The organism is Virgibacillus siamensis, from assembly GCF_900162695.1.
GTDB classification, from domain to species: domain Bacteria; phylum Bacillota; class Bacilli; order Bacillales; family Amphibacillaceae; genus Lentibacillus; species Lentibacillus siamensis_A.
On sequence record NZ_FUIH01000007.1, the window covers coordinates 2,992,703 to 3,108,045 of the forward strand.

Annotated in this window: 111 protein-coding genes and 1 riboswitch (2 of these 112 running past the window's edge); of the genes, 39 read left to right on the plus strand and 72 right to left on the minus strand. The window is 42.5% G+C overall.

Going from position 1 to position 115,343, the window contains the following annotated elements:
* On the minus strand, positions 1-45 hold the beginning of the coding sequence (locus B1K71_RS18160) for a DinB family protein (RefSeq protein WP_077329486.1). 450 nt of this gene lie to the left of the window's left edge; the window shows 45 of its 495 coding nt (coding positions 1-45); the start codon lies at positions 43-45; the stop codon falls past the left edge of the window.
* 381 nt (positions 46-426) lie between these two features.
* On the opposite strand from B1K71_RS18160, the gene B1K71_RS18165 reads away from it, so the two are divergent.
* Positions 427-864 carry a GNAT family N-acetyltransferase gene (locus tag B1K71_RS18165; RefSeq protein WP_077329488.1) on the plus strand — a complete coding sequence of 146 codons (438 nt, stop codon included), beginning with the start codon at positions 427-429 and terminating at the stop codon, positions 862-864.
* 132 nt (positions 865-996) lie between these two features.
* Positions 997-2,145 (plus strand): N-acetylmuramoyl-L-alanine amidase, encoded by a 1,149-nt coding sequence (locus tag B1K71_RS18170; RefSeq protein ID WP_077329489.1) that lies wholly within the window; start codon positions 997-999, stop codon positions 2,143-2,145.
* A 41-nt stretch (positions 2,146-2,186) separates the two neighbouring features.
* Here B1K71_RS18170 and B1K71_RS18175 read toward each other — a convergent pair whose 3' ends face one another.
* Entirely contained in the window at positions 2,187-2,666 is a 480-nt protein-coding gene (locus tag B1K71_RS18175) for a GNAT family N-acetyltransferase (RefSeq protein WP_077329491.1), read from the minus strand.
* The gene (locus B1K71_RS18180) at positions 2,663-3,703 is read right to left on the minus strand and encodes a MerR family transcriptional regulator (protein ID WP_077329493.1); all 1,041 of its coding nucleotides are present in this window, start codon (positions 3,701-3,703) and stop codon (positions 2,663-2,665) included. Before B1K71_RS18180 ends, B1K71_RS18175 begins: the two co-directional genes overlap by 4 nt.
* A gap of 186 nt (positions 3,704-3,889) precedes the next feature.
* On the opposite strand from B1K71_RS18180, the gene B1K71_RS18185 reads away from it, so the two are divergent.
* The gene (locus tag B1K71_RS18185) at positions 3,890-5,146 is read left to right on the plus strand and encodes a hypothetical protein (RefSeq protein ID WP_077329495.1); all 1,257 of its coding nucleotides are present in this window, start codon (positions 3,890-3,892) and stop codon (positions 5,144-5,146) included.
* Positions 5,147-5,396: 250 nt separating this feature from the next.
* Here B1K71_RS18185 and B1K71_RS18190 read toward each other — a convergent pair whose 3' ends face one another.
* The 3 genes from B1K71_RS18190 to B1K71_RS18200 are packed head-to-tail and all read right to left on the minus strand — an operon-like array spanning position 5,397 to position 8,990.
* Positions 5,397-6,440, minus strand: coding sequence for a ribonucleotide-diphosphate reductase subunit beta (locus B1K71_RS18190; protein WP_077329497.1), 1,044 nt, complete (start codon positions 6,438-6,440; stop codon positions 5,397-5,399).
* Entirely contained in the window at positions 6,421-6,855 is a 435-nt protein-coding gene (locus tag B1K71_RS18195) for a flavodoxin (protein WP_077329499.1), read from the minus strand. The genes B1K71_RS18190 and B1K71_RS18195 overlap by 20 nt, the downstream gene beginning before the upstream one ends.
* The gene (locus tag B1K71_RS18200; protein ID WP_428848875.1) at positions 6,852-8,990 is read right to left on the minus strand and encodes a ribonucleoside-diphosphate reductase subunit alpha; all 2,139 of its coding nucleotides are present in this window, start codon (positions 8,988-8,990) and stop codon (positions 6,852-6,854) included. The genes B1K71_RS18195 and B1K71_RS18200 overlap by 4 nt, the downstream gene beginning before the upstream one ends.
* A gap of 173 nt (positions 8,991-9,163) precedes the next feature.
* Positions 9,164-9,356: riboswitch (cobalamin riboswitch) on the minus strand.
* A gap of 175 nt (positions 9,357-9,531) precedes the next feature.
* Between B1K71_RS18200 and B1K71_RS18205 the strand changes: the two genes are divergently transcribed.
* Positions 9,532-9,711: a hypothetical protein gene (locus tag B1K71_RS18205; protein WP_077329502.1), complete on the plus strand. Its 180-nt coding sequence runs from the start codon at positions 9,532-9,534 to the stop codon at positions 9,709-9,711.
* A gap of 29 nt (positions 9,712-9,740) precedes the next feature.
* Here the strand turns inward: B1K71_RS18205 and B1K71_RS18210 are convergent, their stop codons facing one another.
* Positions 9,741-10,277 carry a GbsR/MarR family transcriptional regulator gene (locus tag B1K71_RS18210; protein ID WP_077329504.1) on the minus strand — a complete coding sequence of 179 codons (537 nt, stop codon included), beginning with the start codon at positions 10,275-10,277 and terminating at the stop codon, positions 9,741-9,743.
* 255 nt (positions 10,278-10,532) lie between these two features.
* Between B1K71_RS18210 and B1K71_RS18215 the strand changes: the two genes are divergently transcribed.
* Entirely contained in the window at positions 10,533-12,176 is a 1,644-nt protein-coding gene (locus B1K71_RS18215) for a BCCT family transporter (RefSeq protein ID WP_077329506.1), read from the plus strand.
* Between the two features lie 38 nt (positions 12,177-12,214).
* Here the strand turns inward: B1K71_RS18215 and B1K71_RS18220 are convergent, their stop codons facing one another.
* The 3 genes from B1K71_RS18220 to B1K71_RS18230 are packed head-to-tail and all read right to left on the minus strand — an operon-like array spanning position 12,215 to position 15,554.
* On the minus strand, positions 12,215-13,408 hold the full coding sequence (locus B1K71_RS18220) for a DUF4129 domain-containing protein (protein WP_077329508.1): 1,194 nt from the start codon (positions 13,406-13,408) through the stop codon (positions 12,215-12,217).
* A complete protein-coding gene (locus B1K71_RS18225) occupies positions 13,405-14,613 on the minus strand; it encodes a DUF58 domain-containing protein (RefSeq protein WP_077329509.1) in 1,209 nt (402 codons plus the stop codon). The genes B1K71_RS18220 and B1K71_RS18225 overlap by 4 nt, the downstream gene beginning before the upstream one ends.
* On the minus strand, positions 14,610-15,554 hold the full coding sequence (locus B1K71_RS18230) for an AAA family ATPase (protein WP_175631965.1): 945 nt from the start codon (positions 15,552-15,554) through the stop codon (positions 14,610-14,612). The genes B1K71_RS18225 and B1K71_RS18230 overlap by 4 nt, the downstream gene beginning before the upstream one ends.
* Positions 15,555-15,717: 163 nt before the next feature.
* Here B1K71_RS18230 and B1K71_RS18235 point away from each other — a divergent pair, with 163 nt between their 5' ends.
* On the plus strand, positions 15,718-17,130 hold the full coding sequence (locus tag B1K71_RS18235; RefSeq protein WP_077329511.1) for a Na+/H+ antiporter NhaC family protein: 1,413 nt from the start codon (positions 15,718-15,720) through the stop codon (positions 17,128-17,130).
* Positions 17,131-17,343: 213 nt separating this feature from the next.
* On the opposite strand, the gene B1K71_RS18240 is transcribed toward B1K71_RS18235, so the two are convergent.
* The 3 genes from B1K71_RS18240 to rlmN all read right to left on the minus strand — a co-directional run bounded on the left by B1K71_RS18240 (position 17,344) and on the right by rlmN (position 20,840).
* Positions 17,344-17,880, minus strand: a complete 537-nt coding sequence (locus B1K71_RS18240; RefSeq protein WP_077329513.1) for a hypothetical protein — start codon at positions 17,878-17,880, stop codon at positions 17,344-17,346.
* A gap of 9 nt (positions 17,881-17,889) precedes the next feature.
* Entirely contained in the window at positions 17,890-19,068 is a 1,179-nt protein-coding gene (locus B1K71_RS18245) for a ParM/StbA family protein (RefSeq protein WP_077329514.1), read from the minus strand.
* Between the two features lie 704 nt (positions 19,069-19,772).
* Positions 19,773-20,840: a 23S rRNA (adenine(2503)-C(2))-methyltransferase RlmN gene (gene rlmN / locus B1K71_RS18250; protein ID WP_077329516.1), complete on the minus strand. Its 1,068-nt coding sequence runs from the start codon at positions 20,838-20,840 to the stop codon at positions 19,773-19,775.
* A 204-nt stretch (positions 20,841-21,044) separates the two neighbouring features.
* Here rlmN and B1K71_RS18255 point away from each other — a divergent pair, with 204 nt between their 5' ends.
* Entirely contained in the window at positions 21,045-22,040 is a 996-nt protein-coding gene (locus B1K71_RS18255; protein WP_077329518.1) for an LLM class flavin-dependent oxidoreductase, read from the plus strand.
* Positions 22,041-22,174: 134 nt separating this feature from the next.
* Here the strand turns inward: B1K71_RS18255 and B1K71_RS18260 are convergent, their stop codons facing one another.
* Positions 22,175-23,077, minus strand: a complete 903-nt coding sequence (locus tag B1K71_RS18260) for a pseudouridine-5'-phosphate glycosidase (RefSeq protein WP_077329520.1) — start codon at positions 23,075-23,077, stop codon at positions 22,175-22,177.
* The gene (locus B1K71_RS18265) at positions 23,074-24,159 is read right to left on the minus strand and encodes a PfkB family carbohydrate kinase (RefSeq protein ID WP_077329521.1); all 1,086 of its coding nucleotides are present in this window, start codon (positions 24,157-24,159) and stop codon (positions 23,074-23,076) included. The genes B1K71_RS18260 and B1K71_RS18265 overlap by 4 nt, the downstream gene beginning before the upstream one ends.
* Positions 24,160-24,298: 139 nt before the next feature.
* Between B1K71_RS18265 and B1K71_RS18270 the strand changes: the two genes are divergently transcribed.
* Positions 24,299-24,760: a DinB family protein gene (locus tag B1K71_RS18270; RefSeq protein WP_342742150.1), complete on the plus strand. Its 462-nt coding sequence runs from the start codon at positions 24,299-24,301 to the stop codon at positions 24,758-24,760.
* Positions 24,761-24,848: 88 nt separating this feature from the next.
* Here the strand turns inward: B1K71_RS18270 and B1K71_RS18275 are convergent, their stop codons facing one another.
* Both B1K71_RS18275 and B1K71_RS18280 read right to left on the minus strand, forming a co-directional pair.
* Positions 24,849-26,357 (minus strand): acetyl-CoA hydrolase/transferase family protein, encoded by a 1,509-nt coding sequence (locus B1K71_RS18275; protein WP_077329522.1) that lies wholly within the window; start codon positions 26,355-26,357, stop codon positions 24,849-24,851.
* Between the two features lie 131 nt (positions 26,358-26,488).
* Positions 26,489-27,133, minus strand: a complete 645-nt coding sequence (locus B1K71_RS18280; protein WP_077329524.1) for a LytTR family DNA-binding domain-containing protein — start codon at positions 27,131-27,133, stop codon at positions 26,489-26,491.
* Between the two features lie 152 nt (positions 27,134-27,285).
* On the opposite strand from B1K71_RS18280, the gene B1K71_RS18285 reads away from it, so the two are divergent.
* Positions 27,286-28,347 carry an NAD(P)/FAD-dependent oxidoreductase gene (locus B1K71_RS18285; RefSeq protein ID WP_077329526.1) on the plus strand — a complete coding sequence of 354 codons (1,062 nt, stop codon included), beginning with the start codon at positions 27,286-27,288 and terminating at the stop codon, positions 28,345-28,347.
* 195 nt (positions 28,348-28,542) lie between these two features.
* On the opposite strand, the gene B1K71_RS18290 is transcribed toward B1K71_RS18285, so the two are convergent.
* Together B1K71_RS18290 and B1K71_RS18295 are read right to left on the minus strand one after the other, a co-directional pair.
* On the minus strand, positions 28,543-28,830 hold the full coding sequence (locus tag B1K71_RS18290) for a TIGR04104 family putative zinc finger protein (RefSeq protein ID WP_077329528.1): 288 nt from the start codon (positions 28,828-28,830) through the stop codon (positions 28,543-28,545).
* Between the two features lie 39 nt (positions 28,831-28,869).
* Positions 28,870-29,556, minus strand: a complete 687-nt coding sequence (locus tag B1K71_RS18295) for a GOLPH3/VPS74 family protein (RefSeq protein ID WP_077329529.1) — start codon at positions 29,554-29,556, stop codon at positions 28,870-28,872.
* Positions 29,557-29,694: 138 nt separating this feature from the next.
* Here B1K71_RS18295 and B1K71_RS18300 point away from each other — a divergent pair, with 138 nt between their 5' ends.
* Complete coding sequence (locus B1K71_RS18300) at positions 29,695-29,871, plus strand: YjzC family protein (protein WP_077329531.1); 177 nt, start codon at positions 29,695-29,697, stop codon at positions 29,869-29,871.
* A 9-nt stretch (positions 29,872-29,880) separates the two neighbouring features.
* On the opposite strand, the gene B1K71_RS18305 is transcribed toward B1K71_RS18300, so the two are convergent.
* From B1K71_RS18305 to B1K71_RS18340, 8 genes are all read right to left on the minus strand, one after another.
* A complete protein-coding gene (locus tag B1K71_RS18305) occupies positions 29,881-30,735 on the minus strand; it encodes a DUF2785 domain-containing protein (protein WP_077329533.1) in 855 nt (284 codons plus the stop codon).
* Complete coding sequence (locus B1K71_RS18310) at positions 30,732-31,607, minus strand: alpha/beta hydrolase (protein WP_077329535.1); 876 nt, start codon at positions 31,605-31,607, stop codon at positions 30,732-30,734. The genes B1K71_RS18305 and B1K71_RS18310 overlap by 4 nt, the downstream gene beginning before the upstream one ends.
* A 180-nt stretch (positions 31,608-31,787) precedes the next feature.
* Positions 31,788-31,952 (minus strand): aspartyl-phosphate phosphatase Spo0E family protein, encoded by a 165-nt coding sequence (locus B1K71_RS20205; protein WP_245799347.1) that lies wholly within the window; start codon positions 31,950-31,952, stop codon positions 31,788-31,790.
* A 259-nt stretch (positions 31,953-32,211) separates the two neighbouring features.
* Entirely contained in the window at positions 32,212-32,778 is a 567-nt protein-coding gene (locus B1K71_RS18320; RefSeq protein WP_077329536.1) for a biotin transporter BioY, read from the minus strand.
* A gap of 174 nt (positions 32,779-32,952) precedes the next feature.
* The gene (locus tag B1K71_RS18325; protein ID WP_077329537.1) at positions 32,953-33,435 is read right to left on the minus strand and encodes a PaaI family thioesterase; all 483 of its coding nucleotides are present in this window, start codon (positions 33,433-33,435) and stop codon (positions 32,953-32,955) included.
* Between the two features lie 102 nt (positions 33,436-33,537).
* Positions 33,538-34,092 (minus strand): DJ-1/PfpI family protein, encoded by a 555-nt coding sequence (locus tag B1K71_RS18330; protein WP_077329539.1) that lies wholly within the window; start codon positions 34,090-34,092, stop codon positions 33,538-33,540.
* A 174-nt stretch (positions 34,093-34,266) separates the two neighbouring features.
* Positions 34,267-34,716 carry a protease complex subunit PrcB family protein gene (locus B1K71_RS18335; protein WP_077329541.1) on the minus strand — a complete coding sequence of 150 codons (450 nt, stop codon included), beginning with the start codon at positions 34,714-34,716 and terminating at the stop codon, positions 34,267-34,269.
* Between the two features lie 68 nt (positions 34,717-34,784).
* Complete coding sequence (locus B1K71_RS18340; protein WP_139343359.1) at positions 34,785-35,915, minus strand: MFS transporter; 1,131 nt, start codon at positions 35,913-35,915, stop codon at positions 34,785-34,787.
* Positions 35,916-36,098: 183 nt separating this feature from the next.
* Between B1K71_RS18340 and B1K71_RS18345 the strand changes: the two genes are divergently transcribed.
* The gene (locus tag B1K71_RS18345) at positions 36,099-37,685 is read left to right on the plus strand and encodes a catalase (RefSeq protein ID WP_077329545.1); all 1,587 of its coding nucleotides are present in this window, start codon (positions 36,099-36,101) and stop codon (positions 37,683-37,685) included.
* A 55-nt stretch (positions 37,686-37,740) separates the two neighbouring features.
* On the opposite strand, the gene coaW is transcribed toward B1K71_RS18345, so the two are convergent.
* Positions 37,741-38,559, minus strand: a complete 819-nt coding sequence (coaW, locus tag B1K71_RS18350) for a type II pantothenate kinase (protein ID WP_077329547.1) — start codon at positions 38,557-38,559, stop codon at positions 37,741-37,743.
* Positions 38,560-38,703: 144 nt separating this feature from the next.
* Here coaW and B1K71_RS20045 point away from each other — a divergent pair, with 144 nt between their 5' ends.
* Positions 38,704-38,862 (plus strand): hypothetical protein, encoded by a 159-nt coding sequence (locus tag B1K71_RS20045; RefSeq protein ID WP_175631966.1) that lies wholly within the window; start codon positions 38,704-38,706, stop codon positions 38,860-38,862.
* On the opposite strand, the gene B1K71_RS18355 is transcribed toward B1K71_RS20045, so the two are convergent.
* Together B1K71_RS18355 and B1K71_RS18360 are read right to left on the minus strand one after the other, a co-directional pair.
* Positions 38,852-39,466 (minus strand): PH domain-containing protein, encoded by a 615-nt coding sequence (locus B1K71_RS18355; protein ID WP_077329549.1) that lies wholly within the window; start codon positions 39,464-39,466, stop codon positions 38,852-38,854. The two genes, B1K71_RS20045 and B1K71_RS18355, sit on opposite strands and share 11 nt — an antisense overlap.
* Before the next feature lie 97 nt (positions 39,467-39,563).
* Positions 39,564-40,118 (minus strand): O-acetyl-ADP-ribose deacetylase, encoded by a 555-nt coding sequence (locus tag B1K71_RS18360; protein ID WP_077329550.1) that lies wholly within the window; start codon positions 40,116-40,118, stop codon positions 39,564-39,566.
* Positions 40,119-40,390: 272 nt separating this feature from the next.
* On the opposite strand from B1K71_RS18360, the gene B1K71_RS18365 reads away from it, so the two are divergent.
* Positions 40,391-42,559 carry an FUSC family protein gene (locus B1K71_RS18365; RefSeq protein WP_175631967.1) on the plus strand — a complete coding sequence of 723 codons (2,169 nt, stop codon included), beginning with the start codon at positions 40,391-40,393 and terminating at the stop codon, positions 42,557-42,559.
* A gap of 11 nt (positions 42,560-42,570) precedes the next feature.
* Here B1K71_RS18365 and B1K71_RS18370 read toward each other — a convergent pair whose 3' ends face one another.
* The 10 genes from B1K71_RS18370 to B1K71_RS18415 form a co-directional block, all read right to left on the minus strand.
* Positions 42,571-42,906 (minus strand): hypothetical protein, encoded by a 336-nt coding sequence (locus B1K71_RS18370; protein WP_077329552.1) that lies wholly within the window; start codon positions 42,904-42,906, stop codon positions 42,571-42,573.
* 91 nt (positions 42,907-42,997) lie between these two features.
* On the minus strand, positions 42,998-43,555 hold the full coding sequence (locus B1K71_RS18375) for an AAA family ATPase (protein WP_077329554.1): 558 nt from the start codon (positions 43,553-43,555) through the stop codon (positions 42,998-43,000).
* An 18-nt stretch (positions 43,556-43,573) separates the two neighbouring features.
* On the minus strand, positions 43,574-44,359 hold the full coding sequence (locus tag B1K71_RS18380; protein WP_077329555.1) for an alpha/beta fold hydrolase: 786 nt from the start codon (positions 44,357-44,359) through the stop codon (positions 43,574-43,576).
* Between the two features lie 34 nt (positions 44,360-44,393).
* Positions 44,394-44,936 carry a class I SAM-dependent methyltransferase gene (locus B1K71_RS18385; protein ID WP_077329557.1) on the minus strand — a complete coding sequence of 181 codons (543 nt, stop codon included), beginning with the start codon at positions 44,934-44,936 and terminating at the stop codon, positions 44,394-44,396.
* 24 nt (positions 44,937-44,960) lie between these two features.
* Positions 44,961-45,914: an ABC transporter permease gene (locus B1K71_RS18390; RefSeq protein ID WP_077329559.1), complete on the minus strand. Its 954-nt coding sequence runs from the start codon at positions 45,912-45,914 to the stop codon at positions 44,961-44,963.
* Positions 45,911-46,831: an ABC transporter ATP-binding protein gene (locus B1K71_RS18395; protein ID WP_077329561.1), complete on the minus strand. Its 921-nt coding sequence runs from the start codon at positions 46,829-46,831 to the stop codon at positions 45,911-45,913. The genes B1K71_RS18390 and B1K71_RS18395 overlap by 4 nt, the downstream gene beginning before the upstream one ends.
* 19 nt (positions 46,832-46,850) lie before the next feature.
* Complete coding sequence (locus tag B1K71_RS18400) at positions 46,851-47,048, minus strand: helix-turn-helix transcriptional regulator (RefSeq protein ID WP_077329563.1); 198 nt, start codon at positions 47,046-47,048, stop codon at positions 46,851-46,853.
* Positions 47,035-47,574: a DUF6773 family protein gene (locus tag B1K71_RS18405; RefSeq protein ID WP_077329564.1), complete on the minus strand. Its 540-nt coding sequence runs from the start codon at positions 47,572-47,574 to the stop codon at positions 47,035-47,037. Before B1K71_RS18405 ends, B1K71_RS18400 begins: the two co-directional genes overlap by 14 nt.
* A 431-nt stretch (positions 47,575-48,005) precedes the next feature.
* Positions 48,006-49,175, minus strand: a complete 1,170-nt coding sequence (locus B1K71_RS18410) for an IS256 family transposase (RefSeq protein ID WP_077329566.1) — start codon at positions 49,173-49,175, stop codon at positions 48,006-48,008.
* 107 nt (positions 49,176-49,282) lie between these two features.
* The gene (locus B1K71_RS18415) at positions 49,283-50,242 is read right to left on the minus strand and encodes a nuclease-related domain-containing protein (RefSeq protein WP_077329568.1); all 960 of its coding nucleotides are present in this window, start codon (positions 50,240-50,242) and stop codon (positions 49,283-49,285) included.
* Between the two features lie 486 nt (positions 50,243-50,728).
* Here B1K71_RS18415 and B1K71_RS18420 point away from each other — a divergent pair, with 486 nt between their 5' ends.
* The 5 genes from B1K71_RS18420 to B1K71_RS18440 all read left to right on the plus strand — a co-directional run bounded on the left by B1K71_RS18420 (position 50,729) and on the right by B1K71_RS18440 (position 56,872).
* The gene (locus tag B1K71_RS18420) at positions 50,729-52,276 is read left to right on the plus strand and encodes a solute symporter family protein (RefSeq protein WP_077329569.1); all 1,548 of its coding nucleotides are present in this window, start codon (positions 50,729-50,731) and stop codon (positions 52,274-52,276) included.
* Complete coding sequence (locus B1K71_RS18425; RefSeq protein ID WP_077329571.1) at positions 52,273-54,033, plus strand: LytS/YhcK type 5TM receptor domain-containing protein; 1,761 nt, start codon at positions 52,273-52,275, stop codon at positions 54,031-54,033. Before B1K71_RS18420 ends, B1K71_RS18425 begins: the two co-directional genes overlap by 4 nt.
* Positions 54,030-54,788 carry a LytR/AlgR family response regulator transcription factor gene (locus tag B1K71_RS18430; RefSeq protein WP_342742153.1) on the plus strand — a complete coding sequence of 253 codons (759 nt, stop codon included), beginning with the start codon at positions 54,030-54,032 and terminating at the stop codon, positions 54,786-54,788. The genes B1K71_RS18425 and B1K71_RS18430 overlap by 4 nt, the downstream gene beginning before the upstream one ends.
* Before the next feature lie 198 nt (positions 54,789-54,986).
* The gene (locus B1K71_RS18435; protein ID WP_245799349.1) at positions 54,987-55,340 is read left to right on the plus strand and encodes a DUF485 domain-containing protein; all 354 of its coding nucleotides are present in this window, start codon (positions 54,987-54,989) and stop codon (positions 55,338-55,340) included.
* Entirely contained in the window at positions 55,337-56,872 is a 1,536-nt protein-coding gene (locus B1K71_RS18440) for a solute symporter family protein (RefSeq protein ID WP_077329575.1), read from the plus strand. The genes B1K71_RS18435 and B1K71_RS18440 overlap by 4 nt, the downstream gene beginning before the upstream one ends.
* 363 nt (positions 56,873-57,235) lie before the next feature.
* Here the strand turns inward: B1K71_RS18440 and B1K71_RS18450 are convergent, their stop codons facing one another.
* On the minus strand, positions 57,236-57,688 hold the full coding sequence (locus B1K71_RS18450) for a flavodoxin (protein WP_077329578.1): 453 nt from the start codon (positions 57,686-57,688) through the stop codon (positions 57,236-57,238).
* A gap of 227 nt (positions 57,689-57,915) precedes the next feature.
* Between B1K71_RS18450 and B1K71_RS18455 the strand changes: the two genes are divergently transcribed.
* Positions 57,916-59,388, plus strand: coding sequence for a glycine betaine uptake BCCT transporter (locus B1K71_RS18455; protein ID WP_077329580.1), 1,473 nt, complete (start codon positions 57,916-57,918; stop codon positions 59,386-59,388).
* A 135-nt stretch (positions 59,389-59,523) separates the two neighbouring features.
* Here the strand turns inward: B1K71_RS18455 and B1K71_RS18460 are convergent, their stop codons facing one another.
* The 7 genes from B1K71_RS18460 to B1K71_RS18485 form a co-directional block, all read right to left on the minus strand.
* The gene (locus B1K71_RS18460; protein ID WP_077329581.1) at positions 59,524-60,453 is read right to left on the minus strand and encodes a nucleoside hydrolase; all 930 of its coding nucleotides are present in this window, start codon (positions 60,451-60,453) and stop codon (positions 59,524-59,526) included.
* A gap of 24 nt (positions 60,454-60,477) precedes the next feature.
* A complete protein-coding gene (locus B1K71_RS18465) occupies positions 60,478-61,059 on the minus strand; it encodes a GNAT family N-acetyltransferase (protein ID WP_077329583.1) in 582 nt (193 codons plus the stop codon).
* Positions 61,060-61,121: 62 nt separating this feature from the next.
* Positions 61,122-61,259, minus strand: coding sequence for a hypothetical protein (locus tag B1K71_RS20050; RefSeq protein WP_175631968.1), 138 nt, complete (start codon positions 61,257-61,259; stop codon positions 61,122-61,124).
* A 58-nt stretch (positions 61,260-61,317) separates the two neighbouring features.
* Positions 61,318-61,917 carry a response regulator transcription factor gene (locus tag B1K71_RS18470; RefSeq protein ID WP_077329584.1) on the minus strand — a complete coding sequence of 200 codons (600 nt, stop codon included), beginning with the start codon at positions 61,915-61,917 and terminating at the stop codon, positions 61,318-61,320.
* The gene (locus B1K71_RS18475) at positions 61,914-63,050 is read right to left on the minus strand and encodes a sensor histidine kinase (RefSeq protein ID WP_077329586.1); all 1,137 of its coding nucleotides are present in this window, start codon (positions 63,048-63,050) and stop codon (positions 61,914-61,916) included. Before B1K71_RS18475 ends, B1K71_RS18470 begins: the two co-directional genes overlap by 4 nt.
* Positions 63,051-63,133: 83 nt before the next feature.
* The gene (locus tag B1K71_RS18480) at positions 63,134-64,186 is read right to left on the minus strand and encodes a fatty acid desaturase (protein WP_077329588.1); all 1,053 of its coding nucleotides are present in this window, start codon (positions 64,184-64,186) and stop codon (positions 63,134-63,136) included.
* A gap of 147 nt (positions 64,187-64,333) precedes the next feature.
* Entirely contained in the window at positions 64,334-65,989 is a 1,656-nt protein-coding gene (locus B1K71_RS18485) for an FAD-binding dehydrogenase (RefSeq protein ID WP_139343361.1), read from the minus strand.
* A gap of 250 nt (positions 65,990-66,239) precedes the next feature.
* Between B1K71_RS18485 and B1K71_RS18490 the strand changes: the two genes are divergently transcribed.
* Genes B1K71_RS18490 through B1K71_RS18500 form a run of 3 tightly spaced genes read left to right on the plus strand, consistent with a single transcriptional unit; the run spans position 66,240 to position 70,217 of the window.
* A complete protein-coding gene (locus B1K71_RS18490) occupies positions 66,240-68,630 on the plus strand; it encodes an immune inhibitor A domain-containing protein (protein ID WP_175631969.1) in 2,391 nt (796 codons plus the stop codon).
* 40 nt (positions 68,631-68,670) lie between these two features.
* Positions 68,671-68,961, plus strand: coding sequence for a hypothetical protein (locus B1K71_RS18495; RefSeq protein ID WP_077329592.1), 291 nt, complete (start codon positions 68,671-68,673; stop codon positions 68,959-68,961).
* A gap of 23 nt (positions 68,962-68,984) precedes the next feature.
* Positions 68,985-70,217 carry a dicarboxylate/amino acid:cation symporter gene (locus tag B1K71_RS18500; RefSeq protein ID WP_077329594.1) on the plus strand — a complete coding sequence of 411 codons (1,233 nt, stop codon included), beginning with the start codon at positions 68,985-68,987 and terminating at the stop codon, positions 70,215-70,217.
* Between the two features lie 53 nt (positions 70,218-70,270).
* Here the strand turns inward: B1K71_RS18500 and B1K71_RS18505 are convergent, their stop codons facing one another.
* On the minus strand, positions 70,271-71,029 hold the full coding sequence (locus B1K71_RS18505; protein ID WP_077329596.1) for a hypothetical protein: 759 nt from the start codon (positions 71,027-71,029) through the stop codon (positions 70,271-70,273).
* A gap of 110 nt (positions 71,030-71,139) precedes the next feature.
* On the minus strand, positions 71,140-72,549 hold the full coding sequence (locus B1K71_RS18510; RefSeq protein ID WP_077329598.1) for a SpoVR family protein: 1,410 nt from the start codon (positions 72,547-72,549) through the stop codon (positions 71,140-71,142).
* Positions 72,550-72,736: 187 nt separating this feature from the next.
* Between B1K71_RS18510 and B1K71_RS18515 the strand changes: the two genes are divergently transcribed.
* Complete coding sequence (locus tag B1K71_RS18515) at positions 72,737-73,087, plus strand: hypothetical protein (RefSeq protein WP_077329600.1); 351 nt, start codon at positions 72,737-72,739, stop codon at positions 73,085-73,087.
* A 15-nt stretch (positions 73,088-73,102) separates the two neighbouring features.
* Here B1K71_RS18515 and yhbH read toward each other — a convergent pair whose 3' ends face one another.
* The 6 genes from yhbH to cbpA all read right to left on the minus strand — a co-directional run bounded on the left by yhbH (position 73,103) and on the right by cbpA (position 79,934).
* Complete coding sequence (gene yhbH / locus B1K71_RS18520) at positions 73,103-74,275, minus strand: sporulation protein YhbH (RefSeq protein ID WP_077329602.1); 1,173 nt, start codon at positions 74,273-74,275, stop codon at positions 73,103-73,105.
* 198 nt (positions 74,276-74,473) lie between these two features.
* On the minus strand, positions 74,474-76,369 hold the full coding sequence (locus B1K71_RS18525) for a PrkA family serine protein kinase (RefSeq protein WP_077329604.1): 1,896 nt from the start codon (positions 76,367-76,369) through the stop codon (positions 74,474-74,476).
* Positions 76,370-76,528: 159 nt separating this feature from the next.
* Entirely contained in the window at positions 76,529-76,816 is a 288-nt protein-coding gene (locus B1K71_RS18530; RefSeq protein ID WP_077329606.1) for a hypothetical protein, read from the minus strand.
* A gap of 63 nt (positions 76,817-76,879) precedes the next feature.
* The gene (locus tag B1K71_RS18535) at positions 76,880-78,046 is read right to left on the minus strand and encodes a TraB/GumN family protein (protein WP_077329608.1); all 1,167 of its coding nucleotides are present in this window, start codon (positions 78,044-78,046) and stop codon (positions 76,880-76,882) included.
* A gap of 209 nt (positions 78,047-78,255) precedes the next feature.
* A complete protein-coding gene (locus B1K71_RS18540) occupies positions 78,256-78,846 on the minus strand; it encodes a YpjP family protein (RefSeq protein ID WP_077329610.1) in 591 nt (196 codons plus the stop codon).
* Between the two features lie 461 nt (positions 78,847-79,307).
* Complete coding sequence (gene cbpA / locus B1K71_RS18550) at positions 79,308-79,934, minus strand: cyclic di-AMP binding protein CbpA (protein WP_077329614.1); 627 nt, start codon at positions 79,932-79,934, stop codon at positions 79,308-79,310.
* Positions 79,935-80,106: 172 nt separating this feature from the next.
* Between cbpA and B1K71_RS18555 the strand changes: the two genes are divergently transcribed.
* Positions 80,107-80,325 carry a hypothetical protein gene (locus B1K71_RS18555; protein ID WP_077329616.1) on the plus strand — a complete coding sequence of 73 codons (219 nt, stop codon included), beginning with the start codon at positions 80,107-80,109 and terminating at the stop codon, positions 80,323-80,325.
* Between the two features lie 223 nt (positions 80,326-80,548).
* Positions 80,549-81,931 (plus strand): NADP-specific glutamate dehydrogenase, encoded by a 1,383-nt coding sequence (gene gdhA / locus B1K71_RS18560; protein ID WP_077329618.1) that lies wholly within the window; start codon positions 80,549-80,551, stop codon positions 81,929-81,931.
* 63 nt (positions 81,932-81,994) lie between these two features.
* Here gdhA and B1K71_RS18565 read toward each other — a convergent pair whose 3' ends face one another.
* Positions 81,995-82,465 carry a DinB family protein gene (locus B1K71_RS18565; RefSeq protein WP_077329620.1) on the minus strand — a complete coding sequence of 157 codons (471 nt, stop codon included), beginning with the start codon at positions 82,463-82,465 and terminating at the stop codon, positions 81,995-81,997.
* Positions 82,466-82,689: 224 nt separating this feature from the next.
* On the opposite strand from B1K71_RS18565, the gene B1K71_RS18570 reads away from it, so the two are divergent.
* A complete protein-coding gene (locus tag B1K71_RS18570; RefSeq protein WP_077329622.1) occupies positions 82,690-83,901 on the plus strand; it encodes a DUF346 domain-containing protein in 1,212 nt (403 codons plus the stop codon).
* A gap of 211 nt (positions 83,902-84,112) precedes the next feature.
* The gene (locus B1K71_RS18575) at positions 84,113-84,715 is read left to right on the plus strand and encodes an undecaprenyl-diphosphatase (protein WP_077329625.1); all 603 of its coding nucleotides are present in this window, start codon (positions 84,113-84,115) and stop codon (positions 84,713-84,715) included.
* A gap of 43 nt (positions 84,716-84,758) precedes the next feature.
* Here the strand turns inward: B1K71_RS18575 and B1K71_RS18580 are convergent, their stop codons facing one another.
* A complete protein-coding gene (locus tag B1K71_RS18580) occupies positions 84,759-85,373 on the minus strand; it encodes an NUDIX hydrolase (RefSeq protein ID WP_077329634.1) in 615 nt (204 codons plus the stop codon).
* A 149-nt stretch (positions 85,374-85,522) separates the two neighbouring features.
* Between B1K71_RS18580 and B1K71_RS18585 the strand changes: the two genes are divergently transcribed.
* The 7 genes from B1K71_RS18585 (at position 85,523) to B1K71_RS19710 (ending at position 92,602) form a co-directional block, all read left to right on the plus strand.
* Entirely contained in the window at positions 85,523-86,872 is a 1,350-nt protein-coding gene (locus B1K71_RS18585; protein WP_175631970.1) for an MFS transporter, read from the plus strand.
* 30 nt (positions 86,873-86,902) lie between these two features.
* Positions 86,903-87,688, plus strand: a complete 786-nt coding sequence (locus tag B1K71_RS18590) for a 3-hydroxybutyrate dehydrogenase (protein WP_077329638.1) — start codon at positions 86,903-86,905, stop codon at positions 87,686-87,688.
* Between the two features lie 112 nt (positions 87,689-87,800).
* The gene (locus B1K71_RS18595) at positions 87,801-88,493 is read left to right on the plus strand and encodes a response regulator transcription factor (protein WP_077329640.1); all 693 of its coding nucleotides are present in this window, start codon (positions 87,801-87,803) and stop codon (positions 88,491-88,493) included.
* On the plus strand, positions 88,490-89,494 hold the full coding sequence (locus B1K71_RS18600; protein ID WP_077329642.1) for a sensor histidine kinase: 1,005 nt from the start codon (positions 88,490-88,492) through the stop codon (positions 89,492-89,494). The genes B1K71_RS18595 and B1K71_RS18600 overlap by 4 nt, the downstream gene beginning before the upstream one ends.
* Before the next feature lie 101 nt (positions 89,495-89,595).
* Positions 89,596-90,357, plus strand: coding sequence for an ABC transporter ATP-binding protein (locus B1K71_RS18605; protein WP_077329644.1), 762 nt, complete (start codon positions 89,596-89,598; stop codon positions 90,355-90,357).
* Complete coding sequence (locus B1K71_RS18610) at positions 90,347-92,290, plus strand: FtsX-like permease family protein (RefSeq protein ID WP_077329646.1); 1,944 nt, start codon at positions 90,347-90,349, stop codon at positions 92,288-92,290. Before B1K71_RS18605 ends, B1K71_RS18610 begins: the two co-directional genes overlap by 11 nt.
* A gap of 36 nt (positions 92,291-92,326) precedes the next feature.
* Positions 92,327-92,602, plus strand: a complete 276-nt coding sequence (locus B1K71_RS19710) for a hypothetical protein (protein WP_139343362.1) — start codon at positions 92,327-92,329, stop codon at positions 92,600-92,602.
* 50 nt (positions 92,603-92,652) lie between these two features.
* Here the strand turns inward: B1K71_RS19710 and mqo are convergent, their stop codons facing one another.
* Positions 92,653-94,146: a malate dehydrogenase (quinone) gene (gene mqo / locus B1K71_RS18620; RefSeq protein WP_077329650.1), complete on the minus strand. Its 1,494-nt coding sequence runs from the start codon at positions 94,144-94,146 to the stop codon at positions 92,653-92,655.
* 265 nt (positions 94,147-94,411) lie between these two features.
* On the opposite strand from mqo, the gene B1K71_RS18625 reads away from it, so the two are divergent.
* Positions 94,412-95,296, plus strand: coding sequence for a fructose bisphosphate aldolase (locus tag B1K71_RS18625; RefSeq protein WP_077329652.1), 885 nt, complete (start codon positions 94,412-94,414; stop codon positions 95,294-95,296).
* Positions 95,297-95,607: 311 nt separating this feature from the next.
* Here the strand turns inward: B1K71_RS18625 and B1K71_RS18630 are convergent, their stop codons facing one another.
* The gene (locus B1K71_RS18630) at positions 95,608-96,795 is read right to left on the minus strand and encodes an aminotransferase-like domain-containing protein (RefSeq protein WP_175631971.1); all 1,188 of its coding nucleotides are present in this window, start codon (positions 96,793-96,795) and stop codon (positions 95,608-95,610) included.
* A 97-nt stretch (positions 96,796-96,892) separates the two neighbouring features.
* Entirely contained in the window at positions 96,893-98,278 is a 1,386-nt protein-coding gene (locus tag B1K71_RS18635) for a YjiH family protein (RefSeq protein ID WP_077329656.1), read from the minus strand.
* A 398-nt stretch (positions 98,279-98,676) separates the two neighbouring features.
* Here B1K71_RS18635 and B1K71_RS18640 point away from each other — a divergent pair, with 398 nt between their 5' ends.
* The 3 genes from B1K71_RS18640 (at position 98,677) to B1K71_RS18650 (ending at position 102,794) form a co-directional block, all read left to right on the plus strand.
* Positions 98,677-100,077, plus strand: a complete 1,401-nt coding sequence (locus B1K71_RS18640) for a purine-cytosine permease family protein (protein ID WP_077329658.1) — start codon at positions 98,677-98,679, stop codon at positions 100,075-100,077.
* 139 nt (positions 100,078-100,216) lie between these two features.
* Positions 100,217-101,419 (plus strand): spr1629 family repressor/antitoxin, encoded by a 1,203-nt coding sequence (locus B1K71_RS18645; RefSeq protein WP_077329660.1) that lies wholly within the window; start codon positions 100,217-100,219, stop codon positions 101,417-101,419.
* Between the two features lie 160 nt (positions 101,420-101,579).
* The gene (locus B1K71_RS18650; RefSeq protein WP_175631972.1) at positions 101,580-102,794 is read left to right on the plus strand and encodes a Rho termination factor N-terminal domain-containing protein; all 1,215 of its coding nucleotides are present in this window, start codon (positions 101,580-101,582) and stop codon (positions 102,792-102,794) included.
* A 46-nt stretch (positions 102,795-102,840) separates the two neighbouring features.
* Here B1K71_RS18650 and B1K71_RS18655 read toward each other — a convergent pair whose 3' ends face one another.
* The 7 genes from B1K71_RS18655 to B1K71_RS18685 all read right to left on the minus strand — a co-directional run bounded on the left by B1K71_RS18655 (position 102,841) and on the right by B1K71_RS18685 (position 109,670).
* Positions 102,841-103,836: a virulence RhuM family protein gene (locus B1K71_RS18655; protein ID WP_077329664.1), complete on the minus strand. Its 996-nt coding sequence runs from the start codon at positions 103,834-103,836 to the stop codon at positions 102,841-102,843.
* Between the two features lie 175 nt (positions 103,837-104,011).
* Complete coding sequence (locus B1K71_RS18660) at positions 104,012-105,442, minus strand: MDR family MFS transporter (RefSeq protein ID WP_077330382.1); 1,431 nt, start codon at positions 105,440-105,442, stop codon at positions 104,012-104,014.
* Between the two features lie 45 nt (positions 105,443-105,487).
* Entirely contained in the window at positions 105,488-106,381 is an 894-nt protein-coding gene (locus tag B1K71_RS18665) for a TetR/AcrR family transcriptional regulator (protein WP_077329666.1), read from the minus strand.
* 319 nt (positions 106,382-106,700) lie between these two features.
* Positions 106,701-108,083 (minus strand): VWA domain-containing protein, encoded by a 1,383-nt coding sequence (locus B1K71_RS18670; protein ID WP_077329668.1) that lies wholly within the window; start codon positions 108,081-108,083, stop codon positions 106,701-106,703.
* Between the two features lie 153 nt (positions 108,084-108,236).
* Positions 108,237-108,716, minus strand: coding sequence for a metal-dependent hydrolase (locus B1K71_RS18675; RefSeq protein WP_077329670.1), 480 nt, complete (start codon positions 108,714-108,716; stop codon positions 108,237-108,239).
* A 227-nt stretch (positions 108,717-108,943) separates the two neighbouring features.
* A complete protein-coding gene (locus B1K71_RS18680; protein WP_077329672.1) occupies positions 108,944-109,363 on the minus strand; it encodes a hypothetical protein in 420 nt (139 codons plus the stop codon).
* Position 109,364: 1 nt separating this feature from the next.
* Entirely contained in the window at positions 109,365-109,670 is a 306-nt protein-coding gene (locus tag B1K71_RS18685; protein ID WP_077329674.1) for a hypothetical protein, read from the minus strand.
* Positions 109,671-109,980: 310 nt separating this feature from the next.
* On the opposite strand from B1K71_RS18685, the gene B1K71_RS18690 reads away from it, so the two are divergent.
* Positions 109,981-111,777, plus strand: coding sequence for a GmrSD restriction endonuclease domain-containing protein (locus B1K71_RS18690; RefSeq protein ID WP_077329676.1), 1,797 nt, complete (start codon positions 109,981-109,983; stop codon positions 111,775-111,777).
* Here the strand turns inward: B1K71_RS18690 and B1K71_RS20315 are convergent.
* The 4 genes from B1K71_RS20315 to B1K71_RS18710 all read right to left on the minus strand — a co-directional run.
* Entirely contained in the window at positions 111,762-111,896 is a 135-nt protein-coding gene (locus B1K71_RS20315; protein WP_281250365.1) for a hypothetical protein, read from the minus strand. The two genes, B1K71_RS18690 and B1K71_RS20315, sit on opposite strands and share 16 nt — an antisense overlap.
* 712 nt (positions 111,897-112,608) lie before the next feature.
* Complete coding sequence (locus B1K71_RS18700) at positions 112,609-113,583, minus strand: Kiwa anti-phage protein KwaB-like domain-containing protein (RefSeq protein WP_077329680.1); 975 nt, start codon at positions 113,581-113,583, stop codon at positions 112,609-112,611.
* A gap of 283 nt (positions 113,584-113,866) precedes the next feature.
* Positions 113,867-115,012 carry a GIY-YIG nuclease family protein gene (locus B1K71_RS18705; RefSeq protein WP_077329682.1) on the minus strand — a complete coding sequence of 382 codons (1,146 nt, stop codon included), beginning with the start codon at positions 115,010-115,012 and terminating at the stop codon, positions 113,867-113,869.
* A 1-nt stretch (position 115,013) separates the two neighbouring features.
* On the minus strand, positions 115,014-115,343 hold the final stretch of the coding sequence (locus B1K71_RS18710; protein WP_077329684.1) for a DEAD/DEAH box helicase. 1,578 nt of this gene lie beyond the right edge of the window; the window shows 330 of its 1,908 coding nt (coding positions 1,579-1,908); its start codon lies off the right edge, out of view; its stop codon occupies positions 115,014-115,016.

Genomic DNA, 115,343 nt, shown 5'->3' on the forward strand with positions numbered 1-115,343 from the left:
TCTTGTGTGTCTGACTAAATTATACTGCTCCTTTAATACATTCAATGGAAAAACTCCTTATTTTTTATTTTTAAATACATCAAACAAGTAAAACGAAAAGAATATAAAATAAATGATGCCAACTGCCAGAAATACCTGAACAAGAAAATCCATGGAATCCCCCCTGAATTCGTACCTTTTTCCTTCTGTTTCATATGTATTCAGACGGGAAGCGCCTTATTTCACAATCATTTGCTCTTCCATTACATATTCAATAAAAAATGGCAAAATCCTTTTAAAATTCCCCGAAAATGATCAAATGCTGTGTTATGATGGGCGTATAATTCCAGGCGGAGGAAAGCAACGTGGATCCTGAACACGATCCAGGAGTGGTCAAAACAAGCAATATTAACTTTTGAATGGATTCCAAAAGGAAGGAGTTTGAATATGAATATAACATTACAAAACGGGATGTCATTACAAGTCCGGAAATACCGGGAAACTGATTTTGAAACCATTCAACACTTAAATGCCGTTGAAGGCTGGAACAATCTTGTTGAAAAGAAAATGGATACAATGCGGGCTTGGAACAATTCTAACATTGCCTATTTAGTGCTTGATGGTGATCAAATTATCGGTTACATCCGGGGAATGACAGATACAGCGGTAACACTTTTTATTTGCGAAGTAATCATCGAGAAAGAATATCGTGGTCAGGGAATTGGTCAGAAATTGCTGGCATTCATTCACAGTCTATATCCCTCTACCAGAATGGAACTTCTGGCTGCAAGCAGTTCCCAGTCCTTTTATAAGCAATTGGATTATCGTCCATTTTACGGCTACCGAAAAACGTTTGCGGAATGGAACGCCACTGAAAAGAATTAAATTTTTACTCCATGGAAACCTTATATTTTCCTATTTTCTCATAGTACTTTTGTGCGAATTTTGTAGAATATTAGTTTAGTATCTGGTCATAGGGGCAATTATCATATAGTATAATATAAAGGAGGTGTCTACATGAAAATGCGTTCGTTAACAGCTGGCATCAGTTTGATGTTATTATTCTTTATTTTTATACCGGCTGTGCACGCTGACAGCGGCAAAACCTATGAAGTTGGAGCAAACAATCTGAATGTAAGAACAGCGCCATCACACAGCGCACAGATTATCGGAAAATTAAATAGTGGTGATAGAGTAGTAGCATTCGAGGAAGCGTTTGGTTGGGTGAAAACCTACTACGATGGACAAGTCGCATGGGTGGCATCCCAATTTCTATACCAGGCGGATAACCAGGGAGGCTCTGACTCCGGTTCAAGTTCCGCATCGGTTTCCAATGCTTCTCCGGAACAGGTTACTGTAACGGCGACTGAGGTAAGAATTCGCACCGGGCCTGGAACAGAACATAAAATCATCGGCTACACTTCCAAGGGTGATACATACAGCTTAGTGAAATCAGCAAACAATTGGAATAAAGTAGCCCTCAGCGATGGATCAACCGGCTGGATTGCGGGGTGGCTGACCGATTATAATAACGGCGGCAAAAACACTCCGGACACAGCAAACACCAGCAATGACAACAGCAGCAATCATGATGCTGTACCGCAAAGCAACAACACTGCCAACGGCTCTCTTGCAGGCTACAACATCGTACTGGACCCTGGCCACGGCGGTAAGGACCCGGGAGCAATCGGCATCGGCGGCATTTATGAAAAAGATGTCATTATGAACACCGTCGATAACATCGCTCAAAAATTGCGGGCAGCCGGGGCAACTGTCATCTTAACCCGTGACAGCGATTATTTCCTCACACTGGAGAAAAGAGTGCAAATGAGTAGTTCATACAACACACATGCATTCATAAGCTTGCACTATAACGCTTATCCTGTGATGGGAGTAAACGGTGTGAGCACCCATTATTATTCAGGTGGTGCTGACCGTCAACTGGCCAGTTCTCTTCAATCCGCAATTGGACAACATGTGAATCTGTACAGCCGCGGCATTATCCGCAGCGACTATCATGTACTTCGTGAAAACAGTGACCTTGCTGTTCTTATTGAATTAGGATTTATAACAAATCCAGGCGACCTGGCAGCAGCACAAACCAACGCCTACCAAAATAACGTTGCGGATGGAATTGTTGACGGGCTGTTGAATTATTTTAATTAGATTGAAAAAAGCTGCTCATCTTAAATGGGCAGCTTTTCTTATTAGATTTTCCGATAGTATACCAGTTGCTCACCCTTTTTGCCCATAACACGACGCCCACTGTCCCGGAATCCGTTTGCATTATACAGCTTCTGCGCCCTTACATTTCCATGATTAACCGCAAGCACAACTTCATCTTTTCCCGGGAAATATTTTTTTACAAAGTCATCGAGTAACGACAATGATTGTTTGGCAAACCCCTTTCCCTGTTGTCTGCTGTCGATGGAGTATGCCCGAAGCAAAATGGCATTCTTGTTATCACTGTATTTTTTCACACCTCCCCACCCGTGGAGAACGAAAAATCCGACCAGACAATTCCCGTAGAGGATCAATACCGGATGTCTGCCGGGGTCTTGTACACATGCTTGGAGCGCTTCAACAGGGGTTGCAGTATACTGCTGCTGTTTCTCCTCCAGAAAATAATTACCAATTGTCATCGCAAATTTTTGTTCATAGCACTGCAGCTTAACTTTTCCGTTCATTTCTTTTTCACCGCATAAATCATACTTAAAATGTCATTAAACTGATGGGTTTCCACTTGATAGCCGTTTTCCTCAAGCCAGCTGACAAGCTTTGAACGGTCAGCATAATACTCATCTTCAATTGCCTCTATGGCCTTTGTATTTCCCTCATTGCGGAACTTGTTTATGACGTAACCGCGATGCTCCTCATTTAAGAACATTAAATCAACAATACAGATTTGACCTTCATTCGCCAGTACCCGTGACATTTCCTCCAATGCCACATACTTTTCCGGATTGGTAATATGATGCAAAGCATAACTTGATACGATGGCATCCACTTGGTGATCCAATAATGGAAGTGCAAAAAAGTGTCCTTTCCGTGTATCTATTTCCGGATTTTTCTGTCGGCAGACCTTCAGCATCTCTTCAGACTGATCAATTCCAATCACGTTTGCACCTTTTTGAAGAAACTTTTCCCCCAAATTGCCCGTTCCGACTCCAATATCTGCACAGACATCCCCTGCCTCCAAGTGTACGGTCTCTGCAGCCTTTGCGAGTGCATCATGATAGTCCATGTGTACATTGAATCGATAACCCGCCATTTTAATGTTTTGATCATAATCGGCCGCCTGCTTATCAAAATTCCACTTGTCCTGCCAGTATTTACGCATTGCTTTCATGTTTTTCAGGTGTTGTGCCAGTTCAAAAATTTCATTAATGGAATAATTACCGTCAGCAGTCTGCGCAATCATTGTATCCAGCGTACCGATCATATCCTTCATTTCAATCCACTTCTCAAATAATGCCGACCGCTGCACATTCAAATAATCGCTCATGCTCATATCCGGATTATGGAGGATCTGTTTTATATTTTCCACGGACATACCGATTTCCCGCAGCGCCAGAATGGTACTTAGCCGGAGAATATCCGTATCCGTAAATGTGCGGTAGTCATTATCTGTATCCTTTTCAGGTGTGATAAGCCCCTTCTGTTCATAAAACCGGATTGTCCTCGTTGTTGTATTTAATTTGTCAGCCACTTCTTTAATTTGCATTGCTTGTCGCCCCTTTCTTCTTTTATAATAAACGTTGACGTTACGTTAATGTAAAGAGGTTTTTTGAACCAAATTTTACGGAGGGAATACACTGCGGAAGAGCGCAGTGTATTTCGATTAAAAATAGGTCAGCATTCAAAATTTTGTTATACTGGACATACTTTGCAGTGAAACGAGGAATGCGACATGAATAAACAGCTTCAGGAAACAATCGAATACACACAGGAAAAACTGGGCTTGGAACAATACGATTTAAAGCAGCATCAGTTTTATCAGGAAACCAATCATTTTAATGAGACGATTTATATCTTGAGTATGGAATGGTTGCCAAATACCGTACAAAATGCGGAAAATGTTATTTCTGCCGGGGCAGCTGTGGTGGACCTTAATTTTCATACGAAGGAATTTACACAAATCACATTCGTTCAAGGCGTCAGTTATGCCGCTCCGGATAAGTACCCCTTACCAGATACCGAAAGCGCCATTGAATGGATAGAAGAGCAGACAGGGCTGACATTCGGGCGGCAATTTCTGCTTATCGATGAAGATGATGGGGTATTACGGTTTGGAGCAGCGGTTGATAATATTCCGGTATCACCGGTTGGTACGATTGAAATTGCCTTCAATGCAGCCAAACAATTGACTGACTTCCGGATTGACGGTGACTTCCCGGATGAAAGCCGGATTCAATGGGAACCGTTCGCCCTGACACCGGAAAAGTTCGAACCTTGTGCCGGGAAGCAGTGTGTATTGATGGAAATTCCCGATGAAAGTGAAAAGAAATGGAAAGCCTATTACGGAATTGAAGAAATCTTTATCAGAAATGACGGGAAAACGACCATTCCGTTTGTTCGGGATGCAAATTCCTCCATCGTTTTTGACATGGTTTTGGAATGGGATGAAGCACTTGATGAGGCATTCGTATCACAGGAAACCGATTTTTCCACGGAAGCAACAGTTGAGATGGCGATTGCAAACAAGCCTCACCCGGACGCACAGCCCATTTCAGAAGAAGAACAAAAAGCCTGTGCAATGGAGACGCTCCATTTTCTGCAAAAAGTTTACCCTGATGACAGCGGACAATGGAAACTTACAAAATTAAGCCGGGAGAAAGGTTATTTGTTTGCCGAGTTGCGCCCGACAGAGCCAACGGGTTACGTGTTTGAACGTAAAGTCAGAGTAATCATTGACCCTGACCGGCTGGCACCTGTCAATTATATTGATAATAAAGAAATGCTTCAAATGTTTAATGATTTTCAGGAGGCGGACTTGGTAACGGTTGGGCAGGAAGATGCATTTAAAAAACTGCAGGAGCATCTTGAAATCGACCCTGTATATGTTTACGACGATGCAAGCGGAAGCTATGTCTTATGCGGGAAACTGGATTGCGCGTATGCTGTCGATGCGGTTACAGGAGAAACAATTCTGCTGGGTACATTGTAAAATAATGCGGTATGCACCCTCAAGTTGGTGCATACCGCATTTTGTCAGTTTTTGTTTATCCGGATTTCGCGAAAATTTTATCAAAACATGCGAACTTTAGCGTTTCGACATCTTCCTTCTATTTCAATTTAAGCCGAATAATTGTGAACTTGAGCCGATTTAGACCAATTTTGAGCCGATTCTGTGTCAATTAGAGCCGAATCCACACGAACTTAAGCCAAATGCAAATTTGGCACCAACCAGCCCAGACTTACAAATCGTCGAATCCGTTCAGGTCACTTGTTTTTGTGTATTGGCGGGATTTTTGTTCGAAAAAGTCGGTTTTTGTTCCGTCGAAATTATCAACATAAGCTCGAATCCACTTCATTGGGTTGTCCGTATAATCGGGATAAATCTCGCTTAATCCCATCATTCGCAGCATTTTATTGGCCCGATACTTCACATATCCTGCCATTTCATCCGTATCAATTCCGTCAACTTCTGACAGGACATAATTCGACCATTCCATCTCCAGCTCCACCGAAATGCGGAATTGCTCGTAAACCCATTCGCTAAAATCTGCATCGTTCAGTTCCGGATTTTCTGCCAATGCGGCCCGGAACAACTCAGCAATAAAACGACCGTGTTCCAGTTCATCCCGATTAATATAGCTGATCATGGTAGACGTTCCAACCATTTTATTTTGCCGTGCCAAATTGTAAAAGAAGGCAAATCCGGAATAGAAAAACATCCCTTCCAGAAGGGCCGTATAAACCATTGTTTTCAGCATATTTTCAATGGACGGATTTTCCACGAAAGTATTATACTGCCTGGTCAGATACTCATTTCGCTTCAACAACACCGAATCATGCCGCCCAAGCTCAAATGCCATATTTTGTTCATCCAGTGAAACAACTGATGAGAGCACATATGAATAGCTTTCATTATGAACCGCCTCCTGCTGGGCGATAACTGCCATAATCGATTGGACGGACGGATCAGTCGCATACAGTGAAATCAACAGTGCCGTTCTCGTCTGTGGTGCGTCCAGTGTTGACAGCAACCCAATGATTTTCAAATAAGCATCGCGCTCAGATTCGCTTAAATCGGAAAACTGCCGCACATCCGCTGACATGTTGATTTCATCCGCCTGCCAGTAGTTGCCAATCAGCCGTTTATAAATTTTATACCAGTGCGGATAAGCGATATTATTCCAGTTCAAAATGCCGCTTGATTCTCCCCCAAACAATGCTGTCGATTTGTTCGGGTGTAACGGTTCCAACGTTTTTGCTTTTTCAAGCAATGCTTTTGACATCATGCAACACTCCTTCAATCCAATTTTTAACCAGTTTCTCCTGAGACCCGCGCGGTGATTGTTCGATTTTCAGTCCGTTCCAGTCGCTGCCGTAAAAGTGAGTCAGCTTATCAACTGCCCGGCAGAACAACGCACCCCCGCCAAATTGTGTATCACCTGTTCCAAATACCGCGACACAATCAGGCTTATAACCGATTTCCAGCACAAAATCCTTCACCTCATCAGGTGTTGAACCCCTGTCCCATGTAAATGTTCCGATGAAAATACAATCATAGCTGGAAGCATCAACCGGCGGATCCGCACCAATACGGTGCAGATCAACGGCCATACCATCCTGCAATAGATAATCCTCAAGCATTTCCGCCACTTCCATCGTGTTTCCGCTGTACGAAAGATAAGCAATGACACACCTCAACTTTCACACCACTCACATTCTTCGACGTCATTTGAGGTCGACCGGACATAATACGTTGTTTTCAACCCTTCTTTCCAAGCCTGCAGGTGCAAATCAAGCAATACGGATGCTTTGATTGTATTTGGTACATAAAAGTTAAAGGAAATGCTTTGATCAACGTGCTTTTGCCGTGCAGCATTCTGACGGATCGACCAGCGCTGATCAAGAATATAGGCTGACTTCCGGTAAATATCGTACGTCCGGTAATCAAGTTCCGGAGCCGCAGCTGCTATCTTAAAATCCTTTTTCTCCTCAAAATAAAACGGCTTAAAAACAGGATCAATACTTGCTGTGGACCCGGCAATCATGGATGTTGACGAATTCGGTGCAACAGCCATCAGATAGCCGTTTCGAATACCATGTTCCGTAACTCCTGCTTTTAGTTCATCCCATGCTTTGCCGATATAATTTTTTTCGGAAAAATAAGTGCCTGATTCCCACTTGCTCCCTGCAAAGGCTGGATAACTGCCTTTTTCCTTACTTAATTCCATGCTGTTTTGAATCGTTAAATAGGCTATTTTTTCATAAAGCTTATCTGCAAATGATACCGCTTCATCCGTTTCCCAATGTACACCTTTTTTCGCGAGCAAATGATGCCAGCCGAACGTCCCAAGACCGATTGCCCGGTATTTTTGATTGGTCAGCCGGGCTTGCTTGATCGGCAATGTATTTATGTCAATAACATTATCAAGCATACGGACCTGAATCCTGATCAGACGTTCCAACACCCCGTCCGGAACAGCCCGCCCCAGATTAATGGAACTCAAATTACACACGACATAATCACCGGACTTATATTTTTGGACAATCGTATCCTCTGCTTCCACATATTCCTCCAGAAATTCGGTCGGTGACTGATTTTGCGTGATTTCCGTACAAAGATTAGAGCAATAGATCATTCCTTTATGTGCGTTTGTGTTATGCCGGTTCACTTCATCCCGGTAAAACATAAATGGCGTGCCGGACTCGAGCTGCGACTTCATAATCCGCTTCATAATTTCAATGGCCGGAACCGTTCGTTTCGTTAACAATGGCGATGCGGCACATTCCAGATAACGCTCCCGAAAACTTCCTGTTCCAGCTTCTTCATCATAGAAATCTTCCAGTGAAAAACCCATCACCTGACGTACTTCATGCGGGTCAAATAAATGCCAGTCGCCGCGTTTTTCCACCTGTTCCATAAACAAATCAGGCAGGCATACCCCTGTGAAAATATCATGGGCCCGCAAACGATCGTCCCCATTATTCAACTTCAAATCAAGAAATGCCTCAATATCGCGATGCCACACATCCAGATAAATGGCAATCGCACCTTTGCGGGTACCGAGCTGATCAACATTCACCGCCGTATTATTCAACTGCTTAATCCATGGAACAACACCGCTGGACATGTTTTTAAACCCTTTAATGGAACTGCCGCGGCTGCGGATTTTTCCCATATAAACACCAATTCCGCCGCCGTTTTTGGACAGTTTGGCGATATCTGTGTTGCTGTCATAGATTGACTGCAGGCTGTCATCAACCGTGTCAATAAAACAGCTGGACAATTGACCATGCGTCTTCCCGGCATTTGTCATCGTCGGTGTCGCTACCGTCATATATAAATTGCTGAGCGCCCAGTAAGCCTCCATTACGTATTCGGTACGCTGGGCTGGCTCCTCATCCTGCATCAGATACATCGCGATAACCATCCAACGCTCCTGAGGCAATTCATAAACCTTCTTATCATGGTCACGTGCCAAATACCTGGTAGCCAGCGTATATAGTCCAAGGTAGTTGAAAAGGTGATCACGATCCGGTTGTATGTATTCAGAAAAAAAATCAATTTCCTCCTTCGTATACTTTTGCAGCAAAAGATCGGAATAAATCCCTTTATCGGTTAATGTCTCGATCAGATGATGAAAGTCCCCGTAGCCAGACATATTCCCTCTATTTTCCGCCGCCTCCCGGTATATTTGATCCAGGTAAATCCTGCTTGCGGCAAACGTCCAGTCCGGATTCGCCTCATCCATCTGTTCAAGCGCCGCCTTTATCAAACTCTCATGTGAATCATTCTGTTGAGCTTTCTCTAGCAATATCGCTGTATCCACCTTCAAACCATCTGTAGCCTGTTCTATCAATTTTTCGGTATGCTTTACTGCAGTTGTTACCAATTTGACTGCCTCCTTTTTTCCATAAAAAAACCGCTCACCCCGGGGATGAACGGAAATAACGATAGAAATCCACAAATATGTATTCTATCGTTTCACCTTCACTTGCCCCGAGGAATCGAAACACTGGAGTTATGGCAGGTCTCCTGGCTTGTGCTTCTGCCTACTTGGGCCCTTCCCGTACCATCGCCGTGAAGCTTGTGATACAGTGGATTTCCCGTTCGTCCACACATACAGTTGCGGGGACAGCTCCGGCTTTTCACCGGATTCCCTTTTAAGACAACAGATGTCACCTTAACTCAAAATACTATATATAGTTGTATTCACGATAAAACTTACAATATATTGTAATATTACCCTATCACAGAAAGCTATTTCCTGCAATAGAATTATGATATTTGCAATGGTGCCCGCAGTCATTGCCATATATGGCGTATTGTTTTATTAAAAAACGCCCGGATTTGATCTGAGCGTCGGGTGGAAATATATGCTCGATTTCGGAACGGATATGCTCGTTTCTGGGGCAGATATGCGCGATTCCGGAACAGATATGCTCGTTTCTGGGGCAGATATGCGCGATTTCGGATTGGATACGCGCGGTCTTTCATGCACTGCTCATGTTACCCGGTTTCCGATCACAGTGCTGTCTCCTGAAATCGGGCTGTGATCGGCAGCAAGTTCCATCCATTTGAAAGCCTACTTCTCTTTCGGGACATACTTAAAAATTTCTCCGCTCTCGAAAAATTCCGTAAGGCGGCGGATCCAATCATAATAGGAAGTCCATTCGTGGAGTTCTGCCAAAACTTCGTTAACTGCCGCTTCATCTTCTTCCGTCAGACTATCTTTGTGATGCAGGTTTTCCAACTGTCTTTTTAATCTGTTTTCAAAGTTTCTGCTTTTGCTGATCGCTTTCTGCCAATTAGAGGTAAACAGTGATATGAATGTCTGGTAATAATCCTGTTCAACCTGATACAAGTCTTTGCGGATTCCCTTTTTAAAAACTTTTTCTGCAATATTCAGCTCCATCATTTCCCGGACAACCTGGCTCATTCTTGTTTTGCTCATTCCGGTTTCAGCGGAAAGTTCATCCAGCGTCATTGGTGCACCATGCATGTAGATAATGCCAAGCACGCGTCCAACACTGGTGGCCACCCCAAAAGAATGCATGTTATCGGCTATTTTTTCGATGAACTGATCTTTCACCGATTCCAGATTATGTTGTGTATTATCCATCCATATCATCCTTTACAACTGTTCTATAGGAAATGTATCACAGGATTTAGTTTTTGCAAAATGACAATATTCATCGAAATAAAAAGAAAAACAGAGAAAATTGAAGCATGTACTGAATATATTTTGTGAAATTAAAAGTTTACAAAGTTTACAAATTGTATGAGAGCCGCTATGATTATGAACGTGTTTCAAAGCGAACAAATGAATGAAAATTATACTTCACGAAAAACTATCTTTAGAAAGGATTGACACATCATGAAATCAAAATTAATTGATTGGCCCACATTTATAGGAGCTTTAGTATTGCTCTTTCTCGTTACAATTCCATTAATCATCTATCCGGAAGCCGGAAAAAAAGCCGTCAATATAGCCAATGACTTTATGACCGGTAATTTCGGAGTATTATATTTACTCACGGGACTCGCAGCATTTGCATTTCTCCTGTTCGTCGCATTCAGTAAAAATGGACAGGTAAAACTTGGTGATGAGGATGATGAAAAAGAATTCGGCACCATTTCATGGGCAGCCATGCTGTTTGCGGCAGGGATTGGCTCCAGTATTCTCTATTGGGGAATGATTGAGTGGGCTTACTACTATCAGGGCCCTCCATTTGGCATCACCCCGGAGTCGAAACAGGCTGTCGAGTGGGCTTCAAGCTACGGTATTTTCCACTGGGGACCGATAGCTTGGGCAATTTATACACTGCCAGCTCTGCCAATTGCCTACTTCTATTATGTCCGTAAAAAACCCGTCTTAAAAATAAGTGAAGCAGTACGACCGGTGCTCGGCAAACTTGTCGATGGTCCTATCGGCGTCATTGTTGATGTTCTGTTCATTTTCGGATTGATGGGCGGTGCCGGTACAACACTGGCACTCGGAACACCAATGATTGCACAAGGTGTACACGATATAACCGGAATTCCGGTCTCCCTCGGGATGAAAACAGTCATTATGCTGGTGTGTACAGCTATCTTTGCAGTAAGTGCCTATTCCGGAATTCGACGCGGCATTAAAATTTTGAGTGATATTAATTTATGGCTGGCTATTTTTATACTTCTGTTCATCTTTATTTTTGGACCGACATTGTTTATCAGTGAAACGACATTTACAAGCATCGGACTGATTGCGGACAACTTTTTCAAAATGTCCACTTGGCTGGAACCATTCGGAAATTTGACAGGCTTTAAAGAAACAGGATTCCCGGAATCATGGACAATCTTTTATTGGGCATGGTGGGTTGTATATGCACCATTTGTCGGGTTGTTCGTTGCGCGTATTTCCCGCGGCCGCACAATCCGTGAAATGATTTTTGGTACGATGATTTACGGAACCATCGGCTGTATTCTGTTCTTTGGTATTATGGGTAATTTTGGACTATATTTACAGTTAACCGGGAGCTTTGATGTGATTGGCTTCATGAATGAATATGGTGCACCCGCAGCAATTATAGCAATTTTACATCAGCTGCCCATATCCAATGTGGTAGTTGCCTTATTTACGATTTTGGCAATCATCTTTCTGGCAACAACGTTTGATTCATCATCGTATATCCTGGCTGCAGTGGTACAAAAGGAAGTACAGAGTGAACCACTTCGCTGGAACCGTCTTTTCTGGGCATTTTCTTTATGCTTGCTGCCGCTCGCGCTGATGTTTGTCGGTGATTTGGAAACCTTGCAAACAGCGAGTATTGTTGCCGGATTTCCGGTAATATTCATCATGGGGCTCTTGGCATGGTCATTTATGAAGGCTTCCAACACCGATATCCGGGAGTCAAAAGATTACTATCCGCCGACAATTCATATTGACCGCCGCGAAATTTTGGAACGGTTGCGCAAACGGAAAGAAACAAAGCGAAAACGTTCCGCACTTGAAGCAATGCAGGATAAGGATATTGACTGATACAAAAACATGCAGTGAAACGAAGCACTGCATGTTTTTTAGGTTTTATTCAGTTTCGCTTCATCCATCAGTTGTTTTATGCCCTTTTCAAATCGTTCACGTTCGCGTTGCGATAACTCCAGATTTCCGTAGCGCACTTTTTGATAGCCTGTAATAACCGCCTGCATATCCGGTACGTTAAAGTTTAACCGTCGGAACCATTCCTCAACGGATTCATACTCATAGCGCGGAAATCCTTTTTTGGCCAGTGTTTTTTGCAGCTGATACAATTTTTTGCGAATCGCATCTTTCGGTGGACGGATTCGTTGGAAACGGCGGTTAACTTTTGTATGAGATGCTTGCCTTTTAATCGGATTGGAGTCAGCATCATCCACATCTATACTAATTTTTCGTTTATAAAAGTAAATGCCAATTACAATTAAGATGATGACAACAACAGCCAGCACAATCAGCTCATAATTTAAGAAAGAAACCGTATCACCCTGCTCATTCATTTTTTCCAATAATTCCTTTTTCTCGGCTTCTTTTTCCTTTTCATCATCTTTCTTCAATTCAATTGCATCATCACCAATCAGCAACTGCAATAGCCACTTCACCGGATAAATCAGTAATCCTGCAGCAGCACCAATTCCTGTAATAATCGCTACCAGTATCCTATTGAATACCGGGAAAAGATAAATTCCCAGAAATGAGATAAGAACAGCAGACACGACCGTTCCTGCCGCCCAAATCATATACTTACGACTGTTGGAATAAATCTGAGTTTGCACCATGCCAAGCACTTTCAGCAAGATTAAAAATATAAATTGGATAAACGGCAGCATGAGTAAGATTTCGTTATACGCAACATCCGTAAGTGGAAAATAAACAATTAAACAAAGCACAAGTGACACAATAAACAAGACATGCTGATTTTCACGTTCTATATCGACTTTCACAAAATGAACATACGAACGCCAAGAAACCATCGATGTCCAAATGAGTGACGCGTATATGTTTAACCCCGTAAAGAAGCCAAGCAGCAAGCTTCCCAGAATCAACATCAGCAGTATAGGCAGGGGAATCGCTTTTTTGTTGTGAAAAAATAAGAAAAATACACCATTCAGCATAATCACAAGTACGATCGGCAATATAGGTACCAGGCCGTGTGCAATGATATAGAGGATTTCCATCACTGTGAACAGGAAAAAACATTCATACAAAAAGTCCAGCAATCGTTTCGTTGTATTCATGAAATCCCCTTCCTTTTTCGGGTACCCGAAACGATGTATGAAGCTTCACCTTTATGTTCTATCCCAAATAATGCTGCACCTTTCTTTTCCCATTTCTGATAATAGCGCACTTCCTCCTTCTGATAGCCGCAGTTGCATAAAATAATAACCGGCGGCCTGAACAAGACTCGGTCCACGTAAGCGAGAAGCATTTCCTGCGATACGGTAATACTGTTAAATTTAATCCGTGCCAAAAGTTCCAGTGACTTGGAAAGCTGATCCCTTCCTTCACCAGATTTCAATTGCATTATGAAATCTTTCCCGCGGACCTTTATATTGGTATAAATACTGTACGGAATTCCATGTGTTGTCGCATATTTGCACATGTAAGCAATAGAATTGATATTTTTTTCAAGATCCTCAGACCTGTTTGAAAGATCCATTCTGTCTCTGCTTAAATGAAGCACAAACATCCATTCCATACCAGTCGTTTTCTCAAATTGTTTCGTCTGTAATTGGGTTGATTTGGCACTGGCTTTCCAATGAATCCGATTAAATGGATCACCCGGAGCATAGTCTCTGCTGCCGATTGATGCAGTCAAATCTTCAAACAGAGAGAACTGCATCGGCTGAGCACCCTGTTCAAACTTTTTCAATTGATACAGCCCGCCAACAGTCCGAAGTTCAGGAAATACAATTACTTCAGACCGAAAAAATGGATCATATTTCAGATGAAGCGTACCAACACCGAGCAAGTCACGAATTGTTATGTTTATAGCGTTCATACGTCCGACACCGCGTTTCAATCCGCTGACATCAACCGGAAACTGCGCTTTTTCTTTACCGGATAAATTAAAACGGAAGGAGTATTGTTTTATTTTTTTCGTTTCCCCTTCCTGCTTCAAGTTTTCAAATGTTACACAATTTTCCACACTAAACTCCATTTTGCCACTGAAAACAGGCAGTCTGCTGCTGTTTTCGAGTGTAAAATACATGGTATCGTCCCCGTTGGTAAACAATTTCAGCTGTTGCTCAGGATTTGCCAGGTGAATACTATTTGAGACCCGTTTTAAATACCAATAAGGGATTGCAATGACAAGTAATATTAAGAATGTCAGTAAAACAAGCATCGGCATCTGTGTGTATAACAAAATTAAGAATAAAATAGCGGCGGCGAACAACAATTCCATTGCATATAAAACATCTATTCTCCAGTGCCAGTTCATTCACGGACCGCTCCTGCCTCAACCGGAACTTCGATTTCATCCAACAGCATTTCCAGTACCTGTGGCTTTGTTTTGCTCATTTCCCCCTCAAGTGAAAGCACGAGCCGGTGTGCAAGAACAATAGGAGCCATCTCTTTTACATCTTCCGGGATTACATAAGTCCTTCCCGCGGTAAATGCCTTAGCCTGTACCGCCCGCATAAAAGCAAGTGTACCCCGCGGACTTACACCTGTATCTGTTAATTCCGATTTCCTTGTGGCCCGGACAATCGAAAGCAAATAGTCTTCCACTGCGTCTGAAATGACCACTTCTTTCACCTGTTTTTGCAAATCCAGAATATCCTCAAGGCTAAAGACCTGTTCCAGTGCATCAATCGGTTCTTCTTTCCGGTATCGCTGCATCATCTCCTTTTCTTGCTCCCGTGTTGGGTATCCGACACGAATTTGCATCAGAAAACGATCCATTTGTGCTTCCGGAAGCGGAAAAGTACCTTGCGATTCAATTGGATTCTGTGTCGCCAGAACGATAAATGGCGGATCAATCGGCAGTGTTTCGCCTTCAATCGTTACCTGCTGTTCCTCCATCACTTCCAGCAGACTTGATTGTGTCCTAGGCGTCGCCCGATTTATTTCATCTGCCAGCAATATATTGGTCATAACAGGGCCCGGACGCATTTCGAAGCACTGTTCTTTCGGATTAAAAAACTGGATACCTGTCACATCACTCGGCAGAACATCCGGGGTGAACTGAATTCGTTTAAACTTTCCGTTGATTGACTTCGCAATACTTTTTGCCAGCATTGTTTTACCTGTACCGGGAACATCTTCCAGCAGTACATGGCCGCGGCAAAGCAGCCCGATCATAACAAGTTCGGCAGTTTTTTCTTTCCCCAAAAGCACATTTCCAATGCCCTGTTTTAGTTTCTCTATCTGTTCATTCAACCTGATGACCCCCGTTTGGTTCAAATTATCTTACAATTTCCAATATAGCGTAAGAAATGACTATTATCAAACTTTTTTCTTATCGGTTCCATTTCCGCATTTCTTGAATTCCGCATGAAACAGCTCATATTGGAAAAGTTAACTGTGGAAGGAGGCGTAACAATTGGAGCATGCTTGGCTGTCTTTATTACCATTTATAATCGTCATCGGCTTGTCCATCTGGCTGAAAAAAATATTGCCGGGTCTCGTACTTGGGCTTTTAGTTGGAGCACTTTTGGTAAAATTTGATATTTTAGGGGGTTCCCAGAAGTCGGTCCAATACATTGTTGAAACCATATCAAATGCAGATAACATCAAAATCATCGGCTTCCTTTACCTGTTTGGGGGACTCGTCGGAATGATGCGCATTTCCGGCGGTATTAAAGGTTTTTCGGAGTGGATTGGTGAACGGATTGAATCACAACGGGGGCTGCTCGGGCTTATCTGGATCACACTTCCGTTTACATTTATGATGCCGATGTTCCGCATTATGATGATTGGACCGGTAATCAAATCGCTGATGGAAAAAATGAAACTGTCGAAACAAAAAGTCGGATTTACGATGGATGTATCAACCGGTTCTGTAATTGTTCTGCTGCCGGTCGCAACGGCATTTGTCGGTTTTATGGTTTCGCTTATTGCCGGCGGAATTCAAAAGTACAGCCTTGATTTGGATCCATATCAGGTATTTTTACTTAGCATTCCATTTAATTTTTATGCGATTGCCATGTTAATCATCGGTTTAATTTGGACATTCCGATCATCATCTGAAAAAGAAAATAAACCGGATCAGGGAAGCGGCGAAAAGCAGGATCCGCACCGCGGCGGCATCAAGAAAGAAATATCCATGGTAAAAGCGCAGCCGTGGAATTTAATTGTACCGTTATTTCTATTACTGGCACTTTCCCTCTTTCTCCTTTGGGAGGACGGAGTTTCAAACGGAGCAAATACTATTCTGGAAGCTTTTTCACAAGCGGACGCCACATTCGTTATGCTCCTGGCCATTTTTATTACACTCGTTATCACATTTGTGTATTATGTCATTCGCCGGCAGCCGCTGGATGAATTGATTTTCCATTTTTTTGATGGAGGCAACCAGCTGATGCAGGCAATTATCCTGCTCGTGCTTGTCTGGTCACTTTCGTTGGTAGCGGAGGACCTTGGCTTTTCCAAATTTATCAGCTCCACGTTGGGTTCGTTTTTACCGGATTTTACGATTCCAGCAATTATTTTTGCCATCGGCGCCGCCATCAGTTATTTTATCGGGTCATCGTTCGGCACCTGGGGATTGATCATGCCGCTCGGAATTGCATTAGCTGTTTCCGCGGAAGCATCTGTCGCGATGACTGTCGGGGCGGTTTTTGCCAGCGGTTCCTTCGGGGCAATGACCTCCCCGCTTGGCGACACCACCATAACTACCGCTTCTATTCTGGAAATGCCACTGGTAGAATACGCCCGCTATAAATTGAAAATATGCGCAATCGGAGCTGGTGTTGCTATAGCAGGGTATCTCGCTGTCGGATTCTTTTTCATGTGACACGGGTTTCAACAGCACCTTCCATGTCGAAATGTCCGATTATGTCACAAAAACCCTTTTATAGCCGGTTCTTGATTCACTTGTTTTTTGTCGTAATTTACTGTCGAAGTCGATTCCTGTTTCCAATGGTCGTTTTAAGTCTGATTTTGGAATTCTGTATTTAATTACAAATTTCATCAAAAAAAGAAGCCTTTGAAAAAGACTTCCTTTTGATTATTTATTCATTCGGGAGAAGAAATCACCAAGTGGATTTTCTTCTTCCGGTTCCTCTTCTGTTTCTTCCTCTTCAGGTACGTGAATATCTCCCATGTCATCCAGGTCCACATCGTCAAGATTCATTGAGCTGTCGCTTTCCTCCTGGGCAGCTGCTGTTTCTTCCTCAGTATACACTGGCATCTCCATAACAGGCGCATCTCCATTTAGTGATGCAAGAATTGACGTTGCACGCATCGGATTTTGCAGCAATTGATATAAAATTGTTCCAATCATCGCCTCGGAATGTTCATGCTTCAACCAGCTTTTCTGTTCTTTTGTCAGTTGTTTCGGAAGAGGAATCGTCAATGTTTCCTTCTTTTTTGCATATGTTTCATTGACTCCACGCAGCACAAATTTAGCGATTTCACTTGAAAAATTGCGGCGTTCCGTTTCCTTCAATTTCTGTAATTGTTTCAGCAAGTAATCAGGGGTATCTGAGGGAACACGAAATGTAATTGATTGTCCGCGTTCTATGCCCTTTTTCGTTTCACGCATATCATCACCCTACTTTTCCTTTGATGCTGCTGTTTTCTCCTTCGTATCTTCCTTAGATGGGGTATTGCCAACAAGCTGCGTAATTAGCTTATAATACGCATTCGCCATCATCCAAATGCTTTCATTTTCATCCTCGAAAAACTCGATATTGAAACCTTCAAGCTTGTTATTCAAGGCTTTTAGATACTCTTTCAGCACGGCAGATCCGCCGCCGACAAAATAGCAGATTTCCGATTGGGAATTCTTTTGCCATACATTACGTAAATATCTGTATTCCTTTTTAGCAAGTTCGAGCAGGATTCGATCTGTTATATCGTGTACGTTTGTCCGACTGCCTTTAACCATAATATGGTGACGGTCATTTTTACGGGTAATAATATCCACTACATCACGGCGACTGTCTAATTCCACTCCATGTTTTGTGCGGATCTCTTCACGAATTTCTTCCAACGACTCGGCAACTCCAAGATGGAAGCCCTGTGCCTTATCATCATCCACATTGCGATTACGGATAACTGCGATATCTGTTGACAGACCGCCAATATCCTGAATCAATATTTGTTTGTCAATCAATTCCTTATTAATCACCTTGAGATCGTTGTCCATGATCAAGTTTACATACGCTGCAAAACCTTCAGGATAAACCTTCACTTCATCAAATTTGATATTTACTTTTTTCCCTTGGTATTTCGGAGTAACCAAAAATTCCACCTGATGCACTGATCCGAGCAACTGTGAGCGATATCCGACATCTTTTCCTTCTTTTACTTCTCTTAATGGCAGACCCGTTCCCAGGTTATATGTTGCATCGATCACATCGTTTTTACCAGCTTTAAATGTGTGGCCGCTCACTGCATCAAGTGCAATCGATGCAAACAGCATAATCAGTGTTTGATCAGCTTCAGATTTGCTGCTCCCCGGATCAAGTTCTGTTGAGTTATTTGTTTTAGTTGCCAGATTTCCAACCCTATAAATTGCATTATTTTCTTCAAGCGCAGGAGAGTGGACCCGAATATGTAAATTATTCAATGGTTCTTTCTCATCCAGATCCTCAATCCCGATTACTGGCCGATCCTCAATGTCCCTCGCTATTACATTCGGTATATAAAGGCTGTTTTCCATTTTTCCAAAGTTTGCTTTCAGGGCATCATTCCCTACATCAACTGCTGCAATTCTTGCATTTGCCATGTTACATTCTCCTCTCTAAAGTCTTCTTTCTATTTCAGATTAATAGAATAAAGTATAAATTGCAATCAGACTTTTTTCGTATTCTTTTTTGTAAACTTGTACACATTTACGCAAACACTATCAAAACAGCTTGCGTACGGTTTTGTGTACTTGTTTACGTAAATGTGTACATAAGAAACATATTTGTAAACATGTGTACATTATTGTATATATGTTTACACAGTTGTGTACACAACTATTTTTCTATTTTTGATCTTATATATTGCATAAAATATTGGTAACATTACGGAAACTCAATCTATTTTAAAGGAAAAGATATAAAGAGTGTATTCCAGTAAATGGTAAAACAGAAAAGATGCTACAATCCCAAGTATTAAGGAGAAAGTCAGAACAACTACAGCAAAACCGACACCATTCGAACCATGATACAATAAGATTCTTACCTGCCCCATATATTCATGGAAAATAATATTTCGACAAAAAACAGGATCCACTGATGAAAATAAGCGATTTTTGCACATTAAGAGGTCCACGGAAATATAAATCTTCCCGTGGACCAATTTGCAATATATATTCCTTTTTATCGTGCATATATGGCTAAAATTCGAAAGTAAACTGCATACTTCCCCAGCGAATTACAACTAATTGCAAAATATAAGGCGCAATTTCATTAAAAAAGCGCCTGAATTCCAGGCGCCACAAGCTTATACTGCATTTTTCTTTTTTATTTGCTTACTCCTAAGCTGTCCACATGCAGCATCAATATCTGCACCATTTTCCCAGCGAACACCGCAATTAATGCCATTTTCCTTCAACGTTTCATAAAATGCCTGAATCGATTCTGAAGTACTGCGCTGGTATTGATTATGCTCATCAACAGAATTATATGGAATCAGATTGACATAGCTTAAATGACGTTTATTATGAAGCAAGCTAGCCAATTGCTTTGCCTCTGATTTATGATCATTCACATCTCTCAGCATAATATACTCATAGGTAATACGGCGATTTACCTTTTCAAGATAATAATCAACCGAGTCCATCAGCTTTTCAATTGGAAATGCACGGTTAATTTTCATAATCTGCGTACGAAGTTCATTATTTGGTGCGTGCAGTGAAATAGCCAAATTCACTTGTGTGCCGGTATCTGCCCACTCATAAATTTTATGGGCGAGTCCGCTGGTTGATACCGTAATATGGCGCGCACCGATGCATAGGCCTTTATCATCATTCACAACATTGATGAAGTCCATTAGGTTCGTAAAGTTATCGAAAGGCTCGCCAATCCCCATAACAACAATATGGCTTACACGATCCCCGTCACCTCTCTCATCAAGGTGTTTCTGCACACTCATAATTTGTTCAACAATTTCACCGCCTGATAAATCACGGCTTTTTTTCAACAGACCGCTTGCGCAAAAAGAACAGCCAATGTTACAGCCTACCTGAGTTGTAACACACACAGACAAACCATAATTAAATCGCATTAGAACGGTTTCGATTACATTGCCATCAGAAAGTCTGAACAAATACTTAATGGTACCATCAGATGATTCCTGCTTAATTTCCTCCTCCAATGTATGGAGCACAAAATTTTCTTCCAATAACGTAATCGTTTCCTTGTTTACGTTCTTCATGTCTGCAAAAGTTGTTACTCGCTTTTTATACAGCCAATTCCAGACTTGATCTGCGCGAAAACGTTGTTGCCCATGGTCTGTAAGCCAATCTGTCAATTTTTCATATGTCATTCCATAAATGGATTGTTTACTCATACACGTACCCTCATTTCAAACATTGCAATTCTTATATTGTACTATATTAACGAAAGAATCGCAATGTGGCAATTGATTTCCTATAGTTGTACTGTCATATCTATAATCTCCCCACGCCCTTCCATAGATAACTTTCGGTTCAGGCAAAAAATTGGAAGATACATCAGAAAGAACGTATCATTTCTTCATAAGGAGTGAATTTTCATGAAGACTTTTCATAATATACCATTGTCTGTTCTGGATTTAGCACCTGTTCTGGAGGGGAGCACCCCCGTGGAATCATTCAAGAATAGTGCTGACCTGATACAGGCTGCAGAAAAATTTGGATTTAACCGATACTGGGTGGCCGAGCATCACAACATGCCGGGCATTGCAAGCTCGGCCACATCCGTATTCATTGGACATCTTGCCGGTGTGACTGACCGTATCCGTGTTGGTTCCGGCGGCATTATGCTGCCAAATCATGCTACATTGGTCATCGCAGAACAATTCGGTACACTGGAAAGTTTGTATCCGGGGCGTATCGACCTTGGTCTTGGTCGAGCTCCCGGAAGTGACCAGGCAACAGCATATGCCCTGCGCCGCACATTGAACCAGCGCGTCGAGGATTTCCCGATGCAGGTGGAAGAATTACAGGCCTATTTTGAAGGAACAGCTGGTGTCCGCTCTGTCCCTGGAGAAGGACTCGATATTCCGATCTGGCTTCTCGGTTCCAGTGGTTTCAGTGCGCAATTATCCGCAGAACTCGGGGTGCAATTTTCCTTCGCAAGCCACTTTGCACCGGATTATACAATTCCGGCACTGAATTTGTACCGGGACAATTTCAAGCCGTCAGATAAGCTTGAAAAACCGTATGCTATGCTTGGTGTCAATGTGATTGCCGCAGATACCGACGAAGAGGCAGCCTATTTGGCAACCACACAGCAGCAGCAATTCTTAAGCATTCGACGCGGCCAGCCAACCAAACTGCAGCCGCCAATTGAAAATATTGATGATGTCTGGTCTGAAATGGAGAAGGCAACGGTTGAAAAATCAATTGGCTCCAACGCAACCATTATCGGCAGTAAGGAAACCGTAAAGGCAGGCCTGGAAAAGTTCATGGAAGAAACTAAAGCTGATGAATTGATCATTAATGCCCAAATATTTGATCATGAAGCCCGCAAACGATCCTATGAAATCGTCAGCGAATTAATGGACTGAAGCCATATTAGAACTAGAATACATCGCTTAAATGAAAAAACCACCAGCCAGGCGGAATTGTAACGTTGCCTGCTGGTGGTTTTTTATATGATGGACCCGTCGACAAAATAAAAAGTCCGGGTTATGTCAGATACCTACATATTTACTGCTATCTGTGCGCCGATTTTGGCGTTGTGCTTAACAAGTGCTATATTGGCTTCGAGGCTTTTGCCATCGGTTAGTTCTGTGACTTTGGCAAGCAGGAATGGAGTAACTTCCTTGCCGGAAATATTGTTGGCTTCTGCCTCATTCAGTGCTGTGTCAATAACAGCGGAAATGTCTGCTTCATTCATTGCATATTCTTCTGGAATAGGGTTGGCAATTACTGCCCCGCCTTGCAGTTTTAAATCCCATTTTGCACGCAATGTTCCGGCAACTGTTTCTGCATCATCCAAACGGAAATTAACCGGGAATTCACTTGTCCGCGTGAAAAACGCTGGAAGGACATCGGTTTGATACCCGACGACAGGTACGCCTTTGGTTTCCAGATATTCCATCGTCAGACCAAGATCCAAAATAGATTTAGCGCCAGCACATACAACCGCTACATTTGTCTTGGCTAATTCTTCAAGGTCTGCAGAAATGTCCATTGATGTTTCTGCACCACGATGCACACCACCGATTCCACCAGTGACGAAGATGTTAACCTCGGCAAGTTCGGCACAAATCATTGTTGCTGCTACAGTAGTCGCTCCTTTTTGCTTAGTGGCAAGCAAGTAAGGCAAATCACGTCTGGATGCTTTGGCAACCCCTTCACTATTGCCGAAATCCTCCAGCTCCTGATCATCCAATCCAATTTTAATTTTACCATCCAGAATTGCAATAGTTGCTGGAACAGCGCCATAATCGCGAATGATCTGTTCAACTTCACGCGCCGTCTGTACGTTTTGCGGGTATGGCATCCCATGGGAAATAATCGTTGACTCTAATGCAACAACCGGCTTCCCTTGTTCCTTTGCACGCTGAACTTCCGCTGATAATGATAAGTATTCCTTCATGATAATTCCTCCATGTCTTCGCGTAATTTTTTTGCTGATAAATCTTGTCGTACTGTAAAGGCAGATTCCAAAGTCCTTGTGGCATTGGCAATTCCTGCTCTCGCTGCAGTTAAAATATCTTTTCCTTCCAGCCAGGTGTATGTAACCGCAGCGGAAAAGGCATCCCCCGCACCGGTCACATCAGTCACATCATCAATTTCAGATGCTGGAACATGTTGAATTGCCTCTTTATGATTGCCAACTGCAGCACCTGCACTGCCCTCCGTCACAATGACATTTCGGACACCTGCATCCAGCCATTGTTGAACTGCGCTTTCCATTGTCAAACTACCACCAAAATATGCCTCCGATTCCGTAACATTCGTTATAATCCACGTCACACCGCTTAATTCTTCAGGCATATTTTTCATTTTCGGCGCCGATACTGTGACAAGAACTAGCGGAATCCCCCGTGCATCCGCAAGCTCACACAACACTTGAAGCGTTGCTTTCGGACAATTCAAATCCGCTAATATGCATTTAGCTTGATTCAATAATGGCATGTAGTCATGAATCCATTCCGGATCCATCCGATCAAAAATATCCATGTCGGCAAGTCCAACAGCCAATTCTCCGTGCTCGTCCAGAATTGCCGTGTAGGATCCACTGTTTTCAGTGGAAAGCCGGGTAACATGATCCAAATTCATGTAAGGGGCAGATGCCTCCGCTATCAATTCCCATTCAGCATCTTTACCACCTGCAGTAAGCAACGTCGTTTCCATTCCAAAACGTCCAAAGTTTTCAGCAATATTCCGGGCAACACCACCAACTGTCTGATTGGATCGAATTGGATTGGACGTCCCCATTTGCAGTTGATCTTTTACATAAAACTTCCGATCCACATTCGCGCCGCCGATGCAAACGATGTTCTTACTTTCGTTTAAAACATAGGCCTTACCGCGAATATGGCCTTGTTTAACAAGCCCTGATATAAGATTCGCTACGGAAGGGCGCGACAAATCCATACTATCGGCGAGTTCCTGCTGGGACACATATGGATTTTTTCGAATTAAATCAAGCAGGATACGCTCCTTATTATTCATGCTGCAACTTCCTTTTTAAACATTTGTTATAAAAATAAACTTTTGTTTATATTATACTCCCGAATTCGTACATGGTCAATATCTTTTATTGTTAATTGGACAGGATCCTTGTTATGGTTAATAAAAAGGGAGGAATGAAATGATGCGTAGTTTAATGTATATACAATTCAACACGACACGGAATATGTTTCTAAAAAAAATAAATGAACTCAATCCGGAAACGATTGACGTTCAGCCAATCGGATTCAACAATACCATCCATTGGCATATTGGTCACGTACTGACAGTAACAGAACAATTTATGTTCGGCTTTCCGGATCACTCCGATAACATTCCAGCTTCCTATAAGGATCTTTTCGGATATGGAAGCAAACCAGCCGATTGGCCGGAAGACGTGCCATCGGTTGAAAAATTGGCTGGCCAATTGAAGGAACAGTTGGAGCGTCTTAACGCTATTCCTGAAAATAAATTCAATGAAAAGCTGCCGGAACCTATTCTCGGAAATGAGACAGTTGGAGAACTTGCTGTTATGGCTGCCTTCCATGAGGCTAATCATCTGGGACGCATCCACTCCATGGAAAAAATCTTAAAAAACCAATAAACGGAACTAAACAAAACCAACCTGGAAGCAACAGCAAACACTGCTTCCAGGGTGGTTTTTTTCGTCATAATTCGGATCTTCCAGGCACCTATAATTTTACCAATTCACGCATGGTTCCGTTTTCTTTGAAATTGGTGTGCCAGGAGAGTGCTTTTTCGAGTACGTGTGGTGTTTGTCCACCGCGTTCCAGTGCTTCCTGATAATAGTCCCAGAGCTGTTTACGGTACATTGGATGTGCACAGTTCACAATGATTAATGGCACCCGTTCACGTGGTGCGAGACCGCGCAAATCTGCATATCCTTGCTCCGTAACTACAACATCCACATCATGCTCGGTATGGTCCACATGCGGCACAAATGGTACGATACTTGAGACATCTCCATTTTTGGCAATTGACTTTGTTACAAAAACAGCCAACCTTGCATTTCGTGCAAAATCTCCAGATCCGCCAATACCATTCATCATCTTCGTTCCGGATACATGGGTCGAGTTGACATTTCCATAAATATCAAATTCCAATGCTGTATTAATGGAAATAAGTCCAAGACGCCGGATTATTTCCGGATGGTTGGTAATTTCCTGCGGCCGCATAATCAATTTGTCACGGTATTTTTCAAAGTTGGAAAAAACCGTTTTCATTTTTTCATCAGACAAGGTAATCGAACAGCACGATGCAAAATCCACTTTACCTGCATCAATTAAATCAAATACCGCATCCTGCAGCACCTCTGAATATACTTCAAGATGTTCAAACTCGGAATCCAGCATACCATGCAGGACAGCGTTTGCAACAGATCCAATTCCTGACTGGATTGGTGCAAGCCGTTCGGTCAACCTGCCCGCACTTACTTCATCCTGCAAAAAGTCAAGCAAATGTCCAGCCATAATTTTTGTTTCATCATCCGGTTTAACAATAGTTGAAGGAGAATCCTCCTGATTGGTAAACACAATTCCTTTTATTTTTGCCGAATCAATATGAATTCCTTTTGTTCCGATACGATCATCCGGTTTGGTCAAAGGAATCGGATCACGTTCACCCTGTTTTCCAGGGGTATACAAGTCATGGATCCCTTCCAGCAGTTCAGACTGTGCCAGATTAATTTCAATAATTACGTTTCCCGCATGTTCAGCAAATACCAATGAATTGCCTACTGACGTTGACGGGACAACCATCCCGTCCTCTGTAACAGTAATCGCTTCCAAAATAGCATAATCAATAGTATTCAGCACATTGCTTCGAATCAATTCGGATGTATGGGACAAATGATGATCTACAAAAAGATGCTCGCCCTGATTGATTGCTTTACGCATCGCCGGATCTGCCTGGAACGGCAATCGCTTATTGACGATACCTGCCTCTGCAAATAACTTATCAATATCACAGCCCAATGATGCTCCGGTAAATACATTCACTTTAAAAGATTCCGTTTCTGCGCGTTTTACAAGCGCAGTTGGCACCGCTTTCACATCACCTGCACGTGTAAATCCGCTCATGCCCAGCGTCATTCCATCCTTGATCCAGGAAGCTGCTTCATCAGCTGAAACTACCCGATCCTGCAGATGAGGGGCCCTGATACGGTCATCGTTCATACTCATAACAACATCCCTCTTTCATAACTTTAAGAATAATTGTAACGAAAAAGTTACGGCTGCAGGAGATTTTGGACGGGAATAGTAAAAATACGATTCTAAGGACTATAATTCACGTATCAAGCAGCATTTTTCTGTCAAAAGCCAAGCAGTTTTCGAAAATAACTCGAATAAGACTGACTTACCGGAATCTGGGCCCCGTTATCCATCGACAGCAAAAACGTGGAATGCGTATCAGGAAAAATTTCAGCAATGTGATTGACATTCACAATAAAAGACCGGTGACAGCGGATAAATGACTCTCTCGGAAGCATGTATTCGAAATCCTGCAGCGCCTTTTTGTTTGTACCGGCAAAATTGTCCGCATATACATATGTTTTTCGTTCCTTAACTTGCAGATATTTGACCCGATGGAACGGAATTGGTTTCCATCCGTCAGATGTTTTCACCGTCACGACCGACTTTCCTTCCGTTAATGCCGGATATATGGCAGTCACACACCCTTGAATTTGTTCATCATAGTGAAATGGAACAGCCATCCCGTGATAAGGTACCCCAAATACATCGCGATTAATAAACTCAGATACTTTTTGTTCTGTTTGCAATGCTTTATAAGCAATCGTCCCTTCCTTCACCGGATCCCCCACACGAATCTTTAAATCAATCCGTTTGCTGGGGCGATAATAAATATATTCATTCGTATTAGAAACAGCAATCGATATTTCATCAGAAAACAACTCGCCAACCACATCCAGAAGCGATCCGAACGTCAACTTTTGCAACCTTAGTCAGCTCCTTTTCACATTTTTTCTTATGGATAATTTACCATTACCATTCAAAAAACAACAATTCCAAGCTTTTCCTAGTCTTCTGACGTAACTTTTGGTAACCTTAACAGTAGAAGGCATTTATATGTACATAAGGGGTTTTAACCATGAAAAATTTAGTCATCTTAGGCGGCGGTTATGGCGGACTTCGAATTGTAGTATCACTAATGGAACAGAATCTTCCCGATGATATTCATATTACCGTGATTGACCGTAACCCATACCATTCTATTAAAACAGAATTTTACACAATTGCAGCAGGCACATCGGCTGATAAAGATGTGCGGATGGAGTTTCCGACGCATGAGAAAGTCAGTTATGTATACGCTGAAATAAAGGAAATTGACACGGAAAATGAACAAATACATTTCCATGACAGAACTGAATCGGTACCTTTTAATTACCTTGTAATTGGACTGGGATGCGAGGATGATTATCATGGAATCGAAGGGGCACCCGAATTCACCGAAAGTGTACAAACATTCGGTGCAGCACGTCGCGCCGGTATGGCGATTGGCAACCTGAAAGCTTATGGCAAGGCAACCATCGTCGGTGCAGGGCTGAGTGGAATCGAAGTAGCTTCCGAAATTAGGGAAAGCAGACCGGACCTGAACATACGCCTCCTTGACCGGGGAGCTTCCGTCCTAAAAGCATTTGATAAAAAAGTGCAAAACTATGTGGAAAACTGGTTCACACAAAAGGATGTGGAAGTGCTCCATCATGCAAATGTGGAATACGTGGAAAAAGACGGTGTCTGCAATAATGGCATTTGTTATGTCAATGATGTAACGGTCTGGACAGCAGGAGTCCGTCCAAATCATCTTGTGCGGGCATTGCCATTTGAGAAAGACAGGCAAGAGAAGCTTACCGTCAATGAGTATTTTCAAGTTCCGGAGCAGCAAAACATTTACGTTGTCGGGGATTGCGCGTCCTCTGAACATTCACCAAGCGGCCAGCTCGCCGGAGAACAGGGTGAACGAATTGCCGCCGTCCTGACTTCAGTTTTCAGGGGCGAGGAACCAAACAAACCAAAAGAAATTAAATTGAAAGGCACACTTGGTTCACTTGGCAGCTCGGAAGGATTCGGTGAAATGATGACACGATCTGTCACCGGTTACCTGCCGCGCTTAGCTAAATCAGGTGTCCTGTGGCTGAATAAACGACATTAATTTTTATGCAGAAGCGTTCCGATTAAAATGGAACGCTTTTTCTTTGATTATGAAAAGGGAGTGTCATAGCACATGCGCTTGAAGTAGTTTTTTTGTTGCGCGAGTTGGTTGTCTTGTTGCGCGATCTTTCCTTTTGCGGCGCGATTGGGTTATCCTGTTGCGCGAAAATTCATTTTACCGCACACATTTATTCTGCTACCAAAACGGCTCTTCCTCGTTGGAAAGTTTCAACACAAATGGGTATGCACCAAAAAATATTGTCATATACACAATAAAAAGAAAAACGATGCCCCACCATGAAAAATCAAACAAGTAGATTAATGGCACTAAAATTATTGGCAACAGACTGAACATCCCGGTCTTTCTTCTGGATGATGCTGATTCGTATTGTTTTTCATGGCAGTGCGGGCATTTCCACTTAAATATTGCCCGTAGAGTCTGTTTCCATGTCCAGGTTTCCCCGCAATTCTGACATATTGGCATAAGCTGCCCTCCTGACTTCCCGGAATTGACGAAGAGAGATTAGGATCCTCCCCCTCCACTGCTCCCAGCCGAGCTTGCCGCAGCCGCAGCACAGGCAGCAATTACTGCAGTCTGCATCGCATCAATGGACGCTTTAACGGCTTTTCCGTATTCATTATTTTTAATGATGCTGTCGATCTTCTTTTTCGCTTCTTTCTGATCTTTTACAGGAAACACTTCATTCACGAGACTGCAGGCTTTGATTAAGCTTAAAAGCATTGCAGTTCGTGCATTCGGTTGTTCATCCCCAAAAAGACTTGCATATACTCGCTTTCGAATTTGATTTTCCACGGCAACTTCCTTTGTTGGGTATGTGTTCCTGGTGAAAACCCACAGGATTTTTTGTTCCTGTTCCTCCAAAATTCCTTTTTGAACCAGCCCAGCCAGCATTTCCTTTCTCCAATGACCCATCCGGAAACTTAAATTTTCTACCCATCGCTTCACGCTTTTTGGCCGTTTAGATTCAGAAACTTTTTGTAAAACCGAATCAGTGACTGCATCACCAGTTGGACCGTGGCTGATTGCTTCCACTTTTTTATCCCGCAGTTCGAGACGTTCCTGCAATGTTAATTCCGCCAAAATAGCGCCTGCAAGTCCATAATTTAGTGTGCTGCTTGCAGAAAATACAACTGTGCCTTTATCATCTTTCAGAGCGAGAAGTAACAATTCTTCCGCAATCGTTAACATGTTACCACCCTCCACCGTTATCTCCTAATATGCAGTACGGTTCAGCAAGCTAAAAAGTTTCATTTATTCACCAGGGATTAGAATAAACATTCGCCCTACAGCCATACTAATAAGCAAATTATAAAAGGAGTGTTTACAATGGGTGAATACAGTCATTTCCGATTTGGACAGAAGGCACCTAAAAATGGTACTTATCGTGAGATTGGAGAGACCGGAACAAGTGTCAGTGATCCAAAAATCGTCAAGCTCAAAACCGGCGAGAAGTTCCCGCAGAATTCCAATCATGACCGCGTCTGGACGATAGAGAAAAATTAATTTATCCCTTTATGGCAGTTTATAATATACAGCGTCCATATTGTAAATGGTTTCTTTGATCATGCTTGCATATTCGTCGGCATCTGCAGGAGGATTGTTACTTAACAGAATTTGAAAGTACAAGCTGCGAAGAAACCCTTTGACATTGACATATGTACTGGCACCGGTTGCAGAAGACAGGTGTTCCACCCAATCATCACCATGGTGCATTGCAAATGGATTAAGCCATTTTTCAAAAAATACATTTTCAATCAAACCGCACCGCAATGCACGTATCACAGCATATGCAAGCCGCTCGTCTTCTGCCGCCAGATACGTGTGCCCGGATGCAACGGAAACTTTATCGGCAATGGCACTTACGATTCGTTCGAGCCCTTTCCTTCCAATATGCCGATTCCCTGCAAGTGCACCGAATAAATCCGCTGTATGTGCAATCGCGTGTGCCCACCCTTTATCCGGCACATAACCCCGCAAATCCCGTTCTTTTTCAAAATAACTGAGTACATCATCCAAAAGCCACTCAAGTTCCGCTCTCTTCAGGACTTCCTGCTTGTTATCATATTCGATAATTTCCATAAGAATCAGGATGGAGAACGACCTCAGAAAAACCGTATCTGTATAATTTTCCCCAAGTCTGTCAGTCAAATTCGCCTTCATATCCCCAATCAATTCCCTGAGCTTATGAACGTCATACAAACCACGCTCAATCCACATACTCAGTATCGGATAGGCAACCTCATCACGTAATGTAGGATCTGTTGAACCAAGGTATCCTTTAAGTTTATTTGTCAGCCCCTCTAACCTGGAACCATGTGGAATTTTATAATTATTCGAACTTACATCTAGCCAAAAGGACTTATTCATTCCATCCGCCCCTTTAAAAATAATTTAATCTCCGGCAATAGTGTCGGATCATCACTCCAATGAACATAATGTCCGCCCTCAACTGGACGATAGGTGATTGGCAGGCTTTTTTTGTGCTGCAATTCACGCAAATGTCTACATGTATAGGCATTTTCCTGTTCATTCACACCCTTAAAAGTTGCATATGCCAAAAAGGTTGGCACTGTATTTTCAGCCAGCAATTTCGGCTGATTGATCCGGTAATAGCCAAAATACAGGTTAAGCGTATCCAACGTAAACGAGACACTTTGCTCATGTGCTTTGCGTATATACGCATTTTCTTTTATGGCAATTGTTTCACAGAACCTTTTAACTGCAGTATCGATGTCAACATTGCTGTCCTTATCCGAAAACAAAGGTTCAAGCAACTTCAGAAACGGTTTTCCCAATAGAACCGCTCCAATATTCAAATATGGAATAGCATATGCAAACAAGCCGAATTCACGCTTCGGGATTCTCGGAAACGGTTTATGTGCCTGATCCAACAGGACAAGTTTGTTCACTCTTTCGGGATAATGCACGGCAAATGTCAGTGCCAGCAGCCCTCCCATTGAATGCCCAATCAGATTAACCTTATTCATTTGCTGCTGATCCATGTATCCTTTCAGCCACTTCGCCATATCCAAAGATGTAATTTGCCGAGCCTGAATCCCTAAACTTCTCCCCCCGGGCAAGTCCATCATATGTGTTTCAAAATCATTCTGAAGGAAATCAGCTATATTCAATCCTTCATTACCATAAAATCCTGCAGCCGGGAGAAAAATAACCGGTTCCCCCGCGCCGCGCTTTTCAACATAATAATCATAGATAATACCATTCGAAATCGTAATCATCCCCCTTTCTATTACATTCGACAAAAGGTGCCAAAATTCCTCCAGGGAAAGCCGCTGTGCGGGAAAACCAGCCATGTTTTAGCAGTACCATTACAAAACAAAAGTCCGTTACCCCGAATAGGGAACAGACTTCCTGGTCCAAAAACATCCTGACTGTCAATAAAAACCGAAACGGCAGCATTAGTTTTTCTGTACTTTCGTTAATTCGTTTAACAGCTTGTCCAGCTTTTGCGAAACAGCGAGTATCAGAGGGTCGTCCGGATCATTTTCAAACCGTGTGTACATCTCTTTTCGTGTTGCCTCAATCTTTTTTTCCAGATTACTGTTATCAGTCAGACATGACACCCTCTCCACTATATGTGCATCTGGCTGGTAATGGTGGAGAATTGAATCCAGTAAAACTTCCTGTATCCATATCTCTTGATACAATTCATGCAGTTTTAACTTCAGATCAGTACTCCTTACCTAAAAAACAAATACCTAAATGGCTGCCGTGCTAATGCTGATTTACTGCAAAGCGATGGTTTTTATTGACACCCCCAGGATACTCACTGTAGTATCCAAATACCCAATGAACACGCAAATCAAACCTGTTTTTTAGGTCTTAAGCAATATTCCGAAAGTCCTTGTCGTGATTTGCTGTCATTATGCGTTTTCGTACTGTAATTCCAATCCAGCTGGCAATAAAAGCCTTTATAAACCCAACAGCTATAAACGGATAAACACCTGCTGCAAGAGCTTCATACCAATCCAGATTCACGATAAACTTCAGCTGAACGGTTCCAATAATCAGGATAATTACCATGCCAACCGTATTAGCCAGCATCGCCATTGGAATTGTAAACCGCGTTTTTTCTAAAATACAGCCTGTAACAAAGGCTGCTGCAACAAATCCAATTATGTATCCGCCTGTCGGACCTGCAAGCACTTGAGGACCACCGCTGAATCCTGCAAAAACGGGAAGACCGACTGCCCCAATTGCTGCATAGCAAATCATCGAAACTGCCCCTTTTCTGCTGCCCAGGATAGTGGCGGTAATTCCCACAGCGAGGGTCTGACCGCTTATCGGAACCAATGGAAGCGGAATTTCAATCTGTGCCAAAATAGCAGTTATGGCGGCAAACATGGCACAATGAAGCATATCCCTTAATTTTTTGCTTTGTTTATTCATATATATAACCTCTGTTCATATTTGGATTTACATTACAGTATATTATATTGGATGATGGCCGTATTGTAAACTTATTTTTATTTAAGTTAACAATAAAAAATACAGAAGAGCCTCTTCGGCCCCTCTGCAATATTGTTGCTGCTTGCTTATTTTGTGCAATCCAACTGGCTGGATTTATTTTTGCGTGAATGTGGCAGGCATGACAACTGCGACCACTTCACCTTTAGCGCAGCATTCGTCACCGGCAAAAACTTCTGTATGTACCTTGAACTTTTTCGGGTGTACTTCCTCTACTGAGCCAACCGCCTTTAATGGAATATCTTTAGGTGTTGGTTTCATAAATTTAACTTCAAGTGATGCTGTTACAAACCTCGGCGGCTCAGCACCATCACCAGGTTCATGCCCGTTTTTCCGATGCAAAGCAAGTGACGCTGACCCTGTCCCATGACAATCGATCAGTGAAGCAATCAACCCACCATAGACAAATCCGGGAATCGCAGTGTGTTCCGGCCTTGGTGTGTAAACGGTAACCGTCTTATCACCGTTCCACCCTGTTCTAAGATGATATCCATCATCATTCAGCCTGCCGCATCCATAGCAATGTGCGAAATCATCCGGATACTCATCCTGAATAGCATGTTTTACTGTTTCTGTCATCTTCATTTCCCCCCATCTTTAGTTGTTATCACATTTTTCCTTCAGTTGATCTCCTTCTGTTTCAACCGTATCAAGCAATGCTTTAAATAATAGACCGCATCTTTATTGATTATTAATCTGTTTGATGAACTCTTTCATCAGTCCCGGAACATCCGGCCAGGCATGCCCGGTAACCAGATTTCCGTCCGTATGGTTGGCCTTTTCCATATAGGTTGATCCTGCTGCTTCCACTTCCGGCTTACAGGCAATGTAGGCAGTCATCTCGCGTCCTTTCAAATGCTCCTTCACCGTAGTTAACACCTGACTGGCATGACAGACGGCAGCAATTGGCTTATTTGTTTCAAAAAAATGACTCACAATGGATGGCACATGCTCATTAAGACGTATATGTTCTGGAGCACGTCCGCCCGGAATAATCAAGCCATCATATTCATCCGGATTTATTTCATCAAACGCTGCGTCCGCCTCAATCATATAGCCTTCTTTTTCTGTATACGTTTCCCAGCCGATAAAATCATGGACAACCGTATGCAGCTTTTTGGCAGATCCTGCAGCAATGACTGTTTCATATCCCTCTTCCAGACAACGAAAATATGGGTAATAGATCTCCAGTGCCTCAACAGCGTCACCAGCCAGTATCAATATCTTTTTCGACAATTGTAATTACCTCCCGAACAGAATTTTTGATTCACTATCTATATTCTGTACGCTGTGGTGAAAATCCTTTTTTCAGCAGAGTTGGATGGTAAAAAAGATGAGGTAGGGGGTTCGCACGTTTTCGCCGGACTTCCAATAGTCCGGCGAAAACATACTGCAATGCAATTATGAGTTTTAATTTTCCTCTATCTGTTCAAACGTAAATGGTCCTTCTACATCACTGTCCAATGCTGCAATTGCCATGGGATAGGTCAAAACTTGTATGTTGACTGATCCTTTCGCTGGTTCTGTCACACGATAACTGACCACATTGGAAGCCTCGTCATTTCCAGTCTGCTTGATTTTTTCGACTTCCACATTATATCCACCAGTGTTTTTTTCTCCAAGTAGTATCACAACATACGTCTTTCCATCCGCACGAAACACTTTGTTCTGCTGTTTGGATTGATTTTTTTCAATCCATTTTTGCACAGTGTCAGGCACTGCACTTATTTTAACTGATAGTGATCCATTTTCCTTCTGACCTGCCATTGAATCGTCCTCCTTTAACCCGGAACCACAGCCAGACAGCAATATGATGAGCGTAATAATCACAAGATAACCGACTGATTTCCGCAATATCATTAAAATTCCTCCTGAAATGTTCCATATTCAAGATGATGGTGACATATTCCTTTTTTCATCCCTGATGTTCATTCCTTTAAAAAGTCATCATTATGTTCCATCTCCTTGTATCGCTGCCATTGGCGATGACCGTACATGATTTTCCGGACTGTCTTATCATTTTCAAGACCGGATCCCATTGCACCTGCAATCACCGCAACGGATGTAACAAGCCATGCCAGCTGAATAAAATGCTCATGAATATTATTATCCTTGATGCCCACTGTATGGACAAATAAATCAGGCGGAACAAAAAAGACAACTGCAAACAGAAATAATATATAGAGCACCGCATAATATACGATGACTGAGCTTGTTAATGTGACCACCGTGACCATGTTGTAAAGCATCGTTAATTTCCTGCTCGTTTTAGCGTTGTGTTTTTCCCATAAATTATGAGCAAAAATGATCCATATGACCATTCCCGCGATAGCGATCAGCGTTAGCAACGTAAACTGCAAACCGCCATATGCCGCGCTGATGTTCCAAAGGGTTGTAAACACCAGACCATACGCACCTGTTGCAAATGCGACCGCCACCACACGTTTAAATGCCGGAATGATTCTCCATGGACGGTTGGCATATGTCATTCCTGCGATTAAGCGGAAAAGACCATGGATTCTTGGTCTCACAATAAAACGCAAATCCGCATCTTCGTTATCAGGTAAAACTTTTTTCACAGGCGAAAACTTTCGTTCACTTTTCATCAGCTGTTTATTATTTCGTTCAACGATGTCACTATTCACATATGTTCCGTGACCATTTATCCGGAAATACAACTCACCCACCATTTGTATAATAGCTTTTTTCACTCGGGTCTTCAGCGGAAATGCACCGAATGCAGGAATGGAAATTTGCGCTACCCCTTTCCCATCGTCACCCTCTGCAAGAACAACCGTCTTATCAGAGAATATAGGCATATCTGTCAGGCATATTGCGTATTCCCAATTATGTTCCGCTTTTAATGCTAAAGCCCTTTTTATGATTTCGTCGCTTCTACCCGATGCACCGGTGAGCTGATCAAGCACAACTTCCACATTCCAGGAAATATTATTATCAATTTGCATGGAAAAAGCCGTCTCCAATTTTAGAGCCAGTTTATTGGCAATTGCTTCCGGTAATTCAGGAGCTGGTATAATACCGACTGAAATTTGTTTCATAAAAACTCCCATTCTATATAAGCCTTCCCAAAAAGAAGGTTAAATTTCAATTACGTTATAATTCCCGCCTGGAAAAATCACAAACATAAGCAACTTCGAAAAACCGTTCAAAAAAGGATTATCCGCACTGTTTCAGGCAACACTAAATTTAGTGGATAACTATTTTGAAATGGAGGAATGGAAATGGAAGATGAAAATCAGACAAATGTGGAAAATGAAGACACTTTGACTACGAGACAAGGGCACCCGGTTACCAACAACCAGAGCATCCGAACGATTGGAAACCGCGGGCCCGCTACATTGGAGAATTATGATTTTATCGAAAAGATAAGTCACTTTGACAGAGAAAAAGTACCGGAGCGGATTGTTCACGCACGCGGTGCCGGTGCACATGGTTATTTTGAGACTTATGGAACCGTGGGAGACGACCCTGTTTCCAAATATACAAGGGCTAAAGTTTTTCAGGAAAAAGGAAAACAAACACCACTTTTTGTACGTTTCTCAACGGTTGTACATGGACGGCATTCTCCGGAAACAGTCCGTGATCCGCGCGGGTTTGCAATCAAATTTTATACAGAAGACGGAAATTGGGATTTGGTGGGAAATAATCTGAAAATATTTTTTATCCGTGATGCCATGAAATTTCCGGATATGATTCATGCATTCAGACCCGATCCGGTCACTAACATCCAGGACAGTCAACGATTTTTCGATTTTTGTTCCAGCTCTCCGGAATCGTTTCATATGGTTACATTTGTGTACTCACCATGGGGGATCCCTGCCAACTACCGCATGATGCAAGGATCCGGTGTCAATACATACAAATGGGTAAACAAAGACGGAGAAGCTGTGCTTGTCAAGTATCATTGGGAGCCCAAGCAAGGCATAAAAAATCTGACGGTCAAAGAGGCAAGCGAGATACAAGCTACAAACTTTAATCATGCAACACAGGACTTGTATGATGCGATTGAAAAGGGCGATTATCCGGAATGGGAATTGTTTGTTCAGATTATGAGCGATGATGAGCATTCTGAGCTGGATTTTGACCCGCTTGATGATACAAAGCTATGGCCGGAAGATCAATTTCCATGGCTGCCTGTCGGAAAAATGGTGTTGAATAAAAACCCGGAAGACTTCTTTACGGAAGTAGAGCAGGCAACATTTGGGACAGGTGTTTTAGTAGATGGCCTGGATTTTTCCGACGATAAAATGCTGCAGGGAAGAACATTCTCCTATTCGGATACGCAACGTTATCGTGTCGGGGCAAATCATTTACAATTACCGATTAATGCTGCCAAGAAGCGGGTAGCGACCAACCAGGCAGGAGGTCAAATGCGATATGAACCGGAAAACGCCAATGGAAAAAATCCACATATAAATTATGAACCTTCCACACTCGATGGTCTGAAAGAGGCTAAACAGACCGGGAAAGAATACACACCGAAAGTAGAAGGTAATCTTGTCCGGGAAACCATTGACCGTCAAAGCAACACGAAACAGGCAGGTGAAACGTACCGCGGATTTGAAGACTGGGAAAAGGACGAATTGATTTCCAATCTTGTCGGTGACCTTTCCGCATGTGATAAGCGTATACAGGAAAAAATGGTTGCCCTTGCTGAAGAAGCTGATGACGAATATGGCCGTCGTCTCAAAGAAGGACTGGAACATGCAGAAAATACCGGTTCCAGCAAAAACCCGCTCGGCAACAAAGACAGTGAAAAAGCACCCGAAGAAGCTGTTGACAAAGGACATGACGCGGAAAGATATTAAAGCAAATCCGGGTGGTACCTGGCACCACCCGGATTGTGCCGAATAAAGATGCTTTTCAATCAAGTGCCAGCATTGCACCTACAGCACCGCTATATTCACCATCGGGCAGGAATATAGGGTTCTTTTCGAGCATGGTGGTATATTTGCTGACGGTTTCTTGTAAAAGCGGATTCGAGCGAAACGTTGATCCGATATATACAACAGTATCGACATCATATTGGACTGTCATCGGGGTGGTGATGGACACAATCACTTCCCCAATCATTCCAATAATCGATGCTAATACATCCTTATTGGCAGGTCTGTTTGCCAACATTTTCGCTGTACTGCCAAAGTTGCTTGCGGTCAGATCACCCGAAATTGGGGGAAGTGCACCTTCAAAGATATCTTTTACTTTGAGATCCACTTTGTCTCTGTCGCCCTCTATGGCAAGCTGAACGATAGTTTCATAGTCTTTAATGCCAGTTACTAGCTGAGAAAGTCCAACAAGTGTACCGCCACCAATGCCAGAACCGCCAATCCGCACCTGCTTGTGGTCACTGACATAATGTATTGACGTACCAGTCCCGGCGTTGACGAACAAATACGGGGCGTCAAGTACAAATTCATGCTGCTTCGCCAGAAACTCAATACCCTTTGCAGTCGCATCAAATTCAACTACGGTTTTTACTTCTGCTGTCCATTTATCCTTGAGCACTTTACTTTTCCCACCGGTTACACACACATCCACATGATCAAATCGATTAGTCAGCCATTCAACAGCATCTTCTATTTCAATTGATCGAAACGACCGATAATTTATAATTCCATTTTTCTCATATACAATCTTTATAAGTGTCCCGCCAGCGTCAATACCTGCTTTTATCCTGTCCATGTAATCCACCCTCCGATCTCCGCGTAATATTTCTAACGAATGCTTGAATTTCTTATTCGACAAATACAACTGCGTTTCCTGTCACGAAGACAAAATAAAAGCATTTCGCACTGCCTCCGCTGTTTCGCGCTGAAGGAACTGCCGTTGCCGCCGAAGGAAAAGCATTTCGCGCTGAAGAAACTGCCGTTGCCGCCGAAGGAAAAGCGTTTCGCGCTGAAGGAACTGCCGCCGCAAACAACATACACATTAAAAAAACCGGACAGCTCTTTTACGCCATCCGGTTTCCATCATTCTAGTTATTAATATACTTCTCAAAAATCCTGCCAAAGTCTTTTTCGTGGTATTGTTCCCGTGCGTTTTTGAACCATTCAAAACTGAATTCAGTCAATGCCTTGTATTGATCGGCGGTATTCGCTTCTGAGATTCGTGAATTGTGCAGAATGGTTGCGGCTTTATCAAGACTTTGTTCCGCTTTATTCAAAATAATATTGTTTTCATATGTTTTCTCTGCAATATAAAGCAGCGCCTTATACAAGTCTTTCAATCTGTCAATCTGGTCTTTCTGCACATCAATTGACATTGGTACATTGCCTAACGTGAATTTAATTTCAATATCCCGGTCAATTGTTCCTGCTGTTTCCAGCAAAACATCGGAAATCGCGAACTGGGAATATGGGAAACGGCGCAATGTACGTTTGGAAGAAGTCGCCTTCTCGCCGTCCACATGAATGATTGCCAGGTTGGTAAAACAATACTCGTCCATTTTTGTCTTAATAAGAAAATAGATTTCCTCATTATCTTCATGTCTTACATAATCATCCGCATCTGTTTTATCATAGTCCTGCGGGTCAATAATTTTACCGATATCGGATAACCCCAATGCATCTGAAGCAAACTTTTTTAACATTCCAATACTCCCTTTCCTTTTTGAAGATTGTATTCTGAATAAAGTATACCATTACCTTTTACCCAGAAGAACCCGTATCCGCCAATTCGCAAAAATTTTACATTCCGGTTCGCTTCTGCACCGCTTGTTTATAAATGTCATAATCAGCTTCAGAGAACAATGTCATGATAACTTTTCCAAAATGGTTCACCTCGAGAAATTCCTGTATCGTCCCGATTGCCACATCTGCCGCAAGTTCAATCGGAAATTTATACACACCTGTTGATACAGATGGAAACGAAATACTTGTCAGGCCATGCTCACTGGCTAAATCGAGCGAATTTCGGTAACAATTGGCAAGCAGCTCTTGTTCCTGACCATTATGATTCTGCCAAATCGGACCCACCGTATGAATTACATATCTGGCGGGAAGGTTGTAACCGCTTGTGATCACCGCTTTTCCGGCAGAAAGACGATTGCCGTTCAGCGTTTCATTTCGGATAATCCTGCATTCCTCAAGCAAGCCGCTTCCGGCCCCCCGATGAATGGCTCCGTCCACACCGCCGCCACCCATAAGAGAACCATTTGCCGCATTAACGATTGCGTCGGTCGCTTGTTTCGTAATGTCACCGGTTATCAGTTCCAGTTCATTTCCGTTCCATTTCACACGCATTATATTCCTCCTTACCGTTTATCCAAAAGCGAAAATACATTTCAACATTCTTAAAGCAAGGGGGGTTAATACTGTCTGATTGTACCGCAAAGTTTATCCAACAGCACGGTCACTCTCCCCATTCATTATCCTTACTATATAATAATTCAGCATTAACAGGCAAAAACTTCATATGCAGACGAGGCTGCCGGTGTTTTCTTCCTCAATGGAATAATTATTTCCCAAATGCTAAACTATATTGACAATCATTTACACAGAGGATATGACCACATATGAAACAGTTTGACACTATACATCACTGGACAGGCAGGCTGATTGCAGCTGATCCCGGGCACTCACGCTTAAAAGGTGCAACAAAAACTACCGCAAGCCTAATCCTGTCGATTGTTACAACATTGCTTGTTTTGCATGTAACTGGAAATGTATTCATTATTCCTGTCATTATTTCCGGCATGGTTGGCATGATGGGCACTGTCATTGTCATGGACGATACATTACAGGAAAGAAAAGTGACCACCCCATTAATTGGTGTATCTGCTGCGTTCGGCATCACAGTCGGATCTTTCCTCGCTGAAAAATCCATCGTGATTGACGGACTTATGATGCTCATTATTTTCGGAAGCTTTTACTTTTCTAAATTCGGAAGCAGGTACTTTTCGCTTGGACAAATTGCTTTTATGACAATCTATTTTGGGGTCGTCATGAAATTGCCGCTGGAACAATTGCCTATGGTATACACGGGCATTCTGATTGGGGTCACGTATGCCTACTTGTTCAACTTCAAACTGTTTCAGGATTCAGCACCTGCATTAAAAAAGAGTATGCGCTCATTTCACATCCAGACGAATCTCACCTTCAATATTCTAATCCAGGGCATCCTTGAAAAAGATCTGAATTCAAAGCGCCGCAAAAGTATTGAGAATAACGTCAGAAAACTGCGTATCTATGCGAGAACAGTATCCGGAAACCTGCACAAAGAAGATATACAAAAGCTATGGCCGGGCCTGACACAATCCCAATTACGCACATACGTATTTGATACGGGTATGTTGATTGAAACACTGACAGAATCATTTCAAAAACTGAAAAAAGCGGATGCACTTGAAATCGTAGAATTGAGACGGCTGCTTGCATGGGTGATGACCGCCCTCCGTGATGCAGATATTAATTCTGACCAGCATAATCTGGAAGAGGCCGAATTGGCAATTCAGGCGCTGCGAAATGTAATCGATGAACTAAAACACCAGCAGGAAGAGCCCATGAAATGGATTTTTCTGATCAGGCGAATTGAATCGATTGCTATTCATATTGTGGAAGGCGGAAAGTCAATTCAGCAGGGAATCAAAGGTGGAATTGCACCCAAGGACGCAGAAGATTCAAAAGAAGAAGAAACGGACAGTCATGTAAAGAAAGACGAGAAGACACCAGGTGAATTTTCACCGGCTGCCAAAAAGGCTATTCAGGCACTGATTGCGGGCAATATCGCTATTATTGTCGGGAAATTCATTTCACCTATTCAACCATATTGGGTGCTGCTGACGGCATTTATTTGTCTGCTTGGCACGGAATCAATCGGCAGGACATACAGGAAAGGGTTTCAACGTACATCCGGGACGATTATCGGTGCTGCAATCGGCTTTTTCATGGCAAATTTATTTGGAGGCAATACAATTCCTGAATTGATTATCCTGTTTCTGGTTGTATTTCTGTCTAATTATACGGCTACAGTATCTTATACCCTGATGAGTGCATTCATCACCATGATGATCGCATTCATGTATGACATGCTTCTTGGCGGGGTTGGACTTTCCCTTATTTGGGCAAGAATCATCGATACGGTTGCAGGGGCGGCAATTGCTTATACAGTATCCTTCATTATTTTTCCAAAGCGAACAAGGGAAAAGGTTGCCGAGGTATCGGACAGCTACCTTGCGGAACTGAAACCATTTCTGATCAGCTATATTAAACGATTTCATGAGGAAGTCAGCGTAAAAGAACTTACCTCCCAGGCATTCACAATCGATAACAAATTACAGATGATAGAGGATCAGGCCCAGCCGCTCCTGAAAAAAACGGAGGCCCACAAGCAGTCCAAAATCGCTGAATGGGTGGCCATCTTCACATCCATCAACTATTATGCAAGACAGCTTATAGCTTCATCATATCGGAAGGATTTTGACTTTCCGGATGAATTGACCACCACATTTCAACAAATGGAAGTGAAATTGGAACATAACATTGATACGCTTAGCTCTCTCATTAATGGGGAAAGGCAAGGCGCAACTGTTTATATGCTTGATGAAGAACGTAAACAACTGGAGCAGCTTGCCCCGGACCATAAACAAGACCAGTATGACTTGATTCACCATGTGTATTATATTTGGCGCATCAACCAGTCAATTATGAAGCTGGGGACGGATCTCGGAGCCTCCAGAACTTAATTGCAGTCACACTAAAGCTGTTCTTCTCTTTCATAGTCCAGCTGCAGTTTATCACGTCTGACATACATGGCGGTTACAAGTGCTGCCTCACTGACGATAAGCAGACATACACCAAGTAAAAGCCCGCCGAAGAACAGTGATTCACTGCTTGCCCATGTGGCCATAAACCAGCCAAATGTGGCAAACGTACCAAGGAGAAGATTAATCACACACGCCAGAAAAACCTGTGAACCAAAATAACCGGTTTCTTTTATCATTTTGTATCCGGAGAAATAACTGGCAGCCAGTGAAAGGATAAGAAAGAATATGTAAAAGAAAAGTGCTGAATTGTTCCCTTCTAAGGTCATGCTGATGTTCCTTTCTGTATGCTTTTTTGTTTCATGCTTGAATGAAAAACCCGATACTTCTATATTTCCGTTCCATTACTTTCCAAAACAACTATAATCCGAATTCCGTTTTGATTATACGTGCTGTTTCGGCAGCACTGAGATTGGTATTGTTGAGCCGGACATAATTTCCACAAGTGATTTCACCTTCCAGTGAATGAAGCCGCTCTGTTTTCATCGAGCGCAGCAGTTCTTTCTCGGAAAATGCCACATTCCGCTTGGTCGGTTTGTGCTGCAGCCTGTTCGATGAATTGTTTCGTTTCAACCGTTCTTCGACATCAGCCTCCAGCTCAACAAGACAGATTTCAGCCCCTGCATCAGAGAAAATATTACACATTTTTTTTACGCTGTCCCAGTCCTCCTGCCGGTTAAACGCCCAGACGAAAGTGAATATCATACCTTCCCCGTCATTTTTAGCAACAGATTTAATAATTTCCATGCGAAACATCGTTGACAACCGCCACATCTCGGGGGTAAAACCGAAAAATGGCTCAAGCAGTTCAATCGTCATGTGATTATGCAGGAGCTTTAGGCCTGTCATTTTTGCCAATTCCTGTCCGACTGTCATTTTACCGACTGCCTGCGGACCAAACAGCAGCACAAACTTCATATGTATCCCTCCCGCAGCTTATTCGTTTGGTATCCACAATTTGATCTGTTCGGCAACTTTTTCGGGTGCATCCCGGTAAATATCATGGGTAGTACCCGGGATAACATGTACGGCAGCATCCGGAACATGCTTCCGAAAATGATGAATGCTGCGTGTGCGTAACTCTTCCAATTCTTCCGGCAAATCGCTCCGGAGCAATAAAACCGGGGATGAAACCCGATCCAGAATTTCACTGGTTGGCTCGTTGAAGATACCTTTTACAATTGCCTGGGCCACCGGTATCGGCAATGCCAAGCGGATTTCACCATCTATTTCCTTTACTTGTGAACGCGATGCTGCTTCCAGCTCTTCGGACCATCTTGGCAGCTCACTTCTTTCTGACTCCCAAAAAGCCTCCCATGATGGAAATCGGATACTATTATGGAACTCGACCAGATTTTGCAATTCCTCGTCCAATGACCCTCGTTCCTCTATATATCCGCCATCAAGCGATATAACACGTGTGATTTTCTCCGGGTGTGCTGCGGCATAATAAAGAGCAAGATGTGCTCCCCATGAATGACCGACAAGCGTGATTCCCTGCAGGTCGAGTTGATTGATCAGACGATGAATTGTTTCAGCCATGTTTGATGGCATGTATGCTTCATCCCCGGAATACTCCCCGGCACTTAAATCAAGTGAAACCACATAATAATCCGATAGATAGTGGGCCAGCTCGCCAAAACTAAGACCAGTGCCACCCATTCCATGCAGTAAAACAAGTGCAGGATTTTCTCTGTTTCCCCATTTATGTACTTGCTGCATATAAGCCTATCCCCCAATCTGTTTTTATACTAACTTACCGTTTAACGGCATCCAAAATCAAGGATGGAACCTTAAGAACTCCCTGATTTCGAGGGTCCAGCTTTTTGGAACGAAATATGGCACCATCTTCTATCTTCCAATCCGCCTGACGAAACCTGCCATCTTTATCACAGTATTCCAGTAAGTGTACCGCGAACCCTGCTTTCTCAAACAACATCGTTAAAGTTTGATAGTTATAAACTATTTTATGGCCGGCTGCAGGGTGATCGGCGGGTCCAGGTCCGCCCACCTGGACAATCTGCTGATAGGCTTCATCCGGAAAATAACCGTCCGGTACTGCACAGCGGATATAACCGCCTGTTTTCAAATAGGTATAACAGCGTTTTGCCGCTTCTAATCCCTGCTGATATGTCAGATGTTCCCACACATGTTCTGCCAAGATCGCTGAAATGGAATTTACCTCAAATCGGTTTTTCCAGGTATGTTCGTTAAGCAAATCCAGTTCATCTTCATTTGTATGGGTCCAGCCGGGATTGTTGTTATATTCCCCGGCACCGATAACGATTTTTGTTTCCATTTTATTTCACCCCGAATAATATACTTAAATACTGACATCCCGTTTTTTGAAAATAAAAAATGACAAGGACAAAAATACAGCCAGATAGATAACCAGCATAATAATCGAAAAGGACAATGTCATCCCTTCAACAATCGGGCCGCCCTCAAAATATAAATTCAAATTAGTATTGGCAAACAAAGAATATTTTGCCCAATCCGTCACAAATGCCAGCATGTTAGTTGCCATTGAACCGATAAACAGGAGCACAATAGAAACAGCAATTGCAATGGCTTCACTTCTAAAAATACTGGAAATCATGAAAGCAAGCGCTGTGAGCATCAGTAAGGTTACACTGCTTGATAAATAACTTACACCAAGATACAGTGTCCGTGACCATTCGTATACTTCTCCGCCGCTTGCCGATAAATGTGTGGATGCACCGTCAAACCCGAATAAGAGGCCGCCAACCGCAAATGAAACCACAAACAGCACAAGCAGCAAAAACAGACCGAACAAGATGGAAGTTACGAATTTGGCCGCAAGTATTTGAATTCTTGATGCAGATCGGACAAGCAGTAACTTGATTGTTCCGGTTTTGAATTCCTGTGAAACGATTGATGCCCCGACGATGATGACGAATGCACCAATCAGCTGTACCAGATTCATATTTCTGTCCATGTATGTCCAGGCATTTTCCTTTTCATATGGGGAAATACCATGTTCCAGTCTGTAATCATTAATTGCCCGCTGATTGACTGCATAACTCTCCAAGTAAGGGTTATTCGTTTCTTTTTCCTGCTTGGCGAATTCCTTGTTTTCCTGTGTCAATTCAGTACGCCATTGCTTCTCATCCGGCAGTTTTTCATCCTGCTGATTGTACATTGTAAAAATCGCAGTGGCAGCAATCCCCAGGATCACCAGTCCGCACATAACGTATGTGCTCACTTTATTGAATAATTTCATCCATTCATTACGAATCAATTTAAAAAACATCATGAGACACCCCCATTTGTCACTTCAAAAAAGCGATCTTCAAGTGATTGTTTTTCCAAGATAGACTGATAGACAATAATTTCATTTTCGACTAAATACGTGATGACTTCCCCCATCTGGTCTTTTGTTGCCTGAAGATGAAGTTGATTTTCAACAAACTGCACGTTGATGGACGGGAATTTATCAGAGACAAGTTCCCTTGCCCGGTCACGCTCATTGACTTCCAGTGTGAAGGTGCTGACATGGCCCGTTTGTTCCGTTTCCTCTTTTACATTTTCGATCTTAGCAATTTCGCCTTCCTGAATAATGGCAAAGCGGTCACAGATTAGTTCGATTTCAGACAGCAGGTGGCTGGAAATTAAAATAGCGACATTTTCTTCTTTCGCAACCCGACGCAGATAATCCCGCATTTCACGGACCCCCGCCGGATCAAGTCCGTTCGTCGGCTCATCCAGAATCAGCACATCCGGACTGTGCAGCATCGCCTGGGCAATACCAAGCCGCTGTTTCATACCGAGTGAAAATTTGCGTACCTTCTGTTTTTTTACATGGGACAGGCGAACAAGCTCCAGACGCTTCCGGATATCTTCCTTAATTACATTCCTGCTCATCCGTCCAAAGTGAATCAGATTTTTTTCAGCGCTAAGGTATTTGTACATTTCCGGATTTTCCACAATGGTGCCGACATGGCCGATTGCTTTTTTAAAATCGTGTACAATACTTTGACCGCTGATTGTAATATCACCTTTTGTGACATTCGTCAGCCCGACAATCATGCGAATGGTTGTTGTTTTCCCCGCACCATTCGGACCAAGAAACCCAAATATTTCACCTGGATAAACATCAAATGAAACATTGTTTATTATTTGCATTCTGCCTATTTTTTTGTAGACATTTTTTAATGATAATACCGGTTCCACTATGCAACTCCCCTTCGTTTTAACTTTCATTCCAAAACAGGTCATCAAGTGTTTTATCCAATGCTTTACAGATTGCCAGGCAAAGACTCAGGGTTGGATTATATTTGCCCAGTTCAATCAATCCAATTGTCTGTCTGGACACACCTGTTTTCCTGGCAAGTTCCTCCTGTGACAGATCATGCTCCACCCGTGCCATTTTCAGCTTAATGTTTTTCATCGTTACCACCGTCTTCGTCCATGTCATCCAGCTGTTTTTTTACTGCTTTATCACTTTTGTTCTTCATATAAGTGTGACCGATCAGCGTCACCAGAACGAAAAACGGAATATAAATTATAAGCGAAACGATGAAAACCATAAAAAAGGTATAGATAGAGTTACCAGTGTCTTCACCGTATAAAACGGCACTTCGGGTTCCAAAAATCAGTGCCATGGCAATACCAAAGAGCAAGCCTGTGATAACATTTTTCTTCTGCATCGGCAATTTGCTTGTACGGTCATGCATTTCCACTTCATCAGAATAAATTCCCAGACTGGCAGACCGGAACGCATAATAGACGCTCGACACAAATAAAATTGCCATCTCGGTATAGACACTGCCCGATTGAAAGCCATACAGATAAAATTTCAGCGCGACAGAGATTACACAAATGATTATGATTAGCGTATAAACCTCTCTGTAAATTTTGTTCTGCTGATTGATGACCCGCTCATCTTTCATTTTATTTTTGCGGAAAAAACCCATATCATTTTCCTCCATTCTTGATGTGTGAGTTTATTATATGTCATCGGGTAGCATTTTGCAATATATATATTGCATTTTAATAAAAATATTTGTCATTGGTGTGTTTCGGCGGGGGGATGTGGGCTGTGTTCGGCAGGTACGGTGCTGTGGTTCAGCGGGTACGGGGCTTTCTTCGGCGGGTTGCGCTCTTTGTTCGGCGGGTGTGGGATTTTATTCGGCGGTTCTGGCTCTTCTTTCGGCAAGGTTACTCTCTTTGTTCGGCGGGATTATTTTGTGTAACGGGGAGCAAATTCATAAAGTCAAGTCCTTATTATTGTGTAAAATCTAAATACAAGTTTTCAACCTTATTATGGTTTTAGTTGTGATTTGGTTTGGCAGGAAGGGGGTACCCCCTTCCTGCCAAACCAAATTTTCGCGCGCGTTGATCCCTGCTAGTCTTTTTTGATGATAATTTTTTTCTTTTCCTGTTCCTCTGCATAATCCATCAGTACTGCTCCGACTAAGCGGAAAGCAGACTGCGTATTTGGAAAGATACGTATTACTCTTTCCCTTCGCCGAACCTCTTCATTCAAACGTTCCAATGAGTTTGTACTGTGAATGAACTGGTGGTATTTTATAGGCTCATTAAGAAATTGCATCGCGTCATCAAAGCCTTCTTCCAGATTTCCAATGACTTTTTCCAGCTTAGAATTATCTTCATAACGCGCCACAAATTCGTCTTTAAATGTTCTTGCATCCTCTGGTTTCACCGCATCAAAAATGCGCTTTAAATCAATCTTTACTTCTTCTATGTTTTTCTTCGGCATGTCCTTAATAAGGTTCTTCTTAAAATGAACGGTGCAGCGCTGCCAGGACGTTCCGATAAATACCTTCTTAATGGCCTTCTTCAAGCCGGAATGGGCATCCGATATGACGAGTTTTGGAGATTGTAAACCGCGTGATATCAGGTCTCCCAAAAACTCCTGCCAAGCTTCGAAACTCTCGGCATGATCAATCCTGAAGCCCAATACTTCTCGCTGATTAATCGCATTAATTGCCGTTGCGATATAGATTGCTTTTGACACGACCTTATGATGTTCACGGACTTTGATATACATTGCATCAACAAAAATATATGGATAATACGTTGTGTTTAATGGCCGGTTTGCCCATTCCTTTACAATTGGGTCAAGCTTCGCTGTAAGCGATGATACAAAGGATTTAGAAACACTCTCCCCGCATAGTTCCTCTACAATATTTTTCACCTTACGGGTGGATACACCATTTATTACCATTTCAAGCATGGAAAGGGCGAAAGCTTTATCGCAACGCTTATATCTTTCAAACACAGTTGGTGCAAACTCCCCACTACGAGTCCGGGGGACACGTAATTTAATTTTCCCAATACTCATCATGAAATCCCGTTCATAGTAGCCATTTCGATAGTCATGACGATCGCCTGAGCGTTCATAGGCCGGAACGTTTAAATAATCATCTCGCTCTTTTTCCATATATTCATTTAATACCAATACGACAGATGATTTAACAACAGCATCAATGTTTGAATTCATAACAGCGTCTTTTAAAAGGTCCATATCTAGGTTAAACTGTAACTGGGTCATAATTAATTCCTCCTCATTCGTTTTTCGTGGTTGAAAACATTGTATCATGAGGAATTAATTTGACCTCTTTTTATTTTCTTTTTACACAATTATATGGACTTAATCATTCATAAAATATAGGTCCGCCTGCTTCTATTTCCAATAAAACGGTAATCGCCCCGCGTCAATAATCTTTTTGTTTTATCCGGTGACTTTACCATCAAAAAGTCTCTTGCCTCGCGATTTGTGATTTTATCACCTATCAAAAGCTTATGATCAGCTAATGCAGCCAGGTGTGCGTTTTTAGAGTAATGGTTGCAAAGGCTGCAATGCCAGATTCCCAAATTCAATGTCATAGGACCTGATTCGCAACTTGGACAGAACACTCCCCTTATCAATTCACTTTTTTCAACACCAAATTTCTTTAATACATTGATATCGGGTTCGGTGTGCTTCTGAACAATGAACTCTCCCAAACTATTCATACCTTTTTTATCGACGACGGGAGTTTTATACTGATTGTTTAATCTCTGAATGTGATGATATAGAAGGTTACTGTGAATGACCTCTTCCGGGATAGGGCGGTGTTGATACATCGGTTTAATAATGGTGGAAGGAAAGCTGATAACAACAAAATAAAGAATTGGGATTTGTGGGAGATTGTACTGACTTAGCCATTTTTTCAAACGGTATCTTTGTAATTTAACCTGAGGCACGGGATTTGGCAACCCTTCTTCAATCCCGGTATCGCCTATACGGATTACTTGTTTGTCTTCATCAAATAAGAGTGTGCCATACCAATTTTTGGATTCAAGTAAAAGGATATAATATTTCGTGAGGAGTAACACATCAATTTCAAAGCAATTTCCGTTGGAGTCTTCCAATCTGGGGTTATGGATAATGGCGTAATCTGGTTCCGGGAGAAGATTCAGTGGAAAAGTTAATGCCTGCTCTCCCCTAAAACCGGTCAGCTTGTTTTTTAGTTTATTTTCAATTCTTGTTTTTTGCGGATGGTGTTCGCTGACCCTTCTATCCAACGCCTCAAGCTGATGAATATACCTGGATTTCATAAGTGGTTTCAAAATCAAATTTACCACTACCTTTCCTATTTTTTTAAATCATACTACATTTCTTTGAAAAAATATAACTATTTTGTCTACTTTTGATTGCCATTCAAGGATTATCAATAACATTTATGGCCGCAACTGTTTCATGCGTTGCAATAGCCTTGATTCAGTACTAATTGTACTTAACATAAAGGTTACGTCGATTTGTTCGGCGGATGCGGCATTTGCTTCAGCGGTTAAGACATTTTCTTCAGCGCGAAATGGGTTTTGTTCGGCGGGTTCAGCACTTTCTTCGGCGGCTGGCGCGATTTGTTCGGCGGTTCCAGCTCTTCCTTCGGTGGGTAGCGCTCTTTGTTCGACAGATGCGACCCTTTCTTCAGCGCAAAACGCAGTTTACAGGTTCACGGGCATTCACACGTAAAATCTTTACTTACAACATGGATTGCAGTACTATTTATGGTAACAAAATTTTTACTATTTTGACTTATATGACGAAGAGTGGGTGAAATGGTGAATCTTACATATTTCCTGTTTTTCCTGTGCATTATTGTGTGTACGCTGATTATTACGTATTGGGCAGCAAAGCAGAATAATACAGCGAATCAGTTTTATATAGCGGCAGGCAGCCTGACGGGGATTCAGAATGGGATGGCGATTGCCGGGGACTACATAAGTGCGGCATCTTTTTTGGGAATTGTCGGGATGATTGCCATTGGCGGCTTTGATGGTTTTTTGTATGCAATTGGCTTTCTGGTTTCCTATCTGATTGTCCTATTTTTCATTGCGGAGCCGGTGCACCATCTTGGCAAATATTCGCTTGGGGATGTTGTTTGTTCGCGTTTCCCGAGTTACCGGATGCGGTGGATGATGGCGATCGGGGCATTTATCATTTCCATCCTGTATATGATTCCGCAGCTTGTGGCGGCTGGTCTGCTGATCCGCCTGCTGCTCGATATTGATTATTCCACATCAGTGCTCATTATTGGAAGTTTGATGACAGTCTATGTTGTGTTTGGCGGCATGTTCGCAACTTCCTGGGTACAGATTGTAAAAACTGTTGTGCTTTTGTCCGGGACGTTTCTCCTTTCCCTGATTGTATTTGCGCAATTCAATTGGGATCCGTCTCAGTTCATTGACCGGGTAAAACAGGGAACCCCGCTTGGAGAAAACTTTTTTCTGCCCGGCAATCTGTTTGATAACCCACTGGAGGCTATCTCGCTTCAGCTTGCACTTATCCTAGGTACTGCCGGCCTGCCGCACATTCTGATACGCTTTTTCACTGTCAAAAATACAAAGGAAGTACGCAAATCACTGCTGACATCCAGTTGGATTATCGGAGTTTTTTATGTGATCACGCTTGTCCTGGGATTTGGAACCGTTGCACTGATCGGATATCAAACGCTGATTTCCGTTGATCCAACCGGAAATCTGGCAGCACCTTTGCTGGCTGAGGCACTTGGCGGTGACTTTCTGATGGCATTTGTTGCGGCAATTTCATTTACAACCATTGTCGCAGTGGTAGCAGGGTTGGTTATCTCGGCAACCACCGCCTTTTCCCATGACCTCTATTATCACATCATCAAGAAAAAACAGACGACTGAAAAAAAGCAGGTACTTGCAGCGAAATGGACAGCATTTTTTGTTGGGCTGGTTTCCACCCTGTTTGCCCTTGGATTGAAAAATACCAATGTCACCTTTCTAGTGTCACTGACATTTACGGTTGCTGCTTCCAGTAATTTACCTGTACTGCTGTTTACAATCTACTGGAGACGATTCAACCAAACAGGGGCAATCATCGGAATGGTTTCCGGGATGACTGCGTCGCTTGCACTGCTGATGGTTGGACCACACATTATGAATCCAACTGGCGGGTGGATTACCGGCGAACCGCTATTTCCCTTGCAAAACCCCGGTATCATTGCGATCCCGATTGGTTTTCTCGGTGCGATTTTCGGGTCGCTGCTATCCAAAAATCCGGAAGAAAGCGACAGGGCATTCAAAAAGTTTTATATGAAAGCGATTACTGGAATTGAGACGAAGGATGAGGCATCATGACACACTTGACAATTGTTTTATTTGAACGGCTCGGACTGCTGCTGGTCATTGCCTTTGTACTTACCCGTACCCCCGGATTCCGCTCCCTGCTGTACCGGGAATACAGCAAGATGATGGCACTCATGCATATCGGTGTGTTTGGTTTATTCGGGATTGCCGGAACAATTGCCGGTGTCGTCATTGTCGACGACTCAACTGTCATTCGTGATTTTGTCTGGTCTGTAGAAGAAGGGCAAATGGTTGTCAGTCTCAGTCTGGTTGCAATCGTGATAGCAGGTCTTCTTGGCGGTCCGGTGGTCGGATTGGGTGCCGGAGTCATTTCCGGAGCTTATCTATTTTACCTTGGTGGAATCGGTGTCATGGCAAATGCACTGGTCAACCCGCTGACAGGGATTCTGGCAGGATGGACGGCACGATTTTTTTCACAGGAAAGGGTCATCTCATCATTGAAGGCCCTGTTTATCGGTGTTTTTCCACCTGTATTGCACATGCAATTGCTGCTGATTTTTGAACCGCACCGGGAAAATATGATTGCGATTATTAACGCCATTGGTTTACCGCTCGTACTTTCAAATGCAATTGCCATTGCCATCTTCACAGCAATGATTGGCATCGTTCTGCGTGAACAGGAAAACGAAGCTGCAATGGCGACCAAACAAGCACTGGCAATTGCCGAAGAGGCTCTTCCGTTTTTAAAAAAAGACTCATCCCGTGAAATGGCAGCCGGGATTACAGAACTGCTGTATGAGCGGCTGAAATTGGCTGCCGTTTCCGTTACAAATAAAACGGAAGTCCTTGCCCATAAAGGACTTGGTGCGAATCACCATCGTGAAGGTGACCGGCTGACCACATCACTGTCACGACAGGCACTGGCTTCCAAACAGATGAAGATTGCCTATTCCCATTCCGAAATACGCTGCGTTGATGAGGATTGTCCATTACAGGCAGCAATCATCATCCCGATTATCGAAGCAAATGATGCCACTGGCCTGATCAAATTTTACTTTAAAAAGGCGCAGCACATCCGGCCTGTGGAGGTGATGCTTGCGCAAGGACTGGGCCAGTTAATTTCCAACCAGCTGAATACAATTGCCTCAGACAAGCTGAACACGCACATACGTGATACAGAACTTCGTAATTTACAGGCACAGATTAACCCGCACTTTTTGTTTAACACGCTGCATTTGATAGCGGCATTATTCCGGAAAGACCCGGAAAAAGCCCGGCATATCACCGTAAAACTAGCCCACTTTATGCGTTTTAACATTGGGCTAGTTTCCGAATCACTCGTTTCATTGGAAAAAGAATGTGAACATGTCAAAGCATATATCGCCATCATCCAGACTCGTTTTTCCAGTCAAATGGATATTTCCTTTTCGGTTTCAGAAGGGATTTCACATGTGCGGATTCCCCCTTCAACCATCCAGCCGCTCGTGGAAAACAGTGTGCAGCACGGGCTGAAGAACATCCGCAGTGGTGGCGAAATTGCAGTATCGATTACAAAATCTGCTGAACATGTCCACGTAACCGTCCGGGACAATGGATGCGGTTTTCCAGCTGAGGTCCTGGATTTAGCCGGCCGTACAGCATTGAAATATAAACAAAATAAAGGTGCCGGCCTGTATAACGTCAATCAGCGGCTGATCAGTCTGCTTGGCGAACAGTCCCATCTGTCCATCCAAAATTGCACAGGTGGCGGCAGTGAAATTTCATTTACCATTCCAAATGAACACGCAATAGAAAGGCTGAGTGAATGATGAGAAATTTGCATGTCTTAATAGCGGAAGATGAACAACTGGCCCGGGAAGAACTTGAATTTTTACTGAATAAAGAACCGGATGTTGTGACATATCCAAGCGCTGAAACCGGTGAAGAATTGATTCAATTATATGTTGAGCATGAACCGGATGTGATTTTTCTTGACGTACAAATGCCCGGAATGTCCGGTGTGGAAGCTGCCAAACGAATAACCAACCTTGCATATCTACAGCAGCCATTATTCATATTCACTACCGCTTACGACACGTATGCCATTGATGCGTTTGAAGTGGAAGCAGTTGATTACCTGTTGAAACCATATGATGAATCCCGTTTCCTGAAAACGATGAAACGAATCCGCAAACTGATGGCACAATCCAAAGACACTGCCGGACAGAACATGCCCGGCAAAAAACATCAAACGGCAAAACTGCTCGTTGATGACGGAGAACGCATGGTGGTGCTCGCACCCGATTCAATTTTTTATGCCGTACCATCAAAAAGGGTTACCGAAATACATACGAAAGATGGGATCATCGAAAGCCGGCTGACCCTGAATGAACTGGAGAAAAAACTGGACAGCGAATCCTTTTTCCGTACACATCGCAGCTACCTGGTCAATCTGAATTATATTCGGGAAATCACGCCATGGTTTAATGGGACTAGCAACATCACCCTCACCGATAAACAGCAAACGAAAATCCCAGTCAGTCGCGGAGCCAGAAAAGTTTTGCTGGAGGTTTTTAAAACGTAACCATTTATCCGTAAATTTATACAATTCAAACATCAGGAACAACCGTTTACCCGAGTTTCCACTACATTATTCCGCATTCGTTTATACTCATGGAAAGCATTCTTATAGGTGGTGATGTATGTAATTCTGTGGTCAAGCGGCATAAAAAGATCCGGGAAGATCCGATATGAGTCGGAAAATTTAAAGGGGGAAATTATATTGAAAAATGAAACCGATTACAACGACGTCGTCCCTAGTGAAAGTATTGATTATGAGAAAGTGGAACAGAGTGAAAAGTTTCAAAATCTGATGCAGAACAGAAGAAAGTTTATCGTTCCCATGACAATTTTTTTCCTTGTCTTTTATTTCTTATTACCGATATTAACGTCCTATACTACTTTCCTGAACACACCGGTAATTGGTGATATTTCATGGGTATGGCTGTTCGCGATTGGCCAGTTTGTGATGACGTGGGTATTGTGTACCATATATGTAAAAAAGGCTGCTGTTTTTGATAAACAAGCCGATGAAATTATCGATGAGCAGCTTAAACGGAAGGGGCGTGCTTCATGAACGCAACAGTCGTCATTTTATTCCTCGCTATTGTTGTTTTGACACTGATTATCACGTATTGGGCTGCCAAACAAACACAGACAACGACTGACTTCTATACAGCCGGCGGTGGATTGAAAGGCTGGCAAAACGGAATCGCGATCGCAGGGGATTATTTATCCGCAGCTTCATTTCTTGGTATTGCCGGCGCGATTGCATTGTACGGATTCGATGGATTTTTCTATAGTATCGGATTTCTGATTGCTTATTTGGTTGTGTTATTCCTTGTGGCTGAACCACTCCGGAATTTGGGAAAATATACACTTGCCGATATGCTGAAAGCCCGATTCGATGCCAAAAAGGTGCGTGGAACCGCTGCACTCAGTACAATTACCATTTCCATCTTTTATATGATTGCACAGCTTGTTGGTGCAGGTGCACTTATTCAGCTCTTATTTGATATTCCATATTGGATAGCTGTTCTGATTGTTGGTGTCATGATGACAATTTACGTACTGTTCGGCGGTATGATTGCCACCAGCTGGGTACAGATTGTCAAAGCCGTTCTGTTAATGGCTGGTATGGTGATCATTTCATTCCTTGTACTGATGAAATTCAATTTCAACATCGGCTACATGTTCAGCGAAGTAAAAACCGTTACAAGTCACGGTGCCGACTACTTGAGGCCCGGCTTAAAATATACCGACCCGATGGGAACTATTTCCCTGATGATTGCACTTGTGCTCGGGACAGCGGGATTGCCGCATATTCTAATGCGCTTCTTTACCGTTAAGGATGCAAAAACAGCAAGAAGTTCCGTAATAACTGCCACATGGGTCATCGGTATTTTCTATGTGCTGACATTATTTCTCGGATTTGGAGCAGCGGCATTTGTCGGAGAGGCCAACATCCTCGCGGCGAACCCTGGCGGCAACATGGCTGCACCACTGCTTGCAGAGGCACTCGGCGGTGAAATTTTATTCGCGTTTATTTCAGCGGTTGCATTCGCAACCATTCTGGCGGTTGTAGCAGGGCTCGTCTTGTCCGGAGCATCAGCCTTTGCCCATGATTTGTATGGACAGATCATCAAGAAAGGAAAAGCTACCGACAAAGAGCAAATGATGGCCGCAAAATATGCTGCACTGGCAGTATCTGTTTTAGCGATTATACTGGCATTGTTCGCGCAATATTTAAACGTAGCATTCCTGGTATCACTCGCCTTTTGTATCGCAGCAAGCGCCAATCTGCCGGTAATCCTGTACACTGTTTATTGGAAAAAATTCAATACTGCCGGTGCCGTAACAGCAATGCTGACCGGCTTATTCTCTGCATTGATTCTGGTTTCCATCAGTCCAAGTGTATTTTCACCAGTTGAGGGTGCAGCGCTGTTCACCGGTGAACCACTCTTCCCGTTATCGAATCCGGCATTGGTTTCGGTGCCATTAGGATTTCTTGGCGGGTATCTTGGAACCGTACTTTCCAAAGAAGGAAATGCAAAACGCTATGCGAAGGTTAAGGTTAAAGCAAACACAGGTTTTCAGGAAGCGGAGTAGTCTAAACAGCAAAGCGTAAGTGCACACAGTAGTGGGGGTGTCATGATAAAATGGCACTCTTTTTTACTGCGTGCCGCTTTGTCATCCGCACTGGGACTTTGTTGCTGAAGGTGTATTTTTCTTCAGCGCGAAATGCTTTTCTTTCAGCGGCAACGGCTGGTTCTTCGGCGCAAAATGCTTTTCCTTCGGCGCGAAACAACTTTCCTTCAGCGGCAGCGACAGATTCTTCAGCGCGAAGCACCTTTTTCTTGCAAGGCTCGTTTTTCCGGATGAAGGATCGCAGACAGAGGACTGATACTCACTGATACTCAGCCAGACAACACAATAATAACCAGGGACAGGTTACTAAAACCTGCCCCCACTTCATTGTGCCAATTGCTTCAGCATCCCTTCAGCAAACTGCTTACATGCTTCAATATCTTTTTTATCAGGTTCGAGTTCAATTTTTAATTTTTCCCCATAAATGGATGCCCCGCGTTCTGATACTCTGGTGGAAATCGTATCAAGTGCAGCACCATAAACCGGATAAAAGGAATCACATGATCCGAAAACGCCAATCAGTTTACCGCTCAAGTCCACATTTTCCAATTCATCATAAAAATCCTCCACCTCATAAGGCAGATCATCATCCCATGTATAGGAACCAATTAATATCCCGTCATAACCAAGCATGTCCTCAGCACTGTCCAGCGGTTCAAAATCGAATGACCTTTTATCCACATCATGTCCAAGATCGTGAATATGGTCCACCATCGCTTCCGCCATCAGTTCGGTACTTCCGGTCATGCTCGCATATATTACTAAAATTTTTGCCATTTGCAAACATCTCCCTGAAACTCATTCATACACATTCATTATACGTTGAAATGAGAATAGTTTTCAATTAAGCAACTCCTGAATTCATGAACGTTTTGTGAAAAGTACAACAATCACCTTCACTGCCGCGTCCGGACAATACAACTGGAAATGCTATTAAATTGCATGTTGATGGTAATTTTGGTAATGTTAAATACCGTAATTATGTCTAAATAATCGGGGGCAACATGAAGAAAATCACAAAAGTATTTTACATTACATTATTTCTCGTCATTATTGCAGTCGCACTTGGAGCTGCCTTTCCGGAACAGTTCGAAACGATTTCCGGAAACATAAAAGCATTTGTCGCGACATCATTCGGATGGTACTACATGCTGCTTCTTTCCGCACTAGTTATCTTTTCAATATTTATCGCAGTCAGTCCATACGGCAAAATCAAGCTTGGAAAAGACCATGAAGAACCTGACTTTTCGACAGGATCATGGGTTGCTATGCTATTCTCTGCAGGCATGGGAATAGGACTGGTTTTCTATGGCGCTGCCGAACCTCTTTTCCACTATATGTCTGATGCGCCATTAGCTGAAGAGGGAACTAATAAAGCATTTAAACAAGGACTTTCCTATGCATATTTCCACTGGGGTCTCCATGTTTGGGCGATGTACGGTGTTATTGCATTGTCACTGGCCTTTTTCCAATTCCGAAAAGACGAACCCGGTCTGATTTCTGCAACGTTGAAACCGCTCTTTGGCGATAAAATGAATGGTCCGCTCGGTGTATTGATCGATGTGCTGGCTGTCTTCGCGACCGTTTTTGGGGTGGCCACATCACTCGGGTTTGGGGCAGTGCAAATAAATGGCGGTCTATCACATTTATTTGGTGTCGAAATTGGCTTTTCGACACAGTTTATCATTATTGCAATTGTAACTGTATTGTTTTTGATTTCCGCCTGGTCCGGATTAAGTAAGGGAATCAAATACTTGTCCAATGCCAACATGGTACTGGCGCTGATTCTGCTAATCGTTGTATTAGCTGTTGGACCAACGTTGCTCATTTTAAATATGTTTACGGAAACATTTGGTCTATATTTCCAAAACATCATTCAAATGAGCTTCCGCACCGCACCATTGGAAGGTGATAATCGTGCATGGCTTGACAGCTGGACAATCTTTTACTGGGCATGGTGGATATCGTGGGCACCATTTGTCGGTATGTTCATTGCAAGAATTTCCCGCGGACGGACGATTCGTCAATTCATTACCGGGGTACTGATTCTGCCTACCCTGATTGTTTCTGTCTGGTTTGCTGCGTTTGGAACAACAGCCGGAAAAGTGCAAAACAGTGGTGTTGATTTGACACAATATGCAACGGAGCTGGTTCTGTTCAATATGTTTGACCACTTGCCATTGTCACTGATTATGTCAATCGTAGCTATTCTGCTGATTGCATCGTTTTTCATTACATCAGCGGACTCGGCAACATTTGTACTTGGTATGCAGTCAACAAACGGATCCTTGCTGCCGCCAAATCATGTAAAGGTTGTCTGGGGCATTGCGCAATCGGCTGTGGCACTAATTCTGCTTTATGTCGGTGGTTTAACAGCCATCCAGAATACAATTATCATTGCTGCATTACCATTTTCATTTGTGATGATCCTGATGGTTATTGCGTTGTTCCGTGCGTTGAATAAAGAAGTGCAATAATATTAAGCAGGTGTCACTCCGAAGTTGGATGGTGACATCTGCTTTTTTGGGTTGCTGCACTGTGGAAAGCAGCCGCTCCAGCCATTCCATCATTAACGTCCGCCAGCGCAGCGGCAAACACTCTCCCTCTTTTATCTAATTGCTGTACGACTGTAATGCACGGTAAAAAAGATCCCAAAACTTCTTCTGATGCAGTTTGCAGGCAAAATTTGTATTTGTGTCGCTTACACCTTTAGTTATACATGTCATTCCGTATGTAAATTCGCCCTTCGTTTCAACATCCACGTGTACTTTTTCCATTTCAAAAATAAATGGATCAATCAAATATGCTACGGGACACGGATCATGGATAGCAGCTCCGGTAAAACCCGGCAGCCCTTGATATGCATTCATGTAGAAGGTCAGCATCTCACTAACAGCCGTTGCCACTGGATTGTCAATTGTTTTGATCTCCTCAATCGTTTCCGCTGTTGCCAATGCCTGGTGTGTCACATCAAGCCCGAACATGGCGACAGGTACCCCACTGTCAAATACCACTTTAGCCGCTTCTGCATCAGCATAGATATTAAATTCTGCTGCAGGGGTTCTGTTTCCATACGTACCCCCGCCCATCAGTACGATTTCCTTAACTTTCGGAAGGATTGCCGGTTCTTTTCGAAAAGCCATGGCAACATTCGTCAGCGGTCCAGTCGGCACCAGAGTAATCGGCTCGTCCGCTTCAATGAGTTTGTCGATCATTAAATCAACACCATGCTGGTCAACCGGTTGTTTAACCGGCTGCTCCGGAAGTGTCGTACCGTCCAGGCCGCTTTCACCATGAATATGTTCAGCAATCAGCATCTCGCGGAACAATGGCCTGGAAGCGCCTTGGGCAACCGGGACATCTTGAAGCCCAAGCAAATCACACAGCCGAAGTGCATTCCGTGTATTTTTCTCCACATTAACATTTCCTGCAACCGTTGTGATTGCTTCTATCTGCAAACCGCTGATTTTTGACGCTGCCAGCATTAGCGCCATCGCATCATCTTGCCCGGGGTCACAATCCATTATAATTTTTCGATTCATTTTATCCAGCTCCTTTAAATTTCATTAACCATGCTTCCTGTTTCTTTTACGGGCATCATATTCCGGTTTCAACTGTGAAAAAACGATCGTATCCTGAAATTTCTCCCCGTCAAAATCAGTCTGCCTCATCGTGCCTTCTTCCCTGAATCCATAGTTTTGCAGTAATTTACGGGAAGCATCATTAGCTGCAAATATATCCCCTGCAATCCGATTCAGTTCAAGTGTGTCAAACCCATAGTCCAATACCGTTTCCAAAACTTCTGTCATTACACCGCTGTTTTGGTATTCCTGACTGATGACAGCTGCCATTTCCGCTTTTTTATGCCACATACTTAATTTATGAAAACTGAACTTCCCGATAACAACGCCGGTTCGTTTGTCCACAATGACCCAAGGGATTTCCGTTTGCTGTACAAAACGCTCCATTGACTGCAAAATTTCGTCCAGCACATCATTCTGTGATTCTACCGGGTGTGGTGTTATATATTGCATTGTTTTTCGTTGGCTTAAAAAATAAAACAAATCCTCGGCATCTCTTTCGGCAATGGCACGCAGCAAAAAGTTGCCGGTTTCCAGGATCGGGATTTCCGTTAACTGCCCTTTCATATAAATCCCCCCCAACAAAAATGTGGTGTGATTCTTATCTTATCACACCACATCCACGCCGATTATTCTTCTTGTTTGTTGATATACTGATTCGGTTCGTCCCCGCCGCGGGAATTGCTGTTTTTAAATTGGCTTTTCCGCCCGTTCCGATGCTCCCCGTGGTTTTTATTTTCTTTGAATTGATTATTCTTTTCAGCCATGGCTGCACCCCTTTCTGAAGGTTTGCCAATTAGCTTTTGATGATTGAAATGCTTTTATTCACTTCAACCAGCCCTTCTCCTTGAAACGGGAAATTGCTTCAATTCGGTTGTCCACTTCAAGCTTTTCCAAAATCACCGAAACATAGTTGCGGACAGTCCCGGTTGTGATAAACAGTTTTTCCGCAATTTCCTTTGTATTCTTTCCTTCAGCAATTAATTGAAGAACCTGTTCTTCACGCCCAGTCAATGGATTTTCATTATCATAGGCCATATCAACAAGTTCCGGAGCATATATCCGCCGCCCATCCATAATTGTCCGAATTGAATTTGCCAGTTCATCACTTGGACTGTCCTTAAGCAAATAACCGCTCACCCCGGCTTTTCTGGCCCGTGCAAAATACCCCGCACGTGCAAATGTTGTCAAAACAATAACTTTACACGGATCATCTTTTAGTTCTTCCGCTGCTTCAAGTCCGGTTTTTAATGGCATTTCAATATCCATTATGCAAATATCCGGTTTGCGGCTTTTCACCAGACTTAACGCTTCTTCACCATTTTTGGCTGTTCCGACAACTTCCATATCCTCTTCCAAATCAAGCAGTGAACCAAGTGCACCAAGCAGCATTCGCTGGTCCTCTGCAATGATAATTCGTATCACAATGGCTCCTCCCGTTCTGTTTGCTGAATCGCATTTGGCACGCGAATTGTCAGTTGTGTGCCATCCTTGCCGGCAATCTCCAAACTTCCATTCATAAACTCCAGCCGCTCTTTCATTCCCAATAGTCCGTTTTCCCCTAATAAGCCTGTTTTTTCAGGGATGCCAATGCCGTTATCATTTATTTGCATCACCAATTCATCAGGTGATTGTCTAATGATAACTTTACAGACGGATGCCTTGCTGTGCTTCACAACATTCGTTACTGCCTCTTTCAAACACATACTGATTACATTTTCCACCAACAGCGGCGTGTACTTCAATTCAGGTTTTCCCTCTAATTGAAACTCTATCTGTGCAGCATCCAATACCTGCTGAACGTGTACCACTTCATCATTTAACCTGGCCCCCTTCATATCCGAGACCAGTTCACGGACTTCTTTCAGTGCCGTCCGCGCCGTTTGATGAACGTCATTGATTTCATTTATCGCGCGATCAGGTTTTACGGTTATGAGCTTGCTGGCCAGGTCACTTTTCAGTCCAATAAGTGACAGCTTCTGTCCTAGCGTATCGTGCAGGTCACGTGCAATGCGCTGCCGCTCCTCAAGCACGACCATCCGGGACAACCGTTTATTAGCATCCTTCAGTTCGCTTTCAAGCTGCTCACGTTTGTTGCGGCTGTAAATCGTAATCGGCAGCAGGATAACCCCGATAACACTTATAATAATGAATGGCAGCTGTGACATGAAAATGGTATTTTGTATAAAAAACCCAATACCGACCGCTGTCAATGTGGTTATCACATGAACGATATAAAGCGAGATAAATCCGGATTTTCGCTGCAGATTTCCAATGTAAAAAGCTAAAAAAAGGCCAAAATAAACATATCCGAGAAACAGTGTCATCACAACACTGATAGCCATTTCGACACTGACTGAAAAATAGGCTGTCCAGCCCTCCGAAAGAAAAGAAACCCGGTATGCAGTAAAAAACAGAATGATCATCACAATTCCGAAGATAATTTCGTACGTAGAAGATGAACGGAAAACAAAATAAAATGGCAGCACACAAAAAATAATCCATGCATAAATACTAAGTCCGGTGTTTTTTGGAATAATGTGATACCAGTTCTGCATATTGGCGCTCCTTCCTATTTTTAAAGTATAACAAATGAATGACCCTTCCATACAATTCAGAAAGGGTCAATTCCGGAAAATATTTATTTTTCCTGTACAGTTGTTCTTCCGGGGCTAATCCGAATCCCCGATTTTCTTTTTCGCAAAATATCTTTCATTTCTTTAAAACTGACAAACCTTTTGTTCGCCTCATCGTACAATCGGAAACGAATCGATTTCAGACTGGATGCCAATGTAATGGTTGTTGCCTTCTGCAGCGGCGGTGTTGATTCATGGGCTTCTTCCAGCTTATAGTTAGGTACTCTCGGACTTAAATGGTGGACATGATGAAAGCCGATGCTGCCCGTCATCCACTGGATAACCTTTGGCAGTTTATAATAGGAACTGCCATCAACTGCAGCCTTGACGAAATCCCATTCGCTCTCATTTTCGAAATAGGAATCCTCAAATTGATGCTGCACATAAAACAACCAAATACCGAGTGCACCCGATATAAACAGAATTGGCAGTTGAATAATCAGAAACGCCTGCCACCCGATGGCCCAAATTAATGCCGCATAAATAATAACAACCGAGGCGTTAATCAAATACGTATTCCACCGTTCCTTTGGCCTGGCCCCTTTTCGATTGAAACGATTCGACAGTAAAAAAAGATAAAGCGGTCCCAGACCAAACATGATAATCGGATTTCGGTAAAGCCTGTATGCCAGTCTTCCCCGGAAGGATGCTTGAGCATATTCTTCCACTGTCATCACCCATACATCACCGGTTCCACGCTTGTCCAGATTACCGCTCGTTGCGTGATGAATAGCGTGACTCCGCTTCCACTTTTCAAAAGCAAACAGCGTAATTATTCCGGTTATCGTGCCAACAATCCTGTTGGCCCTCTTATTTTTGAAAAAAGACTGATGTGCACAATCATGGAAGATAATAAAAATACGAATCACAAACCCTGATGCCACGACAGCAAATAAAAATGTCAGCCATACCGAAACAGATAAACTTTGATATGCGAGATACCAAAGGAAAATGAATGGCAATAGGGTATTCAATAGTTGTTTAATACTGGCTTTTGTATCTGGTGTCGCAAATGAAGCTACACTCTTCTTTAATTGCGCCTGTTTTTGCTTACTCATAATTTCCTCCCCCAAAATAGACACTTTCACTTATGCTAATCTAATTGTAGGGAAAATTTATAAGTTGGATAAGACATAAATGTCAAAGAACGGGTATGACAAATGTCATGTATTTCAAATCCACGACACCAAATTCGCTGCCTCTAATCATGACAATTTTTCCACGATTGCCCTTCCTGTCTGGCGCCCTGTAAACAGACATCCACCGAGAAATGTGCCTTCAAGTGAGCGGTATCCATGCAGCCCGCCACCGCCAAATCCGGATACTTCACCGGCCGCATAAAGTCCCGGAATTCCTTCACCTTGTGCATTAAGCACATTGCCTGACAAGTTGGTCTGCAGTCCGCCAAGTGTTTTCCGGCTAAGGATATTCAAACGAACCGCAATCAATGGGCCATTTTTTCGATCGAGCAGTTTGTGCGGAGCAGCTACCCGAATTAATTTATCGCCGTAATAGTTTCGTGCCCCGCGAATCGCTGTCATTTGCAAGTCTTTTGTAAAAGCATTGGTAACTTCCCTGTCGCGGGCTTCAACCAAACGTTTAACTTTTTCCATGTCCAGCAACTTTCGTCCCGCCAAACGGTTCATCCCAATTACAAGGTTGTGAATGTTGTCCGCAACAACAAAATCCTCCCCCTTTTCCATAAAGGCTTTGACAGGACCTGTTGCCCCCGGAAGCACACGGCTTAATAGTTTCGTAATGCTTTTCCCGGTCAGATCCGGATTTTGTTCAGACCCTGATAAAGCAAATTCCCGTTCAATAATTTTCCGCGTTAAAATAAACCACGAATAGCTGTATCCGGTCTTTTGAATAGCTTCCAATGTACCGAGCGTATCAAAGCCGGGAAAGTTCGGTGCGGGGAATCGATTTCCTTCCGCGTCAAGCCATAGTGAGGATGGTCCTGGCAGAATACGGATTCCATGTTTCTTCCAAACCGGATTCCAATTATTGATTCCCTCCGTGTAATGCCACATCCTGTCACGGTTCACAACACGTCCGCCCGCTCTTTCCGTAATCATCAGCATCCGTCCGTCAACATGTTCCGGCACCCCGGAAATCATCTGTTCCGGCGGCGTACCAAGTCGTTCCGGCCAATTTTGACGAATCAATTCAAAATTGGCACCGATTCCGCCGCTGGCAACCACAACCGCCTCCGTGAAAAATTCGAATGTACCCACTATCACCCGTGAACTTGCTTCCCCGCGTCCGGAAGTATCCGTTTCAAGCACTGATCCGCTGACACCGGTAACTGCACCATTCGCCGTTATCAGATCATCCACCCGGTGACGCGGCAAGTATTCTATCATTCCGGTTTTTATATGATCCCGGACGCGTTGTTCAAATGGTGCAACAATACCCGGACCAGTGCCCCAGACAATATGAAAACGGGGAACGGAATTACCATGTCCCTGTGCATCATAGCCGCCTCGTTCAGCCCAGCCGACAACCGGAAAAAAACGGATGCCCAGATCACGAAGCCATGCCCGTTTTTCACCTGATGCAAAGTCAACATATGCTCGTGCCCATCTTTGTGCCCAATAATCCTCATTCTGCTCCCTATCAAAGCCTGCTGTTCCCAGCCAATCCTGCCATGCCAAATCTCTGGAATCTTTTATCCCCATTCGGCGTTGTTCAGGTGAATCTATTAAAAATAATCCCCCGAATGACCACCATGCCTGTCCGCCGAGTGATGCTTCCGATTCCTGATCAAGCAAGAGGACCTTTTTACCACTGCTCGCCAATTCATTTGCTGCAACCAACCCGGCAAGCCCAGCCCCTACGACAATCACATCTTGACCCACGTACATCCCTCCTTTGCATATAAATCTATTGGAATAGTCAAAACGCAAAATGACAATTTCGTTCGTAATTCTAAATACCTATGTCGAATCTAGGTATAATTTCACTATTTTTGTCATAATCCATTTAAAATATTTACAATATTCATTCAAGACTATATCATTAATATGTGCGAGATTAATAGAGTTTGCAAGTAAAGGGGGTACATAAAGAGAATTCCGAAAGTTATTAAAAAAAGACAGGAGGAGTTTTATGGTATTGAAGAAAGGCTTACTCATTTCCACTGCAATGGTCCTTTCTTTAGGACTAGGAACAGTAAACGCGGAAACACTTGCATCAAAAGACCCAGGCACTCATTTATCATCTAAAGTTACTCCAGCACAAGGGTCGTCCATGGATCCAGGTGTTGCAAATGATGAAAAACTAATCGAAATGCTGAAAGAAAATGGCACGATTAAAGAAAATGCAACACGCAAGCAAGCAGAAAAGGCTTTGGACAAATACTTAAAATCAAAAATTAAACATAGTAAATCAACAAAAGATGATCTTCCATCAATTATGAATGCAAAATTACCTGGTACACCAGACAAAGGAAGCAATGGTCTGACAAGTGGAAACGGTAACAAATTGGGACAAGCCAAGAAAAATAAGGTTACTTCCGTTGTTGAGGAAGAGTATAACGGTGACGTTCGTGAAGACAAAGTTCTCGTACTTGCCATCGACTATCCGGATTATGAAAAAAGCTCAATCACTCCGGAAGAAACAGATATGTGGTATGAGAATTACACACATGATCATTTCCAGGATATGATTTTTGGCGAAAATGGTTATGAAGGTCCACACGGTAAAAACCTGATTTCCATGAAGCAATATTATGAGCAGCAATCAGGAGGCAGCTATACGGTTGACGGTACGGTCGCAGGCTGGTATACAGCTGACCACCCGGCAGCATACTACGGTGGCAACATTCCTGCTCCGGATGGCAGTGATGCCCGTCCACGCGAACTTGTATATGAAGCACTTTCGAAAGCCGGTGCAGATCCAAATGTTGATTTAAGTGAATATGATGTTTGGGATCGCGATGACTATGATGGTGACGGTGTTTACGCTGAGCCGGACGGTATCATAGACCATCTGATGGTAATTCATGCCGGTGTCGGTGAAGAAGCTGGCGGGGGATCCCTTGGCGGCGATGCAATCTGGTCACACCGCTGGAACCTTGGCGGACTGATTGCAGTACCTGGCGGCGAATCAGACAGTGATCGTTTTGACGGTCAGCTGGCAGCTTACGATTATACAATTGAACCTGAAGATGGTGCTGCTGGCGTTTTTGCCCACGAATTCGGCCATGACCTTGGATTGCCGGATGAATATGATACGCAATACAGTGGTGCCGGTGAACCGATTTCCTACTGGTCACTGATGTCAAGCGGCAGCTGGGCAGGACTTGTTCCTGGTACAGAACCACCCGGCATGAGCGCGTATGCCAAAGAAATGCTGCAATCATTGCATGGCGGCAATTGGTTAAGCGGAACGACAATCGATGCAAGTCAAGTAACAGGTGATGGTTTATCTGTACTGCTTGATGAAGCCGTGACAAAAGGCACTAACAATGATGCAGTCCGAGTTAACTTGCCTGACAAGCTGAATGTGCTGAACACACCTGCTGAAGGCCAGTATGAATACTACGGCGGTAAAGGTGACGAAACAGATCATAAAATGGTAACAACAGTAGACTTAAGTGATGCGACAAACGCTACACTCGATTTTGATGCATGGTACAACATTGAGAAAAATTGGGATTATGCGATGGTTCAGGTTTCAACTGATGGCGGTGAAACATGGAATTCACTTTACACTGACCGAACCAGCTCAACCATTGATCCGAATGGATACCCTGCTATTAAAGAAAACCTGCCTGGCTACACTGGTTCCAGTGACGGCTGGATTCATGAATCAATTGATATCAGCGAATATGCCGGACAGGAAATTAAAATTCAATTCCGTTCCATGACAGACTGGGCTTCATCACTGGACGGTTTCTTTGCTGACAATGTAACTGTAACTGCCGATGGAAGTGAAGTCTTCTTTGACGGTGCAGAAGGCGATCCGGCATTTAACCTGAATGGCTTTGAAAAGCATGATGGTAAATACTATACAGAACATTACTATTTACTTGAATGGAGAACACACAATGGTGTGGATGAAGGGCTTGCTCACATTGCCCGCGGCGACAGCGTGATGAGCTTTGATCCGGGTCTTGTTGTATGGTATGTGGATAAAGCATATGAAAACAACTGGACCGGTATTCATCCAGGCGACGGTTTCCTTGGTGTAGTTGATGCCGATCAGCACACACTATACTGGAGCGACCATACCGTAGCTTCCACAAGCTATCAGATGCATGATGCAGCATTCAGTCTGGATAAAACAGAGAAAATGTTCCTTGATTATACAGACCTGCTTGGCGTTACATTGAAAGATAACTTTACCAAGCGTACCCCTGTCTTCCATGACAGTGCCGACTGGAGCAATGCACCAATCATTGATGCAGGGCGTAATGTTCCGGAATACGGTCTTAACTTCCGTGTTATCGGACAAAGTAAAGATAACACGGTCAGTGATATCATGATTTACAGGTAATCTATGAAAACTGCCTTCAGCTATGCTGGGGGCAGTTTTTTTGTACTTAAAAATTCGCCACTTCTATTTTGTTATAGAATCGGTTTTGGCTCAAGTTCTTACAGATTTGGCTCAAATATTCACCGTTTTGGCTCAAGTTGCCACAGATTCAGCTCAAATGTTCACCGTTTTGGCTCAAGTTGCCAACGAATCCGTCGAAGCAGTCACAATTACAAATTGGCTGAACAGCCATCTTACACCTTTCCTTCTCGTATTTGCATTGTTTTTGACAGCATGTGTGCAGTGCTGTATGTTTATACACAATCCTGATTATTTTTATGGGAATATATGAAAAACAAAATGGAGGGTACAATAATGAAGGCACTCTGGCACGGATATATAGAGTCTTCACTTATTTTAAAAATAACTGTGGCTTTAATACTTGGGATTGCAGTCGGGCTGCTGTTCGGCAAAGATGCCGCTGTATTGGCACCATTCGGGGATTTGCTGATCCGTCTTTTAAAATTCCTGATTGTTCCGCTCGTATTATTCACACTGATTGTCGGAGTGAACCAAACCAATTTAAGCAGTCTTGGAAGGATGGGCGGAAAGGTATTTATCTACTATGTCGCGACCTCTGCCCTGGCAATCATCACCGGAATTGCCGTATCAAGCATTTTTGATCCGGGAACCGGTATGACCCTGAATACGAACGAAGAATTCAAAACACCTGAAAATCCGGGCGTTACAAGCGTGCTGTTGAACATTGTCCCGGAAAATATTATAAAAGCATTCAGTGAACTTAATTTGCTCGGCATCATTTTTACTGCTATTGCATTTGGTATGGCCATATCTGCATTACGATCATCACAGGAATATAAACAGCTTGGCGAAAGTGTCTATAACGTTGTCAGCGGTTTAAATGAAGCGACAATGAATATTATGAAAGTCATCATTCATTACATTCCTGTCGGGGTATTTGCAATTGTAGCTGAGGTTGTCGGCAACCAAGGCGTGGATACATTGCTGTCGCTCGGGAATATGGTATTGGTTCTTTATGCTGCACTCATTGTCCAGATTGGATTTTATATTATTTTTATGCTATTGGCCAAAATAAACCTTAACGATTTCTTCCGTGAAGCACGGACACCAATGATCACCGCCTTTGTAACGCAAAGCAGTTCAGGTACGCTGCCTATCACACTTCAGGCAGCCAAAAATATGAACTTGTCCAAAAGTCTGTATGGCTTCAGTCTTCCGCTTGGTGCGACCATCAATATGGACGGGGCTGCAATCCGTATCGCCGTATCAGCAGTGTTTGCGGCAAATATCATCGGTGACCCGCTCAGCTTTACGGACATCCTGCAAGTCGTCCTGATTGGAACATTGGCATCTGTAGGTACTGCAGGTGTGCCAGGCGCAGGTATTATTATGATTGCTACTGTTTTTGCCCAACTGGGACTGCCGATGGAAGCAGTCGGATTGCTGACCGCTATCGACGTATTGGTTGGAATGGGGTGTACCGGCTTAAATGTAACCGGCGATCTTGTTGGAACGAGTATTATTAATAAATCCGAAAAGAAAAACAGCCAGGGAAATGAAGGATGATTTCCGCTGGCTTTTTTGGCTCACAACGTTCCAGCAACTTACATGTAATAGATTTACTCTCCCTTATTTTCGCTTTCCGCCTTCTTCCGCTCATCCATATAGAGAGTAAGCGGCTGTTCAGATCCGGTCATCAATTTATACACATATGATGACGTCAGGTTGTAGCTCTTCTCAATCCGTTCTGCAATATAGTTGGTCCGCTCAAACAAAATAGACCGGAAGTTGCTGACCTGTCTGAGTGTTTTTTCCATCAATGCCTCCTGGTTTTCCAGCCGATCCATCACTTGACTCTGATGATCATCCTGTTTCGCGAACGTTTCTGTCATTTGTTTATGAAGACCCGCCAGTTCACCCATTTCTTCTGCCAGCTTTTGATTGGACGAACCATAATGATTCAGCTTATTCACGATCTCCTGGTTGGATTGACGCAAACTTTCGATACGGTCTGCAATTTCTTGTTTAAACATGTTTTCATCTTCCATCAAACGCTGTATCTCTGCATTATTCCGGTCTAACACGGTTAACCACTCCATTGCTTGACTTTCGAATTTCTCATGCTGAAAACTTTTCTCCACCAAAGACTGCAACTGACTGTTAATTTCCTTCCACTGTGCAGCCTGTGAATTTTTCTGTTGTTCATACATGGATTCAAGACTTCGAAACGAATTAAACAGCTTGCTGTTCACCTGTTTCTGTTCCTTTACCAGTTCAGCAAAATAATCCAGTTTAAAATAGCTTTGATTGGGCTCTTCAATCGTTTGTTTATTTCTGAAAACGTTCGGATGCTCCGCTTTATTCAAAAATAGTCCCATAAGGTTTCACGTCCCCTTAGCAGATTACCCTATTATCCTATGCTGAAAGATCGAAGTCGGGACATTTATCCAGTAAAAAGAGCCTGGCTGTATCACCAGACTCTTCCTGTTTATAAATAACGGCGGCTCATCCGCTCACCATTATACGAAAACAATGTACGTTTTTCCTCCACCACTGTTTCCATATGGACATTTCTGCCCCAAAGTTGATAAATATAAGGCAGAACGTTTTCCAGGTAATGCAGATCAAGCTCCATTCCCTCATATCCATGCTTCAGATACAGCTCACCGCTTCGCAAATAATCGCCGTCTTCCACATAAATGTACGGAAAGCCTCCATTCAGCCGCATTGAAATAAGCTGATCCCGGACGTTTTCGTAATCTTTATCTGAAATCCGATATTCATTTCCCTGCTTTTCAAATAAATACATATCTTCTTCCTGGACCATTTCTTTTGTTAAATAATTGCGGATAAAGGAAATGTCCGACTCAATTTCCCTTGCTTCAAAGATCTTTTCCCTGCCTGATCCCGGTTCTACGCCAAGTTCCCGCATTCGTTCTGTCGGGTTGTTATAACGCGCCTCAATATTTTCATACATTTTCACCCCAAGATAATACGGGTTAATCTGCTGTCTGGATGGCTGCACAACACTTGCATTAAGCGCTGAAAACTCAACCACCTCGTCTGTTGTCAGATCCATTTCCCTCAGGATGTGCTGATGCCAGTATGAGGCCCATCCCTCATTCATGATTTTTGTTTCCAGCTGCGGCCAGAAATAAAGCATTTCCTCCCGCATCATGGTCAGGATATCCCGCTGCCAGTCCTCCAGATCCCGGCTGTGTTCCTCAATAAACAGGAGCAGGTCTTTTTCCGGCTGCTGCGGGAATTTTTTATTTGGCAATCGTTTCGTTTTATTCTCCATCTCCGGTTTCCGATCCAGATTCCATAAATCATCGTACGGCGTTTTGATGTTCGGCTTTTTCTCTTCTTTCTTGTCCGTATCATTTTCTGCTCTGTTTTGCCGTGTTAATGACGGATCGATATGTTCCTGAATAGACAATATAGCATCCAAAAAACGCTCCACTTCATCTTTTCCATATGTCATCTCATAATCCGCGATCCGCTCGGCCGTTGCTGTCATGCTCTCCACCATATCCCGCCGTGTATTGGAAAAACGGATGTTATTCTTGAAAAAATCACAGTGTGCCAGCACATGTGCGATGATCAGTTTATTTTGAATTAAACTGTTCGTATCAAGCAAAAAAGCATAGCATGGGTTGGAATTAATCACCAGTTCATATATCTGGCTTAACCCCAAATCATAATGCAGCTTCATTTTATGAAATTGTTTTCCAAAGCTCCAGTGACTGAATCTTGTCGGCATTCCATATGCTCCAAAGGTATAAATGATATCAGCCGGGCATACTTCATAACGCATTGGATAAAAATCAAGCCCGAATCCTGATGCAATTTCCGTTATCTCGTCAATCGCCCTATTCAGAGCTTTTGTATCTGTCAAATTAACCCCTCCCTAGTGTCCGCGGCTATTTTTCCGATGAACATGGTATAGTCTATGACATTCCGCATTGAAATTTGACCATGGATCAAGAATTCATACCTCAATCGTTCTATTGTGCTGCATCAAAATTTTACCAGCATGAACGACCAATCCTGGGCAACACTAAGCGCCAGGAGGAATGATTATAATGCAACAAGCATTTTTATCAATTGAGGAATTCAATGAACTGCTTAATCAGTGGAATGGCCAAACGATTAAAATTTCAAAAATGGAACTGGACGATTTGGACGAGACGATTATAGCGCTGGACAACATTACCTATGCCGCCAACACAAGAAGACTTGATGACTATGAACCGCTGCATGCACTGCAATTAAACGGCACCGGCAGTATACTGACCGATACCACCGATGCCGGGCAGGTCCTTCCGTCATCACTGTATGAAATTCCCATTGAAGACGATTCGCTGTATGAATTTGACGGAATCCATTTTTTAATCAGTACATCGCGCGGGGTGTATAAGATTGAACTGGCTTAGTAAATAAGTCGTGAATCATACACCGGCAGCTTCCTTCTTTTGAAAAAAGTGCTTCAGCGCGTGATACACATCCTGTTTTTCTTTCAAAATATAATGATGGAATTTCGGATTTTCAAAATCACGGTATGCGCGCATCAGTGTTGATTGCCGGTTATAGGAGTTCACCTCCGCATATCCGAACATGTTTGATACATCCATTAATTGGTTGACAAGCGTCATGCATTGCGGATTATCGGATGTGATATTTTCACCATCTGAAAAATGAAAAGGATAAATATTATAGCGTACCGGATGGTAATTTTCATCGATAAGTTCCAATGCCCTTCTGTATGCGGATGAACACATCGTCCCGCCACTTTCCCCTTTGGAAAAAAACGCCTCTTCGGGGACAACTTTCGCTTCAGTATGGTGTGCAATGTAGGCAATGTCCACCATCTCGTATTTCGTCCGTAAAAATTTCGTCATCCAGAAAAAGAAACTTCGGGCCAAATATTTTTCAAATGATCCCATCGATGCACTTGTGTCCATCATTGCCAATACCACGGCTTTGGATTCCGGTTTGACCACATCATTCCATGTCTTGAACCGCAAATCGTCATTACGGATCGGGGTAATGCCTGGATCCCCTTCTGTTGCGTTCCGTTTAAGCGCTGTCAATATGGTGCGTTTTTTGTCAATGTTGCCCATCAGCCCTTTTTTGCGTACATCATTGAATTCGACTTCTTCTGTTTTGATTTCATTCTGTTCTTTTTCCCGCAAATCCGGCAGCTCCATTTCCCTGAACAGGACCTCTTCCAGTTCAGCCATCGATACTTCCGTCTCATAGTAAGCCTGCCCCGGCTGATCCCCGGCCTGTTTTCCTTTGCCAGACCCGCTATTTCCCTGCTCATTGCCATTCGGATCCCGGGCTATGACATCTCCCACCTCACTGTCCCCGTCTCCCTGGCCGACGTGTTTTGATTTATTGTAATTGTAGCGAATCTTATATTCGTCCAATGACCGGATAGGAATTTTAATAATATCCCGCCCATTTGACATAATGATATTTTCTTCGCTGACCAAATCCGGCAAATTATCGCGAATTGCCTCTTTCACCTTATCCATATGCCGTTTCTGATCTTGAAACCCTTTGCGATGGAGGGACCAGTCTTCCTCGGAGACAACAAAATTTTCCTTCTCTTCCCGCATGTTTTCCCCTCCTCTAATAGTTTTAATACATAGCATATGCAGACAGCACCGAACGTGTCTATGCACACATACAAACCAAATGTTATTCGACAAAATCCGGGTGGTGCCTGCCACCTGTCGAATAATCTTTTGTAAAAAAATAACAAGACCGGATATTTCATCAGTCTTGTTATTGGATGCTTTTAAGGCATGCGGTGCTCAACGATTCAGCAGGCTGCCGACGTAGCGCAGCAGTTCGTTGGCAGATGTTGAGTTATAGCCGTACTCATCAATCAGCCTTGCAATCACTTCATTAATTTTTTTCAATTGTGATTCGTCCGGTGTCTGAGATGTCGTGGTTATTTTTACAACATCCTTCAGGTCGGCAAATAATTTCTTCTGTATTGCTTCCCTCAACCGCTCATGTGAATTATAGTCAAAACGTTTTCCTTTTCGTGCATACGCAGAAATACGGATAAGAATTTCTTCGCGGAATGCTTTCTTGGCATTTTCCGAAATCCCAATTTGCTCCTCAATGGAACGCATTAATTTTTCATCCGGCTGCATTTCTTCACCTGTGAGCGGATCCTGCAGTTTGGTTTTATTGCAGAATGCCTCAACATTATCCAAATAATTATCCATCAGCGTTTTAGCCGATTCCTCATACGAATAGACAAACGCCTTCTGTACTTCTTTTTTGGCAATTTCATCATATTCTTTCCGTGCAACAGAAATATAGTTCATATAGTCTTCCCTATCATCATCAGAAATGGATGGATGCTGGTCAAGACCGTCTTTCAGGGAACGAAGCACATCCAATGCATTAATGGACGGGACTTCCTTGCGAATAATCGTTGATGAAATCCGGTTGATAACATACCTCGGATCGATGCCATTCATGCCTTCTTCCGGAAACTCCTTGCGCAACTCATCAACATCGAGCTGATCATACCCTTCCACACTGTCGCCATCATACAGGCGCATCTTTTTAACCACATCAACACCCTGCTTGCCGGAGTCCTCCAGCCTTGTCAAAATAGAAAATATTGCAGCAACCCGCAGTGCATGCGGTGCAATGTGAACATGCGCCATGTCACTTTCCTTAATCATTTTTTGATAAATGCGTTCTTCCTGACTAACGCGCAGATTATACGGTATCGGCATCACAATTATCCTGGAATGCAGTGCCTCGTTCTTTTTATTGGAAATGAAGGACCGATATTCCGCTTCGTTTGTGTGCGCCACAATCAGTTCATCAGCTGAAATAAGTGCAAATCTGCCTGCCTTAAAGTTACCTTCCTGGGTCAATGACAATAGGTGCCATAGAAATTTCTCATCACATTTCAGCATTTCCTGAAACTCCATCATGCCGCGGTTTGCCTTGTTTAATTCACCATCAAAGCGGTATGCACGGGGGTCTGATTCGGAACCATATTCGGCAATCGTTGAAAAATCGATGCTTCCCGTCAAATCAGCAATATCCTGTGATTTCGGGTCAGACGGGCTGAATGTACCAATACCTGTCCGCTTATCTTCAGATAAAAAGATGCGTTCCACCTTAACATCCTCGATACGGCCGCCGTATTCCTTTTCCAGACGCATTGAATTTAATGGAGACAGACTTCCTTCAATCCGTATGCCATATTCTTTATAAAAATCTTCGCGTAAGTGCTTTGGAATGAGGTGCAATGGATCTTCATGCATCGGGCAATCCTTAATCGCATATACAGCACCTTCATCTGTTCTGGAATAGGCTTCAAGGCCGCGTTTAAGCATCGTGACAATGGTTGATTTCCCGCCGCTGACTGGTCCCATTAAAAGCAAAATCCGTTTACGTACATCAAGCCGTTTCGCCGCGGGATGAAAATATTCTTCGACGAGCCGCTCCATGGCGTCCTCCAGTCCAAAAATACCTTCGCCAAAAAACCGGTACATCTTTCTTCCATCTCGTTCGCTTATACCAGAGCTTTTGATCATATTATAAACCCGCGAATGAGCCGTCTGGGCGACTTCCGGCCGTTCCTTCACAATCTCCAGATATTCCGCAAAGGTGCCTTCCCATCGTAAACGGTTTTCTTCTTCCCTGTGGCTCTTCACTTTGTTTAGTATATCCATTAACTTCCCTCCAACTAGGATGCGGTTACTAAAGCTTATGCAAGAGGCTTATTTAACATGCTGACAACTTTTAACCACTGCTGTATAAAAGCAACCTAATTAACGGAAGAAAATCAGCCAATAAAAAAAGTCGAACACGGATCATCAACGTGTTCGACATTATTCAGCAAAATCCGGGTGGTGCCAGGCTCCTATAAAAGCTTCCGGTGAAGTCTTGACGGTATAGGAGTAGATTCCTTTTATGGTGTGCAAATAAAGGAGGCCGCCCTTACTGCCGACTGTCCGGTACGACATATCCAATATGTTCTGGATCGGGAACTCGTGATGTTCGGATACGACCTTCTCATCATACAGATATAACACACGCTCTTCTTCAATATCTTTCTGTTCGATGCTGTTCACAACCCGTTGAACCTTGACATACGGCTGTTTTGCGATCAGCTTCATATCATCACTCCAATGTGAAATGCGTTAAAGGAAATTCGACAAAATCCGGGTGGTGCCAGGCATCTATAAATTCTGGAAGAACAGCCTGACGACGTCGGCGCCTCCGATAAAGGTGCCCAGGGAGCTGCCGAGATTGGCCATGACAACTACGAGCAGTATCCGGGTTACTTTGTTGTGCCAAAACCCTTTTAGACTGAAGACGTCATCTGCCAGCTTCTCAAAATCGGATACATGAGGCCGGCGAAAATAGGCTTGCACAAACCCTGCAAACCAGCCGGCAGCGGTTATCGGATCGAGCGATGTTATTGGCGCTGCCACAAAAGCCGTCAGAATTGCCAGCGGATGTCCCAAGGCAATCGCAACACCAAGTGCGGATAATGACCCATTCCAGAGCACCCATGTAATGGTTTGCTGCAAACCTGCTGACGGATTAACGTTAAACGTAAAAATAATCATGGCAATAATGATGACCGGTATTGTCCAGCCAATTATTTTTGGTACTTTTGATTTCGGCGGGAGTTGGTTCAGCTTGTCCAAATCATGATCCCGGTTAATCTCCTGCTTGATCCCGGGAACATGTGCCGCACCAAGCACAGCAACAACCTTATCTCCGGGTGCATCCTTAATTTTCTGCGACAGATACTGATCCCGCTCATCAATTAACGGCGTCTTCAGCTTCGGAAAATGCTCAGTAAACTCCTGCAGCATGGAATTAAGCATATCCTGTTCCTTCATTTTCTCCAGTTCTTCTTCCGTAATCGTTTCCTTACTGAAAATACTTCCAATCACCTGCATCAGGAGAACCCCTTTGCCCCGCAATCCGATATTGCGCCAAATGCGTGAAAAGGTTATTTGAATGTTCCTGTCAGCAAGCACAAGCTCTGCACCCGTTTCCTCAGCAGACTGAATTCCCTGCATCATTTCCTGACCGGCATTAATGCCAAATTGTTTCGCCATCCGTTTCTGAAAGGAAGAAATGGCCAAATTCATTAAAAGCAATGTTGCCTTCTTTTCCTTAATCACTTTAAAGATGTCCATATCCTTCCACTTATTGCCATCCATCATCGATTGATACCGCTGTGCATCCAATTCAATACAGACAGAATCCGGCTGCTCACGATCAATGACATCCTTCACCTGTTCCGCACTATGTTTCGATACGTGGGCTGTACCAATCAAAATCAATTCTTTTCCATCCAAATCTATTCGCGTAATGTTCTCTTCCGGCATAACGTACCTTCCTTTTTGAAATTAGAAAAGCGCAAGCGCCCGTTTAGCAACGTACAAACTGGAGCACTCCGCAATGAGATAAAGGAAACACGGTGAGCTGGAAGCGAACCGATGTTGACTTATCGTAGTGAGGGATGAGAAGTTTGCTAGTTGCTGGGCGCTGGAGCTAGACATTAAAAGCCCGGTGTGTGGGCCAGGCTTTTGTTTGTTCAGGACATCCATTTCGGCGGAATATTTTTATCCCAGTAGATCTCCCCGATTTCGTGATGCGTTTCGAACCCATCATTGTGTAAATGATAATGAAAATTGAACCAGTATCCCTCCAGCGGCCGATTATCACGTCGCACATGAAATCTGGCTATATCTTTGCCGGTCCGGTTATCATATACATTGAAAATTTTTTCGCCGAAACCGCTTGAAGGGTATTCGGTTATTCCATAGTATGGGAGATTATCATTTCCCGCTTCCGCCAGAATCATGCTGAGGGATGCTTCAATTTTTGGTAAAATATCTTCTTCAAATTCAGCATCTATTTGGTCGCTGATTCGCGTTCCCAGTTTCATAAAGGTTTGTTCTTTCGCCTTCCCGGTAATCCGATGCATCAGGGAGGTGGCCTCATCCACTTCGGAGGGCTCTGATACATCAACAGCAATCGTATCGTCGGAATCCGCCTCGGAAGGTGTACTGACTGCTTCATTTGCCCCGTCAGCTTCCGTATTCAGATGAGCAGTCGGAACATAAATTCCGAGCGTCATAATTGCTATTAAAATAACCGATAATTTCCGAAGCCAGACCTTCATACGATTTTCCCCTCATCTTTTATATGTATTCATATAAAATTTTACCATGTTCATAGAAAATGTCTATAAAATTTTAGAATTTTAACAGAATATTCATTGGATCAGAGGAAAAATTACTGTAGACAGTTTAGCTGCATAAGGTACTGTTTTAAGAATACTTGGTTGCTGAACATTTCGGGGAGATATTATAGCCCAATACGCTACCCCCGCCGAACATTCGATGATTACCGCTGTAGTCTGGGCTGTTGCCGCCGAAGAATCCACGATTACCGCTGTAGCCCAATCCGCTGCCGCCGAAGAATTCACGATTACCGCTGTAATCCACCGAACGCCAGCACCTACCCAAGATGCTAGACCGGCCGAACAATCACCAAATTCCCAGGGCGCGATATACAGCCGCTCTCTAAAAAACGCAAAAAAGACTTGCCTCCACAGCAAGCCTTCCATCCAAATCCGGATCACTAATTCAGTTGCTCAACGTCCGTTACGGTGAAATTACCTTTTTCCAGATCACGGGTAACCTTATTCATTGTGTCTTCTGTTACTTCTTCCGGCAGTACAATGCAGACGCGCCGGACATACAGGGAATTGTTATTTAGTGAAATAACACTTTGCACGTTGCAGTATTTGTTAACGATTTTAAGCATCTTCCGTAATGCACCGGAATATTCGATAGTGCCGATGGTCAATGAATAACTTCCATTGTTTGCTCCCCACGCATTTTCCAGTACCTGAATGACATTTCCGTTCGTAACAATACCTTTGAATTCATCATCGTCGCTGAGCAATGCCAAATATGGCAGTCGCTTGATGGCGGCAAATACACGGAAGAAAGCATCATCTTCCTTTACATAGCCATCCGAATCTTTCACAAGAGCTTTAACCGGTTCACTCAAGGCGTGTTCCTTTTCATATTCGAGCAAGTGAACCTTATATATATTGCCGACAAATTTGCTGCCGGACTCATCCAATACGGGAATACAGCGGTATCCCGATTCCTCCAGCTTTTTCAAAACGTCATCCATTTGGTCAGTTTCTTTTACATAAACAACATCACGTTTTTGCACATAATCATTTTTAACGAGCATTTCTTCAGCCTCCCACTATTGTGTACTATGTTTCATTTTCCTATATTTTCACTATAATTGCAATAAAGGGAAAATTATTACATCCACATAAATACGGTTGATACCGTATCTGTTATCAGGTATTGTGAAAATGTAGCTTTATCAATCTATTATAATATGGAGTGTGATATGCATGGCCAGATCAAAGGCTGCCAAAATACGGCAAAAACGAATCCGTGAAGGCAGAATGGATCCGCAAACGGCGCGAAGTCCATTTGCAGAACACGATTTACGAACCCGGACAACGAAAACAAAAAAAGATTATGTATACCGGACAAAGCACAAGAATCGTTATCCGCATCAAAAGGAAAACGATTCTTTTTATTTTACAGCAATGCATATTCCTTCATAAACATACATCCGTTTAACCGCTTCTTAAAACTCACAATCCGTACTATACAACACTTCCCAATAACATTTTTTGAAGTTTTGAGAATTTTAGTGTATAATTATATCTTACCTTGTATTATTAACCAGCTTGACAGCCGGCTCTCTTTTCATCTGACAATTAAATACTACCCTTTTAACCCGATACTAAACCACTTTTTTAACTGAATTCATAAAGGAGGAACTGTATGAAAGCATTAGACGGTAAGCAGGAAACCAAAAGCAATCGCGCAACAGAATATGCGGAACAAGTTTTTGAAACAGTAAAGGCGCGTAATCCGCATGAACCGGAATTTTTACAGGCAGTGAAGGAAATTATTGATTCCCTTATCCCCGTATTTGAAAAAAATCCAAAATATATGGATTACAGTATTCTGGACCGCATGGTGGAACCGGACCGGATTATTTCATTCAGAGTGCCATGGGTTGATGATTTAGGCAATGTACAGGTGAACCGTGGATTTCGGGTACAATTCAACAATGCGATCGGACCGTATAAAGGCGGCCTCCGTTTTCATCCTTCAGTCAATAACAGCATCATAAAATTTCTCGGATTTGAACAGATTTTTAAAAACTCCCTGACCGGTCAGCCCATTGGAGGTGCCAAGGGTGGGTCAGACTTTGACCCGAAAGGAAAGTCTGAACTGGAAATCATGCGGTTTACGCAAAGTTTTATGACAGAATTATCAAAACATATTGGTCCGGATACCGATGTGCCTGCCGGTGATATCGGTGTTGGCGCCAGGGAAATCGGGTTCATGTTCGGCCAGTTCAAAAAAATGCGCAGCAGATTCGAGCCCGGAGTTCTGACCGGAAAAGGCATCGATTTCGGCGGAAGCCTGGCACGTACAGAAGCAACCGGATACGGTGTTGTTTATTTCATACAGGAAATGCTGCAGCATAATGATCTTGACCTTAAGGATAAAACAGTTGTTATTTCCGGATCTGGCAATGTTTCGATTTATGCAATTGAAAAAGCCCAGCAACTGGGAGCAAATGTCATCGCATGCAGTGACTCAGACGGTTTCATCGTTGACACGGATGGTATTTGTCTTGAAACTGTTAAGCGACTGAAAGAAACCGGCGACGAACGAATCTGTGAATATGTAAAAGAACATTCGAATGCGCATTATTCCGATAACTGTACAGATATTTGGGATATTCCATGTGACATTGCCTTGCCTTGTGCGACACAAAATGAGCTGGATGAGGATGCGGCTCGTAAACTGATCGCCAACAATGTTAAGGCAATCGGTGAAGGAGCGAACATGCCATGTACACACGCAGCTGTTGATTTGTTCCTTGAGGAAGGTGTTCTTTTCGCACCTGGAAAAGCAGCCAATGCCGGTGGTGTGGCAGTCTCTGCTTTGGAGATGGCCCAAAACAGCAGTAAAATTTCCTGGACCTTTGAAGAAGTGGATTTCAAGCTGCAGGAAATCATGAAAGATATTTATCAGAAAAGCATGGGCTCCGCGGAGGAGTATGGAACTTCCGGAAATCTGGTAGCAGGTGCAAATATCGCAGGATTTCTTAAAGTAGCCGATGCCATGATTGCCCAGGGCGTTGTATAAAAACTTGAAAAGACTGACTCGCAATGGCGGGTCAGCCTCTTTATGGTTTCAGAAATGTATCTCTTACCGTAATTCAGACGGATGTTTCATGAAGAATGGCACCTTTTCCGCGCCGGTCATCCGTACATACGTAAACAGCTGGCCTTTGTGATGCACTTCATGGTCAATGGCATTGGACAGCCAAAAACTCCCCGGAGCACTTTCCTTATTAAATTCCACTTCCTCTGTCAGCTGCGTTTTAGAAAGTGACTTTAAATCCCTTGTCGTTATCGTTGTATACTTACTGACAATTTCACGTACGTCCGCAATGGTTTTAAAATCATCTTCCTTTTGCGGCGGAGTGAATGTACCGTTCAACACCGTTTTGACAAACATATCCATTGATGTTGCAATATGTACTGCCAGTCCGCCAAGCGTATATGCACCATCCCACGGTTTAAATTCCACATCCTTATCATCAACCAGCTTCAGCAGATCGTGTACTACGAATCGATGCTTCAGCCAGCCTTCCACAATCTCATTCCTTGTGCTCATCAAAAAATCCTCCATTCCCGAAAATTTTTTACACCCCCTATTTTACACCTTTTCCGAAATTTTTGTAAATTAAAATGCAGTATACTGATGGACTTTATCCGGATTCCCCCTTTATCACCCCCGGACCGGGATAACAGCTTATGGCCCACGATTTTCCCAAAATTAATCCCCACATCGCCCAGTTATGCATATGATAATTCTGTACAAAAATGGGAGGTATAATGATGTATCAATATCCAAATTACAATCAGTCGTACGATCCGACATATTATCATGCAGTTCCATCTGCCCCAATGGATATGCGACAGCAGCCCAGTCTGCAGCAAGTGATGCAAACCATCCGTACTGAGCACAGTGATTTATACACACAACTTGAGCGGGAAGGACTGAACCGGGGACTATCTGATTATCTTTTTTCCCTTGTAGCCGGGTATACACTCAACCAAGGTAATACAAACCAGTCTGCAAACCAAATTTACAATCAATTCCAGTCACAGGTGCCATGGATCGGGTTTCTGTTTAACTATTATCCGATTTCCAAAAACCGGCTGGACCAGGTTCTCATCCGAATTATTCAGATTGTGCTGAATTTGATTGGCGGAGGCGGCGGCGGTGAGACCGGTCAAGGCTGGAGCGGCTGGGAAAGCCTTGGCGGTACACTTACATCCGCTCCTGCCGTTTCCTCATGGCAGCCAAACCGCCTTGATGTGTTTGCACGGGGCACCGGCGACAATCTTTATCATAAATGGTGGAATGGACGCAACTGGAGCGGCTGGGATAATCTTGATGGATCACTCACTTCTGCACCAGCCGCTGTTTCCTGGGGGCCAAACCGGATTGATGTGTTTGCCAGAGGCACCGGTAACAGACTTTATCACAGATGGTGGAACGGCCGCAGCTGGAGTGATTGGGAAAACCTCGGCGGAACATTAACGAGCAGCCCGGCCGTGTCTTCACGCAGGCCAAATCAATTAGATGTGTTTGTCAGAGGATCGGGTAACAATCTTTATATGAGGTCGTGGAACGGTTCAAATTGGGGAGACTGGGTCAATTTAGGCGGCAATCTCACTTCCGAACCGGCAGCTGTATCATGGAATCCAAACCGGATTGATGTATTTGCCAGAGGACAAAATAACCAATTAATCCATAAATGGTGGAATGGACGCAATTGGAGCGATTGGGAGAGCCTTGGCGGTACTTTAACAAGCGGTCCGGCTGTGTCATCCCGAAGACCAAATCAACTGGACGTATTTGTAAGAGGCACAGGCAACAGACTTTACAAACGAACGTGGAATGGTTCCAGCTGGTCCAATTGGGAGAATCTCGGCGGCAATTTAACTTCCTCGCCTGCAGCCGTATCATGGGGGCCAAACCGAACCGATGTATTTGCACGCGGACAGAACCAGGATTTAATCCATCTGTACCGCAATCAGTAATATGCCGGATTAAAAGGAACTGCACCAGCATTTTGGGGCAGCTCCTTTTTTATTTTAAAAAAAATATTTATTGCGGACGGATTATATTTTCCCGGGAGTAAACAATCCAAAGGGGAGCGACTAGCAATGTAAGCCTAAGGTAAGAGAAATTAATTTTCCCCGCTGGCTGTTTCTGCTAAACTATTCTTCATTATAAGGAGGTTATCAATCAATGAATATACATGAATGGAATGTTGAACTCTTCCGGATGATCAATAATTTAGGCAAAGACATAGCCTTTTTGAATCCAGCAGTCACTTTCATTGCGGAATATATGGTGCTTTTTCTAGCACTTGGGGTTCTGATTATGTGGTTTACGGGAAACAAACGAATCCGGATGATGGTTATTTGTGCAGGTATCGCGTTCATAGTTGCTGAAATTGCTGCGGAAATCGCAGGGCTCTTGTACAGCAACCACCAGCCATTTGCGGAACTTGCCAATGTAAATCAATTAATAGCTCATGAGATAGATAACTCGTTTCCAAGCGACCATACCATTCTATTTTTCTCATTCTGTACGATGTTTTTCCTTTTCTATAAACGAAGCGGCGTCCTTTGGTTGCTGCTGGCATCAATAGTAGGTCTGTCACGTATTTGGGCCGGTGTTCACTATCCTGGGGATGTCCTTACAGGGGCACTGATCGGAATTGCAGCTGCGTTGGCAATGTATCTGCTCGTATCCAACACCGAATTTATGTGGAACATATTGAAACGCTATGAATCTATTGAGCGGCGGATTGTCCCGGCGAAAGTTAAGTCAAAGGGGGACGAATAGCCACCCGGATCAGGGTGGCTATTTTTCATTGCAGGTAATGATCTCACCGAATCAGCCCCACAAAATGAGTCAATATTTTAGCAGTCAGCCCCCAGATTACTTTATCCCCGTACACATAAAATAATTCCTCTATTTTCCGTGGGCGCCAATCATAATCTTCCCCGCCCGGCAAAAGCTCCACAGGAAAATCTGCTTCCGGTTCCATCCTGGCCTGTACATAATGCACTTTAGGTGGATTTTCCAGGAAAAAGGACAGTGGTACCTCGAACACTTCATCGACTTCGGAGGGGTTCGGCTGGATAGCTTCCGGATGGTGAATCTGCCCTGCATGCGGATAAATAATCATTCCAAAAGGAGTAATCAGAAAATCAAGCGGAGCAACATTGGTAATCTGTCCCGCATCGATCCCCAGTTCTTCGGATGTTTCCCGAACGGCGGTGTCCTGGTCGGTTTTATCTACCGGATCCATTCGCCCTCCCGGAAAACAAATCTCCCCTGGCTGTCGCCGCATTTTGTGTGAACGGACTTCAAATAAAACATGAATCCCATTTTCTCTTTGTATAAGCGGCAGCAAAACCGCATACTTGGAAAATTGCTCAATACCCAATACGGTGGGGGAGTGCTTTTCCAATTTATGCTGTATGGCTTCCAAATCCATATGTTCACCCCCGGATTATCTATATTTCCCAGTATAACATGCGCGAGACTTACACAGTCTTTTCAAGCTTTAAAACAAGAAATTCCCCTGTCCTTTCATGTAGAATGGGAAACATACTAGATTCGTATTACAAAGCAGGAGTCTTTTACATGAAAAACACGATTAAAAAACCTTGGCTGCTCGTTTTCACCATCAGCCTCGGCACATTGCTCAATCCATTAAACTCATCAATGATCTCAGTAGCACTCACCCGGCTCCAGCATGTACTGGATCTTTCTTTTGCCAGTGCAACATGGCTGATCTCCATTTTCTATCTGGTCAGTGCTGTCGGGCAGCCTGTCATGGGAAAGCTTGGGGATATGTTCGGGCAGAAAAAACTATTTTTGACCGGACTGGTTCTTGTCGCCATGTCTTCCGCTCTTGCACCATTAATCGCAAATTTCGGCTGGCTGCTCGGATGCCGTGCACTGCAGGCACTTGGAAGTTCATCCCTGTTCCCGAGTGGAATGTCCATGGTACGCAATTACATCACCACGGGACAAGCCCGGGCACTGTCCGTGCTGGCCGTTTTTTCATCCGTTTCTGCAGCGTTTGGGCCAACAATCGGCGGTTTTCTTATCGAAGGATTTGACTGGGAAGCAATTTTTCTCGTAAACCTGCCATTCATTGTTGTTTCATTCCTGATGGCACTGTTTATTTTGCCAAAACAGAGCGGCGGTAAACTGACACTTGGCCGGATAGATTTTGGCGGAATTGGTTTATTTACAGTTTTCATTGTCTTTTTGATCCTGTTTCTGCTTTCCTTAAAAGGAGAAATACGGTACTGGACGATGCCGATTTTCATAGCCGCTACGGTTTTATTTTATTTTTATGAAAAACGGCAAACAGAACCGTTCATTGATCTCAGTGCATTAAAAAGCAATAAAAATGTACTGCTCGTCTATGCACAGTTCATCAGCATTAACCTGGTCTACTACTGTTACTTTTACGGACTGCCAACCTTTCTGCAGCAGGTCCGGCATTACAGCGGGGGAACGACCGGGCTGATTATGCTGGCAATGGCCGGATTTGGTGTCATTGTGGCACCGCTCGCAGGCAGGTGGATTGATTTGCATGGATCGAAACCGGCAGTACTGTCAGGTGCAATCGCCCTGACGGCTGGAACGGCACTTCTTCTGACTGTGCATGAAACAACACCATTGCTTGGACTGCTCGGCGTAATGTCTGTCATCGGTATCAGCAACGGCTTTAACAATATAGGTATGCAGACATCCTTATTCCGATTCGCTGATCCGGAAAAAACGGGTGCTGCCTCCGGATTATTCCAAACAAGCCGCTATTTGGGAGCAATTTTATCGACGGCGCTGCTCGGTATATTTTTTAACGACACTATCGATGTGGCACACTTTCATATTGTAGCAGCCATCAGCCTGGTATTTTGCGCATTCACCCTGTTTCTTTCCATCCGGATGCCGCGTGATACCGCTGTACAAAACTGATACACTATATATTAATTGGAGGGATTCGCAATGGATAAGATTCTGAATCAGAAAGTTGCTTTTGTCACCGGAGCTGCCAGCGGAATTGGCCTTGAGGTTGCCCGGGAATTTGCTGAACAAGGGGCAAAAGTAGTTATTTCCGATTTGAAAGAAGATGCAGCACATCAGGCTGCTGAAGAATTGAAGGAAAACGGGCATGATGCAATGGCACTGGCGTGTGATGTGACCAATGAGGGGCAGCTCACTGCGGGTATTGACAGGACCATTGAAGTGTACGGCCAGCTTGATATTTTGGTGAATAATGCAGGACTGCAGCATGTAGCGGCAATTGAAGATTTTCCAACTGAAAAATTCGAGCTGATGCAAAAGATAATGGTTACTGCACCTTTCATAGCGATAAAAAAAGTTTTTTCGATCATGCGGAAACAAGGATACGGGCGCATTATCAATATGGCATCCATCAATGGTGTCATCGGATTCGCCGGCAAGGCCGCCTACAACACTGCCAAACATGGGCTGATCGGACTGTCAAAAGTCGCCGCGCTGGAAGGTGCAGCTGACGGCATTACCGTAAACGCATTATGTCCCGGTTACGTCGACACCCCGCTCGTGCAAAACCAGCTGCAGGAAATTTCCGAAACAAGGGATATTCCGGTTGAAAAGGTAATGGAAGAAGTCATTTATCCGCTTGTTCCGCAGCACCGGCTCCTTGACGTCCAGGAAATCGCTGATTATGCCGTCTTCATTGCCAGCAGTAAAGCAAAAGGCATCACAGGCCAAGCGGTTATTTTAGATGGCGGGTATACGGCGCAATGACCTGGTGATAGATTGGCGGGGATTCGTTTCCCTCGCAAAGAAGTGTATTTTTTGCGGAAGGACCGATTCCTTCCCATTGCCTTGGAATTTTAAATAGTGTGGTGAGATGAAGATGTCTACGATTTTGCTGATTGAAGATGACAGGACACTTTTTAACGAAATACGCGACCGCTTAGCACAGTGGTCCTATAATGTACATGGCGTCCGGGATTTCGGAAATGTCATCAAGGAGTTCACGGACATCCAGCCTGATTTGGTGATCATCGATATCACCTTGCCCAAATTTGACGGGTTTCATTGGTGCCGGCTGATTCGCTCCCATTCCAATGTGCCGATTATATTTCTGTCATCACGTGACCACCCGACAGATATGGTGATGTCCATGCAGATGGGAGCGGATGATTTCATTCAAAAGCCGTTCCATTTTGATGTGCTGATTGCCAAAGTCCAGGCCATCCTGCGCCGGGTGTACAACTACAACACGGAACATACGATTGAACTCAGAACATGGTGCGGTGCCAACGTCAATTATGCCAATAACACAGTCGCCAATGATGATGGTGAAATCGAGCTTACTAAAAATGAAATGTTTATTTTAAAAGTGCTGATTGAACATAAAAATCAAATCGTCAGCAGAGAGGAACTGATTACCTATCTATGGGATGATGAGCGATTTGTCAGTGACAATACATTAACGGTCAACGTTAACCGGCTGCGCAAAAAGCTGGAAACACTGCGTCTCGGAAAATATATTGAAACCAAAGTCGGACAGGGGTATATCGCGCTGGAAGGGGAACAAATATGATTGGAACATACCTGAAAGAACGACGCAGCTGGATTCTGCTGATTATCACGCTTCAGGCAGTAACCTTGCTTATTGCGGCGATTGATCCAACGATTCCTTTCAGATCGCTTCTCTATATCGTGTTTCTTTCCCTGATTATTTTTACAATCTTTTTCTTCATCCGCTACCATAAAGAAACTAGTTTTTACCAAAGCCTGAACAACTGGGATAAATCGTATGACCTGACAACGGTGGAACCTGCTGAAAGTCCTTTTGAAAAAATCGTTGAAAACAGCATAACCTTGCAAACGGATCAATACACAAAGGATATTTCCGAAAACCGTCAAAGTGTCGACCAGGAAAAAGATGAGCTTATGTCCTGGATTCACGATGTCAAAACACCGCTGACCGCCATGCAGCTGATGATTGACCGGATGGAACACTCCTCCTTCAAATCACAGCTTATGTATGAATGGCTGCGTATCCATCTGCTTCTGGATCAGCAGCTCCACCAGAAGCGAATTCCGTTTATGCAGAACGACCTGTACGTGGAAACGGTTGAATTGGAACCAATACTCCATCATGAAATCCGGGATTTGAAATCATGGTGTCTGCAAAAGGGGATTGGCTTTGACATCTCCCTGGACGTTCCAACGGTGATCAGTGATGCCAAATGGCTCAGCTTCATCATCAGACAGCTGTTGACGAATGCCCTGAAATATAGTGAAGGTTCCGATATTACCATCCATTCTTTTTCCGAAGACCAACTGACGAAACTGGAAATTCGCGATGATGGCCGCGGGATTGACCAAAAGGACTTTCCGCGTATTTTTGAAAAAGGGTTTACGTCGACAAATAACCATGCTGATCATGCATCAACCGGAATGGGCCTCTATTTAACGAAAAAAGTGGCAGATGTCATGCGCATTCATATTGATGTCCAATCCCAGCCAGGAGAAGGCACATCCTTCATTCTTACCTTCCCGAACAAAAATGAATTTCTGAAGCTGACAGGCATGTGACGAAAATGTCACATGCTTTGCTTTTTTGTTCGGAAAATCGAAGGAAACATTGGGCAGACTGATTTAAGATGGAACTATCAATCAACAAGGAGTGTTTTGCTTTGACGGTTCTGCAGGCAAATAAAATTTATAAAAGCTACGGAAATAAATTCAACAGGCAGGAAGTATTAACCAGCCTGGATTTACAAGTAAATAAAGGGGAATTCATCAGTATCATGGGGCCATCCGGATCCGGCAAGACGACATTGCTCAATGTCCTGTCCTCCATCGATAAAGTCAGTCAGGGGTCCATTGTCATTGAAGGAAATGAACTCACTTCCATGAAAGATAAACAATTGGCGGAATTTCGGAAACATCATCTCGGATTTATTTTTCAGGAGTATAATCTGCTGGATACATTAACCGTGAAAGAAAATATCCTGCTGCCATTATCCATCCAAAAGGTTTCCAAAAAAGCTGCCGCCAAGATGTTTCAGACAATTGCAGGTGAATTGGGTATTTTGGACATTCAGGACAAATACCCGAATGAGATTTCCGGCGGGCAAAAACAGCGCACATCAGCAGCACGTGCATTCATCCATGAGCCAAGCATTATTTTTGCGGATGAACCGACCGGAGCACTGGATTCCAAATCCGCTTCCAATCTGCTGAACAAATTGAGTGATTTAAACGAAAAGCGGAACGCAACCATCGTTATGGTGACACACGATCCTGCTGCAGCAAGTTATTCATCACGCGCCATTTTTATAAAGGACGGGCAAATTTATACACAGCTGAACAAAGGCGCTGAGTCCCGACAGTCCTTCTTCAAAGACATTATCAAAACACAAGGTGTCCTGGGCGGGGTCAACTATGAAAATTAGTCAGCTCATCTATCGGAACCTGCGAAAGAATCTGAAAACATACTATCTGTATGTGTTTGCGCTGATTTTCAGTGTTGCACTCTATTTCGCCTTTGTAACCATGCAATATGATCCTTCAATGGATTCGGTAACAGGCACGATTAAAGGTGCCGCCGGACTGAAAGCAGCTTCCGTATTGCTGATCGCGATTGTCGGGGTTTTCCTGCTATATGCCAACAGTCTGTTTATCAAGCGCCGCAGCAAGGAAATCGGATTATTTCAATTAGTCGGGTTTACACGGGGAAAAATCTTTCGCATCCTGACAGTGGAAAACCTTATCCTGTATTTTGGCTCGCTGGTTGTCGGGGTCTTTCTCGGGTTTGCTTCATCGAAACTGTTTCTGATGATTATTATGCAGCTGACCGGTATTAAAACTGTTGCAGAATTGCGTTTTTCCGGTGCGGCGCTAGGTCAGACTTTACTTGTATTTGCAATCATTTACTGTCTGATCATGCTGATGAATTTTATTTTCATTAAACGGCAAAGTATCCTGGCACTCTTTCAGGTTAAGTCAGCATCGGAAGGGAATATTAAAAAGCTGTCATGGTTTCAAATGGGCATTGGCATTTTGGGATTGGTCCTCATTATTTTCGGATATTTTCTGTCGACCATGTTATTCAGCGGCGATATTATCGGGAACGCACAATTGCTTACCGCCATGCTTGCCATACTCGGATCTGTTATTATTGGAACGTATCTATTTTACAAAGGATCCGTAAGCTTTATCTTTTATCTGATCCGAAAGCGGAAAAACGGATATTTATCGATTAAAGAAGTTTTATCCCTGTCATCGATTATGTTCCGGATGAAGTCCAATGCCCTGCTGTTGACGGTCATCACTGTAGTTTCAGCACTGGCTATCGGGCTGGCATCACTAAGCTATATTTCATATTATTCAGCGGAAAAAACAGCTGTGGAACGGGTGCCAAATGATTTTTCCATTCCAAATGAAGAAAATGCCCAGCACTTTCAAGAAATGCTCGAGCAGCATAACATTGATTATGCAACAACAAGAATTGATTTTATCCAGGCAAACGCAAACATCAAAGATATCATCGGTCCTTACCCGGAAGATGCACCGTTCAACCCTGGTATAACAACGATGTCAGTAATTAGTGATGAAGACGTTGAACAAGTGGATGTTCCCGAGGACGAAACAGTATTTATCAATTCAAGCAGCGCACTGGAACAATTTTTGTCCTTTAAAGATAATGGTAAGATTACGCTGTCAGGCAAGAACAACACAATTCGCCTGAAATACAATGGATTGAAAGAAATACAGGTTTTGCCATCCATTATGGTGAATGGCGGATTTCCAGCTGCTGTTGTCGACCAAACTACCTATCAGCGGCTAACGAAAGATATTGACCCATCCATCAAGAGTGACGTATCCACTTATTTTGGAGTTGACATACAAAACCGTGGAGATTTGCATAAAGCGAATGAACTTTTTGGAGAGGAACTTGGTAATAAAGCCTGGCATAGTTCACAAATGGAGGTAAGGACCTCGTTGAAACAAAATATGGGGCTGATCATCTTCATAGTCGGTTTCCTCGGACTTGCCTTTCTAATCACATCCGGCTGTATTCTCTACTTTAAACAAATGACGGAAAGTGAAGAAGAAAAGCCGAATTATACGATTCTGAGGAAATTGGGATTCACACAGGCAGACTTGTTAAAAGGAATCCGGATCAAGCAGGTTCTGAATTTCGGAATCCCGCTTGTTGTCGGCTTGGTGCACAGCTATTTTGCCGTCAAATCAGGCTGGTTCATGTTCGGAACAGAACTATGGACACCAATGATCGCTGTCATGGTGCTGTACACCGTGCTGTATTCCATCTTCGGCATGCTGTCCGTGCTGTATTACAAAAAAATTATCAAAGCGTCATTGTAGATAGGGAGCTCCAGTTGATGACTGGAGCTTTTTTGTTTGGCGGGGGTGCTGGGGCTTCAGCGCGATTCGGGGTTTCTTCGGCGGATTGTGCTGACCCTTCGGCGCGAAATGGGGTTTCTTCAGCGGATTGTGCTGATCCTTCGGCGCGAATCGAGGTTTCTTCAGCGGATTGTGCTGATCCTTCAGCGCGAAATGGGGTTTCTTCGGCGGATTGTGCTGACCCTTCGGCGCGATTCGGGGTTTCTTCGGCGGATTGTGCTGATTCTTCAGCGCGAAATGGGGTTTCTTCGGCGGAGAGCGGAGAACACTTAATCGCACAGCGCATTCGGGCAAAAGAAAGCATAAACTGCCGCTCAGGCAGTTTATGCTTTCTGATAATTCGTATTCAAACGAAGTGCTTCTGATGTTTCAGCACTAATTTCTTTCAACAGCTCCGGATTTTCCGATAGTGACTTTCCATAAGAAGGAACCATTTCTTTAATTTTCGGCTCCCATACTTCAAGTTGCTGCGGGAAGCACTTCTGCAGGATTTCCAGCATAATCGGAACTGCAGTGGAAGCTCCTGGTGAAGCGCCGAGCAATGCAGCGATTGACCCGTCAGTAGAATTGATAACTTCTGTACCGAACTGAAGCGTTCCTTTGCCACCGGCCTCTGTATCCTTAATAACCTGTACACGTTGACCGGCAACGACTAAATCCCAATCCTCGCTCTTCGCTGTCGGGATAAATTCACGCAATTCTTCCATGCGCTGTTCTTTTGATAACATCAGCTGTTCAACAAGATATTTTGTCAATGGAATATTTTTCGCCCCGGATGACAGCATTGTCAGGACATTATACGGCTTAACGGAACAAAATAAATCCTTATTGGAACCAGTTTTCAGGAATTTCGGTGAAAAACCGGCAAATGGTCCAAACAACAATGACTTCTTATCCTCAATAAATCGTGTATCCAAGTGCGGCACAGACATTGGCGGTGCGCCGACTGCCGCTTTGCTGTACACTTTTGCATAATGCTGTTCAATCACATCCGGATTGTTACAAACCATGAACAGTCCGCTTACCGGGAAGCCGCCGACATGCTTTGATTCAGGGATTCCTGTTTTTTGCAGTAACGGCAATGCGCCTCCACCAGCACCGATAAACACAAAATCGGCCTTGCGATACGCAATTTTATCGTCACTGTGCACTTTTACTTCCCAGCCGCCATCGTCCGTACGTTTAATATCATCAACTGTGTGACCGTAATTTACTTCCACATCTGTTTCTTCCAAATAAGCGAACAGCTTACGTGTTAACGCTCCAAAATTAACATCTGTTCCGGAGTCAATTTTTGTTGCCGCGATTGGTTCAGACGATGTACGATCTTTCATAATGAGCGGGAACCATTCTTTCAGTTTTTCGGGATCATCGGAAAACTCCATTCCTTCAAATAACGGGTTATCTGACAATGCCTCAAATCGTTTCTTTAAAAAGTTTACACTGTCTTCCCCCTGTACCATGCTTATATGCGGAAGCGGCATGATAAAGTGCTCGGGGTTTTGAAGCAATTTGCGGTGAACGAGATATGACCAAAATTGTTTGGTCACCCGGAACTGTTCATTAACCGTGATTGCTTTGCTGATATCTATGGAGCCATCCGGTTTTTCCTTTGTGTAGTTAAGCTCGCACAATGCAGAGTGACCTGTACCCGCATTATTCCATTCATTCGAGCTTTCCTCACCTGCTGTCTGAAGTTTCTCATATACGGTAATGTTAATGTCCGGCGCTACTTCTTTCAGCAATGTCGCCAGCGTTGCACTCATAATTCCGGCGCCAATCAAGATAACGTCTGTGTTGTGCTTCTGATTACCCATATTATTTTACCTTCTTTACATCATAATATTTAATAAAAGGACATGCATACCCGCGCTTATTCGTTAAAATAAACGACGGAACACACTTTTCTGCTTCAATTATAACCTTATATATTGTATCATAATTGTATATAGATTAAAATGTTTACTGTCCAGGATTGTTATGCACTTTTCCTGTATAGTGACATGCAGGGAATTGCGCATTCCTTGTTACAAAATATAAGTACCAGTTTGGGAAAACGAATAATATAAAGGAGTGGAATTAATGCAACAAGATCAATTAGAAGAAATCAAGAACGGTAAAGGTTTTATCGCAGCACTGGACCAAAGCGGCGGCAGTACACCAAAAGCTCTAGCTGCTTATGGCGTATCAGAGGATGCGTATTCCAATGAGGATGAAATGTTTGAACTTGTTCACGAAATGCGCACCCGGATTATCACATCACCTGCTTTCGATTCAGAAAAAATTCTCGGTGCAATTTTGTTTGAACAAACAATGGACAGCAAAATCGAGGGTAAATACACTGCAGATTACCTTGCAGACGTAAAAGGCATTGTTCCATTTCTGAAAGTGGACAAGGGTCTTGCTGAAGAATCGAATGGTGTACAGCTGATGAAGCCTATCCATGACTTGGATGAAACATTAAAGCGCGCCAATGAGCGTCATATCTTTGGTACGAAAATGCGTTCCGTTATAAAAGAAGCCAACCCGGAAGGCATCAAAGCAGTTGTCGATCAGCAATTCGAAATCGGCAAAAAGATTATTGCTGCGGGTCTCGTGCCAATTATTGAACCGGAAGTGGATATTAACAGCCCGGAAAAAGAAAAATGTGAAGAGCTGTTAAAAGCAGAAATAAAAGCACAGCTTGACAACTTGAGCGATGATCAGCCGGTAATGTTGAAATTATCAATCCCGACTGAGACCAACCTGTACAAAGAGTTAATCGAGCATCCTAAAGTTGTTCGCGTCGTTGCACTTTCCGGCGGATACTCAACAGAAGTTGCCAATGAAAAGCTGAAACAAAACGACGGCCTGATCGCCAGCTTCTCCAGAGCGCTGAGCCAAGATCTGAACGTTAACCAAAGCGACAAAGAATTCAACGACACACTTGCAGAAGCCGTTGAATCCATTTATCAAGCATCTATATAAGTTTAGACAAATAGAGCGAACAGCTATTGAAGCTGTTCGCTCTTTTTTGATCTGCTGCTGCTCATGCCAGCTGTGGAGGGGGTGGCGCTTTTCCTGATAGAACGCTGGGCTTTCCTGATAGACATGTGTAAGTTACTGATAAACAGGCGTAAGTGACTGATAAAATTGTAAAAGTTACCGATAAACACCCGTAAGTGGCCGATAAAATGTAAAAGTGACTGATAAACGCCCAAATGTGACTGATAACATATTTAATTACGCCCCAAGAAAAACAGGGTGTGCGGGACAAGCGCCAACCGCCCCACACACCACTATAAATCAAACTTCCTCATTGCTTTCCCCAGTTTCCGCACCCCATCAACGATTTCATCGCGACTCGCGTAACTGAAAGAAAGCCGGAGAAACGCTTTCCCGTCGGCCTGATTCAGGAAAAAATATTGTCCGGGGACATAGGCGACGCCTTCATCCATTGCATATGGCAACAATTTTGATGTGTCAGCACCCTTTACTTCGACCCATACAAAATAACCGCCTTCCGGAATGTGCCAGGAGACAGATGACGGCATGTTTTCCTTCAGTGCGGAGGTCATCGCGTTACGCTTTTCCTGATACGTTGCCCGCAGCATATGCAGTCGTTTTTCCATATCGTTTTTTTCTAAAAAAGAAGCCATCGTTGCCTGAACAAACGGATGGTCCAAATCCTTTTTGAACCAGGCCAGTGCAGTAGTCACTTCAGCCGGGGCATTTACCCATCCAATCCGCATGCCCGGCGCAACGACTTTAGATAGTGAACCGACATACAGGACGCGCTCATGATGATCGATTGCTTTCAATGGTACTGACTGTTCCCGAAAATACAATTCTCCGTAGGCATCATCCTCGATAATCAGGAAATCATATTTTTCAGCGAGCTCCAATACGTGCTTCCGCCGCTCGATTGTCATTGTCGTTCCGGTCGGGTTTTGAAACGTTGGGATGGTGTATAAAACCCGCGGCATCGGCAATCCATCCTTCTTTCGCTTCGCAAGCACTTCCTCGAAACGATCTGTTTGGAGTCCGTGCTCATCTACCGGAATACTCATAAATTGCCCTGTATAATTCTGGAATACTTCCAATGCCTCCATGTATGTTGGTGACTCAACAGCAACCAATGTCTGATCATCAATAAAAACCCGGGCGATCAGATCGATTCCCTGGCATGCACCTGACGTGATTAACACTTCCCCGTCTTGAATACCGCGTTCCGCCAGCCTCTGTTGAATAGAATCCTTCAGACCCGCAAACCTGGGGCTTCCCACATAATGCAGCGGCAAATCCCCTTCTTCGTCAATCAGATGGGTAACCGCCTCCTTCAATTTGTCAGCCGGCACGAGATCCGGTGCGGGAAATCCCGAATTCAAACGGATACATGCATCCGGCAATTCAAACATCCATTCTCCAGGTGGATCTTTCTGCAGTGCATCTTTTATATTTCTGGAAAGATAAGCTTCCATCTTCACGTGGATCATCCCCTCTTCGTACGTACGCATTATAGCTTTTACACTAACAGAAAGCATTGGCGAATACCAATGCTTCCAAATTTGTCCTGTATATTTTTTAGAAGAATAATAGATGTGCCATAATTGCTGCAATCGGCAGTGTAATAATGGTCCGTTGTAAAAAGATAACAAACAGTTCCACAAAAGAAATTGGGATTTTTGATTTTAATAAAAGAACCCCGATTTCCGACATGTAAATTAACTGTGCCAGCGACATGACACCTATTACAAACCGGGTCAGTTCCGACTCAATCCCGCTTCCAACAACAGCCGGTAAAAACATATCCGCGAAGCCGACAATCATTGCCGGGGCGGCAGCATGTGCCTCCGGAATCTGCAATAACTGCAGGAATGGTACAAACGGATAAGACAAAATGTCAAATACAGGGGTAAACTCCGCAATAACGAGTGCTATGGTTCCGAGTGCCATGACCAGCGGAATTAACGCAAACCAAATATCAATGACATTCAGGACACCGCTTTTCGCAACTCCACGATAGCTTTTGACCTGACTCGCTTTTTCAACAGCCTGTTGGATCCCCCATTGAAAACTGGATACATTTTCCGGAACATCTTCATCAATTTGCTTGCCAACCGTCTCCAAATACGTCTCCTTTTTCCTAGATAAAGGCGGAATCCGCGGACAAATAATCGCCGCAGCCACACCAGTCACCACCACTGTTGCATAAAACTGAACAAACATATGATCAATATGCAGAAACCGCGCAATGACGAGACTGAACGCAATCGACGCAATGGAAAAGTTTGTCGCAACAACCGCTGCTTCCCGCTTGGAATAATAGCCGGATTCATATTGCTGGGTCGTCAGCAACACACCTACCGTCCCGCTCCCCATCCACGAAGCAAGTGCATCAATCGACGAACGGCCAGGCAATTTAAACAACGGAAACATTATTTTACGCACCATTGTTCCGATAAAATCCATCAGACCGAACTCCAAGAGCAGCGGCATGAATAAACATGCAAACAAAAACCAGACCATCAATACCGGGATCAAATCAAAAAGCATAACGCCGCCGGTGAGCTCGGACGAAATCAGTTCCGGCCCGGTTTGCGTCAATGTAAACACTGCAAATAGTGCCCCGATACACCTTGAAATGAGCCAAAAAGATGAAATATCAAATAATGCCGTTAAAAAAGGACTGTTATTTACAAGGTTGAGATCGGTAAATTTTACGACCAGACTGCCAATAGCAGATAAGCAAATAACGGTTGTCATAAACAACGGGATATAATCCGCAATCGCATACTGCAGGGCATCCGCCATAATTCCAAGTCCGATAGTCACTTTATCGTTTACCGCAATCGGCACCAGAAACAGCAACACCCCGATTAACGAAGGCAGCCAAAATTTCATGTATTGTTTCGGTGTATATTGTTTTTCGGAGGTTGATTCCTCTACCTTTGCCAGTTGTTCTATCATAATGCTGACCCTCCCGTTAATTAGGACTCTCGTCTTTAGGTGATTATAAATATAACATTCTATGTATAAATATACAACACTATGAATGGAATTTTATAAAGACAAACATTGATAGAAACATATTCCTGCATATGTATACCTATCCATTCCAATATATAAAAATTCCACCCCTTTTATAAAACCGAACATTTATAAAAAGTGGCATGACTTACGTCCGGATTCTAACTATTTATGAGATAGAAGCAGTATAAGACGAATGAAAAGGCTTTCCTTCAAATTCTCTCCATAATTCGCTGTTTGAGCCATTCTCTCTTTATTGATATATTAATTTGGTTGCGTTTTCTTCGTGTCGAACAGACATACGGTGTTTTACAAATTATAAAAGAGGAGTTGATAACATGGATGTCTATCAATCTCAGAAACAAAATGAGACCAAGAACATGGGTGATGATTATTCACTTGGTAGAGTACCGCGGGACAAGCGAAATATGGGCTGGCTAAGTATTACTAACATTACATTCGGGATTGCAACCGCTATCTTTTATTTCCAGATGGGCAGTGTTATGGCACTTCAATTTGGAGCTATCAATGCTATCATATCCGCTGTTTATGCAATTATTGTTGCAGGAATACTGGGGACATTTATCGCTTATTTGTCTGCTAAATCAGGAATGAATGTAAATCTATTATCCAGAGGCGGCGGATTCGGATATATTGGTGCATCCTTAACTTCATTTATTTATGCTACAAATTTTATTATGTATTGCGCATTGGAAGGTTTGATTTTAGTCGCTGCAGTACACGAACTCATACCCGTTATTCCCAAATGGGTGTTTATTTTATTCTTTGGCCTGATTGTCATCCCATTAAATTGGTTTGGAATTAAGCAACTGGACAAACTGCAGAAATGGTCTTTACCTCTGTTTTTTCTTTTCTTAATAGCTGCAATAATATTCGCTGCTATACATCCTTCCAGCTATGATGGAACCTTTTGGTCTTACATGCCTGAAGGTGTACAAGTCGGGGGAACTGCATTATTACTCTGTATCGGTATGCAACACGGCATTATGGGATTGACCCCTCTACTTGCTTCGGATTATGCCCGCTTTTTAAAACCGAAAGATACGAAACTGGGAATCTTTGCTATTGGGTTTATCCCTCAAATATTCTGCTTTGGCGTCATGGGCGGCCTTGGAATTTGGTTTGGTGTTCGCCTCGGAGAACCAAACCCCGGGGTATATATTGTATTGCTTCTTGGTGTTTGGGGAGCCTTATTTACGATGTTAACGCAAATTAGAATTAATGTGACGAATATTTATAGCGGTTCCTTATCCTTATCAAGTTTCTTTGAAAATGTATTTAAATTTAAACCAGGCAGACGTTTCTGGGTTGTCGTTACCGGATTATCGGCAATCACGTTAATGCTTCTTAATATTGTTGATCACCTTGAAGTTGTCATGACATTCCAAGGGGTATTTCTTTTAACATGGGCTACCATATTAGTTACCGACGCTATTGTTGTTAAACGAATCTTAAAAATTGGTCCCGGCTATTATGAAGACAGACAAGATAATTTATATAAATGGAATCCTGTTGGAGTAGCATCATTAATAGTGGCAAGCGGCCTTGGTACTATTGCAGCATTAGGATTCATGGGAACATTCCTGCAAAGCACCGCAGCATTCTTTGCCGCAATCCTCGCCTCCATCCTCACGATCGTACTGGCACTCGCCACAAAAGGAAGATACTATATCAAAAAAGAAGCCAATGATATTGACCGTGAAGACTATATTGCTTGAAGTATGGGGTCGATCCCCATGCTTTTTTTTGCAGATAAAGTTTTGCGAAAAATTACTAACCCTCAGTCATATTAAGTTATAATAGAAGTAACATTGAGGAAGAAAAGAAAATAAACCAAAAGACAAGGATGAGCGAATCATGTTTATCGGTGAAAATCTGACCAATCTTCGTATTATGCATGGTTATTCACGAAAACAGCTCTCTGAAATACTCGGAATAACGGAACAGGCAGTTTGGCAGTATGAGAATCAGTATACATCACCTAAAATGAAAATCGTTAATGACTTGAAGTCCATTTTTAATGTGAAAAGCAGATACTTTTACAAGAAAGATGTCCTGAGCAGGTATGTGAAGGCAGAAAATATTCCACTCATGAATATTGCATACCGTTCAAAAGTGATAAATGTTATTTCCAAAACGCAGTCGGAGGCAAAGCACGTTCAGTTTTTGGACAGCTTTGTGAATTACTTTGCCGCCAAAATAAACTTTCCCACACAGAAAATAATACAATTGAGAAATAATGTAATTGAATTTCTAAACACTGCGGATCAAGACAGACAAACACAAATAACACACGTTGCAAAAATGGCACGTCACGCATTGGACCTTGATGAAAACACGAATGATGAGCTAATGTTTGCAATGGAAAAAAGCGGTATCTTTATTTTTGAAAAAGCAATCGGTGAAGAAATCGATGCTTATAGTTTATGGACAAAACAGGAGCGGCCGTTCATCATCTTAGGAAACCTAAAACGTTCAGCTGTACGTCGGAATTTTGACCTTGCGCACGAACTTGGCCATTTACTTTTACATTATCGGGTCGAATTTACAAATTTGGACCGTAATGAACATAAAGCCTTTGAAAAGGAGGCCAATCAGTTTGCAGGTGCTTTCCTGCTTCCGGAAAAAGCATTCTTAACTGATTTGCAAACCGTTGAACGCATTACAAATCCGGATGCATATATTGACCTGAAGAAGAAATGGAAAACGTCACTGCAGGTACTGGGATATCGAGCTGCTAATTTAGGTATATTGGATGAAAAAAATCATCGCAACTTTTATGCGGCTCTTCACCGTAAGGGTTATTTGAAAAGGGAACCAATGGATGAAACAATTTCCATTCAAAGACCCCAAAAAATGAAATCCATTATGGACTTGGGTTTCAAAAAGAGGATTTTCAATCTCCAACAGATGCTGAATAATGACTGGATGGCAGATGTTCAATTTCTTCACCAGATAACAGGTATTGATGCAAACTTTTTCGACCGATATATGATGAAGAAAAAGGATTTTGAACTAACCCACGTATCCGAATCACATACATCTTATTCAACTAAATAGCCTGTTTACAAGAAGTATGGGAGCGGGTTCCCATACTTCTTTTTTCGGTCACCATAGGAAGCGCGAGAACCGTCCCCACGCTTCCCCACGCTTCCCTTGTCAAACGGCCGAAAATCTAAGATACTGTAATAAGAAGGTTTATATGCAGGAGGTGATAGCTTTGAGTAATAATACGGGCAACAAGGAACTGGAAAAAGGGATGTTGAGGGCCCTGGATGGACTTAAAGAGATGCGGGATGATATGGAGAAAAAAGAAGCAGAACGTATTTGGCGCGATATCAATGTTCCAATCAGCCTTTACGATGCGCTATCCAGATTGACAAAAGATGAGCTCACTGAAATTCGTAAAAAACTGGATATTAAAAATGCAAGCTCCTTAAAAAAAGAAGAATTGATTAAGCTGTTGCAGCAAGTTATCCCGACGCAATTTGAAAATATATGTTTAAAACTAGATTCAGAGCGCTACAGCATTGTTGAAAAGATTATTCAGCAAGGCGGATCTATCCATGCTGAACATCTTCCGCTCAACATACTGCAAAACCTTGGCACGTATGGACTCGCTTTTACCGGGACTAGCGAAGGCGAAAAAGTTGCAGTCATTCCGGATGAGCTGGTAAATGCTTTTTCATCCATCAATTCCCGAAACGTAAAGGTCATTACCAGCAGAAATACAGAATGGATTAGGCTGACACATGGACTTCTATACTACTATGGGGTACTTACCACATCCAAATTAATAGACATGGTCAAAACATATACAGCTTATGAAGTGGATACACTGGAATTTCTGACGGTTATATACGATGCCAAGGCTTGCTATAAAGAAATGAGAACATATCGGGATATCCTCTCACATATAGGGGTTTTCGATGCTGAACGTGTTATAGATGAACATAAAAGCAGGGAAGACATTCCTTATTTTCCATTTTCCAAAACACAATTGATTACCGCAGGCGTTCCTGATTACGTTGAACGCAGCAAATGCTTTAAACAGTTCGTGAAATTTCTTACAAGCCATTATGACCTTACAATTGAAGAGGCAGAGGGACACGTCGATGAATGTGTACATGCCATTAACAATGGGATAACCCCGCAGGATACCCTGCAAACGATGCAATATCAATTTGAATTTGAAGGATATGACGATGTAAAATTATTTATGGATCAGCTTGTGGATCTTTCAAACAACACCAAACAATGGGGCTTAAAAGGATATTCCCCCTACGAATTGCATCAGCTGGGGAATGATAATTTACAGCCATCGCAGAATCATGCTAGCAATGTCATTGATTTTCAATCCGGAAAGAAAATCAGCCGGAATGATCCGTGTCCTTGCGGGAGTGGAAAAAAATATAAGAAGTGCTGCGGGCGGTAGCAGCTGAATTAATGGGACGAGAAGCCTGTCTCTCGGTCCCCCCCATTTATTTCTTCAGATTTTTACGTTCAATAAACCGTTCAAAGTCATCTGTAGACAGACGGCTTATCCGTTGCTGATTATACTTTTCATACTCGTCCAAAGCCAGCTTGTCAGCGACCTCCCTTGAAACCTTGCCTGCATCATCCAAAATATCACGATCATTAAACTGCAGAAATGCATTCAGTTTCTCCACCCAATCCTTCATATACATTAGTTGTTGTCTTTCCGCCTGATCTTCAGCATAATCCAGAAACATTGCAATAATACGGTTGTGTGATTTCAATTCCTTTTCGGATAAAAAATTTTTAGCTATGGTAACATCATTTTTACGGACCTTATCACCTTTCCATGAAGTAAGACCCATATTTTCTTTTGCCGCCTTTGCCCGATTTGTTATAAGTTCAGAAGCTGTTTGACCATGTATAGCAAAATGAAGTTTATTTTGCACAGTAGCAAAAAATTCCTGAGTGATTTCCGCGCCGGACTCGTAATCAACCGACGTTGCATAAATATCCGTTATCTTTTGATAAAACCTTTTCTCGGACGCACGGATATCACGAATACGTTCTAGCAATTCATCAAAATAATCCTGTCCGAAATTACGCATTTCTTTCAAGCGGTCATCATCCATTGTAAAGCCTTTAACAAGATACTCATTCAGACGCTCTGTGGCCCATTGGCGGAATTGTGTACCCCGATGAGAGCGAACCCGGTAGCCGATTGCGATAATTAATTCAAGGTTATAAAAAGATACTTCACGTTCCACCTCCCTTTTCCCTTCATATTGAACTATTCGGTTTTTCCGAATAGTTCCCGATTCAATAAGTTCACCCTCAGCATAAATATTTTTTATATGTTCATTAATTGTATTTACACCCTTTTGATACAACTCCGCAATAGCCTTCTGTGTCATCCAAACAGTTTCATTTTCCAGCCTGACGTCGATTTTTGTGTTACCGTCCTCCGTCTGATAAATTAAGATGTCTGTTTCGTTTGTCATCTTATACCTCTCCTTTTGACAGTCACATCATTTTATTTAATTATACCACAAATACGAACGTTTGTTTCGTGATAGTTAAAATAATACCCCCATCCCAAAAAACACATGCCGACAATGTCAGCACGTGTGTTTTCATTCGTTAATTCCCTCAAAACCAACCCGTCACTCATTCATATTAATTTTCCGCAACAGGTTTCTTGACTACCTTTGCACCTTTTTTCGAGGCTTTCACCGGTTTTATAAAGAACGACATAACCAATGCGGCAACGGCAATGATTGCTGCGAACATAAATGCGTCGGACATTCCCTCAATCATCGGCTGTGAAAGTCCGTGTTGGGCAGCGTCCTTGCTGCTGTTTGTCATGACCGTAATCAGTGTCGCGGTACCTATCGAACCAGCAACCTGCCGCATGGTGTTGTTCATAGCTGTACCATGTGGAAGCATGTGGTTCGGCAGCTGGTTCAGCCCCTCTGTCATAATCGGCATCATGACAAGCGATATTCCGAACATCCGTATGGCATAGATCACCATCATATAAAAATACGACGATGAGGCGCTCATATCGCTGAATAAAAATGTCATGCCCGCAACGATTGTCAATCCAATAATCGCCAATGGCCGTGCACCAATCTTATCGAAAAGCCTTCCGGTAATCGGCGACATAATCCCCATGATGACCGCACCTGGTAATAGCAGTAACCCGGATTCAAATGCGGTATAATCCCGCGCATTCTGCATATAAAGCGGCAATAGAAGCTCAACACCAATCATGGACACCATCACCATCATCCCGATAAACACGGACAGGGCAAAAATTTTATTTTTAAAGACTCTGAACTCAAGCATCGGTTTTTCAATGGACAACTGCCGCCAGATGAATAGTCCAAGCGCCAGCGCACCGATAATCAAGGAAACTGTCACCTGCGTACTTTCCCAGCCATTATTGCCGGCAGAACTAAAGCCGAATAACAGTCCGCCGAAACCGAATGATGACAACACAATCGATGTCAGATCGATTTTCGGGTGTGTCAGCTTTGTCACATTTTTCAAGGCAAAGTAGGCAAAGACAATATCAAGCAATGCGATCGGTAAAATCATATAGAACAACACCCGCCATGAATGGCTTTCAACAACCCAACCGGAAAGTGTCGGACCAATCGCAGGGGCAAATGCAATTACCAGACCTACCATCCCCATTGCCGCACCACGTTTCTCAACCGGGAAGATCAATAGAAAAATTGTCTGCATCAACGGGATCATAATTCCGGCACCGGATGCCTGCAAAACTCTGGCAGCCAGCAATACCGAAAAAGACGGTGCAATGGCTGCTGTCAACGTTCCTGCCGCAAACAGAATCATCGCCGTCAAAAACAACTTTCTCGTCGAAAATTTTTCAATTAAAAAGGCAGTGACCGGAATCATCACGCCATTGGTAAGCTGGAATCCTGTTGTCAGCCATTGAGCCGTAGAGGCACTTACCGAGAAATCACTCATTATCTTTGGAATAGCAGTATTTAACAACGTTTGGTTCAAAATCACAACAAATGCACCCGCAAGAATTACTGCGACAAGCACTGTTTTATTTATGCTTTGGTTCGATTGCATTTCTTCATTCTCCAAAACTCCCTCACTCCTTCTACAAATAAATTGTTACGGTTTAGCTGTTATATCAACGTTCAGGGTTGCACCAATACGACGCAATAGACCCTTCAATTCGGTATTTTCTGCCAGATAGAGCAGCATTGCTTTGATGAAAAACGATCTCGGTTCCTGCTCATGACATTCGTTATGCAGCGATTGAATCGCGGATAGACACTCTTCACGGCCTTTATCAGGTATCGGCAGCCGTTTCGCCTTCCCTTTAAGCTCCTCCAGAAGATTATCCAGTTCCTCCACCGATGTATCCGACTCCATCCCGTCCTCGCATTCCATGTATTCTTTCATCTCACTTGCAGTCAAGACCGGAACCAAATCGGTTGTGTGGCCAATCATCGTATCAATCCGTTCCACAACAAAACGGGCAACACGTTGTACATCGATATCCTTCTTATCATGAATGACGAGCGAAATATACTCCCTTAACATCCCCTGAAACATAATGGTAAAGTCCCAAATATACGGTTCCGCCTTTTCGCCATACGCTTCAAGCAAACAATCCTTATACCAGTTGGTCATGGTAACCTTGATTCTTTTCATAAGCAATGCGATTTCAGGATTGTCATGCGGCGGTAAAGCCCTAAGCAGCATGACCATGAAATCCTTATTGTTGCGAAAACCATCAGCCTGAGCAGCAATTTTTCGAATAAGCTTTTCTTTTGCTGACAATGATGCATCAACATTGACATTCGCAGCACTTTGCAGCATTTTTTTATGGTTGCTTTCAATGGCCTGAATCAATAACTCCTCTTTGGAATCAAAAAATTGATATAACGTTCCTTTAGAAATCTTACAGTCATCAGCAATTTCCTGAACTGATGTTGAAAAATAACCTTTTTCCGAAAAAAAACGGATTGCCGATTGCATGATTTCTTCTTTCCGATCCATTATTCCGCCACCCCTTATCCCTTGTTACTTTCTATCGCAAAATGCCTGTGCACAAGCAATTGCAATAGTGTGTATTGATATTCTGAAACAGCATTTCGCCATAGGTCAAAACATTCATTTTCATGACGTTGACCAAATAGTCAACTCAGAACTATTAAGTCAACAGAGTTCTTATTTTAAATGACTGACCGGTTCTATGTCAACCATTGAGTTTTTCAAGATGATAAAAAGCGGACATAAAGTGTTGGGAATCCCAACTTTTATGTCCGCTATACCTTAAGGTGAGGAAGCAAAAGAACCGCCCCCATGCTTCTTCAAATCATTCCTTATCACGCAAATCTTCTCGTTCTTCATACGCCTTATCCCTTACATTTTCTCTATGCTTATATGCTTTATTACGAATTTCTTCGCGATACTCATAAGCCGTATTTCGGGCATATTCCCTCAGGTCATAAGCGATATCCTCGGCGATTTCTCTTATCTCAAATCCATCAATGTCTATTCTGTCTTCCATTTCATAAGTTAAATTTTTAAACCGCGTTTCTTCGTCATAAGCCAGGTTTACCATGTTATCTTCCATGTCATACAATTCATTAACGCGTTCCGACTCCGAATCGTAATATTTATTAACATTTTTTGATTCCCAGTCATACCACTCATTAATTAATTCAGTCGTTTCCTTTTCGAAAAACTTATTAAGTTCCTGTTCCGTTCGTACAGTGGAATATTTTCCTTCACCAGCTTCTGCTACCTGCTTCAACTGATGCTGTCCCTTATCGTCTACGTCAAAGCCTATGATATTCACAATTGCCTTCATGTCTGACCGGTTTAACTTCTTGGCTGCTTTAACAGGATTTCCACCACAGGTCTCCACACCATCACTAACCACATAGATGATGTTCTCCGCATTTTTTCCGCTCTGTTCTTCTAAATTCTTTTTGGCCAGTTCCAATGCACCGGCTAACGGTGTCCATCCTGCCGGTGAAAAAGAATCCAATGCCTTTTCAAAGGATTTTTCCTTGTATTTGCCAAGCCTGTAAATTTGCTTAATACTGCTGCAGGATAGTTTTTTATCGCTGTCAGCACCGGTTCCTTTATGTCCATATACGGTTAAGGAAACATTTGCTGATTCGGGCAAACCGCCTGCAAATGTTTCCACCGCTTTCTTGGCCAGTTGCATTTTCGTTTCTCCATTAATGGTTGCGCCCATACTTCCGCTTGAATCAAACAAAATCGAAACGTTTACCTGTTTTTTCTGTTTAACAGAATCCGGCGCTTTCGCCTCACCAGGCTTGGCGCTTGCACCCTGAAATGATGTATCAACATTATTAAAGAATTTATAATAACTGCGATAGTCCTCCCCGATTAAGGAAAGCATCTGATAATAGTATTCTTCCGCTGTCAGATCCTCCGGCAGTTTTTCAAGAATTTGCAGCACTTTTTCTTCATCATAGCTATCCCCGCTGTATTTAGCATCGTCCAACTTAAGCTGCATTCTTTCCTCGACATTTGTAAACTGCAATTCTTTTGTTTCATTTACGGTGTTTTCTTTGCCACTTTCCTCTGATGATTCATCCGTTTGTGCTGCGGTTTTCTCCGCCTCTTTGGAATCTTTTTCCCCATCATTACCGGAACAACCTGCCAAAGCAAAAAATAATAATAGAAACACAAGGCAAACGATCAACTTTTTACTGTTTAACATGTTTAGTTCTCCCCCTTCCGTTGCGCATGCCGTCTTACATCATACAGACATAAAGAAAACCGGGAGTTTAAGCTCCCAGGTGATATTAGCTTATTTATACCATAATAATGATGAAAATAATAGATGGCTACCAGTAAAATGTACCGCCATGCCTCAAAATATATACATCTGATACCCAATATATCCTGCTGCAATAATCATCATGGCCATGACAACATGTTCAATCAGTCCACCCGTATGCGTATAAATCGGCAGTCGTATTTTAATACTCATCGGCCATAACAATGCAATCCCGCGTGAAGTTGCTGCATCCAACAGCAAGTGACTTGCTACGCCGATAATGATGCCGGCTGTAATGCTTGCCGGAACCGGTGTTGATGATAATATAGCTCCAAGGATAACCATAAATAATAGACTGTGTGTTACGGTCCGGTGACCAAACAAAAGTCGCACGAGGTTTGATAGGATCGGCAGCTTTCGCCCAATTTTAGAACCGCCGTGACAAATATCCGGCAGCAGAGATCCAGCTGTGCATGATGCTAAAAACAGTAGATCCTGTGTATAATGATCTGTAAAGTATTGTACTGCTATCCCGGCTGTTAATCCGCCGATAAGATGTGTTTTGCCTGTCATGTGTTGTTCTCCTTCTATTAATCCCAAAGTTATTTCTTCCATAGCTTCACAATTTGCTTAGTCAATTTTTTCCTAAATAGCGACAATGCCTACCACCGATTTTTCGTCAATAAATTACTTACCAGCACCAACGTTAACCCTTTTGTAAATGCTCACCCTTTTCGATGTCTTTAAAAGCTTAAAAGATGACGCCATAATGATGTCCATGCTTTTATTACTTTTGAGCACTAATTACCATTATATGGGACTCCGAATTCATCTTTAAGTTCATACATTAATTTTTTTATTTCCTCTTTAGTTCCATCACTTTCTCCATAATCTTCTGCACTTACGTTTTCATTTGCTTTTTGAATGATAAATGTTTTATTCATCATTAACAATAATACTAATTGTGAGACAAATAGTTCCTCTTCAGGTGATGAAAAAGTATCTTTTTTATACATCACTTCAAAATATTCACTCAACTCCTCATATCCGTTTGAGATATCTTCACCATTAATATTTGCATGTATAATCTGGGTTAGTTTTAATCCATTCTCAAAAACTTCCTTGTCTAAATTCGCTTTGTTGGTACTAGCTTTGTTACTACATCCCGCCATAATCAATAAAAGAACAATTATAAAAATAAACTCCCCTTTTTTAATCACATTAGATTCCCCTTTTTTGAAGAACATTATAAATTAATAAAGTACAACCTAATATTGTAAATATTATTGCCAATAAGAAGTATGCTGCTGCATAATTAGAGTTAATTATATAGTTATATGCATCTCCTCCAACATAAGCATTGATGTTATTATCTCCAAACTCTTCATTAGAGTACACAAACATTTTGTAAAACCCCATGACAACGAAAATCACTGAAATTATAAAGCTTGCTATTACTTTTAAATCCCATTCTGTATGTTCGCTAGGTGTATTTTTAATTTCCAAAGTCTTTCTATCTTCCTGCATTTTTTCTCCCTCCCCCCATTAGTAAAAATTACCTGATTTTAATATACCACATGCGCCTGTATTTGATTGATTTAATTTATCAAAATAATTGATTTAGAATGAAGTTGTTTAAGTCTTTTTTGATCAAATGTTTAGTTCAACATTTTAACAGGAAATATATATAGAAAACGTTAAAGATGAATCAATGACCAGCCCACTATTATTATAGAATTAGCAACAAATATAATCACATTTAAAAGCTAGATGATAAGATATACTTTTTGATTTTTGTTATGATGAAGATAAAATTGAAGTTAAAAAGGAGTATTCTATGTCCAACTACAACGTGAATAATAGCACAGTTAATGCTTTGTTAGGATGGATTGAAGAAGATATTGTTGCTATACCTGAAATCCAAAGACCGTTTGTTTGGAAAGCATCAAAGGTTCGTGATTTATTAGATTCGCTTTATAAAGATTATCCCATAGGTTATATCATCACTTGGCAGAATCCAGATGCTAGGTTAAAGGATGGCACTATATCACAAGGAAAAAGAATCTTAATTGATGGACAGCAACGTGTGACAGCACTTATGGCGGCTATTTCTGGCAAAGAAGTTCTGAATAAAAAGTATCAAAAGAAACGTATTAAAATAGCATTTCATCCTTTTGAAAAAAAATTCGAGGTGCAAAACCCTGCAATATTAAAAGATAAGAAGTGGATACCTGATATTGCCGAAGTATTTTCTACTGATTTTAGCCAATTTAACTTCATCAATACGTATTGTCAAGAAAATCCTGAAATGAACCCAGATCAACTTAATGCAATACTTCAACAACTATCGAACATTAAACACAGCACCCTTGGAATCATTGAACTAAATCACACACTCGATATCGAAACTGTAACCGAAATATTCATTCGAATAAATTCAGCTGGTGTAAGTTTGAGTCAAGCCGACTTTGCTATGTCAAAAATCTCTGTTAATGATGTGTACAACGGTCCTATTATTCGTAAAACCGTCGATTACTTTTCACATTTAATCAAAAGTCCAGCTGTCTTTGATGATATAAAAAATAATGATAACGAATTTGCCAATTCTGATCCCTTTAAAAAAATTCAGTGGGTTAAAGATTATAATACAAACATTTACGAACCCAGTTATTCCGATGTTTTGCGAGTCGCATTTACGTTTAAATTTTTACGTGGACGACTGTCAAACTTAGTAAGTTTGTTATCTGGACGCGATTTTGAAACAAGGGAATACAAAGAAGATATTATCGAAAGTTCCTTTAGGGAATTAAATGATGGTGTCATCAAATTTGTGGATGAGACAAATTTTAAAAGATTTATCATGATTTTAAAATCTGCCGGCATTATAGATGCCAAGTTAATCAGATCACAGAACAGCCTTAACTTTGCCTATTCTTTATTCTTGCTTTTAAGGGAACGTGGCTTTAATTCATCTGATATTAATCGCTCCGTACGGAAGTGGCTCGTTATTTCCATATTAACAGAGCGATATTCCAGTTCACCTGAATCCATGTTTGATTTTGATATCAAACGATTCGCGAACGCCGATAATCCAAATGATTACATCACTTCAATTGAGAACGGTGAATTATCAGACGCTTATTGGGAAAACACCTTCATGGACAACTTGGAGACATCTGTAGCAAGCAGCCCATATTTCAATCTTTATCTAATGTCACAGATTTATGATAACGACTATGCGTTTTTATCAAAATCAATACGAGTCCAACAATTGATTGAAGAGCGCGGCGATGTCCATCATGTATTTCCTAAAAAGTATTTACAAAATAACGGCTATAACAACCGTCGTCATTATAACCAAATTGCAAATTATGTTTATACGGAACAAGGAGTTAATTTAGCAATACGCGACCAAGCGCCAAACCAATACATGGATGTTGTTAAACGACAAATTGCTGATAATAAGTTTGAAATTGGCGAACTTAATGACGAACAACAATTAAAAGAAAATATGAAGATGAATTGTGTACCTGAATCAATATTCTCTATGACTGCCAGTAATTATGATGGGTTTTTAGAAGAAAGAAGACGGATGATGATGATAAAAATAAGAAGATTTTATAAGTGCTTGTAGAAAAGAAGCACAGGGACGGTTTGACTACTTGCATATTGGACCGATACATCAAAACCTGCCCAAGCAAAAAGTGTTGCAGTATAAGATCCAGCTGCAACACTTACTTGATGTGAATTCATGTGAGTACCCCCTGCAAAAAAAATACAATAAATTTTAAAAAACCCTGGAACTTCACATTCCAAATCAATAAAAATATCACTAAAAGTAAAAAAAATAGTATAATTTTTGTATATGACAATTTGTTTTTTGTATCTTTAGTATGTAACACCACCCCTGGTGAAACATTGCGCATAAAAATAGTAGTATAAAGTGGTATAACACTACCTTTTGTCGATATAATGATGGTATTTTTCCCATTTTCCTTCTTTGCCGTATGAATGTCATAAAACAAGGTCAGTGTAGGATTAATATGATACAGGTTATTGTACATGTATAAACTTCCGATTACAAGAAATAGAATAATAAACGCTATAAGTGTCGGTAAATTTAATCCTTGTTTTCCCCCAAATATATTTGAATTAAAGGAAATGAATGGGATAATATACGTTACTACGTAGTTTAACGCTTCACTACCTTTATTAGATATCTTGTTTAAAATGATTTTTTGATTAGGTTGTACCTTTAAAGGGTGATCCAGATATAATTTTAAGGTTGTAAGGGTAATTACCATAATAGTTATTAGTACCAAGCATAAAAAGAGGTTATCGATATTCAGTAGAAAAAGAATTACAAAAAGAGGTAAATAAGAACTGACAAAAAGCATATATCTGAATATCCTGCTTAATACAAGCTCCAATCTCTCCCCCATAATTATATCCTTTCCAAAAAAGTTTAATTAAATATTTTTATCCTCTGATTAGCAAAAATTTGTGTCTTACTTACCAGAGTTTCAGCAGCTTCATCATTAATGATTCTTATTATCTGGTCTACCGATTTATGTTTATTACCCTCATCTATTGTAATACTCTTATTCTTCTGATCCAGTTTAAAAAATAGCCCTTCTCCAATAGTCTTCTTTAGTGCCTTAAAAGTGTCAAAAGTAACATTATCAAGTTTATTAGCAGTACTAATTCCATACAACTTTTTTTTAAAATTTTTGTTCCTAGTGCAATGCTCTTCTAAAATTTCACAGTTACTTATTAAACCTAGATTACTAATTTCTTTGACCGTTGTTGTTGCATGTACGTTGATATGTTCTTCATAATTAAATAATCTTTCAAAATAATGTCCGTGAACCACAAAGACGACTCCATTAAAATTAATTGCACAACAATTATCTTTCAATTCCAAATAGGTATCTCGAGATTTTTTAAGAACATCACCTTCTTCACTCCCAAATCGGTATAACCCCGCTTTAGGCTGATATAAATTAGATTTGTCTAATGTTGAAAAAAACAGAATATCCATTTCTTTTCCATCTGAGCTTCTGGTAATTACTGCATTTATCACGAAACCCTTGATATTACCTTCAATTTGTTCAAATATTCGTTTGCTAAGGTTTATAGAATTATCTTTAATTATTAATTCTTTAAATTTATCATACCCGGGGACCTCATTTTCTTTTATATAGGAAACACTTTCTGAGCCATCCGGAACTGTATTTTCAGGGTACTCGTATAATTGGGCATCCTTAGCCTTTTTAATATTTTTATTGATAACTTTTTTAATATCTTCATTTGTGGACATATTCAATTTATATAATTTATAGGGCTCTTCTTCATCAGTTAACAAATAAATAGATAGACCATTAAAAGAGTACTTTTGCTCATCAAGGATAGCAATTAATTCCTGAAAGATTTTTTCCATAATCGACCCCTCATTAATCACAATTTTTAATATTTTTATCTAATCCAATTGTAACATAATTAATTTAATTTTTATGTTCTTTTCCCTATTTTGAAAGAACGGGGTGGTAGCAAAAATGCTTTAAAATGACAAAGTCCCTTTTAAGTAATATTTATTACTTCTCGACTTATAACACAAAGAATATATATCGATGTAATTAGATTATAGAAAATAAATAAATCTACTAATAAAGGAAGCGACCCAATACTTCTTATATTTCTTAATGTATAACAAACCATAAAAATTAGTCGTTAAAATTAACCTTCATCACAATTTCATCAATTAATTCTTGTAATTCTTCGAGAGTAATAACAAACCATTCTTTAGGAACTAACATTTTTCCATTGGGTCCTAAGATTGAAACATCCAGATTATTATTATCAAGTGCATGATGTATTGCCGTTTCAAATTTGCTACCATTCATGTTATACACTTGATAAGTGGTCACAACTTCAACTGGAGCATAAAGATAGGTTGATTCATTCTCTGCGTTTCTTATCCTATTTTCTACCGAACCCGTCGTAAAACCAATTTTGTATAAATTTTTAATAGAAGTAATTTGTGGATCGGTACTTAATGATTTAAGAACATAAATAAAACCTGTTGATTGATCATCTTCGCTAACATTATTTAGCAATGTTTCTTCATTGTCTGTCACACGTCTTCCATGTTTGTATAGTTCAGCTGAAAGAGAGCGAAGTAACATATCTGATTCTGTTCCATTTTCAAAAACACACCGAAGCCTAGCATTAACCTTCCCTTTTATCTTTTTACGTTCTTCAACATTTTCAACATATAGAAGTACTCCTTTTAATATGAAAAAACTATTTTGTTGAATGTCTTGTTCGTTTTTAAAAGCTACAATTTTTCGTTTACCTTCTGTTAGTTCCTTATGACACTTTTTGAACAGTTCCTCATACTTAGCAAAATTCTTCAACTTTTTCCGTTTCGCAACATGTTCAGGCATTGTTGTGACCTTTTGAAGTGAGCTGGTATCAAAGATTGAAGAAGCTGAATTATTGATCTGACTATCCCCCAATAATTCAGACGAGCCGCTGTCAAGGATATCATCAATTGAAGAGATTTTCGGAACCCTGTAATCATTTTGTGTATCTTTTAATATTCCAATATCATCATACCGCTTCAAATATCCTGTCCGCTCAGGATCCTTACGAATACCAATTAATCGACTAGCAAGACTTCTTTCAACTAAGGCTGTTGTATCTTTTTGTGGTTCTCGTCCATTTTCTTTAACAAAGTCAATAATTTCTATAAACTTTTCAACTTCAGGATCATACTGAACTTTCGGAGTCTTCTTGGGTGGCGTTGTTATTTCATCAAACAGCGAACTATCCATGATTTCATCAATCGAATGGTATCTATTTGCCATTTTACCGCTTCCTCCTTAAGTCCTGCATATAAATTACTGCTTCACCCATACGTCGTTCTAACGGATCGTCAGATTTTGGATCCGGTCGTTTTCCAGTCGTTTGAAAAAATTCTTCAACTTTTGGCCAAATGAAAACTAATTCATCTTCATCAAAGGAAATTCGCTTTGCATCAATAGACCCCTGAATCAGTTTCAACACTGGAGAGTTTAACTCTTTAGATAAAACTTCGAATGCCTTTTGGAATGGATTGATAGAGTCAATTAAGTTAATGTCTAAGTCCTCAATGTTTACGAATTTATCAGCCATACGAATAAATTCTTTGCTTCCTAC

Bases quoted from the DNA above. Each gene is read 5' to 3' on its own strand.
- B1K71_RS18600 (WP_077329642.1), top strand. From the start codon at position 88,490: ATGATTGGAACATACCTGAAAGAACGACGCAGCTGGATTCTGCTGATT.
- B1K71_RS18475 (WP_077329586.1), bottom strand. From the start codon at position 63,050: ATGCAGAACTGGTATCACATTATTCCAAAAAACACCGGACTTAGTATT.
- B1K71_RS18245 (WP_077329514.1), bottom strand. From the start codon at position 19,068: ATGGCAAATGCAAGAATTGCAGCAGTTGATGTAGGGAATGATGCCCTG.
- B1K71_RS18580 (WP_077329634.1), bottom strand. From the start codon at position 85,373: ATGGATTTGGAAGCCATACAGCATAAATTGGAAAAGCACTCCCCCACC.
- B1K71_RS18390 (WP_077329559.1), bottom strand. From the start codon at position 45,914: ATGATGTTTTTTAAATTGATTCGTAATGAATGGATGAAATTATTCAAT.
- B1K71_RS18340 (WP_139343359.1), bottom strand. From the start codon at position 35,915: ATGAAACAAATTTCAGTCGGTATTATACCAGCTCCTGAATTACCGGAA.
- B1K71_RS18645 (WP_077329660.1), top strand. From the start codon at position 100,217: ATGTTTATCGGTGAAAATCTGACCAATCTTCGTATTATGCATGGTTAT.
- mqo (WP_077329650.1), bottom strand. From the start codon at position 94,146: ATGGGTAATCAGAAGCACAACACAGACGTTATCTTGATTGGCGCCGGA.
- B1K71_RS18655 (WP_077329664.1), bottom strand. From the start codon at position 103,836: ATGACAAACGAAACAGACATCTTAATTTATCAGACGGAGGACGGTAAC.
- B1K71_RS18320 (WP_077329536.1), bottom strand. From the start codon at position 32,778: ATGAATAAACAAAGCAAAAAATTAAGGGATATGCTTCATTGTGCCATG.
- B1K71_RS18295 (WP_077329529.1), bottom strand. From the start codon at position 29,556: ATGTTAACGATTGCGGAAGAATTGTTACTTCTCGCTCTGAAAGATGAT.
- B1K71_RS18205 (WP_077329502.1), top strand. From the start codon at position 9,532: ATGCTCGATTTCGGAACGGATATGCTCGTTTCTGGGGCAGATATGCGC.
- B1K71_RS18535 (WP_077329608.1), bottom strand. From the start codon at position 78,046: ATGCCGGAAGAGAACATTACGCGAATAGATTTGGATGGAAAAGAATTG.
- B1K71_RS18265 (WP_077329521.1), bottom strand. From the start codon at position 24,159: ATGAATAATAAGGAGCGTATCCTGCTTGATTTAATTCGAAAAAATCCA.
- B1K71_RS18375 (WP_077329554.1), bottom strand. From the start codon at position 43,555: ATGAAGTTTGTGCTGCTGTTTGGTCCGCAGGCAGTCGGTAAAATGACA.
- gdhA (WP_077329618.1), top strand. From the start codon at position 80,549: ATGAAAGCATTAGACGGTAAGCAGGAAACCAAAAGCAATCGCGCAACA.
- B1K71_RS18440 (WP_077329575.1), top strand. From the start codon at position 55,337: ATGAACGCAACAGTCGTCATTTTATTCCTCGCTATTGTTGTTTTGACA.
- B1K71_RS18210 (WP_077329504.1), bottom strand. From the start codon at position 10,277: ATGGATAATACACAACATAATCTGGAATCGGTGAAAGATCAGTTCATC.
- B1K71_RS18490 (WP_175631969.1), top strand. From the start codon at position 66,240: ATGGTATTGAAGAAAGGCTTACTCATTTCCACTGCAATGGTCCTTTCT.
- B1K71_RS18540 (WP_077329610.1), bottom strand. From the start codon at position 78,846: ATGAAGGTCTGGCTTCGGAAATTATCGGTTATTTTAATAGCAATTATG.
- B1K71_RS18565 (WP_077329620.1), bottom strand. From the start codon at position 82,465: ATGAGCACAAGGAATGAGATTGTGGAAGGCTGGCTGAAGCATCGATTC.
- B1K71_RS18345 (WP_077329545.1), top strand. From the start codon at position 36,099: ATGGAAGATGAAAATCAGACAAATGTGGAAAATGAAGACACTTTGACT.
- cbpA (WP_077329614.1), bottom strand. From the start codon at position 79,934: ATGCTCGTTAAAAATGATTATGTGCAAAAACGTGATGTTGTTTATGTA.
- B1K71_RS18290 (WP_077329528.1), bottom strand. From the start codon at position 28,830: ATGCCAATATGTCAGAATTGCGGGGAAACCTGGACATGGAAACAGACT.
- B1K71_RS18635 (WP_077329656.1), bottom strand. From the start codon at position 98,278: ATGATAGAACAACTGGCAAAGGTAGAGGAATCAACCTCCGAAAAACAA.
- B1K71_RS18170 (WP_077329489.1), top strand. From the start codon at position 997: ATGAAAATGCGTTCGTTAACAGCTGGCATCAGTTTGATGTTATTATTC.
- B1K71_RS18465 (WP_077329583.1), bottom strand. From the start codon at position 61,059: ATGAAAGGGCAGTTAACGGAAATCCCGATCCTGGAAACCGGCAACTTT.
- B1K71_RS18165 (WP_077329488.1), top strand. From the start codon at position 427: ATGAATATAACATTACAAAACGGGATGTCATTACAAGTCCGGAAATAC.
- B1K71_RS18590 (WP_077329638.1), top strand. From the start codon at position 86,903: ATGGATAAGATTCTGAATCAGAAAGTTGCTTTTGTCACCGGAGCTGCC.
- B1K71_RS18215 (WP_077329506.1), top strand. From the start codon at position 10,533: ATGAAATCAAAATTAATTGATTGGCCCACATTTATAGGAGCTTTAGTA.
- B1K71_RS18685 (WP_077329674.1), bottom strand. From the start codon at position 109,670: ATGCAGGAAGATAGAAAGACTTTGGAAATTAAAAATACACCTAGCGAA.
- B1K71_RS18610 (WP_077329646.1), top strand. From the start codon at position 90,347: ATGAAAATTAGTCAGCTCATCTATCGGAACCTGCGAAAGAATCTGAAA.
- B1K71_RS18455 (WP_077329580.1), top strand. From the start codon at position 57,916: ATGAAGAAAATCACAAAAGTATTTTACATTACATTATTTCTCGTCATT.
- B1K71_RS18430 (WP_342742153.1), top strand. From the start codon at position 54,030: ATGATGAGAAATTTGCATGTCTTAATAGCGGAAGATGAACAACTGGCC.
- B1K71_RS18500 (WP_077329594.1), top strand. From the start codon at position 68,985: ATGAAGGCACTCTGGCACGGATATATAGAGTCTTCACTTATTTTAAAA.
- B1K71_RS18420 (WP_077329569.1), top strand. From the start codon at position 50,729: ATGGTGAATCTTACATATTTCCTGTTTTTCCTGTGCATTATTGTGTGT.
- coaW (WP_077329547.1), bottom strand. From the start codon at position 38,559: ATGGACAGGATAAAAGCAGGTATTGACGCTGGCGGGACACTTATAAAG.
- B1K71_RS18275 (WP_077329522.1), bottom strand. From the start codon at position 26,357: ATGAGTATGAACGATGACCGTATCAGGGCCCCTCATCTGCAGGATCGG.
- B1K71_RS18660 (WP_077330382.1), bottom strand. From the start codon at position 105,442: ATGCAATCGAACCAAAGCATAAATAAAACAGTGCTTGTCGCAGTAATT.
- B1K71_RS18365 (WP_175631967.1), top strand. From the start codon at position 40,391: ATGAAACAGTTTGACACTATACATCACTGGACAGGCAGGCTGATTGCA.
- B1K71_RS18255 (WP_077329518.1), top strand. From the start codon at position 21,045: ATGAAGACTTTTCATAATATACCATTGTCTGTTCTGGATTTAGCACCT.
- B1K71_RS18300 (WP_077329531.1), top strand. From the start codon at position 29,695: ATGGGTGAATACAGTCATTTCCGATTTGGACAGAAGGCACCTAAAAAT.
- B1K71_RS18425 (WP_077329571.1), top strand. From the start codon at position 52,273: ATGACACACTTGACAATTGTTTTATTTGAACGGCTCGGACTGCTGCTG.
- B1K71_RS18675 (WP_077329670.1), bottom strand. From the start codon at position 108,716: ATGACAGGCAAAACACATCTTATCGGCGGATTAACAGCCGGGATAGCA.
- B1K71_RS18380 (WP_077329555.1), bottom strand. From the start codon at position 44,359: ATGCAGCAAGTACATAAATGGGGAAACAGAGAAAATCCTGCACTTGTT.
- B1K71_RS18285 (WP_077329526.1), top strand. From the start codon at position 27,286: ATGAAAAATTTAGTCATCTTAGGCGGCGGTTATGGCGGACTTCGAATT.
- B1K71_RS18625 (WP_077329652.1), top strand. From the start codon at position 94,412: ATGCAACAAGATCAATTAGAAGAAATCAAGAACGGTAAAGGTTTTATC.
- B1K71_RS18175 (WP_077329491.1), bottom strand. From the start codon at position 2,666: ATGAACGGAAAAGTTAAGCTGCAGTGCTATGAACAAAAATTTGCGATG.
- B1K71_RS18325 (WP_077329537.1), bottom strand. From the start codon at position 33,435: ATGACAGAAACAGTAAAACATGCTATTCAGGATGAGTATCCGGATGAT.
- B1K71_RS18525 (WP_077329604.1), bottom strand. From the start codon at position 76,369: ATGGATATACTAAACAAAGTGAAGAGCCACAGGGAAGAAGAAAACCGT.
- B1K71_RS18480 (WP_077329588.1), bottom strand. From the start codon at position 64,186: ATGAGTAAGCAAAAACAGGCGCAATTAAAGAAGAGTGTAGCTTCATTT.
- B1K71_RS18385 (WP_077329557.1), bottom strand. From the start codon at position 44,936: ATGGAAACAAAAATCGTTATCGGTGCCGGGGAATATAACAACAATCCC.
- B1K71_RS18705 (WP_077329682.1), bottom strand. From the start codon at position 115,012: ATGGCAAATAGATACCATTCGATTGATGAAATCATGGATAGTTCGCTG.
- B1K71_RS18190 (WP_077329497.1), bottom strand. From the start codon at position 6,440: ATGTCAAAAGCATTGCTTGAAAAAGCAAAAACGTTGGAACCGTTACAC.
- B1K71_RS18570 (WP_077329622.1), top strand. From the start codon at position 82,690: ATGTATCAATATCCAAATTACAATCAGTCGTACGATCCGACATATTAT.
- B1K71_RS18335 (WP_077329541.1), bottom strand. From the start codon at position 34,716: ATGATATTGCGGAAATCAGTCGGTTATCTTGTGATTATTACGCTCATC.
- rlmN (WP_077329516.1), bottom strand. From the start codon at position 20,840: ATGAGTAAACAATCCATTTATGGAATGACATATGAAAAATTGACAGAT.
- B1K71_RS18460 (WP_077329581.1), bottom strand. From the start codon at position 60,453: ATGAATCGAAAAATTATAATGGATTGTGACCCCGGGCAAGATGATGCG.
- B1K71_RS18180 (WP_077329493.1), bottom strand. From the start codon at position 3,703: ATGCAAATTAAAGAAGTGGCTGACAAATTAAATACAACAACGAGGACA.
- B1K71_RS20315 (WP_281250365.1), bottom strand. From the start codon at position 111,896: ATGAATTCACATCAAGTAAGTGTTGCAGCTGGATCTTATACTGCAACA.
- B1K71_RS18410 (WP_077329566.1), bottom strand. From the start codon at position 49,175: ATGACCCAGTTACAGTTTAACCTAGATATGGACCTTTTAAAAGACGCT.
- B1K71_RS18370 (WP_077329552.1), bottom strand. From the start codon at position 42,906: ATGACCTTAGAAGGGAACAATTCAGCACTTTTCTTTTACATATTCTTT.
- B1K71_RS18690 (WP_077329676.1), top strand. From the start codon at position 109,981: ATGTCCAACTACAACGTGAATAATAGCACAGTTAATGCTTTGTTAGGA.
- B1K71_RS18185 (WP_077329495.1), top strand. From the start codon at position 3,890: ATGAATAAACAGCTTCAGGAAACAATCGAATACACACAGGAAAAACTG.
- B1K71_RS18405 (WP_077329564.1), bottom strand. From the start codon at position 47,574: ATGGGTTTTTTCCGCAAAAATAAAATGAAAGATGAGCGGGTCATCAAT.
- B1K71_RS18260 (WP_077329520.1), bottom strand. From the start codon at position 23,077: ATGAAGGAATACTTATCATTATCAGCGGAAGTTCAGCGTGCAAAGGAA.
- B1K71_RS18670 (WP_077329668.1), bottom strand. From the start codon at position 108,083: ATGTTAAACAGTAAAAAGTTGATCGTTTGCCTTGTGTTTCTATTATTA.
- B1K71_RS18450 (WP_077329578.1), bottom strand. From the start codon at position 57,688: ATGGCAAAAATTTTAGTAATATATGCGAGCATGACCGGAAGTACCGAA.
- B1K71_RS18400 (WP_077329563.1), bottom strand. From the start codon at position 47,048: ATGAAAAACATTAAGCTGAAAATGGCACGGGTGGAGCATGATCTGTCA.
- B1K71_RS20050 (WP_175631968.1), bottom strand. From the start codon at position 61,259: ATGGCTGAAAAGAATAATCAATTCAAAGAAAATAAAAACCACGGGGAG.
- yhbH (WP_077329602.1), bottom strand. From the start codon at position 74,275: ATGCGGGAAGAGAAGGAAAATTTTGTTGTCTCCGAGGAAGACTGGTCC.
- B1K71_RS18360 (WP_077329550.1), bottom strand. From the start codon at position 40,118: ATGCGTGTGAAATGGAACGGAAATGAACTGGAACTGATAACCGGTGAC.
- B1K71_RS18595 (WP_077329640.1), top strand. From the start codon at position 87,801: ATGTCTACGATTTTGCTGATTGAAGATGACAGGACACTTTTTAACGAA.
- B1K71_RS18665 (WP_077329666.1), bottom strand. From the start codon at position 106,381: ATGGATCGGAAAGAAGAAATCATGCAATCGGCAATCCGTTTTTTTTCG.
- B1K71_RS18505 (WP_077329596.1), bottom strand. From the start codon at position 71,029: ATGGGACTATTTTTGAATAAAGCGGAGCATCCGAACGTTTTCAGAAAT.
- B1K71_RS18305 (WP_077329533.1), bottom strand. From the start codon at position 30,735: ATGAATAAGTCCTTTTGGCTAGATGTAAGTTCGAATAATTATAAAATT.
- B1K71_RS18700 (WP_077329680.1), bottom strand. From the start codon at position 113,583: ATGGAAAAAATCTTTCAGGAATTAATTGCTATCCTTGATGAGCAAAAG.
- B1K71_RS18225 (WP_077329509.1), bottom strand. From the start codon at position 14,613: ATGAACTGGCACTGGAGAATAGATGTTTTATATGCAATGGAATTGTTG.
- B1K71_RS18240 (WP_077329513.1), bottom strand. From the start codon at position 17,880: ATGCGTGAAACGAAAAAGGGCATAGAACGCGGACAATCAATTACATTT.
- B1K71_RS18355 (WP_077329549.1), bottom strand. From the start codon at position 39,466: ATGTTAAAAAAGTTTGCTTCAGATGCATTGGGGTTATCCGATATCGGT.
- B1K71_RS18555 (WP_077329616.1), top strand. From the start codon at position 80,107: ATGGCCAGATCAAAGGCTGCCAAAATACGGCAAAAACGAATCCGTGAA.
- B1K71_RS18585 (WP_175631970.1), top strand. From the start codon at position 85,523: ATGAAAAACACGATTAAAAAACCTTGGCTGCTCGTTTTCACCATCAGC.
- B1K71_RS18220 (WP_077329508.1), bottom strand. From the start codon at position 13,408: ATGAATACAACGAAACGATTGCTGGACTTTTTGTATGAATGTTTTTTC.
- B1K71_RS18530 (WP_077329606.1), bottom strand. From the start codon at position 76,816: ATGAAGCTGATCGCAAAACAGCCGTATGTCAAGGTTCAACGGGTTGTG.
- B1K71_RS18515 (WP_077329600.1), top strand. From the start codon at position 72,737: ATGCAACAAGCATTTTTATCAATTGAGGAATTCAATGAACTGCTTAAT.
- B1K71_RS18310 (WP_077329535.1), bottom strand. From the start codon at position 31,607: ATGATTACGATTTCGAATGGTATTATCTATGATTATTATGTTGAAAAG.
- B1K71_RS18640 (WP_077329658.1), top strand. From the start codon at position 98,677: ATGGATGTCTATCAATCTCAGAAACAAAATGAGACCAAGAACATGGGT.
- B1K71_RS18575 (WP_077329625.1), top strand. From the start codon at position 84,113: ATGAATATACATGAATGGAATGTTGAACTCTTCCGGATGATCAATAAT.
- B1K71_RS18270 (WP_342742150.1), top strand. From the start codon at position 24,299: ATGATGCGTAGTTTAATGTATATACAATTCAACACGACACGGAATATG.